85 protein-coding genes, 4 tRNA genes and 3 pseudogenes (2 of these 92 running past the window's edge) are annotated in these 115,343 nt (G+C 40.3%); 24 read left to right on the top strand and 68 right to left on the bottom strand.

Going from position 1 to position 115,343, the window contains the following annotated elements; genetic code table 11:
* Together INE92_RS06155 and INE92_RS06150 are read left to right on the top strand one after the other, a co-directional pair.
* Positions 1-632: the 3' portion of a dihydroorotate dehydrogenase electron transfer subunit gene (locus INE92_RS06155; protein ID WP_004312917.1), read on the top strand. 145 nt of this gene lie to the left of the window's left edge; only the last 632 of its 777 coding nucleotides appear in the window; its start codon lies off the left edge, out of view; its stop codon occupies positions 630-632.
* The gene (locus tag INE92_RS06150) at positions 620-1,531 is read left to right on the top strand and encodes a dihydroorotate dehydrogenase (RefSeq protein ID WP_008640229.1); all 912 of its coding nucleotides are present in this window, start codon (positions 620-622) and stop codon (positions 1,529-1,531) included. Before INE92_RS06155 ends, INE92_RS06150 begins: the two co-directional genes overlap by 13 nt.
* A 168-nt stretch (positions 1,532-1,699) precedes the next feature.
* Here the strand turns inward: INE92_RS06150 and INE92_RS06145 are convergent, their stop codons facing one another.
* Both INE92_RS06145 and trmD read right to left on the bottom strand, forming a co-directional pair.
* Entirely contained in the window at positions 1,700-3,007 is a 1,308-nt protein-coding gene (locus INE92_RS06145) for an IS5 family transposase (RefSeq protein WP_008771523.1), read from the bottom strand.
* 174 nt (positions 3,008-3,181) lie between these two features.
* Positions 3,182-3,859 carry a tRNA (guanosine(37)-N1)-methyltransferase TrmD gene (gene trmD, locus INE92_RS06140; protein WP_004312919.1) on the bottom strand — a complete coding sequence of 226 codons (678 nt, stop codon included), beginning with the start codon at positions 3,857-3,859 and terminating at the stop codon, positions 3,182-3,184.
* A gap of 75 nt (positions 3,860-3,934) precedes the next feature.
* Between trmD and ligA the strand changes: the two genes are divergently transcribed.
* From ligA to tnpC, 5 genes are all read left to right on the top strand, one after another.
* Positions 3,935-5,935, top strand: a complete 2,001-nt coding sequence (ligA, locus tag INE92_RS06135) for an NAD-dependent DNA ligase LigA (RefSeq protein WP_008640237.1) — start codon at positions 3,935-3,937, stop codon at positions 5,933-5,935.
* 59 nt (positions 5,936-5,994) lie between these two features.
* On the top strand, positions 5,995-6,888 hold the full coding sequence (gene dapA / locus INE92_RS06130) for a 4-hydroxy-tetrahydrodipicolinate synthase (protein ID WP_004312921.1): 894 nt from the start codon (positions 5,995-5,997) through the stop codon (positions 6,886-6,888).
* Between the two features lie 272 nt (positions 6,889-7,160).
* A complete protein-coding gene (locus tag INE92_RS06125; protein ID WP_004307670.1) occupies positions 7,161-7,565 on the top strand; it encodes a hypothetical protein in 405 nt (134 codons plus the stop codon).
* On the top strand, positions 7,553-7,903 hold the full coding sequence (tnpB, locus tag INE92_RS06120) for an IS66 family insertion sequence element accessory protein TnpB (RefSeq protein WP_004296723.1): 351 nt from the start codon (positions 7,553-7,555) through the stop codon (positions 7,901-7,903). Before INE92_RS06125 ends, tnpB begins: the two co-directional genes overlap by 13 nt.
* A gap of 86 nt (positions 7,904-7,989) precedes the next feature.
* On the top strand, positions 7,990-9,555 hold the full coding sequence (gene tnpC / locus INE92_RS06115) for an IS66 family transposase (protein ID WP_151927231.1): 1,566 nt from the start codon (positions 7,990-7,992) through the stop codon (positions 9,553-9,555).
* A gap of 359 nt (positions 9,556-9,914) precedes the next feature.
* On the opposite strand, the gene INE92_RS06110 is transcribed toward tnpC, so the two are convergent.
* The 12 genes and pseudogenes from INE92_RS06110 to INE92_RS06060 form a co-directional block, all read right to left on the bottom strand.
* Positions 9,915-10,850 carry an ISAon1 family transposase gene (locus INE92_RS06110; protein WP_203462427.1) on the bottom strand — a complete coding sequence of 312 codons (936 nt, stop codon included), beginning with the start codon at positions 10,848-10,850 and terminating at the stop codon, positions 9,915-9,917.
* 40 nt (positions 10,851-10,890) lie between these two features.
* A pseudogene (locus INE92_RS27155) lies at positions 10,891-11,106 on the bottom strand (ISAon1 family transposase N-terminal region protein); the annotation flags it as partial.
* A 43-nt stretch (positions 11,107-11,149) separates the two neighbouring features.
* Positions 11,150-12,085, bottom strand: a complete 936-nt coding sequence (locus tag INE92_RS06105; RefSeq protein WP_008025715.1) for an ISAon1 family transposase — start codon at positions 12,083-12,085, stop codon at positions 11,150-11,152.
* Positions 12,086-12,125: 40 nt separating this feature from the next.
* The gene (locus INE92_RS06100) at positions 12,126-12,497 is read right to left on the bottom strand and encodes an ISAon1 family transposase N-terminal region protein (RefSeq protein WP_008640050.1); all 372 of its coding nucleotides are present in this window, start codon (positions 12,495-12,497) and stop codon (positions 12,126-12,128) included.
* 100 nt (positions 12,498-12,597) lie between these two features.
* Complete coding sequence (locus INE92_RS06095) at positions 12,598-13,533, bottom strand: ISAon1 family transposase (RefSeq protein ID WP_007483769.1); 936 nt, start codon at positions 13,531-13,533, stop codon at positions 12,598-12,600.
* Positions 13,534-13,573: 40 nt separating this feature from the next.
* Complete coding sequence (locus tag INE92_RS06090; RefSeq protein ID WP_008640050.1) at positions 13,574-13,945, bottom strand: ISAon1 family transposase N-terminal region protein; 372 nt, start codon at positions 13,943-13,945, stop codon at positions 13,574-13,576.
* A gap of 132 nt (positions 13,946-14,077) precedes the next feature.
* Positions 14,078-14,151: transfer RNA gene (locus INE92_RS06085), tRNA-Arg, on the bottom strand.
* A 21-nt stretch (positions 14,152-14,172) separates the two neighbouring features.
* Positions 14,173-14,246: transfer RNA gene (locus INE92_RS06080), tRNA-Arg, on the bottom strand.
* A 20-nt stretch (positions 14,247-14,266) separates the two neighbouring features.
* A tRNA-Arg gene (locus INE92_RS06075) sits at positions 14,267-14,340 on the bottom strand.
* A 79-nt stretch (positions 14,341-14,419) separates the two neighbouring features.
* Positions 14,420-16,720 (bottom strand): patatin-like phospholipase family protein, encoded by a 2,301-nt coding sequence (locus tag INE92_RS06070; RefSeq protein ID WP_049703367.1) that lies wholly within the window; start codon positions 16,718-16,720, stop codon positions 14,420-14,422.
* A gap of 171 nt (positions 16,721-16,891) precedes the next feature.
* Positions 16,892-18,937, bottom strand: coding sequence for a molecular chaperone HtpG (gene htpG, locus INE92_RS06065; protein ID WP_008022359.1), 2,046 nt, complete (start codon positions 18,935-18,937; stop codon positions 16,892-16,894).
* 133 nt (positions 18,938-19,070) lie between these two features.
* A complete protein-coding gene (locus INE92_RS06060) occupies positions 19,071-21,599 on the bottom strand; it encodes an ATP-dependent Clp protease ATP-binding subunit (RefSeq protein WP_004314507.1) in 2,529 nt (842 codons plus the stop codon).
* A 354-nt stretch (positions 21,600-21,953) separates the two neighbouring features.
* Between INE92_RS06060 and gyrA the strand changes: the two genes are divergently transcribed.
* Positions 21,954-24,530 carry a DNA gyrase subunit A gene (gene gyrA, locus INE92_RS06055; protein ID WP_212701984.1) on the top strand — a complete coding sequence of 859 codons (2,577 nt, stop codon included), beginning with the start codon at positions 21,954-21,956 and terminating at the stop codon, positions 24,528-24,530.
* A gap of 32 nt (positions 24,531-24,562) precedes the next feature.
* Positions 24,563-25,777 carry a tetratricopeptide repeat protein gene (locus INE92_RS06050; RefSeq protein WP_008022355.1) on the top strand — a complete coding sequence of 405 codons (1,215 nt, stop codon included), beginning with the start codon at positions 24,563-24,565 and terminating at the stop codon, positions 25,775-25,777.
* A gap of 237 nt (positions 25,778-26,014) precedes the next feature.
* Here INE92_RS06050 and INE92_RS06045 read toward each other — a convergent pair whose 3' ends face one another.
* From INE92_RS06045 to tsaD, 19 genes are all read right to left on the bottom strand, one after another.
* The gene (locus INE92_RS06045) at positions 26,015-27,136 is read right to left on the bottom strand and encodes a universal stress protein (protein WP_087318607.1); all 1,122 of its coding nucleotides are present in this window, start codon (positions 27,134-27,136) and stop codon (positions 26,015-26,017) included.
* A gap of 77 nt (positions 27,137-27,213) precedes the next feature.
* A complete protein-coding gene (locus INE92_RS06040; RefSeq protein ID WP_004295969.1) occupies positions 27,214-27,504 on the bottom strand; it encodes a hypothetical protein in 291 nt (96 codons plus the stop codon).
* A gap of 128 nt (positions 27,505-27,632) precedes the next feature.
* A complete protein-coding gene (locus INE92_RS06035; protein WP_004314372.1) occupies positions 27,633-28,466 on the bottom strand; it encodes a tetratricopeptide repeat protein in 834 nt (277 codons plus the stop codon).
* Between the two features lie 18 nt (positions 28,467-28,484).
* Positions 28,485-30,305 (bottom strand): BatD family protein, encoded by a 1,821-nt coding sequence (locus tag INE92_RS06030; protein ID WP_015531112.1) that lies wholly within the window; start codon positions 30,303-30,305, stop codon positions 28,485-28,487.
* A gap of 31 nt (positions 30,306-30,336) precedes the next feature.
* Positions 30,337-31,059 (bottom strand): tetratricopeptide repeat protein, encoded by a 723-nt coding sequence (locus INE92_RS06025; protein WP_015531111.1) that lies wholly within the window; start codon positions 31,057-31,059, stop codon positions 30,337-30,339.
* 8 nt (positions 31,060-31,067) lie between these two features.
* Entirely contained in the window at positions 31,068-32,096 is a 1,029-nt protein-coding gene (locus INE92_RS06020) for a VWA domain-containing protein (RefSeq protein WP_004314368.1), read from the bottom strand.
* Positions 32,097-32,141: 45 nt separating this feature from the next.
* A complete protein-coding gene (locus INE92_RS06015; RefSeq protein ID WP_004314367.1) occupies positions 32,142-33,125 on the bottom strand; it encodes a vWA domain-containing protein in 984 nt (327 codons plus the stop codon).
* 49 nt (positions 33,126-33,174) lie between these two features.
* Positions 33,175-34,263: a hypothetical protein gene (locus INE92_RS06010; protein ID WP_015531109.1), complete on the bottom strand. Its 1,089-nt coding sequence runs from the start codon at positions 34,261-34,263 to the stop codon at positions 33,175-33,177.
* Entirely contained in the window at positions 34,263-35,132 is an 870-nt protein-coding gene (locus INE92_RS06005) for a DUF58 domain-containing protein (protein WP_004314365.1), read from the bottom strand. Before INE92_RS06005 ends, INE92_RS06010 begins: the two co-directional genes overlap by 1 nt.
* 83 nt (positions 35,133-35,215) lie before the next feature.
* Positions 35,216-36,211 (bottom strand): AAA family ATPase, encoded by a 996-nt coding sequence (locus INE92_RS06000; protein ID WP_212701983.1) that lies wholly within the window; start codon positions 36,209-36,211, stop codon positions 35,216-35,218.
* Positions 36,212-36,451: 240 nt separating this feature from the next.
* Entirely contained in the window at positions 36,452-37,870 is a 1,419-nt protein-coding gene (locus INE92_RS05995) for an HU family DNA-binding protein (RefSeq protein WP_134993274.1), read from the bottom strand.
* Between the two features lie 13 nt (positions 37,871-37,883).
* Positions 37,884-38,156, bottom strand: a complete 273-nt coding sequence (locus tag INE92_RS05990; RefSeq protein ID WP_004314362.1) for an HU family DNA-binding protein — start codon at positions 38,154-38,156, stop codon at positions 37,884-37,886.
* Positions 38,149-39,459, bottom strand: a complete 1,311-nt coding sequence (gene rimO, locus INE92_RS05985) for a 30S ribosomal protein S12 methylthiotransferase RimO (protein WP_015531108.1) — start codon at positions 39,457-39,459, stop codon at positions 38,149-38,151. The genes INE92_RS05990 and rimO overlap by 8 nt, the downstream gene beginning before the upstream one ends.
* Entirely contained in the window at positions 39,456-40,415 is a 960-nt protein-coding gene (gene ftsY / locus INE92_RS05980; protein ID WP_009041129.1) for a signal recognition particle-docking protein FtsY, read from the bottom strand. The genes rimO and ftsY overlap by 4 nt, the downstream gene beginning before the upstream one ends.
* A gap of 138 nt (positions 40,416-40,553) precedes the next feature.
* Positions 40,554-40,712 carry a DUF4295 domain-containing protein gene (locus INE92_RS05975; protein ID WP_004295982.1) on the bottom strand — a complete coding sequence of 53 codons (159 nt, stop codon included), beginning with the start codon at positions 40,710-40,712 and terminating at the stop codon, positions 40,554-40,556.
* Positions 40,713-40,729: 17 nt separating this feature from the next.
* The gene (gene rpmG / locus INE92_RS05970; RefSeq protein ID WP_002560155.1) at positions 40,730-40,918 is read right to left on the bottom strand and encodes a 50S ribosomal protein L33; all 189 of its coding nucleotides are present in this window, start codon (positions 40,916-40,918) and stop codon (positions 40,730-40,732) included.
* Positions 40,919-40,939: 21 nt separating this feature from the next.
* Complete coding sequence (gene rpmB, locus INE92_RS05965; protein ID WP_004314359.1) at positions 40,940-41,200, bottom strand: 50S ribosomal protein L28; 261 nt, start codon at positions 41,198-41,200, stop codon at positions 40,940-40,942.
* Between the two features lie 122 nt (positions 41,201-41,322).
* Positions 41,323-42,555: a competence/damage-inducible protein A gene (locus INE92_RS05960; RefSeq protein ID WP_134993273.1), complete on the bottom strand. Its 1,233-nt coding sequence runs from the start codon at positions 42,553-42,555 to the stop codon at positions 41,323-41,325.
* Between the two features lie 39 nt (positions 42,556-42,594).
* Complete coding sequence (gene tsaD, locus INE92_RS05955) at positions 42,595-43,614, bottom strand: tRNA (adenosine(37)-N6)-threonylcarbamoyltransferase complex transferase subunit TsaD (protein WP_015531106.1); 1,020 nt, start codon at positions 43,612-43,614, stop codon at positions 42,595-42,597.
* Positions 43,615-43,814: 200 nt separating this feature from the next.
* Here tsaD and INE92_RS05950 point away from each other — a divergent pair, with 200 nt between their 5' ends.
* A complete protein-coding gene (locus tag INE92_RS05950) occupies positions 43,815-48,269 on the top strand; it encodes a translocation/assembly module TamB domain-containing protein (protein ID WP_015531105.1) in 4,455 nt (1,484 codons plus the stop codon).
* 91 nt (positions 48,270-48,360) lie between these two features.
* On the opposite strand, the gene INE92_RS05945 is transcribed toward INE92_RS05950, so the two are convergent.
* A complete protein-coding gene (locus INE92_RS05945; RefSeq protein ID WP_015531104.1) occupies positions 48,361-49,218 on the bottom strand; it encodes a PepSY-like domain-containing protein in 858 nt (285 codons plus the stop codon).
* 21 nt (positions 49,219-49,239) lie between these two features.
* Entirely contained in the window at positions 49,240-49,677 is a 438-nt protein-coding gene (locus INE92_RS05940; protein WP_015531103.1) for a PepSY-like domain-containing protein, read from the bottom strand.
* 321 nt (positions 49,678-49,998) lie between these two features.
* Here INE92_RS05940 and INE92_RS05935 point away from each other — a divergent pair, with 321 nt between their 5' ends.
* From INE92_RS05935 to INE92_RS05925, 3 genes are read left to right on the top strand one after another with little or no spacing between them, the layout of a single operon-like run.
* On the top strand, positions 49,999-51,150 hold the full coding sequence (locus INE92_RS05935; RefSeq protein ID WP_195436615.1) for a COG1470 family protein: 1,152 nt from the start codon (positions 49,999-50,001) through the stop codon (positions 51,148-51,150).
* A 3-nt stretch (positions 51,151-51,153) separates the two neighbouring features.
* On the top strand, positions 51,154-51,897 hold the full coding sequence (locus tag INE92_RS05930; RefSeq protein ID WP_134993275.1) for an ABC transporter ATP-binding protein: 744 nt from the start codon (positions 51,154-51,156) through the stop codon (positions 51,895-51,897).
* Entirely contained in the window at positions 51,890-52,846 is a 957-nt protein-coding gene (locus INE92_RS05925) for an ABC transporter permease (protein WP_007752792.1), read from the top strand. Before INE92_RS05930 ends, INE92_RS05925 begins: the two co-directional genes overlap by 8 nt.
* Positions 52,847-52,977: 131 nt before the next feature.
* On the opposite strand, the gene INE92_RS05920 is transcribed toward INE92_RS05925, so the two are convergent.
* The 4 genes from INE92_RS05920 to INE92_RS05905 all read right to left on the bottom strand — a co-directional run bounded on the left by INE92_RS05920 (position 52,978) and on the right by INE92_RS05905 (position 56,937).
* The gene (locus INE92_RS05920; RefSeq protein WP_134993272.1) at positions 52,978-54,252 is read right to left on the bottom strand and encodes a sensor histidine kinase; all 1,275 of its coding nucleotides are present in this window, start codon (positions 54,250-54,252) and stop codon (positions 52,978-52,980) included.
* 22 nt (positions 54,253-54,274) lie between these two features.
* The gene (locus tag INE92_RS05915) at positions 54,275-54,952 is read right to left on the bottom strand and encodes a response regulator transcription factor (protein ID WP_004314349.1); all 678 of its coding nucleotides are present in this window, start codon (positions 54,950-54,952) and stop codon (positions 54,275-54,277) included.
* A gap of 212 nt (positions 54,953-55,164) precedes the next feature.
* The gene (proS, locus tag INE92_RS05910; RefSeq protein WP_007752799.1) at positions 55,165-56,658 is read right to left on the bottom strand and encodes a proline--tRNA ligase; all 1,494 of its coding nucleotides are present in this window, start codon (positions 56,656-56,658) and stop codon (positions 55,165-55,167) included.
* 206 nt (positions 56,659-56,864) lie between these two features.
* Positions 56,865-56,937 (bottom strand) — tRNA-Gly (locus INE92_RS05905).
* 231 nt (positions 56,938-57,168) lie between these two features.
* Here INE92_RS05905 and INE92_RS05900 point away from each other — a divergent pair.
* Positions 57,169-57,342: pseudogene (locus INE92_RS05900) on the top strand (TolC family protein); the annotation flags it as partial.
* 171 nt (positions 57,343-57,513) lie between these two features.
* Here the strand turns inward: INE92_RS05900 and INE92_RS05895 are convergent.
* Complete coding sequence (locus tag INE92_RS05895; RefSeq protein ID WP_009040242.1) at positions 57,514-58,800, bottom strand: IS1380-like element ISBf12 family transposase; 1,287 nt, start codon at positions 58,798-58,800, stop codon at positions 57,514-57,516.
* 131 nt (positions 58,801-58,931) lie between these two features.
* On the opposite strand from INE92_RS05895, the pseudogene INE92_RS05890 reads away from it, so the two are divergent.
* The 5 genes and pseudogenes from INE92_RS05890 to INE92_RS05870 all read left to right on the top strand — a co-directional run.
* A pseudogene (locus INE92_RS05890) lies at positions 58,932-60,179 on the top strand (TolC family protein); the annotation flags it as partial.
* A gap of 6 nt (positions 60,180-60,185) precedes the next feature.
* Positions 60,186-61,172 (top strand): HlyD family secretion protein, encoded by a 987-nt coding sequence (locus INE92_RS05885; RefSeq protein WP_008640271.1) that lies wholly within the window; start codon positions 60,186-60,188, stop codon positions 61,170-61,172.
* A gap of 22 nt (positions 61,173-61,194) precedes the next feature.
* Positions 61,195-62,379, top strand: a complete 1,185-nt coding sequence (locus INE92_RS05880) for an ABC transporter permease (RefSeq protein ID WP_008640279.1) — start codon at positions 61,195-61,197, stop codon at positions 62,377-62,379.
* Positions 62,363-63,547, top strand: a complete 1,185-nt coding sequence (locus INE92_RS05875; protein WP_008640280.1) for an ABC transporter permease — start codon at positions 62,363-62,365, stop codon at positions 63,545-63,547. The genes INE92_RS05880 and INE92_RS05875 overlap by 17 nt, the downstream gene beginning before the upstream one ends.
* Before the next feature lie 229 nt (positions 63,548-63,776).
* Positions 63,777-67,766 (top strand): hybrid sensor histidine kinase/response regulator transcription factor, encoded by a 3,990-nt coding sequence (locus INE92_RS05870; protein ID WP_195436614.1) that lies wholly within the window; start codon positions 63,777-63,779, stop codon positions 67,764-67,766.
* Positions 67,767-67,914: 148 nt separating this feature from the next.
* On the opposite strand, the gene INE92_RS05865 is transcribed toward INE92_RS05870, so the two are convergent.
* The 9 genes from INE92_RS05865 to INE92_RS05825 form a co-directional block, all read right to left on the bottom strand.
* Positions 67,915-68,334 carry a DUF1893 domain-containing protein gene (locus tag INE92_RS05865; protein ID WP_008640284.1) on the bottom strand — a complete coding sequence of 140 codons (420 nt, stop codon included), beginning with the start codon at positions 68,332-68,334 and terminating at the stop codon, positions 67,915-67,917.
* Positions 68,335-68,342: 8 nt separating this feature from the next.
* Complete coding sequence (locus INE92_RS05860) at positions 68,343-69,746, bottom strand: aldo/keto reductase (RefSeq protein ID WP_008640286.1); 1,404 nt, start codon at positions 69,744-69,746, stop codon at positions 68,343-68,345.
* Between the two features lie 19 nt (positions 69,747-69,765).
* Entirely contained in the window at positions 69,766-71,274 is a 1,509-nt protein-coding gene (locus tag INE92_RS05855; protein ID WP_008640287.1) for a 4Fe-4S binding protein, read from the bottom strand.
* A 189-nt stretch (positions 71,275-71,463) separates the two neighbouring features.
* Entirely contained in the window at positions 71,464-71,934 is a 471-nt protein-coding gene (locus INE92_RS05850) for an MBL fold metallo-hydrolase (RefSeq protein WP_004314337.1), read from the bottom strand.
* A 156-nt stretch (positions 71,935-72,090) separates the two neighbouring features.
* Positions 72,091-74,715 (bottom strand): carboxypeptidase regulatory-like domain-containing protein, encoded by a 2,625-nt coding sequence (locus INE92_RS05845; RefSeq protein ID WP_008640289.1) that lies wholly within the window; start codon positions 74,713-74,715, stop codon positions 72,091-72,093.
* A 125-nt stretch (positions 74,716-74,840) separates the two neighbouring features.
* The gene (locus INE92_RS05840; protein ID WP_004314335.1) at positions 74,841-75,815 is read right to left on the bottom strand and encodes a FecR family protein; all 975 of its coding nucleotides are present in this window, start codon (positions 75,813-75,815) and stop codon (positions 74,841-74,843) included.
* Positions 75,816-75,913: 98 nt separating this feature from the next.
* On the bottom strand, positions 75,914-76,465 hold the full coding sequence (locus INE92_RS05835; protein ID WP_008647509.1) for an RNA polymerase sigma-70 factor: 552 nt from the start codon (positions 76,463-76,465) through the stop codon (positions 75,914-75,916).
* Positions 76,466-76,565: 100 nt separating this feature from the next.
* On the bottom strand, positions 76,566-76,811 hold the full coding sequence (locus INE92_RS05830; RefSeq protein ID WP_015531097.1) for a DUF3098 domain-containing protein: 246 nt from the start codon (positions 76,809-76,811) through the stop codon (positions 76,566-76,568).
* Positions 76,812-76,822: 11 nt separating this feature from the next.
* Positions 76,823-79,957, bottom strand: a complete 3,135-nt coding sequence (locus INE92_RS05825; protein ID WP_015531096.1) for a glycosyltransferase family 117 protein — start codon at positions 79,955-79,957, stop codon at positions 76,823-76,825.
* 548 nt (positions 79,958-80,505) lie between these two features.
* Here INE92_RS05825 and INE92_RS05820 point away from each other — a divergent pair.
* Positions 80,506-80,886 (top strand): hypothetical protein, encoded by a 381-nt coding sequence (locus tag INE92_RS05820; protein WP_015532999.1) that lies wholly within the window; start codon positions 80,506-80,508, stop codon positions 80,884-80,886.
* A 35-nt stretch (positions 80,887-80,921) separates the two neighbouring features.
* The gene (locus tag INE92_RS05815) at positions 80,922-81,779 is read left to right on the top strand and encodes an IS3 family transposase (protein ID WP_015533000.1); all 858 of its coding nucleotides are present in this window, start codon (positions 80,922-80,924) and stop codon (positions 81,777-81,779) included.
* Positions 81,780-82,419: 640 nt separating this feature from the next.
* Here the strand turns inward: INE92_RS05815 and INE92_RS05810 are convergent.
* Positions 82,420-83,523 (bottom strand): tetratricopeptide repeat protein, encoded by a 1,104-nt coding sequence (locus INE92_RS05810; protein WP_128859224.1) that lies wholly within the window; start codon positions 83,521-83,523, stop codon positions 82,420-82,422.
* Positions 83,524-83,776: 253 nt separating this feature from the next.
* Between INE92_RS05810 and INE92_RS05805 the strand changes: the two genes are divergently transcribed.
* Together INE92_RS05805 and kdsR are read left to right on the top strand one after the other, a co-directional pair.
* Complete coding sequence (locus tag INE92_RS05805) at positions 83,777-84,397, top strand: HAD family hydrolase (protein ID WP_015531094.1); 621 nt, start codon at positions 83,777-83,779, stop codon at positions 84,395-84,397.
* 37 nt (positions 84,398-84,434) lie between these two features.
* On the top strand, positions 84,435-85,244 hold the full coding sequence (kdsR, locus tag INE92_RS05800) for a 3-ketodihydrosphingosine reductase (protein ID WP_015531093.1): 810 nt from the start codon (positions 84,435-84,437) through the stop codon (positions 85,242-85,244).
* Positions 85,245-85,393: 149 nt separating this feature from the next.
* Here the strand turns inward: kdsR and INE92_RS05795 are convergent, their stop codons facing one another.
* Genes INE92_RS05795 through INE92_RS05785 form a run of 3 tightly spaced genes read right to left on the bottom strand, consistent with a single transcriptional unit; the run spans position 85,394 to position 87,388 of the window.
* Entirely contained in the window at positions 85,394-86,122 is a 729-nt protein-coding gene (locus INE92_RS05795) for a DUF6064 family protein (RefSeq protein WP_004309746.1), read from the bottom strand.
* 11 nt (positions 86,123-86,133) lie between these two features.
* Entirely contained in the window at positions 86,134-86,619 is a 486-nt protein-coding gene (locus INE92_RS05790) for a threonine/serine exporter family protein (RefSeq protein ID WP_004309747.1), read from the bottom strand.
* Between the two features lies 1 nt (position 86,620).
* Entirely contained in the window at positions 86,621-87,388 is a 768-nt protein-coding gene (locus INE92_RS05785; RefSeq protein WP_004296023.1) for a threonine/serine exporter family protein, read from the bottom strand.
* A 77-nt stretch (positions 87,389-87,465) separates the two neighbouring features.
* Between INE92_RS05785 and INE92_RS05780 the strand changes: the two genes are divergently transcribed.
* Positions 87,466-88,719, top strand: coding sequence for an MFS transporter (locus INE92_RS05780; RefSeq protein WP_008640300.1), 1,254 nt, complete (start codon positions 87,466-87,468; stop codon positions 88,717-88,719).
* Positions 88,720-88,837: 118 nt separating this feature from the next.
* On the opposite strand, the gene INE92_RS05775 is transcribed toward INE92_RS05780, so the two are convergent.
* The 15 genes from INE92_RS05775 to INE92_RS05705 all read right to left on the bottom strand — a co-directional run.
* The gene (locus INE92_RS05775) at positions 88,838-89,089 is read right to left on the bottom strand and encodes a hypothetical protein (protein ID WP_004309749.1); all 252 of its coding nucleotides are present in this window, start codon (positions 89,087-89,089) and stop codon (positions 88,838-88,840) included.
* 82 nt (positions 89,090-89,171) lie between these two features.
* Complete coding sequence (locus INE92_RS05770; protein WP_004296026.1) at positions 89,172-89,723, bottom strand: RNA polymerase sigma factor; 552 nt, start codon at positions 89,721-89,723, stop codon at positions 89,172-89,174.
* Positions 89,724-89,899: 176 nt separating this feature from the next.
* Complete coding sequence (locus INE92_RS05765) at positions 89,900-93,019, bottom strand: DUF6298 domain-containing protein (protein WP_212701982.1); 3,120 nt, start codon at positions 93,017-93,019, stop codon at positions 89,900-89,902.
* Between the two features lie 30 nt (positions 93,020-93,049).
* Positions 93,050-94,732 (bottom strand): thrombospondin type 3 repeat-containing protein, encoded by a 1,683-nt coding sequence (locus INE92_RS05760; protein WP_099147306.1) that lies wholly within the window; start codon positions 94,730-94,732, stop codon positions 93,050-93,052.
* Between the two features lie 58 nt (positions 94,733-94,790).
* A complete protein-coding gene (locus INE92_RS05755) occupies positions 94,791-99,224 on the bottom strand; it encodes a hybrid sensor histidine kinase/response regulator transcription factor (RefSeq protein WP_117610560.1) in 4,434 nt (1,477 codons plus the stop codon).
* 136 nt (positions 99,225-99,360) lie between these two features.
* The gene (locus INE92_RS05750) at positions 99,361-102,015 is read right to left on the bottom strand and encodes a glycoside hydrolase family 2 protein (RefSeq protein WP_195436444.1); all 2,655 of its coding nucleotides are present in this window, start codon (positions 102,013-102,015) and stop codon (positions 99,361-99,363) included.
* A 312-nt stretch (positions 102,016-102,327) separates the two neighbouring features.
* On the bottom strand, positions 102,328-104,679 hold the full coding sequence (locus tag INE92_RS05745) for a DUF5703 domain-containing protein (protein WP_195436443.1): 2,352 nt from the start codon (positions 104,677-104,679) through the stop codon (positions 102,328-102,330).
* A 33-nt stretch (positions 104,680-104,712) separates the two neighbouring features.
* Positions 104,713-106,146 carry a sialate O-acetylesterase gene (locus INE92_RS05740; protein ID WP_117513917.1) on the bottom strand — a complete coding sequence of 478 codons (1,434 nt, stop codon included), beginning with the start codon at positions 106,144-106,146 and terminating at the stop codon, positions 104,713-104,715.
* Between the two features lie 116 nt (positions 106,147-106,262).
* Entirely contained in the window at positions 106,263-109,562 is a 3,300-nt protein-coding gene (locus INE92_RS05735; protein WP_195365498.1) for a glycosyl hydrolase, read from the bottom strand.
* A 124-nt stretch (positions 109,563-109,686) separates the two neighbouring features.
* Entirely contained in the window at positions 109,687-110,304 is a 618-nt protein-coding gene (locus INE92_RS05730; RefSeq protein ID WP_015531086.1) for an RloB family protein, read from the bottom strand.
* A gap of 2 nt (positions 110,305-110,306) precedes the next feature.
* Positions 110,307-111,518, bottom strand: coding sequence for an AAA family ATPase (locus tag INE92_RS05725; protein ID WP_008022265.1), 1,212 nt, complete (start codon positions 111,516-111,518; stop codon positions 110,307-110,309).
* 195 nt (positions 111,519-111,713) lie between these two features.
* Positions 111,714-112,610, bottom strand: coding sequence for an AraC family transcriptional regulator (locus INE92_RS05720; protein WP_008640313.1), 897 nt, complete (start codon positions 112,608-112,610; stop codon positions 111,714-111,716).
* A gap of 52 nt (positions 112,611-112,662) precedes the next feature.
* Complete coding sequence (locus INE92_RS05715) at positions 112,663-113,046, bottom strand: DUF4469 domain-containing protein (protein WP_004310750.1); 384 nt, start codon at positions 113,044-113,046, stop codon at positions 112,663-112,665.
* A 59-nt stretch (positions 113,047-113,105) separates the two neighbouring features.
* Positions 113,106-113,891 carry a DUF1566 domain-containing protein gene (locus INE92_RS05710; RefSeq protein WP_004310751.1) on the bottom strand — a complete coding sequence of 262 codons (786 nt, stop codon included), beginning with the start codon at positions 113,889-113,891 and terminating at the stop codon, positions 113,106-113,108.
* Between the two features lie 36 nt (positions 113,892-113,927).
* Positions 113,928-115,343, bottom strand: the 3' portion of a protein-coding gene (locus tag INE92_RS05705) for a DUF4906 domain-containing protein (protein ID WP_195436442.1). The gene runs 882 nt beyond the window's last position; 1,416 of the gene's 2,298 nt are visible here — the last part of the coding sequence; its start codon lies off the right edge, out of view; the stop codon is at positions 113,928-113,930.

The raw sequence follows: 115,343 nt of genomic DNA, 5'->3' as shown, positions 1-115,343 counted from the left end.
CTACATTCTTGCGTCGTCCTATTTCTATTAATTTTGTAGATAAACAGCGAAATGAGGTCTGGTTTCTGATCCAGCTGGTTGGTGATGGAACAAGACGTCTGGCAGAGGCTAATTCTGGTGATACAATTAATGTGGTGCTTCCGCTGGGAAATGCATACACAATGCCTCAAGAGGCTTCTGATAAGCTCTTATTAGTTGGTGGAGGTGTCGGAACAGCTCCCATGTTGTATTTAGGTGAACAATTGGCTAAAAAAGGCCACAAACCTACGTTCTTGTTAGGTGCCCGTAGCGACAAAGATTTGTTGCAGCTGGAAGAGTTTGCCAAATATGGAGAGGTGTATACTACTACGGAAGATGGTAGCCATGGCGAAAAAGGATACGTAACTCAACATTCTATATTAAATAAGGTACGATTTGAGCAGATTTACACTTGTGGTCCTAAACCAATGATGGTGGCTGTGGCAAAATATGCCAAAAGTAATCAGATAGAATGTGAAGTTTCTTTGGAAAATACAATGGCTTGTGGTATCGGAGCATGCTTGTGCTGTGTGGAAAATACGACAGAAGGTCACTTGTGTGTATGTAAAGAAGGTCCTGTTTTTAATATAAATAAACTACTATGGCAGATTTGAGTGTAAACATTGGTGAATTACAAATGAAGAACCCGGTAATGACAGCATCCGGTACATTTGGATATGGTGAAGAGTTCTCTGATTTTATTGATATAACGCGAATAGGTGGTATTATTGTAAAAGGAACGACTCTTCACAAACGTGAAGGGAATCCTTATCCGCGTATGGCAGAGACTCCTTCTGGGATGTTAAACGCTGTAGGACTGCAAAATAAGGGTGTTGACTACTTCGTAGAGCATATATATCCTCGTATAAAAGACATTCAAACGAATATGATTGTAAACGTTTCGGGGTCTGCGATCGAAGATTATGTGAAAACGGCTGAAATCATTAATGAACTTGACAAAATTCCTGCTATAGAACTAAACATCTCTTGCCCCAATGTGAAGCAAGGAGGTATGGCTTTTGGTGTGTCAGCAAAAGGGGCATCAGAAGTAGTTAAAGCAGTGCGTTCTGCTTACAAAAAGACACTTATCGTAAAACTCTCCCCAAACGTTACGGATATCACCGAAATAGCTCGCGCGGCAGAAGAAAGTGGTGCAGATAGCGTGTCATTAATCAATACATTGCTGGGTATGGCGATTGATGCGGAACGTAAACGCCCTATTTTATCAACGATAACAGGAGGAATGTCGGGAGCGGCCGTAAAACCTATCGCATTGCGTATGGTGTGGCAAGTTGCTAAGGTGGTAAATATTCCTGTCATTGGTTTAGGGGGTATTATGGATTGGAGAGATGCTGTCGAATTCATGCTTGCAGGTGCAACGGCTATCCAGATTGGTACGGCAAATTTCATAGATCCTGCTGTTACTATTAAAGTGGAAGATGGTATAAATAATTACCTGGAAAGACACGGGTGTAAGTCTGTAAAGGAAATTATTGGTGCGCTTGAGGTGTAATTGAAAACATACAATAACCATTCGCACTAAGTCTGCGAGAAAAATGCTATTTGTCTTTTGAATAAAGGAAGAATAAGCAGGCTGGAAACAGCGGATGAAAAATAAGTCTGTGTTTAACGATTAGCTATCAGCAAGATCTTTATAAACTGAAGGCTAACTAGTCGTCCCTTAAAAAGTACTCATCTGCGGGATATTGCAAGAAAACAGTGTCCCGCAGATTTTTTCAACAAGTAGCCAAAGAACCCTCATGGCTCTTTTGAAGTTGTACGCTGCTGCGGCTAAGAGCAGATTGACAACATCCCCGAACACACCTTTATAAAAGTTGCGTCCTAAACGAAAGTCTGATTTCAAATGCCCGATAGTCGGCTCTATTCCTGCACGCTTGCAGAATAGCTTATGTTTCTTCTTGCGTGTGTAATAACTGTCTTTCCTGTTTGGAACATCGGGTATCAGTATCCCGGTGCCGCCCACCTCTTTCTTTCCTCTGTACCCCCTGTCCCCGGCCAACTTCCTGATCTTCTTTCCGGTAATGCGTTCCACCTGCCTGAGGGATTCTTCAATGGTATGCCCGTCATATTCATTCCGGAAAGACTTGGCACCCAGTATGACACCGGTAATTGAGCGGACGATTGAAACCTTGTTGCCGAACTCGTATTTCTTATGTTCTTTCCCCTTGCTGATACACTGCACCTCCGGTTCATGCAGGGAATAGATTTTCCCGGGAGAATTGCGCTTCTGTGAAAGCACCCGCTCAAAGAGGTCGAGCAGGGAGTCGTAGCCGTGGTTTTCTTTCAGGTTGCGCCTCAGTTCCCTGACAAGCCTTCCCGCAATGGTGCGCAGCCGCTTGTCCGCTTTCAGGGCCTTGCCACGGTTCTTGGGGTGGTTACGGAAACGCTGGTCACGGTAGATCTTCTTGAGGACAAAGGTATAGCTCTGGCGCAAAGGAAGCCCTAAGGATTTTACGACAGACAACACTTTGCGGACTATCTTTTTATGCAACTTCGCATCCGTGGGATAAGTCACGTTCTTTTCCTGTACCGTGGAATCGATGAAGGCCGTGCAGTGATGGTCCGGGCCGTCGTCCTCCTGATTGACGCGGATACTTTCTGACAGAATCAGTTCCATGCCATTTTCTCCGACACGCTTACGGAAGTGTACCAGTTCGCTTGCATTGCAGGGATAGGAAGGCGTGAATTCCAACATACCGCAAAAGTACTGGTAATAAGCATTCTCGCTCCATTGTTCAACAACCGATTCATCGGACAGGTTACGCACGTGCTTAAGAATCAGAAGTCCGCACATCAGGCGGATGGGTTTGGCCGGACGACCGTTGACGGCACAGTATAGCGGGGAGAAAGCTTCTTCAAAACGGCGCCAGTCTATCTTATTGGCAAGCAGGTATAAGGGATGCCTGGGATTCAGCTGGTCTGTCAAAGAGCTGAACAAGGAGGGCTGAGGGGTGGTCTTGTTTATCATAATAATCTGCAAGTTTTCAACCATAAAGATACAAAAACTTGCAGATATATCAAAGCAATTTATATATTAATATGTTGATTATTAGGCGTAAAAGCACATTCTAAGGGGCGACTAAATAAAAACGACGGTGAGGATTTACATATTCTTTACCGTCGTTTTTATTTACACTTTATTTTATTCTCCCAATAAGTCGGGACGAAGTTTTCTGGTACGTTCCAGGGATTGTTGCAGTTCCCATTCTTTGATTTTTGCTTCATGACCGGATAAGAGAATATCGGGAACTTTCCATCCTTTATAATCCGCAGGTCGTGTATATACAGGTGCTGCCAGCAAATTATCCTGGAAAGAATCGGAAAGTGCGGACTGTTCATCAGAAATGACTCCGGGGATGATACGTACGATGGCGTCCGCCATCACCGCTGCTGCCAATTCTCCTCCTGTTAATACGTAATCTCCAATGCTGATTTCTTTAGTAATCAGGTGTTCGCGGATGCGGTAATCGATACCTTTGAAATGTCCGCAAAGAATAATGAGATTCTGTGCCAACGAGAGGCTGTTGGCCATCGGCTGGTTGAACTGTTCTCCGTCGGGGGTCGTGAAAATAACTTCATCGTAGTCGCGTTCTGCCTTCAGAGCATTGATGCAACGCTCGATGGGTTCTATTTTCATAACCATTCCGGCAAACCCTCCAAAAGGATAATCATCGACACGGCGATATTTATCTTCGGTATAATCACGCAGATTGTGAATATGTATCTCTGCAAGTCCTTTATCTTGAGCTCGTTTCATGATAGAACAATTGAAGAAACCTTCAATCATTTCGGGTAAAACTGTTATAATATCAATACGCATAATCTTTTAATTTTTCGCAAAAGTACAAATATTCAAAGATAAACATGTATTTTTGCCTTAAACAATCGAAGAAATATGGATATAAAGGAAAAAATAGAGGAATTGCGTGCCGAACTTCACCGGCATAATTATAATTATTATGTGTTGAATGCTCCTGAAATCTCAGATAAAGAGTTTGACGACAAGATGCGTGAACTTCAGGATTTGGAACAGGCACATCCGGAATATAAAGATGAAAATTCGCCTACGATGCGTGTAGGTAGCGATTTAAACAAGAATTTCACGCAAGTGGCTCATAAATATCCTATGTTGTCACTGGCAAATACATATTCAGAAGCGGAAGTGACGGACTTCTACGACCGTGTCCGTAAGGTATTGAATGAGGATTTCGAGATTTGTTGTGAAATGAAATATGACGGTACTTCTATTTCGCTGACTTATGAAGATGGAAAGTTGGTTCGTGCCGTCACCCGTGGGGATGGAGAAAAGGGGGATGATGTGACGGATAATGTGAAAACGATCCGTTCTATTCCGCTTGTATTGCATGGTGATAATTATCCTGCCTCTTTTGAGATACGTGGAGAAATTCTTATGCCATGGGAAGTGTTTGAAGAGTTGAATCGAGAGAAAGAAGCGCGTGAAGAGCCGCTTTTTGCCAATCCGAGAAATGCGGCTTCCGGTACATTGAAGTTGCAGAATTCTTCTATTGTGGCTTCCCGCAAACTGGATGCTTATTTGTATTATTTGCTGGGTGATAACCTGCCTTGTGACGGACATTATGAAAATCTTCAGGAAGCGGCAAAATGGGGCTTTAAAATCTCTGATTTGACGCGTAAGTGCCAGACATTAGAGGAGGTTTTTGAATTTATCAATTATTGGGATGTAGAGCGTAAAAATCTGCCGGTTGCCACAGATGGGATTGTTTTAAAGGTGAACAGTTTGAGGCAGCAGAAGAATTTGGGATTTACAGCTAAATCTCCTCGATGGGCTATTGCTTATAAATTCCAGGCAGAACGTGCATTGACTCGTTTGAATAAGGTGACTTATCAGGTAGGAAGAACCGGAGCTGTCACACCAGTAGCTAATCTGGATCCTGTGCAGCTTTCAGGAACGGTTGTAAAACGTGCGTCCTTGCACAATGCGGATATTATCGAGGGGCTTGATTTGCATATTGGAGACATGGTTTATGTAGAAAAAGGCGGTGAAATTATTCCTAAGATTACAGGGGTTGATAAAGATGCACGTAGTTTTATGCTTGGTGAGAAGGTTCGGTTCATCGTTAATTGTCCCGAATGTGGCAGTAAATTAGTCAGATATGAAGGAGAAGCTGCTCATTATTGCCCGAATGAAACAGCGTGTCCCCCTCAAATCAAAGGCAAAATAGAGCATTTTATTAGTCGAAAGGCTATGAATATTGATGGATTAGGGCCGGAAACGGTGGATATGTTCTATCGTTTGGGATTAATTGAAAATACGGCCGACTTGTATAAACTTACAGCTGATGATATCAAAGGTTTGGATCGTATGGGTGAAAAATCGGCAGAGAATATCGTAACGGGAATTGCGCAAAGTAAAACAGTTCCTTTCGAGCGTGTAATCTTTGCTTTGGGAATCCGCTTTGTTGGTGAGACTGTGGCTAAAAAGATTGCGAAGTCGTTTGAGAATATCGATGATTTACAGCAGGCAGATCTTGAAAAATTGGTAAGTATCGATGAAATCGGAGAAAAAATAGCTCAAAGTATACTTGCTTATTTTGCTAATGAGTCTAATCGTGAGTTGGTTAACAGGCTAAAGGAGGCCGGACTGCAACTTTATCGCACGGAGGAAGATTTGAGTGGATACACTGATAAGTTGGCAGGACAGTCTATTGTTATCAGTGGTGTGTTTATCCATCACTCGCGTGACGAATATAAGGAACTTATTGAGAAAAACGGAGGGAAAAATGTTGGAAGTATTTCCGCGAAAACGAGTTTTATACTGGCTGGAGATAATATGGGACCTGCAAAGCTCGAAAAAGCAAAAAAACTTGGAATAACCATATTAAGCGAAGACGAATTTCTGAAACTTATATCGTAAGATAAGAAAAATATTCGTACTTTTGCGGCTAAATAAATTAGAGATTATAATTAAAACTCATGATACAGACTAAATTGAAAGGAATGGGGGTAGCACTGATTACTCCTTTCAAAGAGGATGAGAGCGTTGACTATGACGCGTTGATGCGTATGGTGGACTATCTATTGCAGAATAATGCGGATTTCTTGTGTGTGCTGGGAACTACAGCTGAAACACCGACTCTGACCGAGGAAGAAAAGAAAACCATAAAAAAGATGGTAATTGACCGCGTTAACGGAAGAATTCCTATTCTGTTGGGTGTAGGTGGTAATAATACTCGCGCTATTGTAGAAACATTGAAAAACGATGATTTTACAGGGGTTGATGCTATATTGTCTGTGGTGCCGTATTATAATAAACCTTCTCAAGAAGGTATTTATCAGCATTATAAAGCGATTGCGGAAGCTACGGAGCTCCCCATCGTATTGTATAATGTTCCGGGACGTACGGGAGTAAATATGACTGCTGAAACTACGTTGCGGATTGCCCGTGATTTCAATAATGTAGTTGCTATTAAAGAGGCATCCGGCAATATTACGCAAATGGATGATATTATTAAAAATAAACCGGAAAACTTTAATGTAATCTCTGGAGATGATGGTATTACCTTTCCTCTCATAACATTAGGTGCTGTTGGTGTGATTTCGGTGATTGGTAATGCTTTTCCTCGTGAATTTAGTCGCATGACACGTTTGGCGCTTCAAGGAGACTTTGCCAATGCGTTGACTATTCATCATCGATTTACGGAATTATTTAACCTGTTATTTGTCGATGGAAATCCGGCAGGCGTAAAATCAATGTTAAATGCGATGGGGATGATTGAAAATAAGCTTCGTTTGCCGCTGGTTCCTACTCGTATTACTACATTTGAGGCAATACGCAAGGTTCTGAATGAATTAAATATTAAATGCTGAAAAAAGATGGACTCTTGACTAGTTCATAATAAACATCGAAGTGTTTAAAATAAATATCCCAATGATTGAATTCAATCATTGGGATATTTATTTTAAATCAGCTTATGATTTTTTATTCCTCTTCACCTTTCTTCTGAATAGTCTATGAATAAGGAATTTAGAGATGAAGGAGCTTCTTAAAAGCTGTTGTTTGTTGGTAAGCGTCTCCGCGATTCTATCTTGTCGCCCTTTTTTCATTCTTATATTTTTGCGATGTATAAAAATGAAGCATTATGGATTTAGCAGAAAATCGATTTGGAAAAACTTGGAAACATTTCCTTGAAGTATTGAAAGTAGACTACAATTGTTCTTTAGCCGATGTTTGCCGCGATCAGCATACCACTTTTGGTGGTATGAGTTCCTGGATGTCCAGACGGGGCTATAGCGTTAAACAAGCCAAGGCAGATGTGGTCCGTGATTATTATGGCGGCGTTGAACCCTCCCAACCGACAACTTCCTCTCCTTCATTCACTCAAATAGCACCCGCCATGTTGTCGGAAGAAGAGTTTAGTCTTGCCGGGATCACAATCACCTTTAACAGTGGAACCACCATTTCAGTCAAACGGGCCACACCCGGTGGTGTTATTAAAATGTTGCGCGATTACGAAAGAAAGGAGGGAGATCCATGTATTCTCTAACATCAGCCAATCGATACTATCTGTACCAGGGCTTTGTTCGTATGAACCTTGGCATTGACGGTTTATTCAAAATTATACGATCGGAAATGAAGGACTTGTCTCCCGTTTCCGGAGATATCTTTTTATTCTTTGGTAAAAACCGACAAAGTGTAAAAATACTGCGTTGGGATGGCGATGGCTTTCTTCTGTACTACAAGCGCCTCGAAGGTGGAAGTTTTGAGTTACCGACATTTAACCCCAATACAGGCAATTACGAGATTTCTTATCAGGTTTTGTCTTTTATCTTAAATGGAGTGTCATTAAAGTCTGTACGGTTGAGAAAACGTTTTAGGATCTAATTCAACATTCTGATTATTAGACATTTGCACTAAAGACATCATCCGGTTTATTTGGCTAATTCGTTGATTTTTTATATCTTTATGCCATGAAAAAGGATGAGATCATAGAGTTATTGAAGGAACAAATCAAGGGATTACGAGATGACAACAACAGACTCTTGGACCAAATAGATGCTTTGATAAAGGAGGTTTCTTCCCTTAAAGAGGCACTCCTTCAAAAAGGCGAATCTCTTAGCAAGCAACAGCGCCTTACTAAGGGACTCGCCAAACTTGTATCCAACACATCCGAACAGCAACAGGCTCCCCAATCTGCCATATCCGAAGAAGAGCGGCAGAAGATAGAAGCGGAAAAAGCAGATAAGCGTAAAGCAAGAAAGAACAATGGGGCCAAACGTGACATGCATTATGAGATGGAGGAAGAAGAACATGTCGTTTATCCCGATGATCCCGATTTTGACATCAATAAGGCCCGGTTGTTTACCACTGTTCCCAGAATATGCGTCCGCTATGAATGTGTACCCATGCGCTTCATCAAGCATGTCTACAAGATACACACCTATACACAAGAAGGTCGCCTGTTTGAGGGAAAAACACCGGCCTCGGCCTTCTTGAATTCCAGCTATGACGGTTCATTTATTGCCGGATTGATGGAATTACGTTATATACAATCGCTACCTGTTGAAAGAATCATCAACTACTTCGAGAGTCATGGCTTTACGCTGAAGAAACCTACGGCTCATAAGTTGATAGAGAAAGCCTCAAACCTCTTCGAAAATCTTTATAAGTGCATCCGGCAGACAGCTTTGAGTGATCCTTATAAGGCAGCCGATGAAACCTATTACAAAATACTCGTCCCGGAAAAGAACAGCAAGGGAAAAGGAGTCAGGAAGGGATACCTTTGGGTGGTTGTCGGCATAAACACCAGGATGATATACTTGCTCTATGATGACGGCTCCCGGTCTGAAAGAGTTATTCTTAACGAATTAGGCAGTTGCAAAGGTATCATACAAAGTGATGGTTACTCACCTTACCGGAAGCTCGAAAGCGATGCTTATCCCAATATCACACGCATCCCGTGCTTGCAACATATAAAACGGAAATTTATAGATTGCGGTGAGAAGGACCCGGATGCAAAAAGGATCGTGGAGCTGATAAACGCACTTTATCAAAACGAGCATAAGCATAAAGTTGGGGTTGAGGGATGGACGGTAGAACAGAATCTTATGCATCGAAAAAAATATGCGCCGGACATACTCGGAGAAATAAAAGATGTGTTTGATGAAATAGAAGAACGGGGGGATTTATTACCTAAGAGCGAACTGCAGGAAGCCATTACCTATCTTCGCAATGAGTGGAATGCAGTGGTGGACATCTTTAATTATGGTGACACTTATCTGGACAACAATATGGTTGAACGGATGAACCGGTACATATCCTTATCAAGAAAAAACTCATTGTTCTTCGGCAGCCATAAGGGGGCCGAACGAGGCGCCATACTCTATACGATAGCACTCACTTGTAGGATGCATAAAGTGAATCTATTTGAGTATCTCACGGATGTGATAAACAGAACAGCCGAATGGCAACCGAACACACCAATTGAAAAATACAGGGAACTGCTTCCTGACAGATGGGAAAAGGCTAATGACTAAAAAGGGATCATTAGCCTTTTTATTTTAATACACTATATAGAATCGCGGAGACGCTTACGTTTGTTGTGGTGGATTATATTTTGCGTTATCCTCTAAGCATGCGTAGATGATATAGGTTGTTTTTGTTCTGTAAAGCGGCGCTTTAGACATAGAAAAGCATAGCTTTAGCCTATCGAAAGCTATGCTTTTTCTTTCTTTTTCAATGGAACATATTTGTTTTATAAATCAGTTCGATAAAAAATAACCTACCACATGTTTCTTTTCTAATATCGAGCCGGGATATAAAATAGCTAAATGAAAAAAGGCCGATTTCAGGGCTCAGTTGTAATTCTTGGGGGATTAAGTTTAGTCAATTCCCTTCATGCATATACCTTTGCTAGCCTAAAAAGGAAGAAGCTCATATCCACTACTCCTCTAAATGATGCCCTAAATGCTTTGATTTTAGCATTAAATGCTTCCGCTGCTGCATTTGTACTCCTGTTCACAAAGAAGTTCAAAATCCTTTCATAATGGTTCTCAATAGAGTTTGCTACTGTTGTGAATGTATCGTATCCATATTCTTCAATCTTATTATACCATAGTGCCAGCTTTGCTCTTGCTACATCCTTGTCATAGTTTGTGGAAAAGATCTTTCCCAACTCCAATGAGTAGTAATATACATGCTTAATATCTTCAAACTGCTTGAAAAGTAATTCTGCCCTGATTTTCTGGCTCTTGGTCCATTTATCAGGTGATTTAAATAATAAATATCTGCTTCTGGCTAATAATTGCCTGAGTGTATCTCCGTTTTCGAGTTCTTCTGCTTTATGTACTTCCCCCTTCTCTTTTGCCGCTTTCATGGCTTTATTCTCCTCTTTTATCACTTGCCATCTATATGTAATACGCAACTCTTGTACCGCTTCGTATACAAGTTTTTGTACATGAAACCTATCAATCACCTGCATGGCACGTGAAAAGCACGTTTTCGCAATCTTTTGCATGCTCCCTGCCATATCCAGTGTAATTTCTTTGACTTGATTACGCAGCTCCTGTGGCATCTTTGTAAGTACCGCAATGATATCATCGGCTTTAGTGCCCTGAATTACAGCTATAATAGAACCTTTCCGACCTCGCTTATCTCTATTTATTAAGATGGTATAAAGATCTCCCTTGCTCAAAGCCGTTTCGTCAATACATAGGCGATAACCCATATTCTTTGGATAAAGGATATACTCTTGGGCATGTGCTCTCTGATCCCAATTCTGGAAGTCACTCAGGTGATCTTTATATTGGCTTTGAAGCTGTTTGCCATCCATACAGTAATGCTCTGCTACACTTTGGCAGCTAACGGCGTGATTATCTAAGTAATTCTTTTAAAAAAGCACCGAACTCAGCGGTTATGCGAGTACCGGTGGCTACCAAACTCCAGTCACGACTATATGTCTGCCCAGTGGAGGGATCTTCCCAGCGACGACGCTTGATACGTAAATAAACGGCTTTACCACGGATAGGGAAGTCCTGAACTTCAATCTCAGGGAGGAAACCTTTTGAGTGAAGATGTAGATCTGAGTGGCTCAGTTGTAATTCTTGGGGGATTAAGTTTAGTCAATTCCCTTCATGCATATACCTTTGCTAGCCTAAAAAGGAAGAAGCTCATATCCACTACTCCTCTAAATGATGCCCTAAATGCTTTGATTTTAGCATTAAATGCTTCCGCTGCTGCATTTGTACTCCTGTTCACAAAGAAGTTCAGAATCCTTTCATAATGATTCTCAATAGAGTTTGCTACTGTTGTGAATGTATCGTATCCATATTCTTCAATCTTATTATACCATAGTGCCAGCTTTGCTCTTGCTACATCCTTGTCATAGTTTGTGGAAAAGATCTTTCCCAACTCCAATGAGTAGTAATATACGTGCTTAATATCTTCAAACTGCTTGAAAAGTAATTCTGCCCTGATTTTCTGACTCTTGGTCCATTTATCAGGTGATTTAAATAATAAATATCTGCTTCTGGCCAATAATTGCCTGAGTGTATCTCCGTTTTCGAGTTCTTCTGCTTTATATACTTCCCCCTTCTCTTTTGCCGCTTTCATAGCTTTATTCTCCTCTTTTATCACTTGCCATCTATATGTAATGCGCAACTCTTGTACAGCTTCGTATACAAGTTTTTGTACATGAAACCTATCAATCACCTGCATGGCACGTGGAAAGCACGTTTTGGCAATCTTTTGCATGCTCCCGGCCATATCCAGTGTAATTTCTTTGACCTGATTACGCAGCTCCTGTGGCATCTTTGTAAGTACCGCAATGATATCATCGGTTTTAGTGCCCTGAATTACAGCTATAATAGAACCTTTCCTACCTCGCTTATCTCTATTTATTAAGATGGTATAAAGATCTCCCTTACTTAAAGCCGTTTCGTCAATACATAGGTGATAACCCATATTCTTTGGATAAAGGATATACTCTTGGGCATGTGCTCTCTGATCCCAATTCTGGAAGTCACTCAGGTGGTCTTTATATTGGCTTTGAAGCTGTTTGCCATCCATACAGTAATGCTCAGCTACACTTTGGCAGCTAACGGCGTGATTATCTAAGTAATTCTTTTAAAAAAGCACCGAACTCAGCGGTTATGCGAGTACCGGTGGCTACCAAACTCCAGTCACGACTATATGTCTGCCCAGTGGATGGATCTTCCCAGCGACGACGCTTGATACGTAAATAAACGGCTTTACCACGGATAGGGAAGTCCTGAACTTCAATCTCAGGGAGGAAACCTTTTGAGTGAAGATGGAGATCAGAGTACTCAGCAGGAATAGTGGCTTTCTCCTCTAAATAAAGAATAAAGCAAGTATCCTGAGAAACATGATTGACTAGGGTAAAGTAATCAAGGATTCCTGAAGGCAAGAACAAGCTTAAAGAAGCAACAGGATCAATCGTTTGGGAAGAGGATGTTTTCATGATGCAAAAATAAGAATTTTAACGCAATCCCCCAAGGTTTCAGACTGAGCCATCTGGGCTCAGTCTGAAACCTTGGGGGATTAAGTTTAGTCAATTCCCTTCATGCATATACCTTTGCTAGCCTAAAAAGGAAGAAGCTCATATCCACTACTCCTCTAAATGATGCCCTAAATGCTTTGATTTTAGCATTAAATGCTTCCGCTGCTGCATTTGTACTCCTGTTCACAAAGAAGTTCAAAATCCTTTCATAATGGTTCTCAATAGAGTTTGCTACTGTTGTGAATGTATCGTATCCATATTCTTCAATCTTATTATACCATAGTGCCAGCTTTGCTCTTGCTACATCCTTGTCATAGTTTGTGGAAAAGATCTTTCCCAACTCCAATGAGTAGTAATATACATGCTTAATATCTTCAAACTGCTTGAAAAGTAATTCTGCCCTGATTTTCTGGCTCTTGGTCCATTTATCAGGTGATTTAAATAATAAATATCTGCTTCTGGCTAATAATTGCCTGAGTGTATCTCCGTTTTCGAGTTCTTCTGCTTTATGTACTTCCCCCTTCTCTTTTGCCGCTTTCATGGCTTTATTCTCCTCTTTTATCACTTGCCATCTATATGTAATACGCAATTCTTGTACAGCTTCGTATACAAGTTTTTGTACATGAAACCTATCAATCACCTGCATGGCACGTGGAAAGCACGTTTTCGCAATCTTTTGCATGCTCCCTGCCATATCCAGTGTAATTTCTTTGACTTGATTACGCAGCTCCTGTGGCATCTTTGTAAGTACCGCAATGATATCATCGGCTTTAGTGCCCTGAATTACAGCTATAATAGAACCTTTCCTACCTCGCTTATCTCTATTTATTAAGATGGTATAAAGATCTCCCTTGCTCAAAGCCGTTTCGTCAATACATAGGCGATAACCCATATTCTTTGGATAAAGGATATACTCTTGGGCATGTGCTCTCTGATCCCAATTCTGGAAGTCACTCAGGTGGTCTTTATATTGGCTTTGAAGCTGTTTGCCATCCATACAGTAATGCTCTGCTACACTTTGGCAGCTAACGGCGTGATTATCTAAGTAATTCTTTTAAAAAAGCACCGAACTCAGCGGTTATGCGAGTACCGGTGGCTACCAAACTCCAGTCACGACTATATGTCTGCCCAGTGGATGGATCTTCCCAGCGACGACGCTTGATACGTAAATAAACGGCTTTACCACGGATAGGGAAGTCCTGAACTTCAATCTCAGGGAGGAAACCTTTTGAGTGAAGATGGAGATCAGAGTACTCAGCAGGAATAGTGGCTTTCTCCTCTAAATAAAGAATAAAGCAAGTATCCTGAGAAACATGATTGACTAGGGTAAAGTAATCAAGGATTCCTGAAGGCAAGAACAAGCTTAAAGAAGCAACAGGATCAATCGTTTGGGAAGAGGATGTTTTCATGATGCAAAAATAAGAATTTTAACGCAATCCCCCAAGGTTTCAGACTGAGCCGATTTCAGACTGAGCCGGCCGATTTCTTCGATGAAATGGGGAGAAAAATAAAATCCTCTACATAAAATGCAGAGGATTAAGTGATCGCGACAGGATTCAAACCTGTAACCGGCTGATCCGTAGTCAGCTACTCTATTCAGTTGAGCTACGCGACCCTATAATTTGTAAGTTTTCAGTGACCGCGACAGGATTCAAACCTGTAACCGGCTGATCCGTAGTCAGCTACTCTATTCAGTTGAGCTACGCGGCCATTTTGTTAATTCAAAAAAGTGATCGCGACAGGATTCAAACCTGTAACCGGCTGATCCGTAGTCAGCTACTCTATTCAGTTGAGCTACGCGACCATTATTTCGTTTTAACGGGTGCAAAGATACGGACTTTTCCCGAACTAGCAAGCTTTTCAACGACTTTTTTTGTAGAAAATTATTCTATGAACCGATAATTGAATAGTTGCCAACCTATACTTAGTCCGACATTCCACTCCCTTTTCGGTGAGCTATAATGATTTACATATGCAGAGATGTCTCCAAAAGGTAATTGACATACAACAGAAATTTCTCCTAAATATTCAAACTTGGAGAAAGCTTTTCCATAATATGCTTTATTCAACGAGTTTTTTTCGATTGGATAAATGGGCATAAAGCCATAAAATTCTCCCCGAAGATGGAACATTTGGTTTAAACGGTAAATAGGCCGAATACCGGCTCCCACAAATTGATTGGCACGAAAGGCTTCGTTGTAGGTCAATTTACTGTGTAGCGTGGGCGAAAACTCTCCAGCCTGCATCATTGTGGCCGTATAGTTTTCGGAGAAGTTTTTAGAGGCATATAATGCCTTCAAATACCATCCTAAAACCCAATGTTCACTCATATTATGATATTTCTCTTTCATGTATGATAATTGCAACCATGAGTGATGGTCTTTATTATTGTTGTTGGTGGTACTTCCTTCGCCCGGGTAGAATCGTTCTTTTCCAACGAAGATCTGGGCAACAAGAGCTTCTCTGTATCCACGTGTGGGGTATTGTTTAGAATTTAGGGTACTTCCATTAAAGCTGATTGATCCACCGAATAAATCATAGCGACTTTTGTCAAATTTGTCATTTCCAAAGTCAATGACGCTTTTCTGAAAATATTTATCTTCTATTTTCGCAATTCCGACCCCAAACTCTGCTCGCTTGCTCGAAAGGAAAGGTAAGCCGACCTGCAATTTTAAGAAACGTTCGTCTTTCTGATTGAAGGCAGGTTTGTTATTTCGCGAAAAAAGTTTGTCTTTCTTGAAATAGTCGAAAGTACTGATTGAACCTATAAGACGGTATGAGGTAGGAATGGCAGTGGCAAAGTCAATTTTTGCCATAAACTGCACGTTATTATATACTTTTCCGAGTTGCCCGTCAAGGATAAACTCTTTGGCATAGTAGTTTAAATCCTGATAGCTAAGCCCCAGATAGATCTGATTGGAATTGGAAGTGGATATATTTCCTCCCAACCGCACAGCAAAATTATTTTCTAATTTCACCTTTAAATGTAGATCGTAGGTGTCGTCTTCCGGATTATAAATTGCATGCGGTATAATTTCGGAAATCATTTTATCAGATAACAATCGGAAATAACCTTGTTTTAAATCCTCATAAGTGAATTCTTTGGTATCTGATTTATGAAATTCTCTTTTAATATATACTTGTTGTTGTGGATTAGCTCCGTCAATGATGATATTTTTAAAGCGTAGCTCCGGAAAATTACTCCGGTATACCATTCTTCTTAAACGTATATTGTCCAGATTTACACGCCGATGAATACGACTTTTGATTGAATCCATCATGCTGATGGTTCGATTATATCCTATATCGTGTAATTCGTCAATGCGTTGAAAATCCATTAGATTAACATTGTCATATTTGAACGTCATTAAAATCCCCATGGAGTCCGGAATGGAATAGTCGGTTTTCTGCATTACCATATTCTCAATTTGACTCATGAGATCATTTTCTTTGGGTTTAGTGGGATTGGTTGACACGACGCTTCCTATGATGACATCCGGATGAAAATCATCTCTCATGACATCTGTAGGAAAGTTATTATAAATACCTCCGTCATAGGCTAATACATTGTCTATTTCAATAGGTTTAAACATGAATGGGAAGCTCATGGAAGCTCTGACGGCATCTCCTAAATCTCCTTCCTTCATGACTAATTGTTTCTTGTTGTATACATCGGACGCAATGCAACGGAAAGGAACAAAAAGTTTATCAAAATCTCCCTTACAAGCGGCTGTGGCACGTGCATATAGGTCTACAAAAACGAGATTCATTTGAATCGGATTGACAACACTGGTAGGCAGGAATTGAGGTTTCAAACTTTTCAGTGAGTCTTTGAATGAAAAACGAATATTGAAGAATTCGGGAGTGGGAAGATTCTTTTTGAAGTGATATACATATTTCTCTTCCACTTCTCCGGAGTACCATCGTTTAAAGTCTTCCGACTTGAGAAGTTCTACCATGTCGTCAGGAGAGTATCCCATAGCATATAAAGAACCGATAATGGCTCCCATAGAAGTGCCTGCAATGTAATCAATAGGAATGTTGTTTTCTTCCAAAGCGCGAATGATACCGATGTGTGTCATCCCTTTGGCGCCACCACCGCTTAATACAAGTCCTACTTTTTGGGCATGGATAGCCGGAATAATCAGCCATAAAGTAATTAACACTAAAAAAATCTTTCTCATAACCCAAATCAAACAATTGAATTTTTTGTCTATTAAGTGTTCAAATATATACAATACTTTTCAATTAATCGATATTTTACCGATCGTTTTAAATTGAAAAAGAGCATTACAACGTGTATTTAACGTTGAATGCTCTTTCTTGAAGTATGTGTAATGTTTAAAGGGGCGATATTAAATCAATTCTATGCTACGTTTTACGAAGTTATTCAAAGCTTCACCTCTTAGCATATTGTTTTGCAATAAGGCCAAATCGATCAGCTGGCGGATAACTTTATTATTGCTTGCGTAGCCGATAAAGATAGCTTCTTTCTTACCTTTCAGATCATCCCACTTCTTATCCAGATTGTTTAGTTCATCTTTTTCTGATGTGGGGATTTCTTCTTCTTTCTTATCCTTTTGCTTGTCTTTCAACTCATTGCGTTGTTTGTTGACATTGTCCATTTCAGAAAGTATCGGAGCTACTTCTGCCTGACAAGCACTTTCTTCTTCATTCAATACCTGTTTTATCAACTTATGGTCTGAATTCAGAATTAGATTAAACATATCAGGCATTTCACCATAGAAACTCATTCCGGCCTGAATATTCGCCATTTCTTTCATACGACGCATATATTCGCTTTGAGTAATCATGACTGGAGCTGAATTTTCTCCTAATGCCTGTGTCATGACATTGAATTCAACTTTATCCATTTTAGGCAATTGACTCTTGAAGGCTGTTGTGATTGCATCCTGTTTATTGGCTTCCAACGTTTCACCTTTCTTATCTTCTTTTACAATAAGATTGTCAACAACATCACTGTCTACACGAGTGAAACGGGATTTTTCAAGTTTTTGTTCCAGCATGCTCACCATAGCTACATCCAACTGGCCATCCATGAGCAAAACATTGTATCCTTTGTTGGTGGCAGCTTCAATATAACTATATTGCTCATCTTTGTTATTTGCATACAGATAAATTAAGTTTCCATCTTTATCTGTCTGATTATCTTTAATAAGGGTCTGGTACTCTTCAAATGTATAATGCTTGTCATTTGTATCGGTGAAAAGGGCAAATTTTTGCGCTTTATCATAGAAATCCTCTTGTGTGAGCATTCCATAATTGATAAATATTTTTAAATCATTCCACTTCTCCTCAAACTGCTTACGGTCATTCTTGAATATAGACTGTAAACGGTCGGAAACCTTCTTTGTGATATAAGTTGAAATCTTCTTCACGTTCGAGTCGCTTTGCAAATACGAACGGGAAACGTTCAACGGAATATCCGGAGAATCGATTACGCCATGTAACAAAGTCAGGAAGTCCGGCACAATACCTTCAACCGAGTCTGTAACATATACCTGATTGCAATATAACTGAATCTTATTCTTATTTAATTCAATATTGCTCTTTACCTTCGGGAAATAGAGGATACCAGTCAGATGGAATGGATAATCAACATTCAGGTGAATCCAGAATAGTGGTTCATCAGACATTGGATATAACTTACTATAGAATGATTTGTAATCTTCATCCGAAAGTTCGCTAGGTTTACGTGTCCACAAAGGAGTGGTATCATTGATTATATTATCTTCGGCTGTTTCTACCTGTTTGCCGTCTTTCCATTCTTTCTTTTTCCCAAATGCAATGGGAACAGGAAGGAAGCTGCAATATTTCTTCAGAAGCTCGGAAATACGTGCTTCTTCGAGGAATTCTTTGCAGTCATCATCAATGTATAAGATGATGTCTGATCCACGATCGGCTTTTTCTATTTCTTCAATAGTGAATTCAGGGCTGCCATCACAAGTCCATTTTACGGCTTGTGCACCGTCTCTGTATGATTTAGTGATAATTTCCACTTTCTTTGCAACCATAAAAGCAGAGTAGAAGCCAAGTCCGAAATGTCCGATAATGGCATTTGCGTCATTCTTGTATTTCTCCAGGAAGTCGTTAGCTCCTGAAAAAGCTATTTGATTGATGTACTTTTCAATTTCCTCTGCAGTCAAACCGATACCACGGTCAGAAATAGTAATGGTATCTTTGCCCAATTCAACGTGAACGGTTAAATCACCCAGTTCACCCTTAAATTCGCCAATAGAAGCAAGCGTATTCAGCTTTTGAGTGGCGTCTACTGCATTGGATACTAACTCGCGCAGAAAAATCTCATGGTCACTGTACAAAAACTTTTTAATGATAGGGAAAATGTTCTCTGTTGTAACCCCAATATTACCTTTTTGCATAATACGTATATTTTTTAGTTTATCTATTGATTAATTTTAATTGATGTTTGTTCAGATAGAGACAAAAAAAATGCCAGACCCGAAGGTCTGACATTATGGCATATTATTTTATTTTCTTATTCAGGAAATAATATTATTCCGGAGTGACAACTTTCATCTCCAATTCACCTTTTTCTTCATTGAGAGATACCTGAATAGTATCTCCCTCCTTCAAAGAGGAGGAAATGATGAGCTCGGATAAGCCATCCTCCAGATAAGTTTGAATTGCTCGCTTCAAAGGACGGGCGCCATATTGTACGTCATATCCTTTGCCGGCGATAAATTCTTTCGCCTTATCTTCAATAACAAGCTTGTAACCAATAGATTCTATTCTATCATACAATCCTTTCAGCTCTATGTCTATAATCTTTGTTATTGCTTCCAGAGAAAGCTGGTCAAACGTGATTATCTCATCTACACGATTGATGAATTCGGGCGCGAATGATTTGTTTAGAGCTTTTTGTATTACGCTTCGCGAGAATTCCTTATCATCCAGGCGGCTTTGTGTCGCAAAACCAACGCCACGTCCAAATTCTTTCAGCTGACGGGTTCCTATATTGGAAGTCATGATAATAACAGTATTTTTGAAATCTACCATTCTGCCATAACTGTCAGTCAGACGACCTTCATCCATAACCTGAAGCAAGATGTTGAACACATCCGGATGTGCTTTTTCTATCTCATCAAGCAATACAATCGAGTATGGTTTACGGCGCACTTTTTCTGTCAGCTGACCACCTTCTTCATATCCTACGTATCCCGGAGGTGCTCCAACCAGGCGTGAAACAGTGAACTTTTCCATATATTCACTCATATCTATACGAATCAGTGCATCAGCAGAACCAAACATATATTTGGCTAACTCTTTTGCTAAGTGAGTTTTACCAACTCCTGTCGGGCCTAAGAACATAAATGTGCCAATTGGCTTATTAGGATCTTTTAGCCCTACACGGCTTCGCAAAATAGCTTTAACCAGTTTTTCTATTGCTGTATCTTGTGCGATGACTTTAGCCTGCAAATCTTCTTTCATACCTGCGAGCTTGATACCTTCAGCCTGTGCCATCCGTTGTACCGGAATGCCTGACATCATTGAGATGACATTGGCAATTTCTTCTGCATCAACAGTTTGCCTGTTTTCTTTCAGATTGGCTTCCCATTCTTTTTTCATCTCATCCAATTGGACAGAAAGCTCTTTTTCTTTATCACGGAAGCTGGCTGCAAGTTCGAAATTCTGCGATTTCACAGCTTCGTTTTTCTTGCTTTTGGCTTCTTCGATCAGTTTTTCTTGTTCTTCTATCTCTTTGGGCACATTGACATTGGTAAGATGTACACGTGAACCGGCTTCGTCTAAAGCGTCAATAGCTTTATCAGGGAAATTACGATCTGTGATATAGCGGTCTGTCAGCTTGACACATGCTTCCAATGCTTCATCCGTATAATACACATTGTGGTGATCTTCATATTTATCCTTGATATTACGCAAAATCTGCAAAGTTTCGGCAGCGGTAGTCGGTTCTACTATTACTTTTTGGAAACGACGTTCCAAAGCGCCATCTTTCTCAATGTTCTTACGATATTCATCAAGAGTGGTAGCACCGATACATTGTATTTCTCCTCTTGCCAATGCCGGTTTTAGCATATTGGCAGCATCCATAGAACCTGCCGCAGAGCCTGCGCCTACAATCGTGTGGATTTCATCAATGAATAATATTACATTCGGATTTTTCTGTAATTCATTGAGAATGGAACGAATACGTTCTTCAAATTGTCCACGATATTTGGTTCCTGCTACAACAGCAGTCATATCAAGAGCAACCACTCGTTTATCAAACAGAATCCGCGAAACCTTTTTCTGAATGATTCTTAATGCAAGACCTTCAACAATCGCTGATTTTCCTACACCAGGCTCACCAATCAAAATCGGATTGTTCTTTTTGCGGCGGCTTAAGATCTGCGCTAAACGTTCGATTTCTCTCTCTCTGCCGACAACGGGATCCAGGCGTCCTTCTTCTGCCGCTTTTGTCATGTCAGTACCGAAATTGTCAAGTACCGGTGTGTCATTAGACGGCTTCTTAGAAGCGGTTTGTGCTTGTTGGCGTTCGTCCGAACCACCTCTGCCGGAACGGGGAGAGGACATTTCTTCGTCATCATCATCGTCTTCCGTAAAGCCCATGCCAGAGTTTATATCTGGTTGCAATGTAGCTTGCTCCAGTACTTTCACATAATTTATATCGTTTGCTTCAAGTACGGAAGCTGCCATATTGTTTTTTTCTCTTAAAATAGCCAATAATACATGTTCTGTATCAGCGATGTTACTTTTCATTCCACGAGCTTCTAAAATACACATTTTTAATATCTTTGCCGCATCATTAGATAACGGTACCTCTGCATCAGGCAATAACATATCATCAGCTTCTGCCTTCAGTTGAGCTTCAATCTGTTGCTTTATTGCAGCTAGATTGGTGTTGAGTTTAGACAATATCTCGATAGCTTTTCCTTCACCGTCACGAAGGATTCCCAGAAGCAGGTGCTCAGGGCCTATATACCTACTTCTCAACCGATTCGCTTCTTCCTTACTATAGACGATAATGTCGGAAACTCTTTGTGAGAATTGATTATTCATACTTTTCCTTTTCTTCTAAGGGTTATTCACTGGCAAATATACGCATTAATCAAGTTTGTATTGCAATATTTGCTTTATTTCTTATATCTACAAATGGCGTGCCATAAAAACGGTGTATTTGCATTATATATATAAGGTATAACAAATATCCAGCTCTTTTTTACCAATGTTATCTATCTTTCCATATTATATTTATCGTTTTTATCTTTTTATTTTCGAATTTTAAAGTTTAATGAATTGTCGTCCCGGTCATGCTAAAACTTTCTTTCTAAAAACTTTCGTATATCGGGGAAAAGTAGTACTTTAGCGTGGTTTTTCACAAACCGTAGAATGTATAATTAATAATCATTTTAAATGCTTGAACAAGACAGAATTATAAAGATTAACATCGAGGAGGAAATGAAGTCATCGTACATTGACTACTCCATGTCGGTCATCGTTTCACGTGCCCTTCCGGATGTTAGAGATGGATTTAAGCCTGTTCACCGTAGAATTTTATACGGAATGATGGAATTGGGCAATACTTCAGACAAACCTTATAAGAAATCAGCCAGAATTGTGGGTGAGGTACTCGGTAAGTACCATCCTCATGGAGATTTTTCTGTTTATTTTGCAATGGTGCGTATGGCTCAGGAATGGGCAATGCGTTATCCTTTGGTAGATGGACAGGGGAACTTTGGTTCTGTAGACGGTGATAGCCCTGCTGCTATGCGTTATACAGAAGCTCGTCTTAATAAGTTGGGTGAAGCAATGATGGATGACCTGTATAAGGAAACCGTCGATTTTGAGCCTAACTTTGATAATACGCTGGTAGAACCTAAAGTTATGCCGACACGTATCCCGAATCTTCTGGTGAACGGAGCATCCGGTATCGCTGTAGGTATGGCTACCAATATGCCTCCTCATAATCTTTCGGAAGTAATTGAAGCATGTGAAGCATATATTGATAATCCGGAAATTACAGTAGAAGAACTGATGGAATTTGTCAAAGCACCAGATTTCCCTACTGGCGGGTTTATATATGGTGTGAGTGGTGTACGCGAGGCATATTTGACTGGACGGGGACGTGTAATTATGCGTGCGAAAGCCGAAATCGAAAGCGGACAGACACATGATAAGATCGTAATAACCGAGATTCCTTATAATGTAAATAAGGCCGAACTGATTAAGTATATAGCTGATCTTGTAAATGATAAGAAAATAGAAGGTATCTCAAATGCCAACGATGAGTCTGACCGTGACGGTATGCGTATTGTTATTGACATCAAACGTGATGCAAATGCAAGTGTAGTGTTGAACAAACTCTATAAAATGACAGCTTTGCAGACATCTTTTGGCGTAAACAATGTTGCTTTGGTTCATGGACGTCCAAAAACGTTGAATCTGAGAGATTTAATTAAATATTTCATCGAACATAGACACGAAGTTGTTATTCGTCGTACTCAGTTCGATCTTCGTAAAGCGAAAGAACGTGCGCACATTCTTGAAGGTTTGATTATCGCTTCGGATAATATTGATGAAGTAATTCGTATCATTCGTGCAGCAAAAACTCCTAATGACGCTATAGCAGGCTTGATTGAGCGATTCAACCTGACAGAAATTCAGGCTCGCGCAATTGTAGAAATGCGTTTGCGTCAATTGACAGGTCTGATGCAGGATCAGCTTCATGCGGAATACGAAGAAATAATGAAGCAGATAGCTTATTTGGAAAGTATTTTGGCTGATGATGAAGTATGCCGTCAGGTAATGAAAGATGAATTGTTGGAAGTTAAAACGAAATATGGAGATGAACGTCGTTCTGAAATCGTTTATTCTTCAGAAGAGTTCAATCCGGAAGACTTCTATGCAGATGATCAGATGATTATTACAATTTCTCATATGGGTTATATCAAACGTACTCCGTTGACTGAATTCCGTGCACAAAATCGTGGTGGTGTAGGTTCGAAAGGTACGGAGACCCGTGATGAAGACTTTGTAGAACATATCTATCCTGCTACCATGCACAATACGATGATGTTCTTTACACAAAAAGGCAAGTGCTATTGGCTGAAAGTATATGAAATACCTGAGGGAACGAAGAATTCTAAGGGACGTGCTATTCAGAATTTGTTGAATATTGACTCGGACGATAATGTAACTGCATACTTGCGTGTGAAGAGTTTGGAAGATTCTGAGTTTATTAATAGCCATTATGTATTGTTCTGTACTAAGAAAGGGGTAATAAAGAAGACATTACTAGAACAGTATTCTCGTCCTCGTCAGAATGGTGTAAATGCCATAACTATCCGTGAAGATGACAGTGTTATTGAAGTTCGTATGACGAATGGAAACAATGAAATCATCATTGCCAATCGTAATGGACGTGCAATTCGTTTCCATGAAGCAGCAGTTCGTGTAATGGGACGTACAGCAACAGGTGTACGCGGTATTACATTGGATAATGATGGCCAGGATGAAGTAGTAGGAATGATTTGTATCAAAGATTTGAAGACAGAATCTGTGATGGTAGTTTCCGAACAAGGATATGGCAAACGTTCTGAAATAGAAGACTATCGTAAGACGAACCGTGGTGGTAAGGGTGTGAAGACCATGAATATTACCGAAAAAACAGGTAAGTTGGTAACAATCAAGTCAGTAACTGATGAAAATGACTTGATGATTATCAATAAGTCTGGTATCACTATTCGTTTGAAAGTGGCTGATGTTCGTATTATGGGCCGTGCTACTCAAGGTGTCCGTCTGATAAATTTAGAAAAACGTAACGACCAGATTGGTTCGGTATGTAAGGTTATGACAGAAAGTCTTGAAGATGAAATTCCGGCAGAAGAAGCAGAAGGAACAATTGTGAGTGATCCGAATGCTGATGCTCCTGATATTGATGATGTAGCAGACGTAAATGAAAACGAAAGCAACAACGAAATCGAGGAATAGACATAATATTAATAATTAATCAAACAACAATCATGAAAAGAGTATTATTTTCGATGGTTTTATTGATGGCTGTTAGCTTCTCATTCGCACAGATGAAAAATGTGAAAGAAGCAAAGAGTATGGCTAATGACGTAAAACCTAATTTTAAGCAGGCTGAGCAGCTTATTAAAGAAGCTATGAAGAATCCTGAAACGAAGGATCTTGCTGACACATGGGACGTTGCTGGATTTATTCAGAGACGTATCAACGAAGAGCAAATGAAAAATGCTTTTTTGAAAAAACCGTATGATACATTGAAAGTGTATAATAGTATTCTGAAAATGTATGAGTACTATACTAAGTGTGATGAATTAGCGGAAATACCTAATGAAAAGGGAAAAGTTAAAAACAAATACCGGAAAGCAAATGCTTCAAGTATGTTGGCTGAACGTCCTAATTTGATTAATGGTGGTATTCAGTATTTTAACTTGGATAAGAATAAAGAAGCCTTGAAATTCTTTGCAACATATGTTGAATCAGCTTCGTATCCGATGCTAGCTGATAAAGAATTGGCTAAGAATGATACTCTTATCCCACAAATTGCATATTATGCTACATTGGCTGCTGATAGGGTAGGTGATAAAGATGCTATTATTAAATATGCCCCAATGGCTTTATCTGATAAGGACGGAGGTAAATTTGCAATGCAATTGATGGCTGATGCCTATAAAGCTAAAGGTGATACTGCTGCTTGGATTAAATCTTTGGAAGAGGGTATCCTAAAGTTCCCTGGAAATGATTATTTCTTTGCTAATTTGGTTGATTATTATAATAGCTCTAATCAAGCTTCAAAAGCTATGGAGTTTGCTGACAGAATGTTATCTAATGATCCGAACAATAAGTTGTATTTGTATGTAAAAGCATATCTTTATCATAATATGAAAGAGTATGATAATGCAATCGAATACTACAAGAAAGCTATTGCTGCTGATCCGGAATATGCAGAAGCATACTCTAATGTAGGCTTGGTATATTTGATGAAAGCACAGGATTATGCTGATAAAGCAACAACAGATATCAATGATCCTAAATATGCTGAAGCACAGGCTGTAGTTAAGAAATTCTACGAAGAAGCTAAACCATTCTATGAAAAAGCTAGAGCTTTGAAACCTGATCAACAAGATTTATGGTTACAAGGTCTTTATAGAGTTTACTATAACTTGAACATGGGACCTGAATTTGAAGAAATCGATAAACTGATGAAGTAATATCGTTTTCAGGAAAATTATAAGTCTGAAAAATATGGGAAGGTTGCTAGAAATAGTAACCTTCTTTTTTTCGTATAATTCATATTGAGGAGAGATAATCAAAAAATACATATGTATTTTTCTTCAATTGATAAAAATTAAAAAGGAGCAATATAATAACATTGCTCCTTTTTAATTAAACATAATATTGATTATTCCATAATCGTAAATGCCCGTTTTTTGCTTGATCTGATCAGCTCAGCTATTAATAATAAGTAATGGCGTATCAGAATGAAAAATCATTTTTCTAGCAATACTTGGATTAAATAACCGAGCAAATATATTCCTTTTGTAAGAAGTCAAAGTGATTATATCTATTTGATTATCTTTGATATACTGATCAAGCCCTTTTAGCAAATTATCGTTCATTACTACATCATAATGAATTTCAAGCCCTGGATATTGCTTGTGAAAATATTCTTTTATACCTGCTAGTTTTATTTCATTCCAGGTATCTTTGGAATCAGTAAGATGTATTAAAGATACAGAAAAATGGAATGATTTCCAAGTATTAAAGAATGCTTCGAAAGCAATTAAATCTCTTTGATCAAAATTGGTAATAAAGGCGATCCGTTTTACTTCACTAAACTGTTTAAATGGTGTGTTTTCGGGAATGGCCAGTACAGCTGTGCGGCTTCTATCAATAACTTCAGCAGTTACACTGCCAATCAAATCGATATCTTTCTGATTCTTTCCCCGAGTCCCCATGATGATAACCATAGGACGCTGTTCCTTAGCATATCTTAAGATTTCTTCTTCTGGAATACCTTCACGTAAGATACAGCTATATTTAATATTGGGAAAATCACCCGATGTGACTTTTTCTTTTATCTTTTCTGATAAGGCATTGAGGTCAGAATGAACTTTCTGAATAATCGTTTTTACGGATTCTTCATCTCCAATCTGGTAATTGAAAACATCTCCATATGGTAATGATGAAGCATATATAGGCGTAAAATAGACGTGCAACAAAATGACTTCAGCATTTTCTGTTTTTGCTAGGTTAAATGCAAATTCACACGCTTTCATCGAATAATTAGAGAAGTCAACGGGAATTAAAATCTTATTTGACTTATTTTCTGTTTTGGGCTCCTTCTCTCCCACTATACTTTCAGACAGCCATGTAGAACTTTCTGTTATTTTCAAAGCACGTGGCAGATCGCTTTCCTTTATGCGTAAACGCACCCCCGAAGAAACAACCGGTTGTATTTGATTTACGTTATGAATGTATGTTTCTATACCTTCATTTTCCAAGACATTCTTTAAGATCTGCGCTTTAGTGTATGTCAGAATGGCTAGGGTTACTAATTTGTCTTCCATAAATGTACATTTTATAAGGTGAAAACAAATAAGAAATCCCAATTGTTTGATTCAATTGGGATTCAGTTTGTTATATTTTAAACTTGCACAGATTCGGTAGCCTGTTCTTTTTGCATACTCATATTCAATTCATCTAGGATTTTTAAAGCCCGATCAAGAACGGTCGTATCATCCAACATTACAAGCCCACCATCCGGACCGGGCTCAAGATGTATTCCGACACTTTTTCCCTCCTTGAAATTGTGTCCTCCGAAGAAGTTTCGCACTGTATCTACGTGCAAACCAAGTTCGTCTGCTATTCTATGCATGCTACCGCTAGGCAATGAATCTTTAATTTTACGAAGTTCATTAAACGTTATTGTTCTCATGTCTCATAAATTTAATGGTTAATACTATGTGATTTTTTTATCACGCTATAAACTTAAGCAAAAAAAAAGATAAAACAAATTATTTGCTTATCTTTTTTTCTTGAATTTATAAAATCTATTAATGACCTTTATATTACTTCAATAGCGGAAGCTGGTACCCATCCTACTTTTCCATCTTCCAACCGAATTTCTTTCCATTCTTTCATAGAGTTGTCCTTGACGTTTACCTTTCTCCCTTCATGCAGAATAAACAAACTGGTACCACTCTCGCTTGGAGTACTTCGAACTGTTACACTTGGGTTCATTACTATAGCTTCATTTCGATTGACTAAATGTTCTTTTTGTTGTGAAGCAAAAAGATTAGAGCAAATGGTGACAATCAGAAAAACGATTCCTAATATGAAGCCTACTTTCTTTAACACAATCTGTTTAGAGAATATAAAAAAGTAAAGAGCTATAATCAATAGAATAAAGGATACAATACCCCATGTGGCCCATGCATCTACACTCATGCTATTTGTCAGAGATTTGATCCATGAAACAAAGAACACTTCAGGAACAGGCTCAACTTTGTCTATTGTCTTTGCGCGTGCCACTTCAAGATTAGCACGTATATCGCCGTTTCCTGGTTGCAATAACAAGGCACGCTCATAATTTAAAACAGCTTTCGCTATCTCTCCTATTTTATAATAACTATTTCCCAAATTGTAATAAACGTCAGCAGCTTCTCCATTTTTTAATAATGCTTCATATATTTGAATAGCTGCTGCATAATCTTCTTTTATATATGCGGAATCGCCTTCAGCTTTTGTGGCATCTTCCAGTGTGTTACTGGAAAATGTGGTATGTGAAGCGTGGATAGAATCAGCTCCATTGGTTTGTTTAGAATCAATGTTTAACGAATCTTGTGCAAAACAAGTAAGTGACATTGATAATAATATAAAAAATAATATCTTTTTCATGACACAATCTCTTCTGGGTTAATGTTTTATCGAATTCTCCATTTTGCTTATTACTTCTATTGAAGAAGAATAAACTTTATCCATGGCTTGATTTTCATCACCTGGAGCAAACCGGGCAAATTCACAGTCATTCAATGCATTCAGGAATTCTTTGATTAGTTCCTCATTTACTCCATGATTTCTTAGCTTCTCTTCAATATTATCTTTAGATAAACGAGATACCGGAATATTCAGTTTGTCACTTATATATCCCCACAGTGCCTTTAAAACTTCATCATAGAAAGCATCTTTCTTATTTCCGGAGAGTAATTTTCCAGCTAACTTCATACGTTTTGTTGCTACTTTATTGGCTTTCTTCGTACGCATTTTAGCTACGTTCGCATTTTCAGCAGCTTGCTTACGATAAATAATAAAGAAAATAATAAAGGCAAGAGCGGGAATGATATAGAATAGCCAATATGTCATTGAACCATAGAAGAAACTTCCTTTAGGCTGGAGAGTAACTTCGTTTTGTTTGATGTAACGGATGTCCTCACCTAATACTTTCAAATCCTCTTTATTAGTGAAGTTAGCAATTACTTGATCTGCATTACCCGCACCTTTCTCAACGTTTATTACATATTCTTCTGTTTTCAGCGTTTTATAAGATTTGGAGCGAATATCAAAATAACTGAAAGATACTCCTGGAATCTTATATGTTCCAGCATGCCGCGGAATTGCTAAATATTCGATAACCTTATTACCTGTAAGTCCTTCCCGGGTTAATCTGACTTGATTGTCTACTTTGGGATCGTATACTTCAAAATCATCTGGGAATTTAATTTCCGGATTAGAAATTAACTTCAGATTACCTGTACCGGATATTACTAATTTAATAGTAATAGCATCATTGGTTTTCAGTTCCTTGTTGTTGATAGATGAAGAAATATTGAACTCTCCCACTCCACCGGAGAAATCTGCCGGTTTACCTGCAGGAAGCGGATTTACATTTATTGCTATCTTAGGGGTGGAAATTGATTTTTTTATTTCAATGACATTACTTCCTCCATTGAAGAAAGCATCAAAAGGATCATCAGATTGTACAGGTTTACCAACTGTCATCTGGAATTGAGCAGGATCAATATATAGTTTTCCTGATTGTTGCGGGAAGAGAACGAACTGACGATAAACTGTCGTATAGTAATTACGTCCCTGATAATGTTCCGGAGTCCATCTCGCATTTGTAGTCATTTCGATTTCTTGAGAATGGAAGCCTTTAAAGTCGGGTAACTTTGCATTATTCAGTTGTAAATTGGATTCTCTGGTGTATATTTTATAGGTCAGGACAAATGCTTCCTGTTCGTACACATTCGTTTTACTGGCACTTGCTGTAATAAACAAGTCTTGGTTAGAGACCCCTGTACCAGATGAGGAATGTGTAGAAGAACTACTGCTACTATTGCTACCACCTTGATCTTGTGGCAATACTTTAATCCTTACTGAATTTGATACCATTTGATCGCCATCAGCAATAATTGAGGCACCGGGTATTGTGTATTCTCCGGCATTATTCGCCATTAATATATATGTGAATGTAATACTACTAGTAGACGTAACATTACCATTTACTATTTGAGTATTACTTTGTTGTGAACGGCTTGGCCCCATCAACACATCAAAACCTTTGATCGATGGTGCCCGGAAATCTTTCACTTTTTGTGTAGTAACAGTATACGACAGCCTGAACTGGTCGCCTACTACCACTGCGTCAGGAGCAGAAGCAGTAAAAGACACTTTATCAGCAAGCATCTGAGTGCTATATGCTATCAATGCCATCAATATAATAATCAGTTTTTTCATTGCTTATGAAATTTATATCATCAACTTTATATTACCAATCTTTTTCTAAGCGACCACCTTGCATAACTTTTTGTTGCTTTTTCACTTTGTCTTGCACATCTTTTTCATCCTGCATTACAGAATTCAGCAATTGTTCAGCATTCTCCTTTGACATCTGATTATCTTGTTTTTTTTCTGACTTCGGTGGTTGCTGCTGATCTTTCTTTTCATCTTGTTTCTGATCTTTCTGCTTGTCTTTATTCTGGTCTTGTTTTTGATCTTGCTTTTGTTGATCTTTATTCTGATCCTGATTTTGGTCTTGATTCTGCTGATTTTGTTGATCTTTCAACATTTTCTGTGCAAGAGCCAAATTGTACCGGGTTTCATGATCGGCAGGATTATTACGCAGTGACATTTTATAGGCGTCCACAGCCTTTGCATAATCTTTACCAGCTTGGAAAAGTACTCCCATATTGTGGTAGATATGAGCGAGCTTCATTTTATCCTTTTCAATTTTGCTGGCCGATACGTATTGTTCCATGGCATCCTGAAACTTTTGCTGTTGCGAAAGAGTATTTCCCAAATTGTACATAGATACTGTAGACTTGGGATTTGCTTCCAGAGCTTTCCGGTAGTTTACCTCTGCGTCAACAAATACACTATCATTAAACAGGCGGTTTCCCTTACGGATATAGTCGCGTTCTGCTTTCTGAGCCGAGACACCGGCTGTCGCTAACAGAAATACAGCGAATAGAATATATTTACTTTTTAACATACGTATAACTATTTCTTATTAGAAAACAGGTGAATGTTCTTAAATAAAGGATTCTTGCGGTCCAAAATTAAGATTTCTGCCAATAACAATAGTAGAATAACCCATGCAATAGCTTGGAATTGTTCGTTAAACTCTGTATATACTTTTGACTCTACATCAGACTTCGCCATTTTGTTCACTTCTTGATTAATAGCTCTTTGGGCTGAATTAGAGTTGTCTACTCGTACATATATACCTTTTCCTTCCTTAGCAATTTCTTGGCACATAGCTTCATTCAAACGGGTAACAATCACATTACCTTCCCGGTCGCGGCGATAATCATTCGTACCTTCTACCGGAATGGGGGCACCATCAGGCATACCTACTCCCAATACACTTACTTGAATACCTTTTTCTGCAGCGGCTTTGGCGGCTTCCACTGCACCACCCTCATGATTTTCACCGTCAGTAATAACAATAATAGCACGTCCTACCCCTTCTTGCGGAGTGAAACTACGAGCTGCTAAATTGATTGCTTCCCCGATAGCTGTACCCTGTTTAGAAATCAACGAAGGATTGATGGACTCTAAAAACATCTTAGCGGAAATATAGTCACTTGTAATTGGTAGCTGAGTAAAAGCGTCACCTGCAAATACAATCATACCTACCTTATCATTGTCAAGTTCATCCACTAATCTGGAAATTAGTCTTTTTGCTTTTTCCAGACGGCTAGGCTGTACATCTTGAGCTAACATAGAGTTTGAAATATCCAAAGCTATAATTACCTCTACTCCTTTGCGCTTAACCGTTTCCAGCTTAGAACCGAATTGGGGGCGTGCTAATAATACGGAGAACAAGCCAATAGCAACAAAAATAATCCAGAATTTTACATCCGGACGATATTTGGATACATCAGGCATTAATTGAGCCAATAAAGTCGGGTCTCCGAAGCGTCGGATATTCTTTCTTCTCTTGTAGTTGGAATACAAGTAGAAAGCTGCTAAAAAAGGTAATAGCAGCAATAAGTATAAATATGTAGGTTCTCCAAATCGAAACATCTTCTTACTATTTTATGATTGACAAATAACGATTGACAAACATTCTTATGGAATTTTTTTGAGTACCGAATTGCGTAATAGTACTTCCAACAAGACACAGAGGAAGGCAGCTAGGGCAAACCAGTGATACTCTTCGTCTCGTTTACTGTACTCTTTTACGTTCAGTTTCGTCTTTTCCAGTTTATCAATTTCTTCATATACTTCTTTAAGCTTCGAGTTGCTCGTAGCCCGGAAATAGTTACCATCTGTCGTTCCGGCAATCTCTGTCAATGTCTTTTCATCAATTTCCACCGGCATACTTACATATTGTACAGTATTCCCCACCGGATAAGGATAAGGAGCCATTCCATTAGTACCTACCCCGATAGTATATACACGAATACCAAAACTTTTAGCTATTTCTGCCGCTGTCATTGGAGAAATATCTCCCTTATTATTAGTACCATCCGTCAATAAGATAATAACTTTAGATTTCGCTTTGCTATCTTTTAAGCGAGTCACAGCATTAGCAATACCCATACCAACCGCAGTACCGTCAGTGATAAGGCCGCATTTAATATTATGTATCATATCCAACAATACGGCATGATCTACAGTCAATGGACATTGAGTGAAAGTTTCTCCTGCAAATAATGTAATACCGATATTATCATTGGGGCGTCCGTTGATAAATTCAGCAGCTACATCTTTGGCAGCTTCAAGTCTATTTGGCTTTAAGTCTTCAGCCAGCATACTGGTAGAAACGTCGATAGCCAGCATAATATCAATTCCTTCTATTTCACTGTTCTGCCACTTGTTAGTAGTTTGCGGGCGTGCAAGAACCAAGATAACTAACACCAAAGCAATGCAGCGCAGTAGAAATGGAACATGCAACAAATAGTTCTTATAACTTTTAGGTGTATGTGCATATACCCGAGCATCTGAAATTTGAAGGGTTGCTTCACTTTTCTTTTGTTTCAGGATATACCATACAATATATGGTATAAGCAATAATAGCAAAAACAGATATTCAATATTGGCAAAAACCATTTTATTTATGATTTAACAGTTTACTATTTAGTATTAAGTTATACACTCTTTATACGAAAAGATTGTATAACTGCAGACCTATATATATAAAGGTACCAATTAGTGCTGCTGATAACAGTGCAATTCCGCAAATCAGCATAGCTTTAACACGTAAAGAACGTTTCTCAATGATAGTGATTTCCGTTGGTTGCGGTTTCTGGTTTTCCTCTTCCGGTTGTTTTGTCTCATTGATAAAATCGATGGCATTAATTAAATTAGCATCGTTTTCATTCATCTGAGGATCATGTTTGGCAAACTTCACTAAATCAGCGGTCTGGAACAAAAGCTTCAAGTCTGATATAGCCTCTTTATCATTCAACTCCAATAGCTGGTCAATTATTTCAGAAGAAGTCATTTCTAATGCGTTAAATCCGAAACGGTCCTTAATATAGGTGCGAAGTGCATCCGTTAGTTCGGTATAATACTCCTTCGATTGTCCTTTTTGCCATATCTTCTCTGTTTTGATACGTTCTATCTCTTTCATTGCAGCCTGATGTGGCGGCAATTTAGGTTCAACTTTTATTTTACGGATAATAGGTTTATTATCACGTATACGAATAATGAGATAGATCAGTAAACCAAGCAAAGGTAAAGCTAGGAATGAACAAGCAATTAATCCATACCAGTCTTCCCACGCAAAAGGAGCTTTCATCACAGGTTTCTGTCCAAAGAACTGGTCCGGATGTAATGTATCAACCGGCATCGAATATACTTTCAATGCCAGAGCTTTGGATTTATATACTTTATCATCTACGGTAACCGGCATTGGTGGTAGATAATATAGAGCAGAGTCAAAAGAAGTGATAATGTATTCTTGAGTAATCAACATTCGTTGGCGATCATTCAGGAATTGAGTATCCGGTTTGACAGTTTCTATAATTTCCACACCTCTTACCAATGTATCGGTGTAAGCAGGAAAAATAGCACGCTGTTTAGCATCCATGGCTACTTGCAATTGCACTTTCGCCTGTTCGCCAATCAGTATCTGCAATGAATCAATTTTTGCTTCTACCGTGACAGACTGTGCTGCTGCTTTGCCTACAGACAATAGAGCTAATAATGCTATCAGAATAATATTTCTATTCATCTTTGATTCCATTAATTTCGTTTGGCAAATAAATTCAACAATGCCTTTACGTAATCCTGGTCGGTTCTGACAGATACAGCATCCACGTTACTTTTAGTGAAAGTATCGTTAAGTTCAGTCTGCTTTTGTATCCACCAGTCACGATGTGCCCGGCGTACAGCTTTGGAAGAGGTGTCGATCCATTGTTCATGTCCAGTTTCCGCATCTTTGATTCGCATCAGTCCTACTGGGGGAAGATCACTAACCCTCCTGTCGTACACTTGTAATGCTACTACATCATGTTTTCTGTTAGCAATGGTCAGTGCATTCTTAAAGCTGTCCTGATCAATAAAGTCTGATAAGATAAATGCGGTGCAACGTCTTTTCATCACGTTTGTCAAATATTCTAAGGCAAGACGAATATTTGTACGACGGCTTTCCGGCTGAAAATCAATCAATTCGCGGATAATATATAAGATATGTTTACGTCCTTTCTTGGGAGGAATAAACTTTTCTATCCGGTCTGAAAAGAAAATCACACCAATTTTATCATTGTTCTGAATAGCAGAGAAAGCAAGCGTGGCAGCGATTTCCGTCACCATATCTTTCTTCAACTGCTTGATCGTACCAAATTCCAAACTTCCGGAAACATCGACCATTAACATAACTGTCAGTTCACGTTCTTCTTCAAACACTTTCACATAAGGTTTATTGAAGCGCGCAGTCACATTCCAGTCTATGTCACGTATATCATCGCCGAACTGATACTCACGGACTTCCGAAAATGACATACCCCTACCCTTGAAAGCCGAATGATATTGGCCTGCAAAGATATTGTTAGACAATCCTCGTGTCTTTATTTCAATTTGGCGAACTTTTTTTAGTATTTCACTTGTTTCCATTTATACAGTAGTTAAGTAGTAAGTAGTTAAGTAGTCATGTATAGATATTAATGACTACTTATTGACTGTATTATAACTACAAATTAGGGCACTTCAACCTTATTCAGAATCTTACTGATGATTTCGTCCGAAGTCATATTATTAGCTTCAGCTTCGTATGTCAATCCAATACGATGACGGAGAACATCATGTGCTACAGCACGTACATCTTCCGGAATTACGTAACCGCGACGTTTGATAAATGCATACGTACGAGCAGCCAAAGCCAGATTGATAGACGCACGAGGTGAACCTCCGAATCCGATCATATCTTTCAGTTCCTTGAGGTCATATTTTTCAGGGAAACGAGTTGCAAATACAATATCTACAATATAACGTTCAATCTTCTCATCCAGGTACACTTGACGAACAACCTTACGTGCTTCAATAATTTCATCCGCTTTGAGAATAGGCTTCACATTGAACTTCTCACCATTGATATTTTGGCGAATAATCAGTTTTTCTTCTTCCAGCTTTGGATAATCAATGACAACTTTCAACATGAAACGGTCAACTTGTGCTTCAGGAAGCGGGTAAGTACCTTCTTGTTCGATAGGGTTCTGAGTAGCCAGTACAAGGAAAGGTTCCGGTAATATGAATGTTTCTTTACCAATAGTAACCTGACGTTCCTGCATTGCTTCCAGCAAAGCACTCTGTACTTTAGCAGGAGCACGGTTGATTTCATCAGCTAATACAAAGTTTGCGAAAATTGGTCCTCGCTGCACTTTAAAAGATTCATCTTTCTGACTGTAAACCATTGTACCAATAACGTCGGCAGGCAATAAGTCCGGCGTAAACTGGATACGGCTATACTTCGCATCAATCAGAGAAGCGAATGTTTTAATAGCCAAAGTTTTCGCCAAACCAGGCACACCTTCCAAAAGAACGTGACCATCGGAAAGTAATCCGATAAGCAGTGATTCAACCAAATGTTTCTGACCAACAATGATTTGGTCCATCCCTGTCGTAAGATTGGTAACGAAAGCACTTTGTCTTTCAATCCGCTCATTTAGCTCGCGGATATCAATTGATTCAGCCATAAATACTTAATATTTTATTATTTAAATCCCTTTTATTTTATGTAAGCCTTTCCTGTGTGTTGTAAGGCTTCTTATTTTGCCTCCAAAAGTACGCCATATAATTAACGATTGCAACTAATTTTTATTAAAAAACAATGCGAAATCTTTAGATTAAGGTACTTTCATACGCTTTTGTACATCCATAACATTTCACCCGATCAATACAGGATTTGTATGATCGGGTGAATGGATTATTGCTATTTATTCTTTTGTAAGTTCCGGTATTTCAATTGTTGTGCCATATGGTACGTTATTGGGGTTCTTAATAACCTTCGGATTGTGCTTCACAATGTATGGCCACATTGCTTTTGTACCATAAAAACGCAAGGAAACCCTAGTTAAAGTTTCTCCTTCTTTGATTGTATATTTTGTTTTGGTTCCTGTAATTTTATAAGATGCTGAATCCAAATAAGCAGATGTAGCGGGTTGCTGTGGAGCTGTCTGGGGTTCTGCTTTGGCAGGAGCAGTTTCTTCTTTTTGAGCAACAGGTGGTGTGGGCGTAACAACTTTAGGTACATCAGGAGTTATTTCCTTTATGGTATCCTTCTGTTCAATTGTATCGGAAAGTTGTGTTTCCGGTTGAACGGGTTGAGTTGTCACAGGTGGCATATCCAGCGCATTCTTGTCAGATGAAGAAGAAAATAAATCCGGGTAATAAATAAACAGGATAACCCCTCCACATAATAACAAAACGATTACAATAACAGCTATTAAATAAGGTACAGGAGATTTTTCCTTCACTGGAGCTGTTTTTTTAGAAGCCGGTTGGGATACATGTTCTGATTTGACCGGTTTTATCGTTTCTTTTTTAGCAGGAGGTATTATAGGAGCCACAGGTTGCAGATTTGCTTTCATAAGCTCTTGTTCTATAATTTTCTCGGCAGTGATCTCCTCTTTTTCTTCTATTATAGGTGCTGCTGGTTGTTGTTCTACCATTGCGACTTCCTCTTCCGGGACTTCTTCATCTTCCAGCTGTTCGACTTTCTCTTCAATATTAGTTTCTGTGCTGGTCCTTTTAGGTTCTACATGAGAGGATGGCTCAATAGATTCTTCTACTGTAGATACATTTTCAACGATAACAGGTTCTTCAATGGAGTCTTCCACAGATGGTTGAGCAGTTATTTGCTCTTCCTGAATCAACTCTTTTTCTGAAAGCTCATCATCAGTGCTTTCATATTCCTCCGTTACAAGGGGGGGCGTATTCTCACCAATCTCATTCAATACAGTTTGTGCTGATACTTCCTCACCTGCTTCTTCTTCCTCTGTATCTTCTATCGGAGTATCTTCCAAAATTGTATTTTCATTCAATACAACAGTCTCAAAGTGTGCGAAAGGCTTATTTATTGTATCTCTTAGATTGGCATCCGGAGAAAATGAGACTTTTGTATGTCCCTTTATCTGGAAACGTTCTCCTGTGTTGACATTGACACTTTCCCGGCTATCTACATCAATAAGTTTGAAAGTTCCCAATCCTTTGATTTTTACAGTCTTTTCGTTCTCCAAAGCTTGTTCTATCAAGAGAAAAAACTCTTTAACAAACGCTTCGGCGTCTTTCTTGGTCATGCTATGTTTGGCTGCCAATAAGTCAGTAAGGTCTTGAATTGTTAGTCTTTCATTCATAACGGGAAATTATTTATTTAAACTTATCTTTCAATGTATTGCTAGGTCTATAAGATAGTACTAATTTGGGTGGAACCAACATGCGTTGTTTACTTGCCGGGTTGATTGAAATTCGTTCCGCTTTCTTTTTAACTTCAAAAGAGCCGAATCCTTGAACTGCAATCACATTACCTTCTTCCAATTCTTGTGTCATGCTGGACAACAAAGAACCTATCAATTCGGAAGTATCCTTGATTGTGTATCCCAATCTTTCCGCTAGTTCGGATGTAAATTCCTTATTATTCATAGTCATTTATAATCTTTGCATATAAATCAAAATCGTCTGCATTCGTCACTTCCACCTGATAAAACTGTCCGATCTTAAGTTCTCTCTCTGAACGCTTAACCAGCACTTCCGGATCTACTTCCGGTGAATCAAATTCTGTTCGTCCAATATAATAATCTCCTTCCAAACGGTCGATGATAATTTTCATCTGTTTACCGATTTTTTCCGCACTTAATTCTGCCGAGATACCTTGCTGGATGTCCATCAATTCATCAAGTCTGGCTTGTTTAACCTCTTGTGGAATAGAATCTTCGTATGCTTCTGCAGCATAAGTTCCCTCTTCTTCGGAATATGCGAAAGCTCCCATCCGATCGAAACGTACTTTGCGCACAAACTCTTTAAGCTCTTCGAAGTCTTCCTCGGTTTCTCCGGGATGCCCTACCATTAAAGTTGTTCGCAGGTGAATGCCTGGCACTTCTTTACGAAATTGTTCAATCAGTCGGTAAGTATCCTCTTTGCTCACTTGCCGACGCATTAATTGCAACATATTGTCGCTGATATGCTGAAGAGCAATATCCATATATTTACATACATTATCGCGTTCACGCATAACCCGGAATAAATCCGTTGGGAAATGTGCCGGATAGGCATAATGCAACCGAATCCATTCCACGCCAGGGATATCGGAAATACGTTCAATCAGTTCCGGAAGCATTTGCTTCTTATACCGATCGATCCCATAATAAGTCAATTCCTGTGCGATCACCTGAAATTCTTTCACGCCTTGCGATACCAGGTATCGTACTTCGTCCAAAATTTCCTCCATCGGTTTGGAGATATGGCGTCCTGTAATAATGGGAATGGCACAATAAGAACATTTGCGATCACACCCTTCTGAAATTTTCAGGTAAGCATAGTGCTGGGGAGTTGTCAATGTCCGTTCGATATATAACTCATCATGATAGACCTTTCCTAAATCTTGTAAAAGCTCCTTCCAATTGAACTTGCCATAAAATTTATCTACTTGCGGTATCTCAACAGCCAATTCCTTCAGATAACGTTCGGAAAGACAACCCATCACGAAAAGTTTCTTTAAATCCCCTTCTTCCTTTCTTTCAGCAAACTCCAGAATCATATTTATGGACTCCTCTTTGGCATCACCAATAAAGCCACACGTATTGATTACTGCAATTTCTCCTTGTGGATTTTCAGTATCATGGGTTACGCTATATCCGACTTCTTCCAGTTGGCGCATTAACTGTTCGGAGTCAACCAAGTTTTTAGAGCATCCTAAAGTGATAATATCTATTCTCTTTCTTTTCATGCGTTCTCTCCAAACAAGGAATCAACGAATTCATTTTTACGGAATACTTGCAGGTCTTCCATACCTTCACCTAATCCGATATATTTAACAGGAATCTTGAATTGATCGGAAATACCAATCACAACACCACCTTTAGCGGTTCCGTCAAGTTTAGTGATAGCCATAGCAGTTACTTCGGTTGCCAGAGTGAATTGTTTGGCTTGTTCGAATGCATTTTGTCCGGTGGAACCGTCCAATACCAATAAAACTTCATCCGGTGCATCGGGCACAACCTTCTTCATCACATTCTTGATTTTGGTCAGCTCGTTCATCAAGCCCACCTTATTATGCAGGCGACCGGCTGTATCGATTATAACCACATCTGCGTTGTTGGCAACGGCAGAACTAAGAGTGTCATAAGCCACAGATGCAGGATCCGCTCCCATTTTCTGTTTAACAACAGGAACCCCTACCCGTTCTCCCCAAATCATTAACTGTTCTACGGCTGCAGCGCGGAAAGTATCGGCTGCTCCCAAATAAACCGATTTGCCTGCTTTTTTGAATTGATAAGCCAGCTTGCCGATAGTTGTAGTCTTCCCTACTCCATTCACTCCCACAACCATAATTACATAAGGTTTCCTTGTGATGGGTACGTCAAAATCAGCTACATCATCCGAGTTGTTTTCGGTAAGCAAAGCTGCTATTTCGTCACGTAATATAAGATTCAGTTCTTGAGTATTCACATACTTATCAGCCGCAGCGCGTTTCTCGATGCGTTTGATAATATTTAAAGTTGTTTCTACACCTACGTCAGATGTGATCAGTACTTCTTCCAGATTATCTAATACTTCATCGTCTACTTTTGACTTACCAGCCACAGCACGAGCAATTTTACTGAATACGCTCTCTTTGGTTTTAGATAATCCTTTATCTAAAGTTTCCTTCTTCTCCTTTGAAAAAAAACTAAAAAATCCCATATTGACACTTGTTTGTATAATACATTTGCTACAAAGATATAACAAAGGATTGGAAAAGTAAAAAAAGAAGCAATAAAAAATCCCCTCATTGTTTACCAATGAGAGGATTTTGCAGTTATAGCGTATATGCTATTTCGATTATTTTTTGAAAAAGTCTTGTACTTTTTCGTTCGGAACCATTTGTTCATCAAAAACGTATGCTCCAGTTTTCGGAGATTTTACCATTTTGATAACCTTGGTATAAGCACGACCTTCTTTTGAACCTTCGTGCAAACTTGCTACTGTTTTCTTTGCCATGGGTTATACTACTTTTATTATTTAATTTCCTTGTGTACTGTTACTCTCTTCAGAATTGGGTTGTATTTTTTCAACTCAAGTCTTTCTGTAGTATTCTTTCTGTTCTTAGTTGTGATATAACGAGATGTTCCCGGCATTCCACTGTCTTTGTGTTCTGTACATTCCAGAATCACTTGTACTCTGTTACCTTTTGCTTTCTTTGCCATTGTAAGTTTTCTCCTCTACGTTTAGCCGATTACTTTAATGCTTTTCCAATCACAATAACCTTTAGCCACTGCTTCAGTCAGCGCAGCATCCAGTCCTTTTTTGTTGATAATACGCAACCCGTTAGCGCAAAGGCTAAGGCTGATCCAACAATCCTGTTCTACATAATAGAACTTTTTGTTAAACAAGTTCAAATCAAAGGTTCTTTTAGTTCTTCTCTTTGAGTGTGAAACATTGTTGCCAATCATGGCTTTCTTTCCGGTAATTTGACAAATCTTCGACATTTCTATCTTATTTTTATAGTTTTATATCTATACTTATTTCAAACAGGACGCAAAGTAAGCACTTTTATCCGTATAAAACAAGAATTTCTTAAAATAATTCACTTTCAGGCGCCTATTTTTCTTTATTTGAGTAAATCACGGAGCATTAATAGGGCATTATTGCCAGCTCTTTCAATGTTCATGCTTCTTCCGCGGTTTGTTTCTTGCTTGTAAGTATGAATTTCGTTTTTATAACCAGCAGCTATCCAAACAGTTCCCACCGGCTTTTCCGGAGTACCACCTCCAGGGCCTGCTATCCCTGAAGTAGCAACAGCGCAATCTGTTTTTAATGCTTTCATCGCACCTTTTACCATTTCAATCACAGTTTCCTCACTGACAGCTCCATATTGTTCCAAAGTTTCGGAGGAAACGTGCAAAAGCCCCATTTTCACTTCATTAGAGTAGGCCACTACACTTCCATTAAAATATTCAGAACTGCCGGCGATGGAAGTCAACCGTGCGGCAATACTGCCCCCGGTACAACTTTCTGCGGTGGAAACGGTCAATTTCTTCTTTTTTAAAAGCTCACCGACTATAACCTCCAATGGTGTATCTTCTTCACTGAAAATATCTTCACCAAGTATTTCCTCTAATTTTAACTTTTCACGTTCAAGAAGAACTTTTACTTCTTCTCTGTTTTGTCCTCGTCCGGTCAGTCTAAGACGAATAATGCCAAGTTTGGGTAGATATGCCAATTTAATGCATTCCGGTAAAGTGTTCTCCCACGATTCTAACTTTTCGGCTAATACAGATTCCGGATAGTGCTGTACGAGAAATGTTTGATGCATAATAACATCCGTTTGAAACCTATCGTGCAGCTTAGGTAACACGCTTTCTGTCATCACAGCAATCATCTCTTGTGGAACGCCCGGCATGGAAACAAGTACCTTGCCATCCCTCTCGAACCAACTGACAGAAGCACTTCCCACAGGGTTATTTATTACCATACAATCTTTCGGGACCATTGCCTGGCTTTTATTGAGTGCATTCATTGGTATTTTTCCTGCCAGTACCCGCTTTACGTTTTCGAATACTTCTTCGTTGAAAACCAGTTCCGTATGGAAGTATTTGCATAAAGTCTGTTTGGTAATATCGTCTTTGGTAGGTCCGAGGCCTCCGGTTACTAAAACAATATTCACCCTTTCCATCGCATTATCAATCGCTTCCATGATTTCTTCTTCCCGGTCACGGATTGAAACAATACGAAGAACCTCAATACCTATTTTATTTAATTCCTGTCCCATCCAGGCAGAATTAGTATCGACAACCTGTCCTATCAGCAGTTCATCGCCAATGGTTATTATTTCGGCAAACATACTTCTTAGTTTTATCCTATTATATATAAGGTATACTTATCATAATGTCACACGCGAATAAGCCGGAAGATCAATAGAACAAAAATCCTTATCCAGGTATTTGAAATATCCGGTAATGGCAATCATGGCTGCATTATCGGTAGTATAACTGAATTTAGGGATGAAAATATTCCAACCATATTTCTCGGCGTGTTCTCGGAAAGCATTGCGTAATCCGTTATTTGCGGAAACTCCTCCGGCTACTGCTATTTCATTAATTTTATATTCTTTGGCAGCTTTCCGTAATTTATCCATCAGAATGTCCACTACAGTAGCTTCCAATGATGCTGCAAGATCCACTTTATGGTGCTCTATAAAATCCGGATCATCTTTTAGCCAGTCGCGTAATGAATATAAAAAGGAAGTTTTCAATCCGCTGAAACTGTAATCTAAACCGGGAATATGCGGTTTGCTAAATGTAAAAGCTTTCGGATTTCCCTGGCGTGCTAATTTGTCAATGATTGGTCCACCCGGATAGCCAAGTCCCATCACTTTAGAACATTTATCAATTGCTTCACCTGCCGCATCGTCAATAGTCTGTCCGAGGATCTCCATATCATTATAGGCTTTTACCAGTATGATTTGTGAATTTCCTCCGGATACCAGCAAGCAAAGAAATGGGAAAGCAGGCTGTCTTTCTTCCTCTCCTTCTGCTTTAATAAAATGAGCTAAAACATGTCCGGTCAAGTGATTAACGTCAATCATTGGAATGTTTAAGGAACGAGCAAATCCTTTTGCAAAGGAGACTCCGACAAGCAAAGACCCCATCAATCCTGGACCACGAGTGAAAGCTACTGCGCTCAACTCTTCTTTGGTGACATCGGCACGTTTTAATGCTTCATGTACTACCGGTACGATGTTTTGTTGGTGTGCCCGTGAAGCCAACTCGGGTACTACTCCACCGTATGCTTCATGTACGGCTTGACTTGATACCACATTTGACAGCAAATAACCATCCTTGATTACGGCTGCCGACGTATCGTCACAGGAGGATTCAATTCCTAAAATTATTGCACTCATAAGTATTTAAACTATTAAACGGTGCAAAAGTAATCATAAAACTACGATTCGTAACGAACTATTTTATATTTTTGTTCGCAAAATAAAAGTTATCGCATATCAGAACGCTGAAAAAGACTGTACGCTGGGTAGTTGGTATTGTACTGGGAGTATATATCGGGACTATTGTTTTGCTGAATATACCAAGCATTCAGCAAACAATGAGTGTATTTGTGGCTAAAGAACTTTCCGAAGTTTTAAACACAAAGGTAGTGATTGGTAGAATTAATATCGGTCTATTGAACCGTATTATTATTGATGATGTATTGCTTGACGATCAAAGTGGTCAGGAAATGCTCAAAGTCACTCGTTTATCCGCTAAGTTTGATATTATGCCTTTCTTTAAAGGAAAGATATCCATTAGCAGTGTTCAGCTCTTCGGATTTAATATCGATCTCCGGAAAGAGACTCCGGAGTCTCCTCCTAATTTTAAATTTGTTTTGGATGCTTTTGCTTCCAAAGATACAGTAAAGAGAGAAAGTTCACTTGATTTACGAATTAACTCCATCCTGATTCGTCGTGGAAGGATGTCCTATCATGTGTTATCGGAACAGGAAACACCGGGAAAATTTAACGCCAAGCATATTCAGCTTCAAAATATCATAGCCAATATATCGCTGAAAGCCTTAAGTAAGGATTCTTTGAATTTAGGAATCAAGCGATTGAGCCTTGATGAAAAGGCATCCGGCTTTTCTTTGAAAAAAATGAGTTTGAAACTGGTTGCCAATAACAAGCAGACAAACATTGATAATTTTACTATAGAGTTGCCCGAAACATCTCTCAAGCTGGATACCATTCATTTAGAGTATGATAGTTTGAAAGCTTTTGACCGTTTTACAGAACAAGTACATTTCTCTTTCCGTACTTTGCCGTCGCAAGTTACTCTAAAAGATATTTCTCCTTTTGTTCCTATCCTATCGCATTTCAAGGAACCGGTGACATTGGATATGGAGGTGAAGGGAACTGTGGACCAGTTGACTTGTTCGCATTTGGAAATTACGGCCGACGACCGCCAGTTTCGTTTGCGAGGGGATGTGTCGCTTCAGGACTTGTCGCGTCCACAAGATGCGTATGTATATGGAACACTTTCCGAGCTTTCGGCCAATACTCGTGGAGTCGGCTTCTTAGTGCGTAATTTGAGTCACAATTATAATGGAGTTCCTCCGCTTCTCGAACGTTTGGGAAATGTAAGTTTTCAGGGAGAGATTTCAGGATACTTTACGGACCTAGTTACTTACGGGCAATTACAAACGAGTCTTGGAAATGTAAAAACCGACTTAAAATTGAGTTCTGACAAGGCTAAAGGACTGTTTGCATATTCCGGTGCTGTTAAAACTGAAGATTTCCAGTTAGGTAAGTTATTGGATAATGAGAAGTTGGAAGAAATCACTTTCAATCTGGATGTACATGGGCGGCACATTACCGGGCAATTGCCAGCTGTGGAATTGAAAGGATTGATCGCTTCGGTAGATTATAGCAGATATAGATATGAAAATATCACATTGGATGGAGAATACAAACAAGGTGGATTTAATGGTAAAGTGGCGTTGGATGACCCTAATGGATCGATTTATCTGAATGGAGATGTAAATGTTACGTCTAAAGTGCCTACTTTTAATTTTCTTGCAGTAGTTAACAAAGTACGTCCACATGATTTGAATCTTACGACTAAATACCCAGATGCGGAGTTCTCTTTAAAACTGAAAGCTAATTTCACAGGTGGATCAGTGGATGAGATGATTGGAGAAATCAATGTGGATAGTTTGGAATTTACAGCTCCGGATAAAGCATATTTTATGCAGAATATGAATATCCGGGCTACCAAACAGAACGGCGAGAACCAACTAAGATTGACTTCTGAATTCCTGAAAGCAAGTATAGAAGGTAAATTCCAGTACCACACATTACCTGCCAGTATTCTGAATATTATGCGGAAGTATGTGCCGTCTTTGATATTACCTCCCAAGAAGCCGATTGAAACACATAACAATTTTCTGTTTGACGTACATATATATAATACGGACATTTTATCTACAATCTTTGATATACCGTTGACTGTGTACACTCATTCCACATTGAAGGGATATTTCAATGATGCCTTACAACGCTTGCGTGTAGAAGGATATTTTCCCCGTCTGCAATATAAAAATAACTTTATTGAGTCGGGCATGATCCTGTGCGAGAATCCTGCAGATCATATTCGTGCACAGGTTCGTTTGACTTCTTTGAAAAAGAAAGGGGCAGTCAATCTATCCTTGGATGCACAAGCTAAAGATGATAATGTCAGTACGACATTGAATTGGGGGAATAATGCTGCAGTGACATATAGCGGGCAATTGGCTGCCGTTGCCAAATTTCTACGTACAAGCGGAGAAAAACCATTGTTGAAAGCGATGGTAGATGTAAAACCTACTGATGTTATTTTAAACGATACTCTTTGGAAGATACATGCTTCACAAGTGGTGGTCGATTCAGGCAGGGTGGATGTGAATAACTTCTACTTTAGCCATCAGGATAGATATGTACGTATTAACGGCCGGCTTTCCGAGAATCCTAAAGATACTGTAAAGGTTGATTTAAAAGATATAAATATGGGATATGTATTTGATATTGCAAGCATATCCGACGATGTGAATTTTGAAGGTGATGCAACGGGAACAGCTTATGCAAGCGGAGTGCTAAAGAAACCTATTATGAATACCCGTTTATATATAAAGAACTTTTCACTTAATCAGGGTCGCTTGGGTGATTTGGATATTTATGGTGAGTGGGATAACGAAAATAGAGGTATCCGGTTGGATGCATCCATTCAAGACATATCCCCTTCTCCGTCACGTGTCACAGGTATTATTTATCCATTGAAACCCGAGAGCGGACTTGATTTAAATATTGAAGCAAATGAATTGAACTTAAAATTCCTCGAACATTATATGAAGTCTATTGCCAATGATATTAAAGGACGAGGGACGGGAAAAGTACATTTCTATGGAAAATTCAAAGGATTGAATTTGGATGGTGCGGTTATGACAGACGCTTCCATGAAGTTTGATATTCTGAACACACATTTTGCTGTAAAAGACACGATTCATCTAGCTCCTACCGGATTGACATTTAATAATATACATATATCCGACATGGAAGGACATTCGGGAAGAATGAACGGATATTTGCATTTCCAGCATTTTAAGAACTTAAACTATCGTTTTGAGATACAGGCAAATAATATGCTTGTGATGAATACGAAGGAATCGGCAGATATGCCTTTCTATGGTACGGTATACGGTACCGGAAATGTATTACTTGCCGGAAATGCCACACAAGGGTTGGACGTAAACGTGGCTATGACAACCAACCGAAATACTACCTTTACTTATATTAATGGCAGTGTAGCATCGGCTACCAGTAATCAGTTTATTAAGTTTGTAGATAAAACACCCCGTCGTACTATTCAGGATTCTATTCAGGTAATCTCATATTATGAACAAATACAGCAAAAACGTCAGGCGGAAGAAGAACAGAAAACGGATATCCGTTTGAATATTCTGGTGGATGCAACTCCCGATGCCACCATGCGAATTATCATGGACCCTATTGCCGGAGATTATATTAGCGGAAAAGGTACGGGAAATATTCGAACGGAATTTTATAATAAGGGTGATGTGAAGATGTTTGGTAATTATCGGATTAATCAGGGAGTATATAAATTCAGCTTGCAGGAAGTAATCCGTAAGGACTTTATAATCAAGGATGGAAGCACAATAACGTTTAATGGTGCACCTCTGGATGCTAACATGGATATACAAGCTTCATATACAGTGAATTCTGCTTCCTTGAATGACTTGATACCGGATGCTTCGGCTATTATCCAACAACCCAATGTACGTGTAAATTGTATCATGAATTTAAGTGGTATGCTGGTACGTCCGACTATCAAGCTGGGCATAGAGCTTCCAAATGAAAGGGATGAAATACAAACATTGGTGCGTAACTATATCAGTACGGAAGAACAGATGAATATGCAGATCCTTTACCTGCTGGGTATTGGTAAGTTTTATACGGAAGATGCACGGAATAATAATCAAAATTCGAATGTGATGTCTTCGGTGCTCTCATCTACCCTCTCCGGCCAGTTGAACAATGCACTTTCACAAGTCTTTGAAACAAATAACTGGAATATAGGTACGAATTTGAGTACGGGTGATAAAGGTTGGACGGATATGGAAGTAGAAGGTATTCTATCGGGACAATTATTGAATAATCGTTTATTGATAAACGGAAACTTCGGTTATCGGGATAATCCGATGGCTAATACTAACTTTGTAGGAGACTTTGAAGCAGAATGGTTGATTACCCGTTCGGGAGATATCCGTTTGAAGGCTTATAATGAGACGAATGACCGCTATTATACAAAAACGAATTTGACTACACAGGGAGTAGGTATCATGTATAAGAAGGACTTCAATAAATGGAGTGATCTATATTTTTGGAATAAATGGCGGTTGCGTAATAAGCGCAAACGGGAAGAAGCGGAAAAGGTGAAACCGCAACAGACGGACAGTATCACTGATAAAACAGCCAAATCGGCAGTAAAGAGAAATCATTCGCAACAACAATAAACATATAATAAACGATGACATGATTCCAGGCGGATATGTCATCGTTCATTATATGTGAGAATTATGTAATCAGGAGCATGTGCATCCTTTTTTATGGGATGACAATGCCGTCTTCATTGATATTTACTTCAAGATCTACATTCATTTTTTCCAGTTCGATCCGATAATAGATGGTGCCATCTGCTTTTTCAATACGTTTCGCTTCGTCAAAACGATATTCTCCATATTGATTATTAATCGTATTTTTGACAGCTTCGGGCAGTTCATTTTGACGTACTTCCCATGAAGTAGAATGCCAATCTCCGGTCTGATCGAACAAAACATCTTTTGATATTCCGTTATGAATGATATCCACTTCCGTATATCCGAAATCCCAGTCATTTCTATCATCTTCTACATCTATTTCCATGATTTTGGCATTCGGATATTTTTCATTAATGAAGTTTCTCATTGCTTCAGTCAATTGAACGGGAAGATGACCGGTGTTATCATCATCAGTGTCTACGATACTTTTAATCAGAGTTCCGTCCGCAGAATAATATAAGTCTATCTCCTGATTCTGATTTTCGACTTCAATTACGAAAATAGTCTCAACGCCTGTCCGCTCCAATTTGTCTACATCATCTTGTTTCCACGAAGCATATTCACTCTTTTCAAAAGAAGTTTTCACAGCTTGCGGTAATGCACTGTAAGGAATGTCTGTTTCTGTCATTTGCCATTTTCCATCTTGGGTAAACCATGCAGATGCTTCATATTCATCATAGAAATCTGCTACATAATATCCGGACTTAGTTTCCCATTTCACATTTGCAGCATTAGGGTATTTAGATGCAAATGCGTTTTGAAGTTCGGTAGGAACAGCAATTGAATTATCGTCGTCGTTATCACAACTTTGTAGGCTCCATGTAACGCAAAGTGCCAGTAAGAGTGTATAAATCTTTAGTTTCATCTTTGTTCTATTTTAAAAGGTTTAGAAGTCAATATCAATCAAATTAAATTTCAAGTCGAATTTCAATTCCGTACGGTTGGACAGTTTTACTTCATAATCTTTTTTATCCCTCTCTATTTTCAGGATTTTAGCATCGGGATAATTGGTCGTTACATATTTTTGAATTGTTGCAGGAATAATAGCTGTAGGTACCGCGCTATATTTGCAATTCACTTCTTCCCAGTTTCCTTTGTTATCAAATTCTACTTTATCGCCATTAGTGAAAATCACTTCATAACTTTTATAGAAGAAATCACTTTCCATTTTGGCTAATGCTACTTTGCTGTCGGCAAAATGCTGTTTGATAAACTGCTGGGCCTGTTGTGGCATTTGAGTTACCTGAATAGGTTTGTCGTCATCTGCACGAGCTACTGTTTGCAATGTAAAAAGACATACTAATAAGAATACTAACTTTTTCATAATCGTTGTTTTTTAAATATTGGTTTTTACTACTATTATTAATTTCACATTGCAAAGATGAAAGGAGAATCTGAAAAGATTTGGGAATTTTGAGAATTATCAAGAAAAAAATCTCATAAAAATATAGTGACGCTATCCTGTTAACATAGCGTCACCATCTATAAAGGATACCGTCACCATCCCATAAGGATAGCGTCACTATAATTTCTTCCTGAAATTAGATTCTTTAGGATTCTTTTAAAACTACTAATATACACATCGTTTATTTTTGCACACACGAATTTGACGATATTCATATTAAATAACCATAAGAACTTTTTTATGACTATGAGAACAAATTATTTTTTATTATTCGCTATTCTATTGGGAGTTATTCCCATGAGTTACACACACGCCAATGATTCAATACCGAAAAGCGTGATTCTGTACACACCTTACACAAAAATCTCCGTATCGCCCGGAGCGTCAATTGATTACAGTATTGATCTTATTAACAACACGGACCAATTGATGAATGCGAATCTTTCTGTTAGCGGATTGTCCTCCAGTTGGAAACACGAAATGAAATCCGGTGGCTGGAGCCTTAGCCAGCTGTCGGTACTTCCCAAAGAGAAAAAGACTTTTAATTTAAAAGTCGAAGTTCCATTAAAAGTGAATAAAGGCAATTATCATTTTGTGGTATATGCCGGAAACGCTAAACTTCCCTTGGATGTGGTGGTTGCTCAAAAAGGAACGTACCAAACCGAATTTACTACTGACCAGCCCAACATGCAGGGAAATTCGAAATCAACCTTCACTTTCAGTGCTACTTTAAAAAATCAGACCGCCGATCAGCAACTATATGCTTTGATGGCTAATGCCCCCAGAGGGTGGAATGTCGTTTTTAAACCGAACTACAAACAAGCCACTTCTGCACAAGTAGAGGCAAACAGTACACAAAATGTAAGTATAGATATTACCCCTCCTGCCAATGTAGAAGCCGGTAGCTATAAAATTCCGGTACGTGCTGCTACAGGTACAACTTCTGCCGAATTGGAATTGGAAGTAGTTGTCACCGGTTCTTATCAAATGGAACTGACTACTCCTCGCGGGTTATTAAGCACAGATGTCACAGCTGGTGATGTGAAAAAAATAGAGCTGGAAGTAAGAAACACAGGTTCTTCATTACTGAAAGACATTCAGTTGTCTGCCAATAAACCTGCAGACTGGGAAGTTACTTTTGAACCTTCAAAGGTTGACGCATTAAAAGCTGGAGAGACATCAACGGTGATGGCTACTTTGAAAGCTTCTAAAAAAGCGCTGCCCGGGGACTATGTGACTACTATCATGGCTAAAACTCCTGAAGTAAATGCCGACGCGCAGTTCAGAATTGCGGTAAAAACTCCGATGATATGGGGATGGGTAGGTGTGCTTATCATCATTGCTACTATCGGTGTGGTTTACTATCTGTTCCGTAAATATGGAAGGAGGTAAATGATGAGCGAACAAGTGATCGTACTTACCGATTTGACCAAACAATATGGTAATTTCACTGCTGTAGATCATATTCGCCTGAATATCCGGAAAGGGGAAATCTTCGGATTGCTGGGACCGAATGGTGCCGGAAAATCAACTACTATCTTAATGATGCTAGGGTTGACGGAGCCTACTTCGGGAACAGTTGAAATCTGTGGAATAAATTCTACCACTCATCCTATTGAAGTAAAAAGGAGGATAGGTTATTTGCCTGAAGATGTAGGATTTTATGATGATATGACAGGACCGGAGAACTTGATCTATACAGCGCGATTAAATGGTATTCCTGATAAGGAGGCGAAAACCAAAGCTATGGAACTGATGAAGCGGGTAGGCCTTGAAGAACAGTTAACCAAAAAGACCGGAAAATATTCTCGTGGTATGAGACAGCGGTTGGGATTGGCTGATGTGCTTATTAAAAATCCGGAGATTATTATCCTCGATGAACCGACTTCAGGAATTGACCCGGCCGGTGTTCAGGAGTTTATCGAACTGATTCGCTGGTTGAGTAAGGAAGAGGGGTTGACTGTACTTTTCTCTTCCCATCACTTGGATCAGGTACAGAAAGTGTGCGACCGTGTTGGTTTGTTTAGTAATGGTCAATTACTTGCGTTGATCGATATGGCAGAACTGAAAGACAAGAAACAGGAATTGTCTGATATTTATAACCATTATTTTGAGGAAGGAGGAGAAAGACATGAATAAAGTCAATCATCCTTTTTGGGTGATCGTCAACAAGGAAATTTCCGACCATGTCAAAAGTTGGCGGTTCATTATATTAATAGGTATTATAGCGCTTACCTGCATGGGATCGCTATATACAGCACTCACAAATATTGGTGAAGCTATCAAGCCTAATGATCCGGACGGCTCGTTTTTATTTTTGAAGTTGTTTACGGTTTCAGATGGGACTCTCCCCTCTTTTGTATTGTTTATTAACTTCTTAGGACCTTTATTAGGAATCGCCTTAGGATTTGACGCAGTCAATTCCGAACAAAATAAAGGAACCTTGAGCCGTATGCTGTCCCAGCCTATTCATCGTGATTGCATTATCAACGCGAAGTTTGTGGCTGCTCTAATTGTAATAGGTATCATGCTGTTTGTATTGGGCTTTTTGGTAATGGGCTGTGGATTGATTGCCATTGGCATTCCTCCTACAGCAGAAGAGTTTTGGCGAATTGTTTTCTTCATCATTACCAGTATCTTTTATGTAGCATTTTGGCTGAATTTAGCTATTTTGTTTTCACTTCGTTTTCGTCAGGCAGCGACTTCTGCATTGGCATCGGTGGCTGTTTGGTTGTTCTTTAGCGTATTCTATACCATGATTGTTAATTTGGTGGCAAAAGGTTTAAGCCCGTCACAGATGGCGTCGCCTTATCAGATTATCAGTTATCAAAAGTTTATTTTGGGATTGATGCGTTTGGCACCGAGTGAATTGTTTAATGAAGCTACCACTACATTATTGATGCCTTCTGTTAGAAGTTTGGGACCATTGACTATGGAACAGGTGCAGGGAGCTATTCCCAGTCCGCTCCCGTTGGGGCAAAGTCTTTTAGTCGTATGGCCACAACTGACGGGACTGATTGCAGCAACAGTTATCTGTTTCGCTATCTCTTATATCATGTTTATGAGGAGAGAAATACGATCCCGATAACTGACTCACCATAAAAGACGCAAAGGACACAGAGAAATAAGTTAAATGAATACAGCTGATAGATCAGATGATGATTACCGATCGGTTATTCACTTTTTACTCCGTGTCCTTTGTGTTTTCTGAATAAAAAATTATTGTCTGGAAATCTCGAAGCAGTGCTCTTCCTGTTCGAAGTAATATCTTATACTCAAGTGTTGCAAACGACAGATAGAATCGGCTATTGCTAGTCCCAGACCTGTAGATCCTTCCTTTTTAGTTCCTTGATAGAAACGTTCGAAGATATGTTCCTTATCCAACGGATTTTCTACTCCTGAATTTCGGAAAGTAATACTGTTTTTGGTGACAGTGATCCGGATATGTCCCCCGTCAATGTTATGTACAAATGCATTTTTTAGGAGATTCGTGAGTAAAGCAACAGCCAGAGATTCGTTTATTGTCACATTGAAAATGTCCTGTTCATCGATAGTTACTTCTATGTTACGATAGTCGTAAACTTCTTCGTAATCTTGCAGATATTGTTTGAGAAGTCCATTTAGTTCCAATTGCTTGGTATCCGTAAACTGGCCATTGTCAATTTTAGTAAGCAATAGTAGAGATTTGTTTAATTTAGTGATGTATTCTAAAGTCTGGTGGGTTTTCATCAGCTCTTCCAGTTGTTTTTCTGATAACGAATCATCTTCCATCAACATTTCCAATCGGTTACGACAGATAGCAAGTGGAGTTTGTATCTCATGTGAAGCATTTCCGATAAATTGTTTTTGTTGTTCGAACATCTGCTCCGTACGTTCTACATAACGAATAGCAGCCTCATTTAATTTTCGGAATTCCGTGATTTGGGTTTCGTTACTCAACGGCTTATTTTTTTTTCCTGTTTGATAACCGTCCAGCCAATGAAGAAGCACATAGAGCGGTCGCATATTCCGATAGAACACCCATACGGAAATGATAATAATGCAGAATAACAGAGCTACATACAAAAATATAATCCATACTTGGATGGCATCTCTCAAGTCATCTTTTTCAATGCTGGGAGTTGATACTGTCAGCTCGTGGTATCGTCCTTCATCGTCTTTAAAGATAGTAGTAAGAATACGTGCCGGTTCGGTTTCCTCTTTTTCTTCAATATATACCATAGAGTCTTTATATTGAATATCCTCCCGGCTTTCCGCATATTCTTTGCTTACTTCCATCATATAATATTGATTGTTGGAGCCGTTGGTTTTAGAAGGTAGCTCCTCTCCTGCCAATGCCCGGATAATGATGGTTTCCGAATAATCTTCCAGAGCGTCATCCACTTCATCGTTGACTTCATCAATCATCGTAACATAAAAAAAGATAGCCCAGACCGTCAGTATGAAGGTCAAAGCAAGCGTAATACGAAGAATGATGTAATATATTAATTTCATGGACAATATTCTCTTTCTTTTTTTATTCTACTACCATTTTATACCCAAACCCATAGACCGCTTTGATTTCAATGTTTGCACCCGAATCTTTGAGCTTTTTGCGAAGATTCTTAATCTGTGCATATATGAAGTCAAAATTATCAACCTGGTCAATATGATCTCCCCATACTGATTCGGCCAAAGTGTTTTTATTGATTAATCTTCCGGGACGATTGATAAAATATAACAGGATGTCATACTCTTTTCTATTTAGCTCCACTTCCTGATCGTTGACAAATACACGATATTTATCCGGTTCTATTCGTACATTACCTTGGCGGATATCAATTTCTCCGTCATGCTGATGACGGCGAATCACGCTTTTAATCCGTGCATTTAGTTCAACCAAATGAAATGGCTTCGGTAAATAATCATCCGCTCCCAGTTCCAGTCCCAAAACTTTGTCTTCCAAGGAGTCCTTTGCGGAAATAATAATTACGTTCTCTCGTTTATGGAGAGCTTTCAGTCGTTCAAGAAGATTAAGTCCGCTTCCGTCCGGTAGCATGATGTCCAATAAGATACAATCATAGTCGTAGTCTTCAACTTTGCGTAGAGCAGAATTAAAGTCACTGGCTGTTTCCACAACGTAACGTTCTTTTTCAAGTGAACATTGAATCAGTTCTCTTAAAGAGGGTTCGTCTTCTACAATCAATATCTTCATAACTTTGTCTCCTTTCTTTTTTACAGCTACAAAGAAAAGGGATATTTCTGAAATAAAACTGAAATGGATTGAAAAAAGAGTTTGAAATAACTATTGAATGTCCTATGAACTATTAGGACAGGTCACAAATAATATAATATGGAAGGAAAAAAGAAAAGGATGAAAGCGATTGAATCGTTTCCATCCTTTTTATAATTATGTGTGATTTCTATTTAATAAGAACGTGCAAATATCACGCGGCAAGCAGATGGTTTGCCTGTTACCATACATTTACCCGGTTCCTTGTCTCCCGGAACAAATGAATCGAACGGAATACAACGAATGGTTGCTTTGGTTTCTTCCTTAATCTTTTCTTCTGTTTCAGTGGTTCCGTCCCAATGAGCCAGAATAAATCCGCCTTCTTCGATTTTTTCTTTAAATTCGTCGTAAGTATCTACTGTTGTAATCTTGGAGTTACGGTAGTCCAATGCTTTCTTGTAGATATTAGCCTGCATTTCTTCAAGCAAGTTCTGAACATACGTTTCAATGCCTTCACAAGTAACTGTTTCTTTTTCCAGTGTATCACGGCGCATCACTTCCATGGTGTTGTTTTCAAGATCACGACCACCCATAACCAAACGAACAGGTACACCTTTCAATTCATAGTCGGCGAATTTAAAGCCCGGACGTTTGTTATCTGCATTGTCATATTTAACAGAGATACCTAATGCTTTCAGTTTCGCTACAATGCCTTCTACTTTTGCATCGATTTGTTTCAGTTGTTCGTCATTCTTATAGATAGGAACGATCACTACCTGAATCGGAGCCAAATGCGGAGGTAATACCAATCCGTTATCATCCGAGTGAGTCATAATCAATGCCCCCATCAAACGGGTAGAAACGCCCCATGAAGTAGCCCAAACATACTCCAACTTGTTTTCTTTATTAACAAATTGAACATCGAATGCTTTTGCAAAGTTTTGTCCCAGGAAGTGGGAGGTACCACTTTGCAACGCTTTTCCATCCTGCATCATGGCTTCAATTGTATATGTATCAAGTGCGCCGGCAAAACGTTCGTTGGCTGATTTTACTCCCTTTACGACAGGAACGGCCATATATTTTTCTGCAAATTCACCATATACATTCAGCATTCTGATTGCTTCTTCTTCTGCTTCCTCACGAGTAGCATGAGCAGTATGGCCTTCTTGCCACAGAAATTCAGCAGTACGCAGGAAAAGGCGTGTGCGCATTTCCCAACGGAAAACGTTAGCCCATTGGTTGCAGAGAATAGGCAGGTCACGATATGACTGAATCCAGTTCTTATAAGTATTCCAGATGATTGTTTCTGATGTCGGGCGGATAATTAATTCCTCTTCCAATTTAGCTGCAGGATCTACTACAACTCCTGAACCGTCTTCTGCATTCTTCAAGCGATAATGCGTTACAACGGCACACTCTTTAGCAAAACCTTCTACGTGTTCAGCTTCGCGGCTTAAGAATGATTTCGGGATTAATAACGGGAAGTATGCGTTTACATGTCCTGTTTCTTTGAACATATCATCCAATTGACGTTGCATTTTTTCCCAGATGGCGTATCCGTAAGGCTTAATCACCATACATCCGCGCACAGCAGACTGTTCTGCCAAGTCAGCTTTTACCACCAAATCGTTGTACCACTGTGAGTAGTTTTCACTGCGTTTGGTAAGGTCTTTCAGTTCTTTTGCCATTATATTTTTCTATTTAAAGTTTTCTTGAGTGTTAAAACAGGGTGCAAAAATACGAAAAATGCATGAACTGCCCTATTCTTCATGCATTAATTTTCTAAAGTCATGTTTTGTTTCTTTTCCTCTATAATATGTATTTCAATAGAAAAGGATCCTGGTAATAAAAAAATCAGGCAGTTTATTTAAGATAACCACCTGATTTTCAAAAGAGCGGTAAACGAGGCTCGAACTCGCGACCCCCAGCTTGGGAAGCTAGTGCTCTACCAACTGAGCTATTACCGCATATTTATTGTGTTTCCCGACTTAAAAGCCTTATGAAACGGTGATGCAAAGGTAAACATAATTTTTATATCTCAAATAAAATCACAGAAATTTTAATGAAAGAAAAAAGTAATATCAAAGTTGCTTTTACTCTTTTGTTTTGATGAAAAAAGGACTGGAACCGAAAGAGCGTGAACAAACCTCTCTTTTCATCTGTTAGAATATCTCGAAATCAGATATAACCTAACCAGTATGAAAAAAAATAAGCGACTTTTTATACTATTGACTTTGTATTTCTCCATCAGTCAGATAGATGCACAGACACCATTAAGTTTTGAAGAATCACTGCATCTGCTGAATCAGGGAAATCAGAGTTTGAAAATTGCAGATAAGAGTATTGAGATTGCGAAGGCTGAACGTGATAAACCTCAAATCCGCAACTAAGCCCTTGAACGTCCTTATTGCGTTTACACGTCCTCTCATTACTGAATTTGCAGATAATTTGAACTTGAAGCACCCACTTCTGCCTACAATATCCCCTTACCCCACAATGTGACTTGAGGCAATACACAATATCATTCCCATAAGTTGTAGGCATTATCCAAAATCAGTCTGGAAAACATCTGCGTAAGCATTATTACAGGTATAGATGTTCAGCACATACCGCCTTGATGTCCTGATCCACTTGGCTGGTACAGAGATAAACCTGAAGACAAACGCTTTTATGCGACTTGTTGCATTGAGCCCGAACTTCTTTACGTCAAGTCTTTGAATAATGGCCTTGTAAAAGTTACGGATAAGTGCTGTAAGAAGAAGGAACACTGTGTTCTCTGCCATGAAGGATTTGGGCAATCTGTCCCACCCGAAACCATTGTTCATATCATCGAAGATACGTTCCTTTCCTCCACGAAGGTTATAGAACTCGACAATTTCTCTTACGGAAGAATCATAGTCGTTAGTCAGGATACAACGGTATGTGTATTCTCCTTCCCAAAAATCCTGCACACCATCCATCCGTTTCTGTCTTTGAATCACAAGTCGATATGCCTTACCTTTCCACTTCTCAACAAGGATAGAGTTCAATTCAAACTCAATGCCATTGATTTCCTCAGTTTTCCAGCCTTTGAGAGCAAAGGTGTCATTGTAGATCGAACTGCAGCGGTTAGCACGGATATAGAAGGACTTGCAGTGTTTTTCTATTTCCTCCACGATTTCCTCGGAACATGATCCACAATCAGCTCTGAAGCGATTGATAGTGAGCCCATTCTGTTCAAATCTCGCAAAGAACCTCTTCAGCGTGTCCTTCTGATGGAAACGAACATTTGTGTTACCATCGCTATTCTCTATACCGACTATCAAATCGCCAATAACCGCCACGCCAGGGCGATAACCAAGGAACTTCTTGTATGTAGGCTTTGCATCATACTTCTCTGTCTCTATGAACTGATGGTCGAAATCAACATCATACATCTCACCCTCTTTCAGTTGGCCAGATGCAAATATACAATTGAGCAATAAAGTATTGAGAGTGTCAGCCGTATTGAAATCGTAGGTCTTGCCCATATCTGATGTGTATGAAATGTTTTCTTGCGTCAACTCCTTTATCGCCCTGAGGATAGTATCAGAGCTACAAGTGCGAAGTGTCGGATGAAGCGAGAGGTGGTTCATCAAATGAGTAGTGACATCCTCAATACATGAACCGCTACAGAAGTAGATACTCATGAGAGAACGGATGATTTCGCTGTACTGATAACCGAACGATCTACACCTTAGACCGAGGGTTGAGTCGATTACAGATGATAATGTGGAGTCAAATTGCTCCATGATTGAAAATAATCCCCCAAAAGGAGTGAGTCTCTCAGATTTAATTTGTATCTTCGCCATGTCTATCGTCGGATTCTCTTGTTTTTTTTGCAACACTAAGATAAGTGAAAATTCTGACATGGCAAAATCCTGAGCAACTTTTTGTTGCTCAGGTACTTAAAAAGTTTAATTTATAATAGTGTTGCGGAATTAAGGATAAACTGAATGCTTTCTGGTATCCCAGTCTTCAGTCTACGGGTGCGTTTGTGCACATGTCGGAGAAGATTGAAGTAAAACAGCCCCTATCGCAGTTTACTGATCCGGCTAAAGACTTTGTACATTCCATTATTCCGGATGATCAGGTCATTTCATCCATACTAGATCAAATTGGAGCCAACACACTGGTGTTTCCCCTGACTCCCAGAAACCTGACTACTGTTGATTTATCAGCCGAGTGGGTACTCTTTTCCGGTGGTAAACGTTTTCGTGCCACCAATATCGGAAGAACGATGGTTGATTTGGCACGAGAAAGCCGGGCACAGGTGTCGGCCAACCAGCAAAACCTGTTGGTTGAAAGTTATTATGGGCTTCGGCTGGCACAACAAATAGTAACTGTTCGTGAAGAAACTTATAACGGATTGAAGAAACATTATGAAAATGCCTTGAAATTAGAGGCAGCAGGAATGATTGACAAAGCAGGCAGACTTTTCGCCCAAGTGAATATGGATGAAGCTAAACGAGCATTGGAAGCTGCGCGGAAAGAAGAAACAGTGGTGCAAAGTGCTTTAAAAGTCTTGCTAAATAAAAAGGATACAGATGCTAATATCATTCCTACCTCTCCCCTTTTTATGAATGATTCACTACCTCCTAAAATGCTTTTTGATCTTTCTGTAAACAGCGGGAACTATACGCTCAATCAATTACAGTTACAGCAACATATTGCCAAACAAGAAGTACGGATTGCTCAAAGCGGGTATCTGCCGAATATAGCCCTTTTCGGAAAACAGACCTTGTATTCGCATGGTATTCAGAGTAATTTGTTGCCACGTACCATGATAGGTATTGGTTTTACATGGAATCTCTTTGACGGACTGGATCGGGAGAAGAAAGTACGGCAATCGAAATTGACGGAACAAACACTGGCTTTGGGACAGATGAAGGCTCGCGACGATTTGGCTGTTGGTGTAGATAAACTTTATACGCAGTTGGAAAAGGCACAGGATAATGTAAAAGCTTTAAATGCAACAATTACTTTAAGCGAAGAACTGGTTCGTATCCGAAAGAAGTCGTTCACAGAAGGGATGGCAACATCTACCGAAGTTATTGACGCTGAAACTATGCTTGCCACTGTAAAAGTGGCTCGTTTGGCAGCGTATTATGAATATGATGTGGCACTTATAAATCTACTCTCGCTTTGTGGCACACCGGAACAATTTGCAAACTATCAACCTAAACCGTAACAAATAATGAAACCAACTAGTAAAACCCTATCATGGGCTTTTGTTATCATCCTTTTGGCGGTCGGTATTTTTACCGGCTTAGGAGTTATACTAATGCATAAACAACAGCTAGTTCTGCAAGGACAGGCTGAAGCAACAGAAATCCGTATCAGTGGAAAACTTCCCGGTCGTATCGATACTTTCTTCGTTCAGGAAGGCGATTGGGTACACCAAGGAGATACTCTTGTCGTTATTAATAGCCCTGAAGTATATGCCAAGTATCAACAAGTGAATGCATTGGAACAAGTAGCGGTACAGCAAAACAAGAAAATTGATGCCGGAACCCGTCGTCAGATTGTGGCTACTGCATTGCAGTTGTGGAATAAAACGAAGAGCGACCTAACTCTCGCTCAAACAACCTACAACCGTATTCTCACTTTATATAAAGACAGTGTTGTCACTTCTCAAAGGAAGGATGAAGTAGAAGCGATGTATAAAGCGGCTGTAGCAGCCGAACGCGCTGCCTATGAGCAGTATCAGATGGCTGTAGACGGTGCACAGAAAGAAGATAAAGCATCAGCTGCCAGTATGGTGGATGCTGCACGAAGCACGGTGGATGAAGTTTCGGCTTTGCTGGTCGACTCCCGGTTGACAGCTCCGGAAAACGGACAAATAGCAACGATCTTTCCTAAACGCGGAGAGTTGGTTGCGCCGGGAACTCCCATTATGAACCTGGTGGTTATGGATGATATACATGTCGTTCTTAACGTACGGGAAGATCTGATGCCACAGTTTAAAATGGACGGAACATTCGTTGCAGATGTACCCGCCATCGGTAAAGAAAATATAGAGTTCAAAATCTATTATATAAGTCCGTTAGGCAGTTTTGCGACCTGGAAATCAACCAAGCAGACCGGAAGTTATGACTTACGTACATTTGAGATTCATGCGCGTCCGACTCAAAAAGTGGATGACTTGCGTCCCGGTATGTCCGTGCTATTGACTTTAGACTAATTGACATCAAATAAACCAGCGAATGGATGAATCACAAACATACTCCCCTTTTTGTTCCGTATTGTTAAGAGAATGGCAGCGAATGACTTCGCGGCGCCTTTATTTTGGCGTCTGCATTGTTTTGCCGTTGTTCACCCTTTTCTTTATGGCTACGATTTTTGGCAACGGACAGATGGAAAATATTCCTATCGGTATTGTCGATCAGGATAACACTGCTACTTCCCGGGCTATTGCCAGGAATATCTCTGCCGTACCGACTTTTAAAGTGACAAAGCATTTTGCAGATGAAGCGGCTGCCCGTGAATCTGTACAAAAGAAAGAGATTTATGGTTATCTTTCCATACCTCCCCAATTTGAGCAAGATGCTATCACCGGAAAAAATGCAACACTCTCCTACTATTATCACTATGCATTATTGTCGGTAGGCGGTGAGTTGATGGCGGCATTCGAAACATCATTAGCTCCGGTGGCTCTTTCCCCTGTGGTGATGCAAGCCGTAGCTCTCGGAGTAGAACAGAATCAGATTACCACCTTTTTATTACCTGTGCAGGCTAATAACCATCCGATATATAATCCAAGTTTAGATTATTCGGTATATTTGAGTCAGCCCTTTTTCTTTGTTTTGTTTCAAGTCTTGATCTTGTTGATTACTGTCTATACGGTCGGTATTGAAATTAAGTTCCGTACAGCAAATGATTGGTTGACGACTGCTAAAGGCAATATAGTAACTGCTGTTTTGGGTAAGTTATTGCCTTATACCATTATATATATATTGATAGGGTGGTTAGCTAATTATGTCATGTTCGGTATTCTGCATATCCCTTTTCAAGGGAGTTGGTGGTTAATGAATATCATGACCGTGCTTTTCATCATTGCGACGCAGGCTTTAGGGCTGTTTTTATTCTCGCTGTTTCCGGCAATTTCGTTGGTGATAAGCGTAGTCTCTATGGTAGGTTCTCTGGGGGCTACCTTGTCCGGGGTGACCTTTCCGGTTCCCAATATGTATCCGTTGGTGAGGGATGCTTCCTATTTGTTTCCTGTCCGCCATTTTACGGAAATGATGCAAACCATGCTCTATGGAGGCGGTGGTTTTATCCATCTTTGGCCGTCGGCTGTGATACTCTGTATCTTTCCGTTGTTGGCCCTATTGTTGCTTCCCCATTTAAAACGAGCTATAGAAAGTCATAAGTATGAAAACATTAAGTAAGTTACAACAGTTATCATTCATCATTCGTCGTGAATTTCTAGCTATCAGTACCAGTTATGCAGTTCTGCTTGTGTTGATGGGAGGAATCTTTGTCTACGGATTACTCTACAATTATATGTATGCACCGAATATTGTAACCGATGTTCCTGTTGCCGTAGTCGATAATTCGCATAGTGAATTGAGTCGTGATTTTATCCGTTGGCTGGATGCTACCCCCCAAGCAGAGATTTATAGCCAGGCGATGGATTATCACGAAGCAAAAGAATGGATGAAAGAAGGCAAAGTACAGGGAATACTCTATCTGCCTCATGATTTTGAGAAGCGAGTGTTTCGGGGAGATGAAGCCGTATTTTCTCTTTATGCAACTACGGATGCTTTCCTGTATTTCGAAGCTTTGCAGGGGGCTTCATCGCGTGTTATGCTGGCTATTAATGACAAATACAGGTCGGATGAAGCGGTATTTCTTCCACCACAAGGATTGCTTGCCGTAGCTATGGCAAAACCGATCCATGTAGAAGGAACTGCACTTTACAATTATACGGAAGGCTATGGCTCTTATCTTATTCCCGCAGTTATGATGATTATAATCTTCCAGACTTTATTGATGGTTATTGGTATGGTGACCGGAGAAGAACATAGCAACAGAGGAATCCGCGCTTACACTCCTTTTGGATATGGCTGGGGAGTTGCCATTCGTATAGTGGCGGGAAAAACGTCCGTATACTGTGCTCTTTATGCTATCTTTGCTTTCTTTCTATTAGGCTTGCTCCCCCACTTTTTCAGTATCCCTAATATTGGAAACGGACTATACATTGTATTATTATTGATTCCATACCTGATGGCGACCTCTTTTCTGGGGTTGGCAGCTTCCAGGTATTTTACGGATTCAGAAGCTCCCCTACTCATGATCGCCTTCTTCTCTGTAGGATTAATATTTCTTTCCGGGGTTTCCTATCCGATGGAACTAATGCCCTGGTATTGGAAAGCTGCACATTACATTCTTCCGGCTGCACCAGGCACACTTGCTTTTGTGAAATTGAATTCTATGGGAGCCAGTATGGCGGATATCAGACCAGAATATATAACCCTTTGGATACAAGTACTTATTTATTTTATAATAAGTATATGGGTTTACAAGAAGAAACTGGAATCAGATCCAATTAGTTAATTTAACAAAAGCAAAACATACGCTAATTATGACATACGATTAAAGAATACCTTCAAATAAATCAACTTCTCAATGTGAATAATCAATTTTGGAAATAAAAAAGTTTCCAAATGAATGTTTTTTTGGAGAATCTCTTCTATTTCTTTGCTTTTCTCATTGCTTTTGTATAATTTCGTTAACTGTAATATTTATATGATCGCTAGAAGTAGCTTAAAAAACAACTGTTTATATGAAATATATTGTATATATTCTCCTCTTTTTCCCTATCTGGGTTACAGCGCAGACATACAAATACATAGGTATAGAAAAAGGTTTGAGTAATCGACGGATATTCAATATTCAGAAAGACGCACAAGGATACATGTGGTTTCTTACCAATGAGGGAATGGATCGTTATAACGGTAAAGATATAAAACATTATAAATTAAATAAAGAAGGTACTACTTTAGATGCTCCTGTACGTTTGGGATGGTTGTATACAGGATCACAAATTGGTATATGGGTGATTGGTAAGCAAGGGCGAATCTTTCAATATGAAGCAAACGGAGATGATTTCAGGATGGTATATAAACAGCCAACCCCCTCTGAAACAATCAGCTATGGCTATTTGGATCAAAGTAATAATATCTGGTTATGTTGTAAGGATTCTATATCACTATATAATATTAAAGATGCTCACATACTTCAATTCTCCAATATGTTGCATAGTAATATTACAGCAATAGAACAAGTAGATGACCATCATTTCTTTATAGCAACAGAAGTAGGCGTCCGATATGTAAAATTGGAAAACGGTATTTTAGAGACTATTCCTGTTGAAACATTGGATTATTTTCATGCACAGGTAAGTGAATTGTATTTTCATAAGCAATTAAAAAGACTATTTATCGGTTCATTTGAAAGAGGAGTTTTTGTGTACGACATGAATACACAGGAAATTATACGACCGGAAGCTGATCTTAGTGATGTAAATATAGCTCGTATCAGCCCGTTGAATGAAACGGAGTTACTGATTGCAACAGAAGGAATGGGAGTATATAAGGTTAATGCAAATACTTGTGAACTGGAACATTACATTATTGCTAATTATCAAAGTTATAATGAAATGAATGGGAATAATATCAATGATGTATTTGTGGATGAAGAAAAACGGATATGGCTTGCTAATTATCCCACAGGGATTACGGTGATTGATAATCGCTATGAGAATTATCATTGGATGAAACACGCTATGGGCAATGTCCAATCATTAATCAATGACCAGGTACAAGCGGTCATTGAAGACCATGAAGGTGATTTGTGGTTTGGAACTAGTAATGGTATTAGTCTTTATAATTCAAAAACAGGTCAGTGGCATTCATTCCTAAGTTCTTTTAATCAGCAACTAAAAGACAAGAATCATATTTTTATTACTCTATGTGAAGTGTCTCCCGGCATTATATGGGCAGGAGGATATACTTCCGGTATTTATAAAATAAACAAAAATACTCTATCAGTTGAATACTTCTCTCCTTACCTACTTTCTCACGTCAATATGCGTCCGGATAAATATATTCGTGATATAGTTAAAGATTCAAGAGGACATATCTGGTCGGGAGGATATTATAATCTAAAATGTTTTAATCTGGAGACCAACAGTGCGCGTCTATATCCGGGATTGAATTCCATTACATCCATTGTTGAAAAAGACAAAGATAATATGTGGATCGGAACCGCTAACGGATTGTATTTGTTAAATCGAAATACTGGCGAATATCAGTATATTGAAATGGAGATAGGAGCTATATATATCAATACGCTTTATCAGGCAGATAATGGTTTGTTATACATTGGGACAAATGGTGGAGGCGTATTTATCTATAATTCTCAAGATAAGATTTTTGAGCACTACTTTTCTGATAATTCGGCATTAGTTTCAAACAGAATATTTACAATATTGCCGGAAGTAGATGGACGTATAATGATGAGTACGGAGAATGGAATAACCTGCTTTCATACTAAAGAAAAGGTATTTCGTAATTGGACTAGAGGAGAAGGATTGTTGCCTGCTTACTTTAATGCAGCAGCAGGAACAGTGCGTAAAAATAAGAATTTTGTATTCGGTAGTACAGATGGAGTAATTGAACTTCCGATGAATGTGAAGTTTCCGGACTATAAGTTTTCCAGGTTGATATTTAGTGACTTTCATCTTTCTTATCAACCTGTTTATCCGGGTACTAAGGATTCTCCTTTGGAGAAGAGTATTGATGAGACAGATGTATTAGAATTAGAATATGATGAGAATACGTTTTCATTTGAAATTTCTACAATCAATTATGATTCTCCCGGGAATGCACTATATTCATGGAAATTAGAAGGTTTTTATGAGAAATGGACTCAACCGGGAGCAAATAACTTGATTCGCTTTACCAATTTGCCTCCGGGTAGATATACTCTTCATGTACGTGCTATATCCAGAGAAGAACATGACATCGTTTTTCAAGAACGTACTATGAAAATTATTATCACACAACCATTTTGGTTGAGTTGGTGGGCTATCCTGTGCTATATCCTGTTGGTAATCGGAGGATCTTATTTCGTTCTGCGGGTGATAAATCTAAGAAAGCAAAAGAATATATCTGATGAAAAAACGCAGTTCTTCATTAATACGGCGCATGATATACGTACTCCATTAACTTTGATAAAAGCACCTTTGGAGGAATTATTGGAAGAAGAGACGCTTACCGACAATGGAATCACTCGTACGAACATTGCATTGAGGAATGTAGAAGTACTTTTACGACTGGTCAGCAATCTGATTAATTTTGAACGGACGGATGTATATTCCTCTAAAATGAGTATTTCCGAGTATGAGTTGAATACCTATATGAATGATATATATGATATATTTTCTTCTTATGCAGCCATCAGGCGCATTGAATATACATACGAGAGTACTTTCAGCTATATGAATGTATCGTTTGATAAGGAGAAGATGGATTCTATTTTGAAGAATATAATATCAAACTCGCTAAAATATACTCCGGAAAATGGCAAGGTCAGCATTTCCGTATCCGATACGAATGATTCATGGAAAGTAATAATCAAGGATACAGGTATAGGTATTCCTGCCAGTGAACAAAGTAAGTTGTTCAAGCTTCATTTCCGTGCCAGCAATGCTATTAACTCTAAAGTGACGGGTAGTGGTATCGGATTAATGCTGGTAGGAAAACTAGTCAGCCTTCATGGAGGTAAAATTAGTGTAGATAGTGTTGAGCATCAAGGTACGACAATCAAAATTGTTTTTCCGAAAAAGAATAAGACTTCTCAAAATATCAGTGACGAAGCACCTTCTAAATTTGAGGCGTTGGCTCCTGTGCTGCCCACTCCGAATGTACCAGCAAAGACAACCGCTACGATAGATAATCCAAATTTACGACGGATTCTTGTTGTAGAAGACAATGATGAGCTACGCTCCTATCTGGTCAGTTCATTATCTTCTATATATAATGTACAAGCTTGCGCTAACGGAAAGGAAGCGTTGATTATTATCAAAGAATATTGGCCGGAACTGGTTCTTTCTGATATCATGATGCCGGAGATGCGGGGAGATGAATTGTGTGTGGCTATCAAAAGTGATATTGAGATTTCACATATTCCTGTGTTGTTGCTCACTGCTTTGGGAGAAGAAAACAATATTCTGGATGGACTGTCGATTGGTGCGGACGAATATCTCATCAAACCTTTCAGCGTGAAAATATTACGGGCGAATATCGCTAATCTGTTGGCAAACCGGGAACTGTTGCGCATGAGATATGCCAATCTGGATATAGAAGCGAAATCAATGGTTCCATCTGCAAACGGTACTAACAGCCTCGATTGGAAGTTTATATCAAATGTAAAGAAAATCGTGGATGAGAATATAAACAACCCTGAATTTTCCGTTAATGTACTCTGTGAATCAAGTGGCATGAGCCGTACCAGTTTCTATTGTAAATTGAAAGCATTGACGGGACAGTCTCCGACAGAGTTTATTCGGGTGATGCGTTTGAAACGTGCTACCGAGTTATTGAAAGAGGGTGAATATGCCATTAATGAGATTTCAGACATGGTTGGATTCTCTGAAACTAAATATTTCCGGGAAGTATTCAAAAAATACTATAAGATGAGTCCGAGCAGGTATGCTAAAGGAGGAGGTAATCCCGCTGCTACTGATATGGAAGATGATGATGAAGATTGATAAATAGAAAAATAGATGAATAAGTCCTATTATTATAATATGTTCTCCCCTGCTATGAATATCTTTAGCAGAGGAGGACTTTCTTTTTCAAGACTTAACAAGCTGTATTTTTTTTCATACTTTATTTCGTGTTTCAGTTATCTCTTTCTTACTTCCTACTTCTGATTTTTTCCAGGAAATCGCGGATCAGTGGTAATATTTCTTCTGCTGATTCCACTTCGCTACACATAGTTTCTACTGGACATCCTCCTGTACGGTCGCGGTTCCAGATAAAATCAACTTCCTGCGCAAAATCGACTTTCACATCTGATTTCCGGAATAGCTCCAAAGCCTTGGTACTGATAATATCCGTATATAATTCTTTTATACCACCCAGAATCATCAGGGCGGCAGCTCCCTTGCCAACCACTTTGTCGGCAATCAAAGCTCCTTTAAGAAACTCCGGTTCCTGTGTTAGCAAATCATATAGATCGGCTACGCCACGTTGAGTGAAAGTGCGGATTTTTCCTCCGTTGGCAATGGTACAGGAATATCCTCCTGTATGTAATAGATTGATTAATTCTTCCATCGTTTCTTTTATAAAGTACCTTGTTTCAATTGTTCTACAAACTGGTCTATCCGGTGCAGTTCTTTCGGAATATCAATGTTTTGCGGGCAATGAGCCACACACTGATTACAACCGATGCAATGACTTGCCTGACGAAGTTTGGGCACGCTACGGTCATATCCGACAAGAAAAGCGCGTCGGGCTTTCGCATAATTTTCATCTTGTCCGCTTCTGGCGACATTACCTTCATTGACACAACGGTTGTAATGCAACAATACAGCAGGTATATCCAGCCCATACGGACATGGCATACAGTATTTGCAGTCGTTACAAGGGATAGTAGGATATTTCAGCATTAATTGTGCCGTTTCTTCGAGGAATTCTTTTTCTTCATCTGTTAATGGTTCCAAAGGAGAATAAGTGCGGAGATTATCCTGCAGATGCTCCATGTAAGTCATACCACTTAATACAGTCAGAATATCTGGGAATGAACCGGCAAAACGGAAAGCCCAGGAAGCGACACTGCTTTCCGGACGACGTTGTTTGAGCCGTGCCACCAGATTATCATTCAACTTGGATAGACGTCCTCCCAAAAGTGGTTCCATAATGATGGCAGGAATCCCCCGTTTGGCCAGTTCGCCATAGAGGTATTCCGCATCCGTATTTCGAGTATTGGTCTCTTTGGCATGTTTCCAGTCTACATAATTGAGTTGTATCTGTACAAAATCCCATTTAAATTCATCGTGTCGTGAGAGCAGATAATCATATACCTCAATATCACCATGGTAAGAAAATCCGAGATTCCGGATACGTCCGGCTTCACGCTCTTTAACCAGAAAATCAAGTATTCCGTTATCCAGGTATCGTCCTTTAAGGGCTTCCATTCCTCCCATGCCGATGCCGTGGAGCAACATATAATCAATGTAGTCAACTTGTAGCTCCGCAAACGATTTGTGGTACATCTTGAGCGAGGCTTCGCGAGACCACGTATCAGGAGAGAAATTAGACAATTTGGTAGCGATGTAATATTTATCACGGGGATGACGACTCAATGCAATACCTGTTGCCTTTTCGGAAAATCCTTGTACATACGCTGGAGATGTATCGAAATAGTTTACTCCGTGAGCGATTGCATAGTCTATCAATCCATTGACAGCATCCTGGTCGATAACTTCACCATTACCGTCGGGAGCAGGTTTGAGCGGCCAACGCATACAACCATATCCCAAAAGTGAAACACGGTCACCGGTGGTTGGAGATGTGCGATAAGTCATTTTATCGGTGGGCACCTCTCCTTCTCCTGTTGCGCTACTTGCAGAAGTAGTCCCCTTTGAAGAGCATCCGTATAGCAGACCTGTCGATGTGGCTGCACTGATACCTACAATCTTAATAAAATCTCTTCTATTTATATCTTTCTTATTTTTTTCTTCCATAATCTTATACTGATTTAGATCAAATAATTCTGTGCATCTGATGTCCGCTCACATAAATGGCGCTGAAAGGACGGGACGGACAAAGGTTCTCACACGCTCCGCAACCAATGCATTTTTCTACATTCACTACCGGAATCTTTAGAGAATCCGCTTTGTCAGGATCGGAAGCCACCATTTGTATGGCACCTGTCGGGCAATGGCGGGCACAGTTGCCACACTCCATTCCATCCGTCAAAGGCACACAGTTCTCTTTAATCCATACGGCATGTCCGATCTGAATAGCCGATTTCTCGGCAAGACTGGTCAGATGAATAGCATCTGTCGGGCATACTTCCGCACATTTTGCACATTCGGGACGACAATATCCACGTTCATACGACATTTCCGGTTGCATCAACGTCATCAGATTGTCCGAAGGACGCAACACCTGATTGGGGCAAACAGATACGCATAATTGGCAGGCAGTGCAATGTTGAGCGAAATTGCGCGCGCTTAATGCACCGGGAGGATAAATCGGATTTTCTCTGTTCGGGATCTTCTTATCCTCAATAGTGGCTAACCCGCCGTCCACTTTCTTTTCCTGTGCTTTCAGGACAGAAGTTGTCGCAAAGATAGCCGATGCCGAAAGGAAGCTACGGCGGGCATTATCAATCTGTTCGGTAGTGACAGCCTTTGCTTTCATATCTTCGCTTGTAGCTGTTTCGTTTTTAGGTTTCCGTCGAGTGTATTTAATGGCTCCATGCTTACACTTTCCGATGCAATCCATACAAGCCACACAACGACTATAATCAATTTCATGAGCTTTCGAATTGATACACGATGCTTTGCAATTACGGGCACATAAACCGCAACTGTTACATTTGGAAGTATCAATCACCGGTTTGAATATCGCATATTTGGATATAAATCCCAATACAGTACCCACCGGACAGATGGTATTGCAATACGTTCGTCCATTGCGCCACGCCAGAATGAAAAGGACAATAAGAGTGACAACGGCAATAATCAGTATTGAAAGACTCTTCATCCATACATCTACCTCATAAAAAGCATAACTATCCATTCGTTCGGCAAAGTATGCCAACAGGTTGTTTCCCCACTGCCAAACCGGCGCGAAAAGGCTGGAAGCTATCCGTCCATAAGCACTATACGGAGCCAGTAAGATAGCCAAAGAATTCAGCCCTGCAACCATCATGATAATGAACACTCCTAAAACGCCATACCGCAACCATTTCATTGCCGGTGAATAGCGGAAACGATTTTTCTTTTGTTTACCGGATACCCACGAAACGATGTCCTGAAACACTCCCAACGGACAGATAACGGAGCAATAGATACGCCCGAACAGGAATGTAAGTACAACTAAAAACAATACGACACCTATATTCAAGGCTAATAAAGCCGGCAGAAATTGAATTTTCGCCAACCATCCGAACCATGTGTGCAATGTACCCGTAAAGTCGAGGAAAAGCAGGGTAATAAGCGTAAAGCACACAATGGCGGCTGTAAGTCTGATAGTACGTAGCATAAACTTTTTTAATTTTCAATTTATAGTAGTTATCTCTAAATGTCCAAAACAGTCAGGATTCAACCTTATGTATTTCAACGTTGCAAATTTAATCAGTGAAATTTGTTTTTCAACTATACAGATTACAGAATGTTTTACCAATTTTACTGATAAATAGAAAAGAAACGTTTAACCGTATTGGGTGAAGAGCTATTTTTCTAATGTCACGACCTCTCCGATCTCCGGAATCAATACATTGAGGTAATCTTTATTCTTCATCTCTTCTGCATTCTTCAAAGGCTCGTCCCAACGATGTTTGGCTAACGCATATTTAGAATGATGTACGGTCAGGACTTTCTTCGCTTTTAAGTCTCTGGCTGTCTGCGCCATATATTGGGGCATGAGGTGAATTAAGCTCCACTCTTTGTCGTATTGCCCGTTTTCGAGGATTGCAAGGTCGATATTGGGGAAGCGGTTGCCTATTTCCGCATAATGCGTATCATACCCTCCGTTTCTATAATTAGGAGATTTCATGACTCTCTCCAGCCGTTCCCCGCGAGGAGTTCTGCCGAAGCTGGGTTGATTGATAAAAACAACGACTGACACAGCCAGCAACGCTATTACAGCTAATATACATCCTACAATCATACGTGTTCTGAATTTCTTGAATATGATACGCATATAATTAATGACTAAATTATTTCACGCAGCAAATATACAGGTATTCAGAGAGCCCGTTAGTATATAGATTACAGATTGTTATACCATAATTACTGAAAGCAGTTGTCTGTTGGGTGTCAGTCTATTGTGTGAACAAACCTTTTCTTATTCAGTGTTTTAGAAATAAATTTTGTAGCTGATGTTCGGAATCAATCCCGATCCGTCTTTTTCTTCTACTATGCTTGTTCTTTCATTGTATTCATAGAAATGCATTCCGGTGCGCATACCTACATTCAGTATTTTTAGAGAGAACTCGTGAGACACTCTTTTCTTATTGATCCGGAAGCTGATAGAGACATCACCATTAATGGAAGGATTGAAACGTTTGGTATATGCCTTGCTTTCGTCAAAAACGATGTCGCGTTCTTCCTGGCTTTTTTCTTCATCCACAGGAGTGTAGCGTCCCCCTCCCTGAAAAAACAGGCGCCCGTTTATACTTAATACATTTTGTTTGAGTCTGCCGACCATCCATTCTTTTCCGGCGAGCAAGTTCACTAAATAACTTTTGTCCAGTCTTGTATTTCGCCAGATACGGTCTCCTCCCCTATACTTCGACTTGAATAATGAACCTGTAATCATATAGTAGAAGCCATTTTTCATATACTGCTCCAATGTTATATCTATTCCATAGTTTTTCGCTGTTCCGGTGCTTGTCAGGATCCGGTCTAAATAGAATTCTTCGTAATTAATAATCGAAAAGGAAGAATTCTTTTCCACCGGTATGTGGAACAGGTATTGATAATAGGGCTCTATTTTCAGATGGAGACTTTGATTAATATTCCAGTCGTAAGTAAATCCGAAATGATGTGCCTTAGAAAAATCCAGGTATCGGTTTGATTCCTTTTTACCATTGATTACCTGTTCGACAAAATAATAATCGAGCCTTTCCCTATGGCTGTGCAAACCGTAAGCTACCGCTAAAGAATGTGCAGGATTTATTTTCCATTTAAGTGCGACTCTCGGTTCTATCGACCAGTTCTTGTTTAAAGTAAAGTATTGTCCGGTAACTCCCAAACTGGTTGTCAGGTTATTGCTCAAGTTGATTACGGAACTGCTATACGCCGAAAGAACTGTACTTTCTCCACTACCTCTCGAAAGCTGCTCCATGGGTTGGTTTAATCCAAAATAAGGACTGACCTTATAATCAAGATCATATTTAAGTTCCGTAATGGTAATTCCCGTTCTATTGGTGTGTCGCGAACTGAATTTCTTGTTCAGATAAGAATTGAACACAAAATTCCATCTGCTGTTTTGAATATCTCCCACTTGGACAATGGTTCCATCGTCAGTCTGTAAATTGACTAGTGAATGATCTTTCGAATAGGTTGCAGATAGAGACGAACGGATATAGGTATTTTCATTAATTACATATTTATGAGTTAGCCCGCCTGCCAGTTTATCCAGTTTGTTAGATCCCGACGACCGGTCTCCCATCGTTTCCCATTCGGAACGATCCAAAACCTCTGCCTTGTTCCTGTCGATCAATCCTAATCCCCAGATCGAAAAGGTTCCGGCTTTACGTGTGGGGAAATTCAGTTTAAAGGCTAAATCCTGATATTTCAGGTTGATGTCATTGCCCGACGCCAGCGAGGTAGTGGAAAAACGGTAATTAATCAGGTAGGAACTTCCCCGCTTTTTATTGATAGGGCCTTCCGAAGCCAAATCTATCCCCATGAGTCCGACTTGAAAAGCGTGTTCGTACTTCTGATTATTGCCATTTCGCAGATGCATATCGAAAACTCCTGATAAGGCATTGCTGTATTCCGCAGGGAAAGCTCCGTTGTAGAAATCGGAGTTGCCGATGACTTGCGTACTCAAACCGGACAGGAATCCTCCGCCCAAACCTGATAAATCAGCAAAATGGGTAGGATTAGGTATTTCAATTCCCTCTAGTCTCCATTGGGTAAATTGTGGAGCGTTTCCCCGGATGGCAACCGCATTGGTACCGACATCTCCCGCTACTCCTGCAAATGCAGAACTCAACCGTGCAGGGTCGTCAAAGCCATTGGCAAATCGTGACGCTTCTTCGATACTAATCATACGTCCTCCTGTGATGGCCATCGGGTTGACAGTCCGGTCTTTTTTTATTTCCGGTTTGACAAGCACCTCGGCCAAATCCTGTACATTTTCATCCATCGGAATCTCTACAAATACTTCTTTGGAAGAAGTGACAGATACTTCGGTGATGATACTTGAGCGATACCCCATAAAAGTTGCCTGAATATTATAACGCCCTACCGGGACATTATTAATCCGGAAATTTCCCCGTTCGTCAGTCGAACCTCCCCGCGAGGGATCTTCTGTTATACAGACGGAGGCATATTCTATCGGCGTATTGGTTTTGGAATCAACAACAATTCCTCTTATGGTTTGAGTCAGTTTTTGTGTATCATTGTTGGCGGGCTTTTGCTTGTTATCCTGCAAAGAGATAATAATATGATATCCTTTTATCTTATATGCATATCCCGTTCCTTTCAATAGTTGGGTCATGGCTTTGTCGACAGTTGCATTTTTGAGAGATAAAGAGTGCTTCTTTTCGATATCCAGCTTCGATTGTTCATAAGCGATGCTATATCCGGTTTGTGTCTCTATTTGTGCAAAAGCCTCTTTTAATGAGATCTTTTTATTTTGTATGGTAATCTTTTTTTCTTTATTCTGTGCAACAGTTGTAAGAGAGAGAAAAGTAAAAAATAAAAAAATGGCGAGCTTACCTGCTCTTTTCTTCGTATTTATTCGATTCATTATTCTATATTTGTATGTTGATACTTCATTTTACGTCACTTGTTGAATGAGGGTAGACATTTCAGAACTGGGAAGAGGGTCTCAAGCTACTTCCCGGTTCTTTTTATTCATAGGCTGTTTCTTTTTTATGGTTGGGTTACTACTATTTTTTTTTCATACTGCTGATAATCAAAGCCGATTATATCTTTCAATATATTCAGTATTTCATCCAGGCTTTCATCTTTTAGAAACTTGACTGTATATCGTTTCGATGTGGGGATAGTTGCTGTATTATCAATCGTGGTGTTGTAGTGCCTTTCCAAGGTTCGGAATATTTCTCCGGCACTGGCATTGGTAAAGACTAGTTTTCCCACTATCCAGCAGTTGGTATCATTGGTATCTATCATTGATATATGGATGTCTGATGATTTTTTGTCGTATGTAAGCTGCTCATTGGGCTTTAGTATATGGGGAGGTTGGGACTGAACGCTCACTTCCACCTTACCGCTAGTCAATGTAGTAGTTATTTTCTCATCATTAGGATAGGCTTTCACGTTGAATCTGGTTCCGAGCACTTTCACCGAAAGTTGGGATGCTTCTACAATAAAAGGACTTGCGGTATCTTTTTTGACAGAGAAATAAGCTTCGCCGTCAAGCATGACCAAGCGTTTATCTTTGGCAAAAGTTTCCGGATATAAAATGGTACTTCCCGCGTTCAACCATACTTCCGAACTGTCTGGTAAGATCAGGTGTTTCTGTTCTCCGTAGGCAACGGATACTTCTATCATTTCGTTGTGGGGAGAAAGATAGTAGAACATTCCTCCTGCAAATAAAAACAAAGGAATAATAACGGCGGCAATACGGGCAAATTTCTGATAAGAAACTATGTTGGTCAGATGTTCCTTATTATATCCTGTTCTTAAATTTACCCGTTCCAATGAAGCATAAGTATTTGAATCGGCTTCTACGTCCAATTCATTCCAAAAATCCAGTGAAGCTTTAGCTTTCGCCTGCTGATTTTTATCTTTGATGATCCACTTCTGCACTTTTTCTTCCGTTTCGGATGGAAAACGGGCGGAGAGGAACATTTTGATGATTTTACTGATATTACTTTTCTTCATTTTTGCTGCACTTTACTATATATACAGTTTGGTGGCAAAAAGCTCAATAAGAAAATGAATATTTTTTTGAAAAAAGCAGGATGAAGACGAAAATGATCCTATAACAATGATACCAAAAAACATGAAATAACCTTCCGTATTTCTTTCAAAGCAAGGCTTAACTGGCTTTCAACATTTCTTTTGGTAGTATTCAGGCGTTCGGCAATTTCGGCATTGGATAATCCTTCGTTACGGCTCAATGTATAAATCATTCTCCGTTGTTCGGGCATTCCTCCGACAAGTTTGTCAATCAGCATTTCCAGTTCCTTGGCAATAAGGTCTTCTTCGGAAGTAGAGCTATATTCTGTATCTTGGTTGTTGTTCAGATAGGCATCGCACACATATTTATGTTTCAGGAAGTTGATGGCTGCATTTCTGGCAATGGTGTGCAAATAAGAATTGAATGATTTGGATGTATCAATGGAATGACGATTGATCCAAAGATTGACAAATAAATCCTCTGTCAGCTCTTCTGCATCGGGCTCCGATTTTATATATCCGTCAATGAATGTTTTGGTTTTGTTGTAGTATGCTATAAAAATAGTCTCAAAGGCCTTGTGATTCCCATCCTGAAAGGCCTCCAGCGTTTTTATATCAATGTTATTACTCATACTATTTCCCAACTTTCATTTCATTAGGACAAAAGAAACAATAATTTATCTTATATGAATGCTCTTTTTTGAAATATTAATGATATTAGGAGGATTTATTTTATTTTAATGGTCGGTAAAGAATACCAAATACATTCAGCAGATAGCCTAACAAACAGACTAAAGGGGCAATACGTATGCGTGTTTCGCTAAATATATCGGGATGATAGGCGGCAAGGGTACTCCCCTCGCCGCTCATCAATATATATCCTGCGATAATCAATATCGAACCGATTATTAAAATGATGTAATTCTTTTTGCTTAATACAGTTTCCTGTTCTTTCTCTTTTACTATTTTCGTTTTCATCTTTCTTGAGTTTAGTTTTGATAATTCATTAGTTGAGCGAGTCGCATGTATTTCTCTTCAAACTGCTGATTACTCTGTTTATACCTCTCTTTATCCATATCTTTCAGTAATTCATTGCACTGATTCCACTGCCAGAACTTATACAGGCAATCCCGTTGAACCATTTCTATCCGGCTATCTCCCAGCGAGAAAGCCCAGTCGATATAATCTCTCGATTCTGATATCAGATCATTCAATAAAGTGATCGCTTTCCCGGTTTCTCCTATGGAGGCATAAGCTGTGGCTATATCATACGAACCACTCTCGTATACTTGAGGTACATTATACGCCGGAATAGCTTGTTCGGCATACGCTAATACTTTTTGGGCACGGGCATTATCTCCTTGTTTCACCAGTTCTTTAGCCAGTTGGGCAAAGAGTCTTCGGTGGGAGTAGCAGATGCGCATAGTCGTTTCGTCCAGATAAAGTCCGGGAGTATCTAATCCTCCATATTTATATCTGTTCATCACATTCTCGTAGAATTTCTCCGTATCTATTGCATATCCATTGTCCCTTTCCGCGTCTCCCCATTTTTTATAATTAAACGGGGTAAACCGGAATGCCAATCCTTCCTGGACAAAGTAATCATCAAACTTCAATTGAGTGGCATTTCCCACCGAGATAGCCATGTATAACGGACGTTCCCAGTTGCAGTTAGCCAATATTTCGAGTATGAGCAAATCTACTTTAGTCAGCAGACGTATATCTTTCAGAGAAATAGATAGTTTATCCGGCATCGCATTTTTCAATTCTTCTCCTTTTAAATGACGAATGGCTTTAGGTAGCATCATTCCCGAACGAAGCACTGCATCCTTATCGATATGAATGTTTATTGTATCGGTAGGTATCACATGAAACTCCTGCTTCTCTGCAAATACCCAATGTTTCAAGATATTCTTTATCTCATACGGATCATCTCCAAAACTGTCACGGGCTTCTTCGGGATGCTTTTGATACAATTCTTCTATTTGTTTTTTCAACTCCGGACGAACGGCTACATATTCGTTCTTTCCCTCTTGATATTGATTTTGTTCCCAGCTGATCGGTAGTCCGGGAGCATTGTATAGAGGACATTGTTGCTGATAAATATACCAGTCGGTTTGCGCATAACTTAAGTTGCAGATGCGTGCATCTCTGCGTACCTCTTCCGTGTCCTGATTATACCATAAAGGGAACGTATCATTGTCTCCGTTACAGAATATAATCGGATTTCCTGTATCGGGAAGCGTCATTAGATAATTAGCCCCAAAGTCACGGCAAGTATACCGGTTGCTCCGGTCGTGATCGTCCCAAGTCTGGCTTGCCATTTGTACGGGGATGAGTAGGCAAAGCAGCATGAGTAAGCTGACCGGGAGAACTTTAAAGTGCTTCCGACGAAGCATATCACAGCATCCGGCAGCTCCCATCCCGATCCAGATAGCGAAGGCATAGAACGAACCTGCATACGCATAATCCCGTTCGCGAGGTTGTCCGGGAGTCTGATTCAGATAGAGCACAATCGCCAATCCGGTCATAAAGAAAAGGAAAAACAAGACACTGAATTGTTGCTTGCCTTTCTTTCCACGTGCCCATTGCCAATAGATACCAAGTAGTCCTAATAAAAACGGCAAGCCATAGAAAACATTGTGGCCTTTATTCTGCTGCAAAGATTCCGGTAAAAGCTTCTGATCTCCCAAGCGCAGATTGTCAAGCCAGGAAATTCCGGTAATCCAGTTGCCGTGTTCCGGTTCACCGCTTCCTTGAATATCATTCTGCCGTCCGACAAAATTCCATAGGAAATAACGTACATACATGTAGTTGAGTTGGTATGTAATGAAATAAGTCAGGTTCTCTTTTTGTGTGGGTACATCATTCGTGCTTCCCGACCATCCTTTATAAGAAGCAGCCAAACGATCATTCCACATTCGCGGAAACAACATATTTTGAGTGTAGCACACATTTTCTTTATAGCCGATGATTTTATACTTGCCTTCTTCTTTATCTTGTCGATATATGGCACTACCTTTTTTCGTTTTTACTTTGTAATAGTCTCCTTCGGGCACATACTCCGGTTCGGAAGCGTAGGTTCTTCCGTAAAGTAAAGGGGCACTTTCATACTGTTCGCGATTCAGGTAGCTTTTGAGCGTGAAAATATGATCCGGTGCATTTTCATTAAGCGATGTATTGGCATTGGCACGAATCAATATGACCGCATAAGTGGTATATCCTATGGTGAGCATGAGTAGGCACCATAAACCGGTATGTACTATGCGTTTTCTGAATCGGTAGATGGCTCCTATCAACAAAGACAGGACTAAAGTCAGAAAAATGATTAATCCTGTTTGGAAAGGAAATCCTAATACATTGACGAAGAATAGCTCGAACCATCCTCCCATATCAGCCATTCCGGGTATATAAACAAAGAGAATCAATACAATAAGAAGACCGGACAGCGCAATCGTTCCGATCACTCCCTTGAGTGATACAGCTTGGTATTTCCGGTAATAGAACACCAATACAATAGCAGGAATACAAAGCAGATTGAGCAGGTGTACTCCGATGGAAAGTCCTATAATATAGGCTATCAGGATAATCCAGCGGTCGCCGGATATTGAATCTGCTTCGTCCTGCCAGCGAAGAATCATCCAAAAAACCAAAGCTGTGAGGAAGGAAGAGAAGGCATATACTTCACCCTCTACCGCACTGAACCAGAATGTATCGCTGAAGGTGTAAGCCAAAGCTCCTACAAACCCTGCTCCTAAAATGATAATTACGTCGGTCGTTGATAGCTTCCGTGCATCATCCGTAAGTATGCTTCGCACCAATCGGGTAATACTCCAAAAAAGAAACAAAATGCACCCTGCACTTAACAGTGCATTTAAAAAGTTGACCATGCGCGATACTTGCGAAGCATCGGATGCAAACTGGGTGAATAGATTCCCGACAAGCATATAGAAAGGTGCTCCCGGTGGATGACCTACTTGTAGCTTTTCGGCACACGAAATAAATTCGGGACAATCCCAAAAACTTGCGGTAGGTTCAATAGTCATTCCATACACAAAAGCTGCTATCAGAAAGACAATCCAACCTCCTAAATCGTTTCCTCTTTTAAATAATAAGTAACTCATTGTTCTGTCATTTTTTTGTTTGCAAAGTTACAGAACATGCATATATGATAAGTGTTTTTAACCGGACAGATACGGACAGGATGATTCCGTAATTTGTTGATATTCAAACTTAATGGAAGTCTAAATACAGACAAAAGCAGACAGCATATATATAGGGGAAATTTATTTATTCTGTAATTTCATTGTTTCTTCAGTTTTAGCTTATTTCTGCACGGGTTTTCACCACAGAGGACACAGAGGGCACAGAGGTGAATTTTATTTATGACTTACGGTTTTGAGCATAATTGTGATGCGTAATCCTCTACTATAAAGTTGAAAAACGTAAAAACATCTGCCACCTGCAACGAAAAGCGTGTAATGTGCTAATTGATAAATAGTTGGAACGTTGCAGATACCTGCGGCAGATAGGTTGCAGATACTTTATCTGCAACACAGTATAAACTTTACATAGGCTGATTCTCCAGGAGGGCAAAAGTTTATTTGAATACATAACTTCCTGTATCTGTAGTGTACTAAATAAGTTGACACTTCTTAAATGCGAAATTCCCATGAAAGAATTAAAAAAGAAGTACACTCCTTACACAGAATCCGAACGAATGTCTTATATTCGTGAGTATTTATCTACTTCGGAAACGAAGTATCAGTTTGCCAAACGTACCGGTATTTGCCGTCGTCTGCTGATTCTTTGGCTTGATAAGTATCATATAAATGATAAAGTTATGAGTACAGACCACCCCTCTTTCAACAAATACTCTGCTGAGTCTCTCAATGAACTGGAGAAAGAACTCGCTGCATTGCGTGCCGAAAATCGCAAACTTCAGCGTGCTCTTCAGGAGGAAAGTCTTCGTCATGAAGCTTGTGAGGAATTAATAAATCTTGCTGAGTCAACCTATCACATCAAGGTTCGAAAAAACTCCGATGCCAAGTAATCGATACCTTGTCACAGGGGAACTCTGCCCGTCATATGCGCGGTAGGCTACAGTTCCTCTGTGATTACTTCGGCATAACCAGACAAGGTTATTATAAGCATGTCAACAGAAAAAAGGAAATAGACATCCTCACATCAAGCATTGTGTTGTATTGTAATGAGTTACGTAAACTTATGCCTAAGGCTGGTATACGTGAACTCTATGCATGCTGTCTCCGCAAGTTTGGTGTCAGGATGGTCATTGGGCGTGATCAATGCTATAATATTTTTCGTGCTAATGGCCTGTGTCAACGTGTCAGACATGTGAGACCAAAGACAACAAATTCTAATCATAATTATTACATTTATCCGGACTTGCTAAATGTTACTCCTAAATTTGTAGCTGACACATTCGGTTCAATGGTTGTAGCGGACATAACCTATGTTGCCACGTACCAGGGATGGGCTTACCTGTCTCTTCTTACCGATGCGGGCAGTCGGGCGATAGTTGGATATGCCCTGTGCAAAACACTTGAAGCGGAAGGTCCCTTAAAGGCACTGAGGATGGCTATAGACTTTTACAACAGATACAATGTTGATTTGAGTAGTCTCATACACCATTCTGACCGGGGAGTGCAATACTGCTCAAACCTGTATGTGGATATGCTCAAGAAACATCATATCAATATTAGTATGACGCAGTGTGGAGATCCGCTACATAATGCCCTGGCTGAACGGATGAATAACACGATCAAGAATGGGTGGTTGTTTGACTGCGAAGATGACAGCTTTGAACAGTTGGATAAACGTATAAGCGACGCCATATATGCATACAATTATGTTCGACCCCATCAAGGTATACAAATGAAAACACCGATGGAACATATTCGTAAGTACGCGGAAAAAGGTAGTTGAAGTCCCGCTCGTCGGGACGGGTGCTCCCGCCCCTTGCCGCGAGGGCGATCCCCGAGCGAAGAGTTTTTGTTGTTTAATGAAGTTTACAGCCCGAAGTCTTGCATTTATAAGAAAAGATACATATGTTTGCAACATCTTTAATATGACAACTTATTAAGGAATTACAAAGGGACAAGTAAACTTATTTAGGTTTTAAAATATATTGAGTTAACTAACTTAGGTATAACAAACGAAGTTGTCAACTAAATCCAGTACAGTACAATCCAAGCGGGGAATTGTCGTTTCCTGCATTAGAAACTACAGTTTCCACGGTAGGAAACGAGAGTTCCCAAGGCAGGACACTACAGTTTCTACGTAAGGATACTGTCGTTTCTCCGTAGGGACACTACAAATTATCCATAGAGCCATCCCAATTATCCCATAGCTTTGCATAAAGGAATCAAGGCTTTTTCTTTGATTATATAACGTGTTGCAGATACTTTATCTGCAACCTATCTGCCGCAGGTATCTGCAACGCTCCAACTATTTGTCAACTAGTATATTACACGCTTTTCGTTGCAGGTGGCAGATGTTTTATGTTTTTTCAACTTTATAGTAGACAAAACTTTCATTCATTTCTGCACTGAAATAAATTTCTCCGTTAAAGTGGTGAAGTCCCCAGTGATTTAATAATATCTTCCAATGATTCTTTCGAGTTTATCAGCATCAGTTTCTCCGTTTTTATTCTGGAAATTCTTCGTGTTAGTGTTTCGGTAGTAAGTTTCATTAAATCAGCAAAATAAGCCGGTTGAACTCCTTCCCGTAGAAAAGCACATACCCTTAAATCTTCTTCCGTGAGTTTTGGACTTATCTCTTTCAATTTAGAAACAAGTCCATAGACATTTTCTTGAAGTCGCAGCAACTCTGTCCAGTCTTTCTCGGAGAAAGAAGGGATTTTAGAAGACAAAACATTCCGTTCCTTAAATTGCCGTACTTTTGAGACAACCGGAGAACTTTCATAGATATGTAACTGAAGAGACTGATACTTCTCTTCGAGATGATTACACCGCAACATCAGCTTATCCGATTCGACATCTTTCTTCAGTATTTCCTCTTTGAAAAGATTCAGTTGGGAAAGTGCGTGCCGGTTTTTCTTCCAGAGTAGTCCAAGCAACAAAGACATCACACCAAACATACCTAAAGCAGAAGACAGAATGACCGAAGAATCACTTTTGTTATCATTTAATATCAACTGACTGGCGTATGCCTTTCTTTCCATTTCCAGTGCTTCATCAAAGTTACCATATTTCTGATAATAAAGACTACATCGTTTGCATATTTTTGCCAGATGATCGTATTCCTCTGTTTCTTTGGCAAGTTTGATTGCCTCCTTAAAGTGGATTTCTGCATCCTCTTTCTGTTCCAAATCACTTTCTACACAGGCAAGATAATAATATACTTTAGATTTTTGATATTCATCACCGTGTTTCTCATAATAAGATGCCGCCTGCCTAATCTGCTTATCAGAGGAATGAGGAATGTTTTTATCCTCGTTGAGCTGGGTACACAATAAATTATACTCTGCCAGTTGAGCTTCATTCATTTGGCTTGACTGAATAGTCTCAAGAATAATGGATGCTGTATCAGGGTCCTGTTCCATCAGTTGCGCAGCCTTGTCCAGTCCTTGCTTCACGCTTGTTCCTTCCGGATGGCAGGCAGCTAGTGAAAGGAGCATCATATACAATAAAATTCGAAGATTATTCATAACTCTATTTTTGTCTTTGCAAAGGATTGATTGGATTTGCAAATATAAAAAATAATCGGCATTTATGCTTCTATAAGTTACACAAAATATAGTGACGCTATCCTGTTCTTATAGTGACACTATCCTTGCTAAATGGCGTCACTATCCTGACAGGATAGCGTCACTATGTTTTTTTGACAAATATCAAGCCGATGCGGGCTATTAATTAAGAAGATAAGCCGTATCTTTGTAGCAAACAAGAAAATTATATATCATGATTAAAAACATTGTATTTGATTTTGGAGGAGTGATTGTAGATATTGATCGTGACAAAGCGGTTCAGGCATTTATCAAACTGGGACTGGCAGATGCTGATACCCGGCTGGATAAATATCACCAGACCGGCATCTTTCAAGAACTGGAAGAAGGAAAGCTAAGTGCGGATGAGTTTCGGAAACAACTGGGAGATTTATGTGGCCGTCCATTGACGATGGAGGAAACCAAACAGGCATGGCTGGGCTTTTTCAACGAAGTAAATCTAAATAAGCTCGATTATATATTGGAATTGAGAAAGTCCTATCATGTGTATATTTTAAGTAATACCAATCCTTTTGTTATGTCGTGGGCATGCAGCCCCGATTTCTCATCGAAGAAAAAGCCGTTGAATGATTATTGTGACAAACTATATTTGTCTTATCAGGTCGGTCACACGAAACCTGCACCCGAAATTTTCGAATTTATGGTGAATGATTGTAATATCATTCCTTCCGAAACTTTATTTGTTGATGACGGCGCTTCTAATATCCAAATCGGCAAAGAACTGGGATTTGAAACGTTCCAACCGAAGAATGGTGAAGATTGGCGGGAAGAAATGACTGCTATCTTGGAGAAATGATAATTGAGCAGTTAGTACCATACCGCAAATAAGAAATATGCAACCACAAGTCATACTTATCACCGGAGCATCTTCCGGATTCGGTAAGATTACCGCTCAAATGTTATCGGAACGTGGGCACATCGTTTATGGAACAAGCCGGAAACCTTCTGAAGGCATGAATCATGTAAAAATGCTTGTTGTCGATGTCACCAATTCCTTTTCCGTTTGTCAGGCCGTAGAGCGGATTCTATCGGAGCAGGGACGGATTGATGTATTGATTAATAATGCTGGAATAGGTATCGGCGGCGCATTGGAACTTGCCACTGAAGAAGAAGTGAATATACAAATGAATACAAACTTCTTCGGTGTAGTGAATATGTGTAAAGCTGTTTTGCCATCTATGCGAAAGGCACGAAAGGGCAAGATTATCAATATCAGTTCTATCGGTGGTGTAATGGGAATCCCCTATCAGGGATTTTATTCTGCTTCGAAATTTGCAGTGGAGGGATATAGCGAAGCATTGGCTTTAGAGGTTCATCCGTTCCATATAAAGGTTTGTGTAGTAGAACCGGGAGACTTCAACACCGGATTTACTGATAACCGGAATATTTCTGAACAGACAAGACTGGATGCCGATTACGGAGAAAGTTTTCTGAAATCATTAGAGATTATAGAAAAAGAAGAACGTAATGGATGCCATCCGCGGAAGTTGGGTGCTGCCATCTGTAAGATAGTGGAACGTACCAATCCTCCTTTTCGGACGAAAGTAGGTCCCTGGATACAGGTATTGTTTGCGAAGAGCAAAAAATGGTTGCCTGATGCAGTGATGCAGTGTGCCTTACGGATATTCTACGCAATTAAGTAAACGATACGATATATAAAAGAAACTGTTCCCAAAGTTTCTAAAAGAAAAATCGTCCTTACTACAACCTATCGTAGTAAGGACGATTTTGTAAAATCAAGGCTTTTTTGAACGGCCTCTTTTTTGATTTGAATATCTTCTATGTTTCCGGATTAACCTTTCGGAACCAATTCCAAAAACATGGTAGTAGTCAGCAACACGGCCAGTCCGACGCAAACGCTTATCAACAGCCAATTGATATATTTTGCTTTCGGCTTGGTGTCGGCATGCAGATTATTCAGGAAATACTCCCTAAAGAAAAGATACAGGCCGGGGATCGTGGCACTTGCCAACAAGAAATCTTCCGGAATCTGAAAGAAATAAGTTTTGGATAATCCGATCAGCGACCAGTGGCAAAGGAACAATACCAAAAACATATTGACCTTTTGCGCAAACAGCAATAACAATCCGATGGTAAACACAACTACCGAACAAGGCATGACCGGAGAAGTCATTTCCGGGAATGAAAGTCCGCGTGCCAATGAAACCAAAGGATATATAAAAGGCATTGCCAACAGGACATAAGACAGTAGATCATATTTGTGGGTACGTTCGAAGGTAGTATATCCCGTAATCGTATCCCATATCCAAATGATAGCCATCACACCCCAAAACATAGCCATCACCCCATTATAGCTACGCTCTTCACAGTAGATATAATAGTAGACCAGAGAAATCCACGTATACAGACCTATCATATAGAACTTCATCGCCATTTTCACCCACGGACGTGGTCTGCCGATAAGCAATCCGGTCAATGCAATACCAATCAGAATGATAACTATCTGTAACAGCCAGGTAGCTGAATTATAATATGCAATTGTTCTCCAAAAAATCTCCATAAAAGTTCGTTTTAGTGTCTTGTTAATGAAAAGGCTCTATGTGGGAACAGGAACATCGGGAACGTAGCTCCTACCGCCAACATGAAAATCACTGTGCTTGCTATCAGAGTATTAGAGAAGAACATCGACATAAACTTGTCCAGCTTATCCGGATCATTCACATTTTGCAGACACATGATAAGTGAAAATACCATGTTGTATGCAAACTTTCCCGGAATCATGGGAAGTAACGCCGGAATGTACAATACCGTCATCGGGCAATATACTTTTTTCCCTAACCACAAACTACCGAAGCCGATGACTAATCCGGCAAACAACGAACCTGTGGCAATATCCACGCCTAAATAGGTCATCAAACAAAAACGACAGGCGTGTCCCAGTGCTGCCAGTATGGCAATCATTTTGAATGCACGCAAAGGAGGATCGGAAATCGCACCAAATCCTATACCTGCTATTGCTGCAAAAAATCCATCCGTAAGAATGTCAAGTGCTATCATATCAAATTAAACTGTTTTTTACCATTAATAATGTGAAGGAAAGTCCGATAGCGATGCTGACAATCAACAAAGAAGCCTCTGTCAGACGGGCAAATCCTGTTAATACATATCCCTCTACCACATCAATCACGCCATTAATCAAAGGCACCCCAGGCACAAGATAAAGCACGCTGGTTGCCATGGCAATCTCCGAAGTTGTGTCGAAAATCAGCGCGGTGGAAGCACACAGGGAAGCAACAAAAGCCGAGACTATAAATACAACATAATGATTGATCTTTTTCGCCTGCATTTGTTGTTTCAGGTAGAATCCTGTAATGGTAGCCGAGAACACAATTCCCATCGAAATTAAATCACCGCCGAACAATTTGCAGAAAGACGCATTGGCAAATCCTACCAGTAGTAAAACGAAAAGCGGATGTATCCGCGGAGCAGAAATAATCTTCTTGTATTTGTCTTTCAATTCTTCCAATGACAAATGATTGTCTACTGCTTCCCAGCTTAATGCGCTTAACTCTGAATTATGTTCAAAACTGATCGGGTGTGCAGGAATGTCTATAACCTCGTTACAAGCCTCGTTTGTTTCTTTGTCTATAATAGTCAGAATGATGTTTCTATGAAATACGCTTAATTTGACATCTAGTCCGAAAGCCTCTCCAATACGCTTTGTGTTGCGTACCACCCGCGAGGTGTGTACTCCGGCCCCCATTAAATGGGCTGAATATTCTGCAATAAATTTACCTATGGATAATAAAGATTCGCCTGTCTTCATGAATATGATATTTTTAAATCGGGCGCAAAAGTACAAAAAAAATAGATACCTTTGCCGCGATTAAAAATAAAAAATGCATGAATAACCAATTTACGCATCCAAAAGAGAGAATACGCTTTGCCATATTGACTTTTTTCTTCGCTCAAGGACTTTGTATGGCAAGTTGGGCCAGCCGAATCCCTGATTTCAAAGACGTTTTTGCCGCAAATTATGCTTTCTACTGGGGACTGATTTTATTTATGATCCCTGTCGGAAAATTTGTTGCGATCCCCTTGGCTGGTTATCTTGTTTCAAAGTTAGGAAGCCGGAGCATGGTACAGGTCAGTATCTTGGGATACGCTTCATCTCTGCTTTGCATTGGGCTGGCCCATGAGGTCTATCTATTAGGCTTTCTGCTCTTTTGCTTCGGTGTGTGCTGGAATTTGTGCGATATATCATTCAATACACAAGGCATTGAGGTGGAACGTATCTATGGTAAAACCATTATGGCCACTTTTCATGGAGGATGGAGTCTGGGGGCATGTGCAGGAGCACTTATCGGCTTCGTAATGATTTTGGCAGGAGTCTCCCCCATCTGGCATTATACACTGATATTTATCATCATCCTTATAATTGCACTTTCCGGGCGGAAATATTTGCAGGAGAGCGCACCGCAGGAAACGGAAGTTTCTGATACAAAGACGCAGGAAAGAAATACAGCCAAAGCTCCCAATGGTTTTCGCCTGTTATTTCAAAAACCAGAAATGTTGCTTTTGCAGTTAGGACTTGTCGGACTGTTCGCACTGATTGTAGAAAGTGCGATGTTCGACTGGAGTGCCGTTTATTTCGAATCAGTGGTTCATGTACCTAAATCATTGCAAATCGGTTTTCTTGTATTTATGATTATGATGGCAACGGGCCGTTTCTTGACTAACTATGCTTATCAGCTTTGGGGAAAGAAGAAAGTCCTGCAACTGGCGGGCAGCTTTATCTGTATCGGCTTTTTTGTTTCTGCCCTGTTAGGAGGAGTTTTCGAATCTATGGCCATGAAAGTAATTATCAATTCTTTGGGTTTCATGCTGGTCGGCTTGGGAATATCCTGCATTGTGCCTACTTTGTACAGCTTCGTGGGAGCCAAATCAAAAACACCGGTCAGTATTGCACTTACCATTCTGTCAAGTATCAGTTTTATAGGTTCGTTGATTGCTCCCCTGCTTATCGGTGCCATCTCGCAGGCGTTCGATATCCGTATCGCTTATATGCTTATCGGTATATTGGGCGGATGCATCGTATTAATTGTCAGTTTCAGTAGTGCTTTCAATATTCAGGAATCTAGCGATAAACCTGAATAGAACAAATAAAAAACGCAGCCTTTCACAGTGTTTAAAATTAAACTTCCTGTGAAAGACTGCGTCAATCTTTTAATGCCTTAACTAACCTAACTACTTTATCTTAACTATACTAACCTATCTACAAAATACCCGAAAAATCTTTTATACTACTAATAATCCTATCTTTCAATTCGTTATTTTCAACTATTGAGAAGCCACAGTCTACATTTGCCGGAGCCAATAATACAGCTTTAGCTTCTTCTGCATCTGCCATCTCTTCCGGGTGCTCTCTGAAATAAGTTTCCCATTGGGAAGCTGATTGCGGAGTTACACCCAGCACATAGTTGATAAAATCATCATCCGTCAAAAAATCCATTACCTTTGAGCACATATCGCATCCTTTTTAAGCGTTTACATAAGTAGGACGGCGTTATCCTGTCTATGTACTCAACCCATTTACCTTTTTACTAAAATTAACTTGCCAGACTACGCAACTTTGTCAATCCGCGATGCATCAAGTTGCGTACAGACTGATAATTCATATTCATAATCTCGCAGATATCCTCGTATTTCTTTTCTTCTATATAATATAATGTAAGCGCTTCGCGTTGGCGGGGAGATAATTGATCCAGCAGACGTCTAACCAATGAAAATTCATTTTTGCGTTGCTCTTCTTCCATATAATCATCTTCTACATCTGTAGGAGTGGATATGCTAACTTCTTCTACTGCCGTATCAGACATATACATACGTCTGCGAAGTTCATCACACAACTTATTCTTTAAAGAGATGAATAAATAAGATCTCAAATTATCGATTGTTCCTAATTCATCTTTCTTTGTATAGAGTTTCACGAAGATGTCATGAATACAATCTTTCAGTAACTCTTTATCAATGGTCAACTTCAATCCGTAATTAAAAAGGACATTGATGTGCAAGTTATACAGCTGTGAAAAAGCTGCCATGTTTCCCGCTTGAAAAGAAGCGAGCAAAGTGTCGGTTGAATGATTAGTCTGTTCCATCATAGCATTAATTCGATTGATTTGATGTTGCAAAACTAAGCAGTATCGACCGCAACTTTGGGTAAAATCTGGTTTGTGGATTGAAAAAACAAGTATCATGTTTTATAACACTCTTTTACTAGAAATTACCAATAAAAAGCAAAAATCCCGCTGAATGGTCTTCAACGGGATTCTTTGCTTTATAACTTATGGAACCAATAAATGCCTTCTTTCTTATCTGGCACCTTTAGATTGTATAAGCCATTTATTTTCAGTGATTTATTTATCGTTTCAATCTTTCCGGAAGCAGGATGAATGTACTTTAATACATACTTTCCGGACGATAATTGAACAGGAATTTCTGTTCCGGACTTGGAATAAATGATACTTCCAATATCAGATTTTACCATTTTCTTGTACTCATCCGTATTTGTTTCTTCCACTTCCATGGCTGCTGCATCCTTCAGGAACGCTTTATCTGTGCACGGAATTACAGGACATGAACCTCCTGCCATGAATACAGCCCATCCCATAGCCGGATAATTCTGTGCGTAGAATGTCACTGCCTTTTGAGGAAATTTCTGACGATACTCATTGACAGCTTTATATGCTTCTGTGAAAGTCACCTTTCCCACTTTCATCTTACGCATGTGCTGACGTGGCGCCATATTTTTTCCGCCTTCTGGCGCAAAGATTCCATCTGTTTTATAATGCCAGTACCGGATATCAATAATATCTACTACGGCAGCGCGTTTAGGATCTGCAAGGATTGCATCCTGTACGTCTTTCGTTGTACTCAATGCCACTTTCGCTTTCTTCCCGGTTTCAGTTTCCCATTCAGCTATCACGTCCAACCAAAATTGTACGAAGTGCAACGGGCCTGTAAATTCGGCACTTGTCAACTGAATAACATTCGAATTGTCCGCGAAGTTATTCAGGCATTGGCGGATATATTGTCTGTGCAGTTCACGACGGACAGGATGACTGATATCATAGAACATATCCGCCACAAAGATTCGTTTGTCTCCGGCAAATGGAGCAGGTTCAGGAAATCCGGTCTGATTGATGTTATTGCTGCTTCTCCATGGAGAATCTACCCAATGCGCACCGGCTTCCAATATATTGTGCTGGAAATAGTTTTCATGGAACAACAGCAGTCCGTCCTTATTTCCTTTTTCTGCAAATTCTTTTAAGCGGCTCCAGTACCATGCATTAGGGCGTTTCAAATCATATTTGCTCAATCCTTCCCATGCTGTTCCCTGACCGCTACGACCGAATGGCTGTTCATAGAAAGGTCCCCATACATCACCATCCCGACGGCGAACCCGTTCGTGGTCATCCCGGCGACGATCATACCAAAGACCGTAATTCTGATCGAAAACAAGAATGTTTTTCTGTTTCATAAAGTCAACTACAGAATCAATGCGGTCGGTTAATCCCAATCCCTCGCGTCCCGGCACAAAGCGGGTGATGGCCGGACTTGCCTTTTTCAGATAATTGGTTTTGAGCTTTCCGTTCCACCAAGGGGTGGTATGACTGCCTCCAACCAATAGAGCACCGTTCATCTGAATACGTCCATTGGTTACAGTTACTTCCGGTTGGGTTAATAATTTAGCAGCAGTAGAAGAAGAATTTGCAAGTGCAGCGCTCTTTTTCTCTTTAATATCATCGATTGATTTTACTCCGGTTGATGCTACTGAAGGAGCAAACTTATTATCACCGATCCAATGTTCCAACGTCAACCGTGGTTTATATGCTTCTTTAGCGAGTTCCATAGCTACTTCCACTGTAGGACTACTGGTTGCACTTGTATTTCTGGGCAGAATACGTGCACGTTCCGCACATTCTTTGTTCAATCGTTCTCCCAATTGAGCATAAAAAATACTACGAGGTTGTACATGATTGTTGGATTGTGCCCATTCACCGTCACCGGAGAATTGTGCCCAACAACCGTATGCACGGTTCATCGCATCTTTTGCCGGGGCATAACATTCGATTTCCGCTGCGGTACATTGCCAAAACAAACTGTTTGCCGTATTCCAACCGGCTCCGTTTTTATCTTGTCCCAAATTCTTGAAAGTCAGGTTATGACCGTCGATATTTACTACGTCAAACAGCAGTCCGCATGCCCAGGCATCAATAGAACCGCTGAATCCCAAAGATTCATACGAATCACATTGTACAAAAGCATTGGGACCGGCTGCACAATATCCGGCAGCAAAGTCATGAATACCCTGTTCCGAATAGCAGCGTTGAAATAAAGTTTGTTGTCCCAGCGTATGGAAAGTGCAACGACGCATCCCTCCGATTTCTGAAACGGGTTCTTTCGAGATACAGTCTTCAACGGTAATTTTGGAACCTGTACGCTGAACAATTACAGCACTTCCTGCAAAATGCTTGAAATTAACCAGTCTCACCCAACAGTTTTCCGCATCTTCAATGGAGATACCTGTCCAGCAATGATCCTCGTCTTTAGGATAACGCTTGTCGTAATCAGAAATCAGTGTCATATTTTCTACGCCACAATCGTGAATACGTCCGTTCCATTGATAAGTCAACAGGGAAGAAGTTCCATAGTTGGCATCCAAAGCCACGGTCAGCGGAGCATCCAGTGTTATCTGGTTGCCGTTTACTTCGCAGACTGTTCTGTCCCAAGTCAGATCCATGTCACCTTCTTTCCATCCCAAAGCACTGATACCTCCTCCAAAAATATCACAACCCAAAGAGGCAATCCATTCTTTGCCGGAAGGACGGGTAACCATGACGCGATCTCCTTTTTTCAGAGAAACACCCGAAGCAACTTCCAATCTTCTCGCGTTTACCGGAACATAGTGGGAAAGCACCTTCAATGTGTCTTGCACATTCAGGTCGTCCACTCCTTCCATATAGATAAGCGCACCTCTGTCTACGCCCTTTTTCAGCAGTATTGTTTTTTCTTTATCCGTTCCCCGCAATACAATTCCGGATGCGGAGATACGAATACTGCCGGACAGGGAAAACTCTCCCTGATCGAGTAATACGGCTCCCCGAAAACCGGAAGCGTCAGGAGTCAGCGAAGCTACATAATCAATGGCACGTTGAATACGCGCAGTATTATCTCCGGCTTTCCAGGGTACAAATACCACATTACGGACAGAAGGAATATCCTGTTCGGAGGATTTATATCCGCATGTAGAGAAATCGAGAATCCGGTTTCCCCGATCATCATTCAGGTAAGTGATCTGGTCATTCTTAACCTGTAAAGCAAAGGTTTGCGCATAACTTTGCACAAACCCAATGCTCAATAATCCTAAAAGGATCGTTCTTACTTGTATTTTCATTACAATAAACTTTAATCTCTTTTCATCCGGTTACAACAGACTTTTCCGTTTAGACAATGTATCGTAATTGTTCTTCAAGTCTGTCCAGTCCACTTTCTTTCTGGTGTCTATACCATTGATGTATTTTTCAATATTGGTATATCCGTCACCGTTGCAGTCCATGTTTGCGTCAGCCGGGTCGTTCGGATTCAATCCGTTGGCAATTTCCCAAGCATCCGGCATACCGTCGCCGTCCGAGTCTACTACCGCTTCACCTTTATATTCGGGCAGTCCGCCTACCTGACGAATATCTGTGATGATACCTTGCTTGTAAGAATCAGCCGGTAACCGTCTCTTCACGTAAGGAGAGACAAACTCCGGTGCATCTTTCGCATAAATGGCCTTTCCTGTTTGTACGGTTTTAATGACACGTGCATCTACTGCGTCACGTTTCGGAAAATTAGCTCCTACATTATCTAATACAAAGGTATAAGCTTTTTTGGTATCCATTACAGTTACCGGTGGCATTTTGAAAGCCTCGTCCGATTTAATTAGCGGCAAAAACTTTGCGGCGTCCACCTCTTCTTTAAGTTGTACGCCTCCGTCCCAGTTATCTTTTGTAACTTTGGCATTGCCATGGATAATATTTCCGTTTACGTATGCTTTTCCGAATGAAAGTGGTCTGTTTTTGTCACGTCCTGCTTCCGGTTTGAGAATACGATAAGAAATCGGTTTACCTATTGGAGTGATCGGACCGGGTTTGAAATAGTTGTTTATCATATTGTAGAAACTGTTGTGATCGCCTCCGTCTACGGAACGGTTCCACCAGTTGAAAACAACATTATTGACGAAGTTAAAGTCGCCGTCCATACCTACCGAACTGTTCCGGCTGATGTTGGAAGCAAAAAGATTACGGCAGAACATACTGTTATGCCCACCGATGGTTGCACCGAAAGCATGATTGTAGGTATCCAATGCTTCAGAGAAAATAGAATTCTGGATGGTAATGTTTACCGTCGGAAGTTTCAGCCCGTGTCCGTCTGCCCCTCTGTTGTATACATGACGGTAGATAGACATATTTTCATCCAATCCCCAACTGGCGGAGCAATGGTCTACCATAATATTTCCAACCGCATTCCCTCCTACTGCATCATCACGGAAAGCTACGTCCTGCGCACCGCGGCGGAAGCGCATGTGACGAATCACGACATCGTGTGTATCGATCAGGAAAGATTGTCCGGTGACGCAGATACCATCTCCGGGAGCCGTTTGTCCGGCAATCGTTACATAAGGGGCACGTACACTAATCGGGCTTTTCAAACGAATCACTCCCGCTACATTGAATACAATAATACGTGCACCTCCCGTTTCGCAGGCTTCGCGTAATGTTCCGGGGCCGGAATCTTCCAGCGAAGTGACCACGATCACTTTACCTCCACGACCACCGGGAGTATACATACCTCCGCCTTCCGCGCCGGGGAAAGCCGGGATATTACTTTTTATCAAATCTTCGGGTTTGGAGGCCCAAGGCTTATAGGGACGACCTTTCTTTGCTTCTTCTAACACTGTCGGCAAAGCTTTTTCCCATGCCGCATCCGATTTCCGTTCAAACTCCGCTTCTTGTTTTGCTCCTCTTGCTTTTACCGAGTCCGGAATTACAGGATACTGGGCTGCCACAGGTAGTACACAGGCAACCAGCATCCACGCTGATAATACTTTCTTAATGTTGTTCATTCTTTCGAATCTTAATTAGGTTTCTAAAAGGACGATTAAGAAAGCATTTTGTAATCGGTTATCTCTCTCCTTTCCGCCATTCATTCATATATTCGCGAGGGGACTGATTATATTTTTTCCGGAAACACTTGCTATAATATCCCGAATCCTTGAATCCGACAGCAAAAGCAATTTCGGAAACACTTAAATCCGTATTTTTAATCAGCTCGATAGATTTATTCAAACGAATCTCTTTTACCAGATCGACGGGTGCCAGGCCGGTAAGACTCTTCAGTTTCTTGAAGAATGCCGAACGGCTCAATCCGATACCGGATGCTATGGTGTCAATGTTAAAGTCACTGTCGTCCATATTTTCTTCAATGACCTGATGTATCTTTTCGAGGAACTGTACGTCTTTCTTTACCAAAAATTGTTCGTAGCTGTCTTCTTCGGTCGTCGTCTGGTTTTCCATTTGCTGACGGATTCGTTCACGGAACAGTTTCCGTTCGGCAAGCAACTGGTCGATACGTGCCAACAGATATTCCTTACTGAAAGGTTTGGTGATGTAGGCGTTCGCCCCTAAAGTGATCGCTTTGGTCTTGGCGCCTTCATCATTCTTCGCAGTCAGGATAATGACAGGGATATGGCTGATTTGGAAATCTTTGCGGATGGATTGCAACATTTCAAGCCCATCCATTTCGGGCATCATCTGATCGGTCACCACAATATCCGGATGATACAGATGTATTTTCTTCAAACCTTCCACTCCGTTATTAGCAATATGGATATTAAACTTGTCTTCCAACTGAAGCTTTATCAACTGGCAAAGGTCTTTGTTATCTTCCACCAACAGAAGGGTCGGTAATGAAGCGTCGATTTCCGGTTCTTCTTCCTCCGTACCGTCTTCGGATATGGCATTTGCAACAGGATCTTGTTCTACCGCAATAGGGGCTGTCTCCGTATCTCCCACATAGAAATCTACTTCCGACGGGCGGTAATGCTCCTTATCCATCAGGAGTTCCACAATAAACACCGCTCCTTGTCCTTCGGGACTTTCGGCACGAATCTGTCCGTGATGCAGATTGACAATCTCTTTTGAAAGTGCCAATCCGATACCCGTGCCCTGATAATAGGAGTTTTTCGCGTTCTCTCCTTGCGAGAAGCGTTCGAAAATCTCGGTCAGTTTATTTTGTGGAATACCTACTCCGTTATCTTCCACCCGTACGTAACAACGTTTACCGTCGTCTGTCAATCCGGTAGTTATATAAATACTTCCTCCGGAATGAGTGAATTTGAATGCGTTGGATATGATGTTGCGGATAACAATGCTCATTTTTTCCTTGTCCGCCCATACCATAATCGGTTCATCCGGCAACTGGAAAGTAAAACTGATCTCGTTTTCTTCGGAAAGTACCCGGAATTCTTTTTGGAAAGAAGCTATCATCTCATTAAAATCAATTAATGACACATGCAAACGCATCTTGCCGTTCTGAATCTTCCGGAAATCAAGGATCTGATTCACTAATTGCAGCATTTGATTGGTGTTCTTCTCCATCAGATCCACATATTGCAATCCTTTCGGAGAGAGCTTTTCGCGTTCTCTTAGTTCCTGTATCGGACCTTTTATCAATGTCAAAGGAGTGCGCAATTCATGGGAGATATTGGTAAAGAACTTGATTTTCATCTCTGATACCTTCTGCTCGATATAAATATCATTCTTCATTTTGAGCATGAAGAAAGCCAGGCGCAGGCTGAAATAGAGAGCTGCCAAACCTAGAATTACATATATAAGGGTTGCCCACCAGCTCAACCACCACGGTGGAAGGATAGTGATGGCCAGTGTACAGTTGGAAACCAGCTCCGGATTGGCTTCATCTACGGTTTCTACACGGAATGTATAGTCGCCGGGAGGTACGTTGGTATAAGAAGCGATACGATTCTTTCCGTTATAATGCCATTCTTTTTCATATCCTTCAAGTATATATCGGTAAGATACCCGGTTCTGATTATAGAAATTCAATGCGGCAAATTCAATCGTGAACATGGATTGATTGTAGTTCAGTTCGATTGCTTTGGCGTATGTGATGGATTCTTTCAGAATCGGACATTCGCGGAAACTACGCAGATCGCGGTTGGAAACTTTAAAGTCAACAATACGTGTATCGTAGTTCGTATGCAATGTTTCCAGTTTGTCGGGAGAGAATGTCAGGATTCCCTGCCGGGTACCAATCCACAAATCTCCATTCAAGGTACGGAGGGCACTACCCTCTTCCAGTTCTACGTTCAGGAAACCGTCGTATTTGTCGTAGTTACGAAACTGTTCGGTAGCCTTATTGAAGCAGGACAAGCCAATTTCCGTTGTAAACCACAAGTTGCCGTTTTTATCTTCTACGATGGATTTGACTACATCGTTATTCATTCCTTCGCGTATGCCGTATGATTTGAAGATCGGTTCACGCTTTTCTTTATCATAGCGGACTAATTTATTCAAACCGCCTCCGAATACACTTACCCAGATTTGCGAATCAGTATCTTTGTAGAGTACATAAATATCATTATCCGCTACGTTTGAATTTTCGCTGACCTGGCGGTACGTTTCAAACTGGATCTGTTCGGGGGTAGTGAAATGTCCGTCGAAAGACATCAGGCCATCCATTGTTCCTACCCAAATACGTCCGTCTTCATCTTCCGTCATGGTACGTACCTCCATATAAAGACCGTATGCAGGATATTGTTTCAAGCCATTGTATTTATGTATAAAGGTAATTGCTCCGTTCTCTTCGGAAATTAGATTCAGACCTCCTCCCAGTAATCCTACCCAAATGCGTCCCTGGCTGTCCTGATAAGTAAAGTACACATCGTTGTTACTGATAGAATTCGGATTCTTGGGGTCATTGATATAACGGGTAAAACGCAACCCGTGCGGTGAATTCATGTCCGGTTCGGCTTTAACAAGCCCGTTTCCCTTGGTGGAAAACCAAAGATTACCGTCTTTGTCTTCCATAATATGATATACGGCTCCTAACAGATAGTTCTTATCCGAGAAGATTTGTTTCACTTGTCCGTTACGATCCAGGCGATACAAGGCTTGCCAGCGGGTTCCTACCCAAATATCCCCATTTTGCGCCTGGAAGAGAGCACGTATTCCCTGATTCCAAGAAGTCGATCTCTCGGGCACCACCGGAGATGGAGAAACTTCTGTCAGCAGTTGGAATTGCTTCTTGGGGAAATTAAGCCTGTATACTCCGCTGCTCGTAGATGCCAGCCAAAGGATGCCATCTTTATCCAGCAGAAGATGGAAGAAAAGCTGATTGGGAAGATCGTCGGAGAAAGGCTTCAATTGGTTGATACGGGTCATTTCCAGTTTCTCCCTGTCGAATAGAAGAATTTCTCCTCCCGGAGTCATAAAGAACATGCCTTGTTCGCCGGCATCCTGCATTTCAAAATTGCCGATTGCGTTCTGATTGGGGAATGTAAAGCGGTGATGGCTCCTGTTCAGGGGATCATAATAGGTCAATGCCTGGTTACCCTCCTGAAACCATACCTTATCATATTTATCATAGAATATAATTCCATTGTCCTTTTCGGGGATGGTAAAGGGGAGCTTGGTCAACTGTTTGTAGCCGATATTGTACTCGTATGCTCCTTCGTTGGTGGTAATGTACATCAAACCGGATTCCGTTACCAGCAAATTAGAAACCGGCTGTTTGATTTCCGGTATCTCGTAACGGTTGACCACTCCGTTTTGCGGATCAATGCTATAAATGTGGCCTTTCTTGTCTCCCAACCATAAGAATTTAGAATTATAAGAGGCACAAGTAAACTGATCCGGGTTAGCAGATACTTTTTTCTGTATAAAGTCGGCAGGTTTGTCTTTCAGCGCTTCCCCTTTCCGTAGGGACAGAATCTGATAATCCATACCGATCCAATTGATAAACTCGGCTGTTTCGCAGAATATGTTGTGTTTCAGACGCATGTCGTACACGTTCACGTTAGGACGCGAATCATGCAATTGTTTCATCGTTATTTTACCTTCCTTGTCGGTGTACGCACGCAAAAGGCTTTTATCTTTTGTCAGCAACAATACGTCGCCGTCTTCGGTCGTCTGAATCTTGATAATCTGAATGTTCTCGGAATATTCTTTCACATCGTCGTAGACGGCATGAAAGCTCTCATGCCGTTTATCGAACAGATAGAGTTTACGGTCGATAGTCTTAATCCACAGAAAACCATTCTTATCTTCTACGATACGCTGAATTTTACGCGGCGGAATATCTGTGGAATAAAAGCCGTCATGATTATCGTAGGAACGGAATTTACTTCCGTCAAAGCTGCATAGTCCATACCAGGTACCAAACCAGATAAATCCGTCTTGTCCTTTTAATGTACAGTTTACGATATTATTAGGCAAACCACGTTCAGCCGTGTAGTGTTCTACAATCATATTTGGATAGGCAAAAGCATACATACCTATCATGGATAGTAATAGTATTAGAATATTCCGTTTTCTCATTGATGGCTATAATTGGAATTAAACGTACTCAAAGATAGTCTTTTTTTTTGAATAGTGCTTTAGTAACATATAAAAAACAAGTTGGCAGGTCACCCCGCTAATCACTAATCACTAACCTGCTAATCACTTTATCGTACTATTTTTCAGTTCCAAATTCAGTCTGTTGACGTTCTACTTCATCCAACACTCGTTGGCGTTCTTCTTCTGTCAGTTGCACTTTTCCTTCAGATGATTCTTTGCCCGGGTTTACATTGAGAGTGGACGGTGTTGTCCTTTGTATTTCATAAGTCTGTTCCTCATAGCAGAAAGGAAATTCTGCAGGAACGCTTTCCAGTTCAATTTCAGTAGCTGTCGGAGCTTGAGTACCCTCAAACTGTACGCGGGCTTTCACCTTTATTTTTCCGGCTTTCCGGGTAGAACGAATCAACACCGGAGCGGAGCCGAACTCCACCGCACGGGGATTAGCGCCAATAGTAGCATCTCCGATGATTTCTCCTTCACCTTCTACCGTGAAAACGATATTCTCTTTTGCCAGACGGCGCACATTTCCACTATCATCGGTTACTTCAGCAACTACGACGATAAAGTCGGAGCCGTCAGCTACCAGGTTCACTTTTTGGGTATCTATGTAAAGGCGTAGTTTGGTGGAACGTCGGGAAGGCATTTTCTTTTGAGTGCATACCACTTTTCCGCCGATGATTCCTTCGGCAACCATGTTCACTTTTTGCCAGTTCTTTTGAGTATAGCTATATCCGCGTGCTTCCCAAAAGTCCCAGACATTCTCGAATATAACGGGAGCATTCGGCATGTGCCCTTTGGCATGAATCACCGGTTTTGTCCAGGTTTTCGTTCCATCATAAATAGAAAGACGGACTGAATCACAGTTTGTGAATACAACTACGTCCTTATCGGAGAACTGTGACATTTCATGAGCAATGAATATCATCGGGCCACATTCTGCCAATGGGTGTTGGAGACTAGCCGGCGACTGGCTGCGAAATACTTCATACGCATATTTCTTCTGACGGAAAGCATCATAAATACCGCCCCAATAAGGATCCGGATGGTAACCACGCTGATGGTCGAACGGATGCCATTGGGCGCCACCGATAAATAAACCGGTCGTGCGGTACATCTCGTCATAGCTCTTTGCCAAGGACATAGCCTGTACCAGTAACGGGCGTTCTCCCCAACTGCGGCTGGCACGGTTATTATTGTTGTGAGCATACCAGTCGTCTACATTCTCCCCGAATTCACGGGTAAAGATACATTGCTTTGGTTTGTCTTCTTTTTCATCATCACCCGGCCAGCCATAAACAACGTCATAATGCTCTTTCACTCCGGCCGAATGGACATCGGCAGCAGCTACCGGACGTCCCGGATAGGGATATTCTTCTTTGGTAATCTCAAGAGCCTTCAAGGCAAAATCGAGCGGATAGCGGGTTTCATTCAAGATGGGTTCCCACATCAGTACAGAAGGGTGATTACGGTCACGACGAATCATTTCGCGGGTATTCTGATGAACCAACTCCCCGAATTTCGGATCTTTGTTCCAGTACTGCCATCCCGGAGTAGCGACAATCACGAACAGGCCGAGCTCGTCACAGGCATCCATAAAGGCAGGGTCTTGGGGATAATGGGCTACCCTAATAATGGTGCATCCGACATCACGCAGACGTTTGGCGTCACGCCATTGCTGTGAGTTCGGCAAAGCATTGCCTACGTATGCAAAATCCTGATGGCGATTGGCTCCTACCAGTTGTCCGAAAGGTTTGCCATTCAGCCAGAATCCGTCTTTACCACGGAATTCTGCCAGACGAATACCGACACGGGTAATGCCTCCGTCAATGGATTTATTTCCTTTTTTAATACGTGATTGTACCCTATATAAATAAGGTGTATCCGGTGACCAAAGAGTAGGATTCTTTACTTCCATCTGTTGACGGATGGATTTCTTCTCTCCCGGCTTTAAAGAAAGTTTTCCTGAACTGCGTTTGATTACTTTTCCATCCGCATCTGTCAAAGTCGTTTCTACAGTGACTGACTCGGAACGGGCGTCGTCATTCTGAACTTCGGTGTTTACATATACCTGCGCACTCTTTTCACTGATCTTATCAAAATGAACGAAGACACCTCCACCGCCAACGATTTGTGAATCAATAGCGTCAGTAATAGCTACCGGAGATTTGGCAATCATCCATACATCACGGTAAATGCCACCATGATAAGCAAAGTCTAATGTATATTGACGTTTTCCGGGAGGATAGGATTTGTCATCACTGTTGTCCGTGAAAACAGCGAGCAGACAGGAGTCTCCGGCTTGTACGCCATTGGCGGTCAAGTCTAAAGTAAAAGGCAGATAACCTCCCAGATGTTCCTGGATGCGTTTACCATTCAGATAAAGAATCTGTTTGCCCATAGCTGCTTCAAAATGAAGCACTACCCGTTTCCCTTTTGTTTCGGCGGGGAGGACAAAGTGCTTACGGTACCAAGCCGGTCCTTGATAATTGCGGCATCCACTTCCTTCGGCCGGCATCAACTCTACGGTATGAGGGGTGGAAACGACATTCCAGGAACGGTCATCGAAGTTTACCGCTTCTGCTCCCCGGACATCGCCTCTGAAAAAGCGCCATCCCGGATTGAAATTATAGACTTGTCGCCCGCTACCGGGAAGCTGGATGAATCCGGCAACCGATGTCTCGGGACGGTAAGTTTCTGTAGCCTGCCCTTTTTCTATCAAGGAAAATAGCAACAGAAAAGCTGATAAGATGATAAATGGTCTTTTATTCATAATTCTTTATTTATATATTTCATTCGTTAAATGGGAATTTATCGGTTAAAATGGGAATTTTGCAGTTAAATGAGAATTTATCGGTTAGGCTGAAAGCCTTACAATTATATATTTATTGGGATGCCCTGAAAGGGCTTAATTATATAGCGTAGGGCAACGCCCTACGAAAAAAACACACCAGCCACAAACCCTGAAAGGGCGGAACCGTATACAATTATGCCCTTTCAGGGCGCAAATTCAGATTGTCGTTTTTACGTAGGGCGTTGCCCTACGCTATATAATTAAGCCCTTTCAGGGCACTCCGCAAAATTATCATTTTTCCTTTTCAATCATTATAACAATATCCTTTTTTCTACTTTCCGGTAAAACTTTCAAGTCCGTCACTTTTCCGTTTTTGAGAGTGGCTTCTACTGTTGTTTCGCCCGGAGCATGAAGTTTGAAATGTACGTTCCATTCTTTCGGCCATGCTGGGAAAAGGAGTATTTGTTCTCCATTGGTTTGCAATAGCATTTCCTGAAGTCCTATCATGCCGCTACCTCCCCAGTTGTGATCGGGTGTCCAATCATATCCCGGTCCCCAAAATGCGGGGAAACGATGCGGTCCATTCGATAATTTGGCTAAAGATAGTTTCTTTGCTTCTTCGGTCAGGCCTAAACAGGCAGCCCATATATTATCTTGTTTCCATCCGGTATGCGAACGGAACTTGATGGCATCCGGGTCATAAAAGTAGGTATTACGGGCTATATCCAGATCCTCCTTTCCTACTCTATAAATACGCCATGGAAACACTGGATAAAGTTGTGGCGTTTCAACATTATTAATTCGTTCCCAACTTACGGCGGGCGAAATTGTTTGCTTCAAGACCGGAGCAATAGTCGGATTCAACGTATCTTTTATTTCTATGTATCGCAATGGAATCGGAGGTATTGCTTTTAGCATCTCCTCTTTTTCTCCGTATGTTTCTAATACCACTTTCAGGGCGGCGATGGTGCTGCTTGCGTTATTGGTCATTTTATATGTTTCACAAGCAGAACCCGGGAAAAGAATCAGATGTCCGTTGCCATCCAACGCTTTCCGTCCCCGGCGGGAAGCTAGTTGCCGGTAATGTTCGTCGAAGAATGTCAGTGAACTTTCGATCAGAGGTAAATAAGGGGTAATATCAGCATTTGCATAGTTCTTTGTTTCCAATATCATTTGGCAGAATTCAAGAACCGTATCCCATTCATATTCCAGCCAGGCATTATATTCCAATCCTTTGTCGAACCAGTCCGGTCGTTTGAAACCATATTCTGCGGGGTTCGGCAAACCGAAATTTTCGATCTGCTCGCTAAAGCAGGCTCCATCATGTTGCCAATATATACGGCTTCGCAGTTCTGCATTTTTCAACATGCGGTTATAAAAATCAAACAGGGAAGGCATCATATCAAAGTCTCCGCTTTTCAGCATCGGCCAGTATACTAAACGTTGATTCTGTGCAGTCATCGTACCACCTCCCCATTTCCGGTAGTCGGGAGTAAAAGATTGTTTTTCATCGACATGGCAAGGATCAAAGGTAAATAGTCCGCCATTGAATTTAGTCGGTACGCTGCCATAAGCATTGCATCCTAGCATATAGCGGAAAAGGGTGTAGTTTCTGGTTATTTCTTTTGCTTCCCCTTCTGCTTCGATAAAACTGCGTTGCCAAAAGGAATTCCACCACGAACGTGTCTGTTTTTTATCCTGTATGATAATCTTCGATGAAACTTTACCTTTGGGGGCTATTCTATGCAAAGCTGTTTGTATTCCCTGCTCCCACTCTTCTATTGTTTCTGTCTGGTCTGTATGTAACACAATACAGATATGTTCTTTCCGGGCTGCTTTGGAAGAACGGAATTTCCAAGCACGATAGTCTGTTCCGGCATATACATCATCCGCAGTGCCTGCAAATTCTAAGTTTTCACCCAAAAGAGTTCCTCCAAAAGTCAGGTTTTTCAAAGGATTCATCATTTGAGATTTTACTTCGTTCATCCCTTGTTGAGCTACAACTACATCAAAAACGGTCTGTTCGGGATTGCGATGATAAAACAGAAGTTGGTTCCTTTTTATTGAAGTCCTATTTGTTTCAGCCTTTCCTGTTGAATCAGTAATTTTGTCTAAAGAAATAAAGTCGGACTCCGTCACAGTACCTTTCGGGGGAGCCCATTTGTAGGAACACTGTTGCCCCTCTCCTTTTCTGACAGGTCGTTCCTGATAGCGCCAATTTTCATAAAAGACTTCAGTCTGCAACGGTTGTGCATTTGTTACCTCTACATGTATAATCGGATGAAAAACATCTACCCAAAATTGTATCTGTGTGTTTCCTGCCGCGATTTCTACATATCCGTCTTTCAGCTTCAACTCCTGACGAAAATCTTTAGCGTCTTTGAAAGGATTGGGCGACAGGCGGAGACGTACACGCCCTTGTTTTAACTGGCAGTTTTTTTCGTCGAATGTGCCGCTACGGCTCACATAGAACATAACATCACCGTCTTCTACCCATATATTCATCCCGATATCTCCACCGCCACAGGGCATAGATTCAGAAGAATTATGACTGGGAGTATTCCAAATGACATTGGCATGCTGACTCCAAAGAGCCGACACGCCAACAAACAGTATGGTTATAATCAGATAAAATCTCTTCATATATTTTTCATATTTTACCTTGTTTATTTGCGATTACCAATCATCTGAACGAAAAGACCCTAAAGGCAATCCGTCGCAATATACATCTCCTTCCACATAGTTTTCAAAACAATATCGAACAGCTACCGGGTGCGGCACTTTATCGCTTTTCACTAGCATCTTACTACGTTCTATCCATGCTTTGGCCGGGTAAAAAACTTTATCTTCGCCGGCTACCTGAAAGTTTTTCGATTCGAAACAGTTCTTGCCGCTAATCCACATATTGGCACGTTCGAAGCTGACAACTACGGTGTCGTTCTTTATTTCAATGCTTTTATAATAAGGACTTTCGCCATTCACGCCTTCCACTCCATACGTTTTAGTTAAAGCCAAAAGTGCCAGGCGTTCGCCTGCAACCTGTTTCTTTGCGGGATGGATACCTTTTTCCATTCCTGCATCCAATAATACAGCCATACCGCTGTTAGCTACACGATGTTCTACTTTTGCCTGTGCCTCCCGGAGATATGCCGAATTTATCACTTCCTTTCCTTTTTCGGTAATAATCCCGTAATCATACGGAGCTATCTGGCAATAATAGAAAGGAAAATCTCCCTGTTTCCATTCGGCACGCCAACCGTTAATCAATCGGGTAAACATATCAGCATACGTATGGGCACGATTCCAGTTATCTTCACCCTGATACCAAATCACTCCTTTCATGGTCATACCGATTAATGGATGCAACATACCATTATAAAGCACGGTCGGAGTACGGTTTTTAGATTTTATGTCGGTTTCCGTTTGAGGTATCTTCGCTTCCGGAAAGGCTTTCAGCCAGTCTGCCGTCATCCATGCTTCACAGGCGGAACCACCCCAGGCTGCTACAACTAATCCGACCGGAACATCTAATATTTCATTTACCAGTCTCCCGAAATAATAGGCTGTTGCACTGAAATCACGGACACTAACCGGATTGGCTTCTTTCCAGGAACCGATAACGTCATTCTGCGGAGTGAATGTAGAAGTACGTTTCACCGTAAACAGACGGATTTGTGGATTCTTGCTGTGAAGAATGTCCATATTGGCATTTTCTACCGGTTGGTTTTTGAATCCTTTCATCGGCATTTCCATATTACTTTGTCCGGAACAAAGCCAAAGTTCGCCTATCAGAATATTATTCAGTGTCTTTTTGGTTCCATCATCAAAGGTCACAGTATAAGGGCCTCCCGCTTCGGGAGTAGCTACTGTCAGTTTCCATGCCCCATTTTTATCTGCTGTTGCTGCATATTGTTTTCCATTCCAACTAGTGGTCACTGTTACTTTTTTATGAGGAGTCGCCGTCCCCCAAAGGTTTGCATTGGTCTGTTGCTGCATCACCATGCCATCAGAAAAAATAGCCGGTAGCTTTACTTCTGCGTGTGTTGACAGGCAGGCAGCAAGCAGAAAACCTGCCAACATTGTACCTGTTTTAATAATTGAACTTTTCATACTTTAGCTATATTATAATGAATTGGGCACGGATTACATGGATTGCGCTGTTACTTTATGTAATACGATTCTCATAAACCGTGTAATCCGCGTAATCCGTGCCTTAAAAATCTATTTTATTCTGTGGTAGAAAAACTCAAAGGTCCGAGTAATCCTGCCGGAAGCAGCGTTTTCTCTGCCCTGCGATATTTTGCATTAGTCCAAATGCCATCAAACGGCGCTTTTCCTTCATCAGCTCCTGTCAGTGCATTCGCCCAAGTATTTGTAACCTCTATTTCAAGCTCATTAATTCCTTTTTTCAAGGCACCTGTAATATCTGCACGATAAGGAGCTGTCCAGATTGTGCCACAATCTACACCATTCACACGAACAGTTGCCAAATTATAAACTGTTCCCAGATTCAGATAAATCTGTTGGTCTTTATTCGGTTTATTTTTCCAGCGGAAAGTGGTCTTATAGGTCGCTGTCCCCGAATAATAACGTATCTGGTCATCCGATTCTTGGCTCCAGTCGAAAAGTTCTTTTCGTGTGAGCGTTTTTTTGTTAGCTGCAAAAATTATAGTATATTCCTTTGCCTCCAAAGCTATGTTTAAAGGGGCTTTGGAGGTGTCTTTTTTCTCCTTTTGCAGTTGGAGAGAGGATTCTCCATAGCCTTCATGTACTCCCTCCGCAGGATATACGATGAATACGGACTCGTTAGGAGCCAATGTGAGAGTAACTTCCGTCCGGTTTCCGTTGATACGATATGAAGGATGAATATTCATCTCACCCGTCACCGGGTTCCAACATTCCGGTTTCTTACCGTTAATACGCATACTTGCAGTAAACGTGCGTGTTTCGTCCTTTTGGTTGGCGACGAAATAGAGCTCACCAAGTTCGCCACGACGATGCGTCCAGGCAATATCTTCCGGCACGATCATGTCACGTTCCAAGCCATACACGGAAAAATCTTCTTCTGTATATGGTAAAGAAGGCACCAAAATGCCAGCTTCTTTTAGTTCATTGATTTTCTTCTGCACTTCCGATGACAACACAGGTTCGGGATTCATAGGACGCGAAAGAGGTAGTACCAACACTTTATAACTTGCTCCATCCGGCAACGTTATTCGTCCGTTTTCTGCTTTCGCCAAACGAAGGATTGCATCTTTATTAAAACTATCGTATGCATATCCACGAAGCGGATTCACCCATTTCTCCGGATCAGCCATGTTAGCTGAATGGGTAACACCTACCGGGCGTACACGTAAAGGCTGTCCCTCATTGGCCAGACGGATGCGTTCACTTTCCACTCGTTCTGCACCGAAGATTCCCGGCAGAGAGGGAACCAATCGTTCCGGTAATATCGAACGCCTCGGCACTTCTTCACCTGTAAAGACTGCGATGTCTGTTACCGGATGTCCATATTGCAACAACGACTGGCAACGGGTAGCATATTCGGAAAAGGCTTTTGCGCCTTTATCCCACCAGGTCTGATCCCGTTGGAAGAAAAGTCCGATGCCATCCAATGTCATGCCAGGCTTGCGGTCCAGCCAGGGATTATGTACATATACATGGTAGAAAAGACGGTTGATTCCTAATGCATAATTACGATCCAACAAGGCTTTCAACATTCCGGGGTATTCATCCCACGTGCCACGCACTTCGGTGAATCCTTCAGCCTGAATTATATTCTTTCCGTAGATATGTGCTCCGCTAATAGCGTCGAGCATATCATTCGGTTTGTCATGTGTGGGACTGTTCAACCAAAATTCACCCATCGGAAGATCTACTTTTTGATAATGTAGTAGACCATCGCTTACCATCGTCGGAGCCACACATTCTGCCGAGAATTGGCAATCATATTCTTTCGCACAGTCCGCCAATACCTGATAGAACACATCTACGACGAGTTCTGATATGGTAGTACGTACGTCTCGCAGAATCTTTTCACTTTGTTCGACACTTTCCATCGGAATACCTGCCAATAGAGGTAGATAAGGCATCAAATCGTAGCCACGACGTTTCTGAAATTCAATAGCGAAACGTTTATTCCAGTTTTGGCTGCCACATTCCCAACTGTCGACATGCATATATTTCAGTACGCGACGAGCTATTTCGGGATTGGTCTTTACAAATGCCTGCGCAAACCAGTTATCGAATTGCTTCCGTACCGTTTTCGGGTTAAACTTATCACATTCCAATCCTTTTCCACCTCCCGCTGTCGCATTGGTATGCCCGGTAGCTGTATGTCCCATGCGAAGTAATTTCCATTTTCCTTTGGGGAGAGTGGCGGTCAATGTTTTTCCATTCGAATGACCGGTATATTGCTTTGTTAGATTGATGACTTGTGAAAGTGAATAGCAATCCTGTTTCCCGACTTCCTCTTCTTTAGTCGCTTGAGCAACACGCCATACCAGTCCGACTTTTCCTTCCCATTGGTTCAGACGGGCTTCCCGGTGCAGGCGTAATTCTTTTATTTTCAGATTGGGCTTCCATTTGGCAGCATCCATATCTTCACTTCCCGGTTCGCTCCCTTCAGGAGCCCAGTAGAAACGGAAGAAACGGGCAGTAGTCGGAGGAATACTATGAGTTGAGTTCTCATCCGTATTCTGCCATCCCTGACGGGCAGGGACCAACTGCTTAACCAAACGATAATTCACTCCATCATCACTGGCCATTACTTTCAAGCGGTGTGCCTGATAATTATTACCATTTAAAACGATTTCGATGTTCCGGCAAGTGAAGGGTTGTTCGTATTCATACTGGATATAACAAGGATATGAAGAACGGATCACTCCCGCCGCATCCATATTCACTGTTTGAGCAGCTTTTACGTTTCCTGTCGTAGCTAGGTTGACACAGGTGATTTTTGCCTGCATCTCATCCGCTGCGTCTTCTACCGGCAAAGCGAATAATGCAATATCTTCATAATAGTTTTCATAGGCTTTCGGTTGTGGCAAGCGAATAGCCATCAGCTTTCCTCCGTTTACAATCGTATCGCTCCAAACCACTTTTTGCATAGATTCTTCAGGAGTAATCCAAGGGCCTCCCGCCAATGCGAAACCATCACAGATGTGCATTCCCAATTTCAGTCCCAAACGATCTGCTTCTTCCATGCTGAAACGCACCATCTCCCACCATTCGGGAGTTAGCTGCTGCGCCTTGCCATCGTATTGGGCGCCTTCATGAATACCTTTAATCGGCATCAGATAAGTACCTCCTAATCCGGCACGTTTCATTGCCTCCAAATCGGCTGTAATCCCTTCTTTAGACACGGCACCATACATCCAATACCAAAAAGTCCAGGGTTTTGCTTCATCGGAAGGACTTAAGAATTGATCGCGAAGCGAGCGTGTTTGCTGTGCATCGGCAGGGCATACGGCTGTCCATGCTAATAGAGAAAGTGCAAATATTCGTTGTTTCAGTCGGCTTTTCATTCCAGTCTATATTTTTACTTATAGATAAGACGAAAAACATTCTGTTTTGTACTCACTGTATTTTCCTGACTCAAATTAAATTAAGCTATTTAATTTGTCAGATAGAATTAAAACGATAGTTTATCTATCTCTTCTGTAATAGTTCTTCAAACACTTCAAATACCCTTGAATATGAAATGTGCGGATTGTTTATATCAATGGAGATGCTACGTGCATGATTTATGGCAGATTCTAGCTTTTCTTTGAGTTGGAGATATAAGTTGTTCTTTGAAAAATACTCAATGTTTTTTTCGTACTTTTCAAGACGACCATTCTTTTTCAACTCTGTAATTACTTCGTCACAGTTACGAAACTGCCGGTCGGTAAAGACAAAGTGTAATAATAGCCAAAATTCAAAGGCAGGATTACTTTCTATGAAATAAATCTCATTTTTGTATGCCTTGATGCATGATGACTTCTCTTTATCATAGGCTTGTTTACGTACATTATCAGCATTGATATAATCCATATCAATCAAGCAAAAAACGACATCAAATTCTTTCGCTAATAGCGATTGAGCTTTCGTTATGATATCACTGTAGTCAGGATGTTTGGGTTTATCAGGTTTTAGGGTAACATTGAACTTCTTCAATAAGTCCTTTTCAACATTACGAAATCCATCAAAATAGAAAAACTCTGTGATTCCTTCACCGATAATCGCATAAGATTTCCGAATTTCTTTTATTCTTTTTTCGCGTGCCATACTTATCGTTTTTTAGAAATAAAAATACCGCCCAGCGTTGGTTTGGCGCCAAATTTCCCTGCATTATATGCATTGAGAAACGAAACGCCATTGCGGATATTGAAGTCATCAAGTGAAAACAGGTCTGTTGAACCATCATCCTTTTTTTCTGTAAACCAGACTACATCTTTACGTAAATCCTCGGTGTCTAATGATTGGAGATTATGCGTACTGAAAATCAGCTGCGAATAAGTCGAATTAACCAAAAATAAGTTGATGAAATGGGCAAATAAATCCGGATGCAGCGAATTCTCAAGTTCATCAACAGGTATGATAGCATTTCTTTCAAGCAATATATTCAGAATAGTTCCCAAACCATAATAGCGCATTGTTCCTGCTGATTCAAGTATATCAGGCAGGTAATGAACAGAAGATGTTCCATTGGCTACAATCGTATGTTCAAATATCAAATCCGTATCTTTTTTATTTTTCTCATTTTGTTGAACATCAAAACCGGATATATTAAAATCTGCACGGTGCAGTAAATCTAATAAAAAGGATTTATTCTCCTTCTCTGCTTCCATTTCTCCTGTTGTCCATGTTTTCAAATCCGTTTGGGGCAAGAGTATAGGCAACCACTGCTTCAAGAAATAGTTATAGACACGTTCTAATTCAGGAAACATAAAGTTAGCTGTAGCATAAGCTGAAACAACACTCATATTACTAAGCGTATTTACCTGCAACTTTTCCTGCTCGGCCACATTGAGTTTGACTTTGCTTCCTAATCGGATATGAGTGATTCCATTAATGGTCTCTCGGGAGAAAATTTCGGCTGGTTGCTTACCAGGATAATATTTAAGTGTTTCTTTTAGGACAGCACTATTATCTACTTCAAGATAATAGAGATGCTTCATATTGTTTACAAAAAAAGTCAATTCAAATACTCCACATTCTTTCTTTGTCGTATCATCCAAGAGAAACGGAGTAAACCCGATAGGCTGCATCTTGTTTATCTTAGGCGAAATGGCTATTTTTCGTATGAAATCAAGTGCTAGCAATACGTTAGTCTTTCCTGAAGCATTAGCTCCATAGAGGATACCGAGTTTTAATACTTTCGTATCGTTGATAGTGGTACAGTAATATTCTTCTGAAATCTTATCTGCAGAGGCTTCAAAACTTAATATCTGCCAATCCTTAGCTGATCTGAAATTTCTAAATTTAAACTCTAAAATCATACTCCAATATATTAAAAATGCGACTATTTTGCAAATATAGCATTTTAAGCTATTTATTCCACATTTTAATCTATTCTTTTTTAGCTATAAAAAAAGGTGCACCTCCTTTCCTACTCTTGGAAGAAGGTGCACCACACAAACAAAACAAACAATAGACGACCTTCACAGGCGGTATTTCATATATAACTCAACTAATTATAACTCAATTTCATTTTTAACGTAAATTCTCTCCCTGTATTCAGACGGAGTCATACCGGTATGTTCACGAAAGAATCTTGTCATAACAGAGTTCGACTGGAAGTTCGTGCGTGAGGCCACTTCTTTTATTTCAAGGTCAGAATCCCGTAAAAGAGCCTTTATTTCAAGAAGGGAGTAATCTATAATCCAGTCTTTTGCCGAACGACCGCTCATATCTGTAATTACCATTGTAAGATGCTTGGCGGACACACACATCTTTTTCGCATAAAACGCAACATCCCGACTTACGGTATGAAATTCGATCACCAAACAAAAAAAGTCGAATAAAAGTTTTTCCTTACGGGTGTATTTTACTAATTCGGCAGCTTTCGGATTTCTTTTATAAGCCACATATATATCCCAGTAGAAAACACGTAATAACTGCATGATAGACTCCCGTCTGAATAAGTTGCGGGGTAAGTTGATACGAAAAATCAAAATATTGCAAAAGTGAATGAAACGTTGGCACTCTTCATCGTATAGCGGAGTACTGAAATTTTTCCGCATATAGAAAAAGAAATCAAGCGTAGGTATACATATCCCGCTTATTGTATCCATAAACAGGCTTTTGGGTACTTTTAGAAACGTCATTGAAAAGTCACTGCTAATCTCCGTGACAGAAGCCAGCTGAAAAGGGAAAATGACTACCAGATCATTGGAAACAATCCGTCGTTTATTACCAAAAACATTGAATAACGCACTTCCTCCCGTGCATATCCCATTTATCCCTTCTTCAAGATACATAGGATTTTCATCAAGAGGTAAATCGTCTATTTTAGTATAGACGTTAAACTCTTCTGTTTCCAATATATTATCGAATACTTTATCCTGCTTATATGGTTGGTTCTTTTCCATGGACTGCTATTTATCAATTATGTTGTTTGCCGTTATTTTTATCATACGGATGTCAGTCGTGCCATTTCGATTGAGCAAACTGTACCACCAAAGATATGGGAAAGATGTATAAAAAACTTTCTTTATCTTTCATCAAAATCATCAGTGCCAGGAAATATTCACCTTCATTAATATCAGGAACTGTCATATAAATCTTATCGTCCGAATATTTATGGATATCGCCACATTCTATCAACATTCTGTCATTGACGGAAGAGACAAGATATAGATTGGTACTTTCCCATGTCAACATATCCAGATTGTGACCGGTGATAACAATGGGAGCTTCCGGTGTAATGTTCCCATTACGCCTTTCATTTGAAGGATCATATATTTCTTTGATGACAGGAAACGGCGCTCCTTCAATCATTAATATTTCGGCTTTTATCGTTTTCATTTGATTGATCAGTTATTTTGTATCTTTTGTAAATGAATGAGCAAACTTATATTTCTATTCTATGGAATATCCCGGATGCAACGGAGATAATACTCCTTCTTTTCTTTATCGGAGTAACCTGTATTTAGCCCGTATCCTGTCATTTTATCATCAGCATATAATCGCATTGACCATGCATCTTTAGAATCTCCTCCTTTCTCCGTTGCAGACCAGTAATAAGTAAGATCTTTGGGGGAAAGAGCGAATGGTTGAAAACCGGTTGTTTCTTGAGTCTCCTCCATTTTTTTATAAAAAAGCAAAATCAATGCACATTCCCCACGCGTAGGTACCCGCCAAGTTCCAGTTTCATCCAGACCATCTTTCCCGCGATATGCGGCACATCCCCTGGTAACTGCAAAACTGGGAGTCGAATAAACGTTGCTGTTGGCACTAGTAAGATATCCGTTTGCCGTAGCCCAATCCATCGTTTGTGCTTTTGCTATTCCTTCGCTATTTACAATATCAGGTGAAACGAGAAAGTAACCGGACACCTTCCAGTCACATCCTCCTTCTTTTTGCCTCTCTGTATGCCGTGTCGTTCGGTATACAAAGACATCATTACCGTTTTCATCTTTTTCCTCTTGGGGATTATCATTCGAATCGTATTTATATAACTGAATATAGCTGCGGAAGTTGGTATTTTTGCTCCGGTCCTCCACCTTGTATTTCACCATTCCTTTATCATTGATTGCCGCATATTTATTCCCTCTTAAATCTGTATATATTTCTGTCGATTGAGAATATACTTTTAGTGGAATAAAAAACACAATACAAAATTTTATGACTGTTAATCTAAATATATTCATACTTCTTTTTCAATTTATATTGTTAAATTCTTATGGTCAATATGGAGTATCAGAAGGGGGAGGCACATCCCTGACACATCTATCTGAACCGGAGGTTCTTTCTGGAGTCGTAAGCTTACCACCGGAAGCAGTTAAGAAATAACAATAATTATAGGATGGTGTTATAAACTCTGTTGTCGAGGTTCCACCCCCAAGCCCCGGTAGAGCAGCCGCGCAAAGCCCTAACAACTGGTTTGACGCGGGAAGATACCATTTGAACTCTTCCTCATCAATTATCCCATTCCCGTTCTCATCTCTGTTTCTGTCATAACACGCTCTTGCGCTAAAAGTACTGGCAGGGTATTGATATTGATACAATAACACATGTCCGGACGCATCTTTCTGTGGAATCGGGACATAAGCGTCAACCCAATTTTGATTGTAAGTATTTTCCGCCAAATGCCGGGTCGCCGTTTTACCATTATCCATATTGTCTGTTCCATAGAGTAATTCTGCCGTTTTGATTCTCGCATAGCCAGTTCTTATAGTTCCCGGCTTCACATCTGCCAATAACCGGGATGTAGTTCGTGAAGACATTCTAGTGTATACTAACCCCATATTGTAACTTCCATCCCCGTTTCTCTCTCCTCCTAAACGTCCAAGGTAAATTGCCGCCCGCTGGTCTAAACGAAATATATGTGAAGTTTGCAATGCCTCTCCCGCATCTCCATTGGTCGTGGTAGTTACTTTAATATATAAGGATCGTTTTCCTTTCGTAGCATCTGCACCGGGATCAGGAAAGTTCCCCTCTCCGTCATTAATATATTCATCATTATATAGATAAAACTTCAATTGAGTAGGGAGTATGGTGCTAGCCTTGATATATGTATCCAAAGGTTCTTTAGCATTATTATACGCATCTGTGTAATTGGAAGAAGAAGACAGGCGAAGCCAACTCTGTGTGGGATGTTGGGTACAGCTTTTATCTGTATATACACCCACTTCCACCATCCGTCCTTGAGTCTGGACAACTATCGGTCGGACCTCATAAGCTGCATCCAGATCGTATTTCTCACTAGAAGCGTTGTATGTAGCATCGAATTTACCTCCAATGACTTCCGCGTTATAACTGGCGTGAAACTCCACATACTGACTGACAGAGTATGCCCTGATTCGTTCGTCGTTTTTCGCCGAGTTTATGTCCGCATTAATGGTGGTACGCAAATTATAAAAATGATTGGGTTCCACATCGAAGTTATTTGTATTATTATTTCCGATATACATTTGGTAAATTGCATACTCGCCAGTTGCCGATGTCAAGGTAGAATATGCCCATGCCTCTATCTGCATACCCAATATGGGGGCACTACCCGATGATACCCCATTGACCACTTTGTAATAGCGTTGGTTTTCACTTGCTATGCTTTCTACCGTCCCCTGACAATTCTGCGCAACATACCACGTTGCCGAATA

The sequence above is a fragment of the Bacteroides xylanisolvens genome (assembly GCF_018289135.1).
In the GTDB taxonomy this organism is placed as follows: domain Bacteria; phylum Bacteroidota; class Bacteroidia; order Bacteroidales; family Bacteroidaceae; genus Bacteroides; species Bacteroides xylanisolvens.
The sequence above is the reverse complement of the archived record's forward strand: the minus strand, read 5'-3'. Positions and strand labels throughout refer to the sequence as shown.

What these genes read in the sequence shown, in the direction of transcription:
- INE92_RS05870 (WP_195436614.1), top strand. Translation starts at nt 63,777, where the DNA reads ATGAAATATATTGTATATATTCTCCTCTTTTTCCCTATCTGGGTTACA.
- kdsR (WP_015531093.1), top strand. Translation starts at nt 84,435, where the DNA reads ATGCAACCACAAGTCATACTTATCACCGGAGCATCTTCCGGATTCGGT.
- INE92_RS05850 (WP_004314337.1), bottom strand. Translation starts at nt 71,934, where the DNA reads ATGCGTATCATATTCAAGAAATTCAGAACACGTATGATTGTAGGATGT.
- tnpC (WP_151927231.1), top strand. Translation starts at nt 7,990, where the DNA reads ATGAAAAAGGATGAGATCATAGAGTTATTGAAGGAACAAATCAAGGGA.
- INE92_RS05945 (WP_015531104.1), bottom strand. Translation starts at nt 49,218, where the DNA reads ATGAAACTAAAGATTTATACACTCTTACTGGCACTTTGCGTTACATGG.
- INE92_RS06090 (WP_008640050.1), bottom strand. Translation starts at nt 13,945, where the DNA reads ATGAAAACATCCTCTTCCCAAACGATTGATCCTGTTGCTTCTTTAAGC.
- gyrA (WP_212701984.1), top strand. Translation starts at nt 21,954, where the DNA reads ATGCTTGAACAAGACAGAATTATAAAGATTAACATCGAGGAGGAAATG.
- INE92_RS05920 (WP_134993272.1), bottom strand. Translation starts at nt 54,252, where the DNA reads ATGAAATTAATATATTACATCATTCTTCGTATTACGCTTGCTTTGACC.
- ftsY (WP_009041129.1), bottom strand. Translation starts at nt 40,415, where the DNA reads ATGGGATTTTTTAGTTTTTTTTCAAAGGAGAAGAAGGAAACTTTAGAT.
- INE92_RS05815 (WP_015533000.1), top strand. Translation starts at nt 80,922, where the DNA reads ATGCGCGGTAGGCTACAGTTCCTCTGTGATTACTTCGGCATAACCAGA.
- INE92_RS06000 (WP_212701983.1), bottom strand. Translation starts at nt 36,211, where the DNA reads ATGGCTGAATCAATTGATATCCGCGAGCTAAATGAGCGGATTGAAAGA.
- INE92_RS06150 (WP_008640229.1), top strand. Translation starts at nt 620, where the DNA reads ATGGCAGATTTGAGTGTAAACATTGGTGAATTACAAATGAAGAACCCG.
- INE92_RS05755 (WP_117610560.1), bottom strand. Translation starts at nt 99,224, where the DNA reads ATGAGAAAACGGAATATTCTAATACTATTACTATCCATGATAGGTATG.
- rimO (WP_015531108.1), bottom strand. Translation starts at nt 39,459, where the DNA reads ATGAAAAGAAAGAGAATAGATATTATCACTTTAGGATGCTCTAAAAAC.
- INE92_RS05715 (WP_004310750.1), bottom strand. Translation starts at nt 113,046, where the DNA reads ATGAAAACGATAAAAGCCGAAATATTAATGATTGAAGGAGCGCCGTTT.
- INE92_RS05795 (WP_004309746.1), bottom strand. Translation starts at nt 86,122, where the DNA reads ATGGAGATTTTTTGGAGAACAATTGCATATTATAATTCAGCTACCTGG.
- INE92_RS06045 (WP_087318607.1), bottom strand. Translation starts at nt 27,136, where the DNA reads ATGGAAGACAAATTAGTAACCCTAGCCATTCTGACATACACTAAAGCG.
- INE92_RS05750 (WP_195436444.1), bottom strand. Translation starts at nt 102,015, where the DNA reads ATGAATAAAAGACCATTTATCATCTTATCAGCTTTTCTGTTGCTATTT.
- INE92_RS05940 (WP_015531103.1), bottom strand. Translation starts at nt 49,677, where the DNA reads ATGAAAAAGTTAGTATTCTTATTAGTATGTCTTTTTACATTGCAAACA.
- INE92_RS06100 (WP_008640050.1), bottom strand. Translation starts at nt 12,497, where the DNA reads ATGAAAACATCCTCTTCCCAAACGATTGATCCTGTTGCTTCTTTAAGC.
- INE92_RS05830 (WP_015531097.1), bottom strand. Translation starts at nt 76,811, where the DNA reads ATGAAAACGAAAATAGTAAAAGAGAAAGAACAGGAAACTGTATTAAGC.
- INE92_RS05915 (WP_004314349.1), bottom strand. Translation starts at nt 54,952, where the DNA reads ATGAAGATATTGATTGTAGAAGACGAACCCTCTTTAAGAGAACTGATT.
- INE92_RS05770 (WP_004296026.1), bottom strand. Translation starts at nt 89,723, where the DNA reads ATGATGGAACAGACTAATCATTCAACCGACACTTTGCTCGCTTCTTTT.
- INE92_RS06105 (WP_008025715.1), bottom strand. Translation starts at nt 12,085, where the DNA reads ATGGATGGCAAACAGCTTCAAAGCCAATATAAAGACCACCTGAGTGAC.
- INE92_RS05975 (WP_004295982.1), bottom strand. Translation starts at nt 40,712, where the DNA reads ATGGCAAAGAAAACAGTAGCAAGTTTGCACGAAGGTTCAAAAGAAGGT.
- INE92_RS06125 (WP_004307670.1), top strand. Translation starts at nt 7,161, where the DNA reads ATGGATTTAGCAGAAAATCGATTTGGAAAAACTTGGAAACATTTCCTT.
- INE92_RS05990 (WP_004314362.1), bottom strand. Translation starts at nt 38,156, where the DNA reads ATGAATAATAAGGAATTTACATCCGAACTAGCGGAAAGATTGGGATAC.
- INE92_RS05950 (WP_015531105.1), top strand. Translation starts at nt 43,815, where the DNA reads ATGAGTGTATTTGTGGCTAAAGAACTTTCCGAAGTTTTAAACACAAAG.
- INE92_RS05720 (WP_008640313.1), bottom strand. Translation starts at nt 112,610, where the DNA reads ATGGAAAAGAACCAACCATATAAGCAGGATAAAGTATTCGATAATATA.
- INE92_RS06010 (WP_015531109.1), bottom strand. Translation starts at nt 34,263, where the DNA reads ATGGAATCAAAGATGAATAGAAATATTATTCTGATAGCATTATTAGCT.
- INE92_RS06145 (WP_008771523.1), bottom strand. Translation starts at nt 3,007, where the DNA reads ATGATAAACAAGACCACCCCTCAGCCCTCCTTGTTCAGCTCTTTGACA.
- INE92_RS05960 (WP_134993273.1), bottom strand. Translation starts at nt 42,555, where the DNA reads ATGTTTGCCGAAATAATAACCATTGGCGATGAACTGCTGATAGGACAG.
- INE92_RS05885 (WP_008640271.1), top strand. Translation starts at nt 60,186, where the DNA reads ATGAAACCAACTAGTAAAACCCTATCATGGGCTTTTGTTATCATCCTT.
- INE92_RS06035 (WP_004314372.1), bottom strand. Translation starts at nt 28,466, where the DNA reads ATGAAAAAGATATTATTTTTTATATTATTATCAATGTCACTTACTTGT.
- tnpB (WP_004296723.1), top strand. Translation starts at nt 7,553, where the DNA reads ATGTATTCTCTAACATCAGCCAATCGATACTATCTGTACCAGGGCTTT.
- INE92_RS05875 (WP_008640280.1), top strand. Translation starts at nt 62,363, where the DNA reads ATGAAAACATTAAGTAAGTTACAACAGTTATCATTCATCATTCGTCGT.
- INE92_RS05775 (WP_004309749.1), bottom strand. Translation starts at nt 89,089, where the DNA reads ATGTGCTCAAAGGTAATGGATTTTTTGACGGATGATGATTTTATCAAC.
- dapA (WP_004312921.1), top strand. Translation starts at nt 5,995, where the DNA reads ATGATACAGACTAAATTGAAAGGAATGGGGGTAGCACTGATTACTCCT.
- INE92_RS06040 (WP_004295969.1), bottom strand. Translation starts at nt 27,504, where the DNA reads ATGAGAACAATAACGTTTAATGAACTTCGTAAAATTAAAGATTCATTG.
- INE92_RS05730 (WP_015531086.1), bottom strand. Translation starts at nt 110,304, where the DNA reads ATGGCACGCGAAAAAAGAATAAAAGAAATTCGGAAATCTTATGCGATT.
- INE92_RS05820 (WP_015532999.1), top strand. Translation starts at nt 80,506, where the DNA reads ATGAAAGAATTAAAAAAGAAGTACACTCCTTACACAGAATCCGAACGA.
- INE92_RS06110 (WP_203462427.1), bottom strand. Translation starts at nt 10,850, where the DNA reads ATGGATGGCAAACAGCTTCAAAGCCAATATAAAGATCACCTGAGTGAC.
- INE92_RS05930 (WP_134993275.1), top strand. Translation starts at nt 51,154, where the DNA reads ATGAGCGAACAAGTGATCGTACTTACCGATTTGACCAAACAATATGGT.
- INE92_RS06095 (WP_007483769.1), bottom strand. Translation starts at nt 13,533, where the DNA reads ATGGATGGCAAACAGCTTCAAAGCCAATATAAAGACCACCTGAGTGAC.
- INE92_RS05880 (WP_008640279.1), top strand. Translation starts at nt 61,195, where the DNA reads ATGGATGAATCACAAACATACTCCCCTTTTTGTTCCGTATTGTTAAGA.
- INE92_RS05780 (WP_008640300.1), top strand. Translation starts at nt 87,466, where the DNA reads ATGAATAACCAATTTACGCATCCAAAAGAGAGAATACGCTTTGCCATA.
- INE92_RS05825 (WP_015531096.1), bottom strand. Translation starts at nt 79,957, where the DNA reads ATGAGTTACTTATTATTTAAAAGAGGAAACGATTTAGGAGGTTGGATT.
- INE92_RS06060 (WP_004314507.1), bottom strand. Translation starts at nt 21,599, where the DNA reads ATGAATAATCAATTCTCACAAAGAGTTTCCGACATTATCGTCTATAGT.
- ligA (WP_008640237.1), top strand. Translation starts at nt 3,935, where the DNA reads ATGGATATAAAGGAAAAAATAGAGGAATTGCGTGCCGAACTTCACCGG.
- INE92_RS05710 (WP_004310751.1), bottom strand. Translation starts at nt 113,891, where the DNA reads ATGAATATATTTAGATTAACAGTCATAAAATTTTGTATTGTGTTTTTT.
- rpmB (WP_004314359.1), bottom strand. Translation starts at nt 41,200, where the DNA reads ATGTCGAAGATTTGTCAAATTACCGGAAAGAAAGCCATGATTGGCAAC.
- INE92_RS05840 (WP_004314335.1), bottom strand. Translation starts at nt 75,815, where the DNA reads ATGAAGAAAAGTAATATCAGTAAAATCATCAAAATGTTCCTCTCCGCC.
- INE92_RS06015 (WP_004314367.1), bottom strand. Translation starts at nt 33,125, where the DNA reads ATGGTTTTTGCCAATATTGAATATCTGTTTTTGCTATTATTGCTTATA.
- INE92_RS06020 (WP_004314368.1), bottom strand. Translation starts at nt 32,096, where the DNA reads ATGTTTCGATTTGGAGAACCTACATATTTATACTTATTGCTGCTATTA.
- INE92_RS05860 (WP_008640286.1), bottom strand. Translation starts at nt 69,746, where the DNA reads ATGGAAGAAAAAAATAAGAAAGATATAAATAGAAGAGATTTTATTAAG.
- INE92_RS05810 (WP_128859224.1), bottom strand. Translation starts at nt 83,523, where the DNA reads ATGAATAATCTTCGAATTTTATTGTATATGATGCTCCTTTCACTAGCT.
- INE92_RS05845 (WP_008640289.1), bottom strand. Translation starts at nt 74,715, where the DNA reads ATGAATCGAATAAATACGAAGAAAAGAGCAGGTAAGCTCGCCATTTTT.
- INE92_RS05835 (WP_008647509.1), bottom strand. Translation starts at nt 76,465, where the DNA reads ATGAGTAATAACATTGATATAAAAACGCTGGAGGCCTTTCAGGATGGG.
- INE92_RS05760 (WP_099147306.1), bottom strand. Translation starts at nt 94,732, where the DNA reads ATGAACAACATTAAGAAAGTATTATCAGCGTGGATGCTGGTTGCCTGT.
- INE92_RS05925 (WP_007752792.1), top strand. Translation starts at nt 51,890, where the DNA reads ATGAATAAAGTCAATCATCCTTTTTGGGTGATCGTCAACAAGGAAATT.
- INE92_RS05735 (WP_195365498.1), bottom strand. Translation starts at nt 109,562, where the DNA reads ATGAAAAGCCGACTGAAACAACGAATATTTGCACTTTCTCTATTAGCA.
- INE92_RS06005 (WP_004314365.1), bottom strand. Translation starts at nt 35,132, where the DNA reads ATGGAAACAAGTGAAATACTAAAAAAAGTTCGCCAAATTGAAATAAAG.
- INE92_RS05765 (WP_212701982.1), bottom strand. Translation starts at nt 93,019, where the DNA reads ATGAAAATACAAGTAAGAACGATCCTTTTAGGATTATTGAGCATTGGG.
- INE92_RS06025 (WP_015531111.1), bottom strand. Translation starts at nt 31,059, where the DNA reads ATGTTAAAAAGTAAATATATTCTATTCGCTGTATTTCTGTTAGCGACA.
- INE92_RS05895 (WP_009040242.1), bottom strand. Translation starts at nt 58,800, where the DNA reads ATGGCGAAGATACAAATTAAATCTGAGAGACTCACTCCTTTTGGGGGA.
- INE92_RS05805 (WP_015531094.1), top strand. Translation starts at nt 83,777, where the DNA reads ATGATTAAAAACATTGTATTTGATTTTGGAGGAGTGATTGTAGATATT.
- INE92_RS05865 (WP_008640284.1), bottom strand. Translation starts at nt 68,334, where the DNA reads ATGGAAGAATTAATCAATCTATTACATACAGGAGGATATTCCTGTACC.
- proS (WP_007752799.1), bottom strand. Translation starts at nt 56,658, where the DNA reads ATGGCAAAAGAACTGAAAGACCTTACCAAACGCAGTGAAAACTACTCA.
- INE92_RS06050 (WP_008022355.1), top strand. Translation starts at nt 24,563, where the DNA reads ATGAAAAGAGTATTATTTTCGATGGTTTTATTGATGGCTGTTAGCTTC.
- INE92_RS05855 (WP_008640287.1), bottom strand. Translation starts at nt 71,274, where the DNA reads ATGCTACGTACTATCAGACTTACAGCCGCCATTGTGTGCTTTACGCTT.
- INE92_RS05995 (WP_134993274.1), bottom strand. Translation starts at nt 37,870, where the DNA reads ATGAATGAAAGACTAACAATTCAAGACCTTACTGACTTATTGGCAGCC.
- tsaD (WP_015531106.1), bottom strand. Translation starts at nt 43,614, where the DNA reads ATGAGTGCAATAATTTTAGGAATTGAATCCTCCTGTGACGATACGTCG.
- INE92_RS05790 (WP_004309747.1), bottom strand. Translation starts at nt 86,619, where the DNA reads ATGATAGCACTTGACATTCTTACGGATGGATTTTTTGCAGCAATAGCA.
- INE92_RS05785 (WP_004296023.1), bottom strand. Translation starts at nt 87,388, where the DNA reads ATGAAGACAGGCGAATCTTTATTATCCATAGGTAAATTTATTGCAGAA.
- INE92_RS05740 (WP_117513917.1), bottom strand. Translation starts at nt 106,146, where the DNA reads ATGAAAAGTTCAATTATTAAAACAGGTACAATGTTGGCAGGTTTTCTG.
- htpG (WP_008022359.1), bottom strand. Translation starts at nt 18,937, where the DNA reads ATGCAAAAAGGTAATATTGGGGTTACAACAGAGAACATTTTCCCTATC.
- INE92_RS05745 (WP_195436443.1), bottom strand. Translation starts at nt 104,679, where the DNA reads ATGAAGAGATTTTATCTGATTATAACCATACTGTTTGTTGGCGTGTCG.
- trmD (WP_004312919.1), bottom strand. Translation starts at nt 3,859, where the DNA reads ATGCGTATTGATATTATAACAGTTTTACCCGAAATGATTGAAGGTTTC.
- INE92_RS06070 (WP_049703367.1), bottom strand. Translation starts at nt 16,720, where the DNA reads ATGAGAAAGATTTTTTTAGTGTTAATTACTTTATGGCTGATTATTCCG.
- INE92_RS05725 (WP_008022265.1), bottom strand. Translation starts at nt 111,518, where the DNA reads ATGATTTTAGAGTTTAAATTTAGAAATTTCAGATCAGCTAAGGATTGG.
- rpmG (WP_002560155.1), bottom strand. Translation starts at nt 40,918, where the DNA reads ATGGCAAAGAAAGCAAAAGGTAACAGAGTACAAGTGATTCTGGAATGT.
- INE92_RS05935 (WP_195436615.1), top strand. Translation starts at nt 49,999, where the DNA reads ATGACTATGAGAACAAATTATTTTTTATTATTCGCTATTCTATTGGGA.
- INE92_RS06030 (WP_015531112.1), bottom strand. Translation starts at nt 30,305, where the DNA reads ATGAAAAAACTGATTATTATATTGATGGCATTGATAGCATATAGCACT.